The sequence below is a fragment of the Tepidimonas thermarum genome (genome assembly GCF_007556705.1).
GTDB classification, from domain to species: domain Bacteria; phylum Pseudomonadota; class Gammaproteobacteria; order Burkholderiales; family Burkholderiaceae_C; genus Tepidimonas; species Tepidimonas thermarum.
The window spans coordinates 1-109001 of record NZ_VJOL01000002.1; the positions used below are offsets into that span (position 1 = coordinate 1).

General features: G+C 69.8%; 111 protein-coding genes, 1 tRNA gene, 1 other RNA gene, 3 pseudogenes and 1 riboswitch. Of the genes and pseudogenes, 46 read left to right on the plus strand and 70 right to left on the minus strand.

Annotated elements, in window-relative coordinates; translation table 11 throughout:
- The 3 genes and pseudogenes from Tther_RS00845 to Tther_RS00855 form a co-directional block, all read right to left on the minus strand.
- Positions 1-203, minus strand: a pseudogene (locus tag Tther_RS00845) (IS256 family transposase); the annotation flags it as partial.
- A gap of 123 nt (positions 204-326) precedes the next feature.
- A complete protein-coding gene (locus Tther_RS00850; protein WP_185974961.1) occupies positions 327-1100 on the minus strand; it encodes an OmpP1/FadL family transporter in 774 nt (257 codons plus the stop codon).
- A 41-nt stretch (positions 1101-1141) separates the two neighbouring features.
- The gene (locus Tther_RS00855; protein WP_143899914.1) at positions 1142-1735 is read right to left on the minus strand and encodes a DUF302 domain-containing protein; all 594 of its coding nucleotides are present in this window, start codon (positions 1733-1735) and stop codon (positions 1142-1144) included.
- A gap of 240 nt (positions 1736-1975) precedes the next feature.
- Here Tther_RS00855 and Tther_RS00860 point away from each other — a divergent pair, with 240 nt between their 5' ends.
- Both Tther_RS00860 and Tther_RS00865 read left to right on the plus strand, forming a co-directional pair.
- Positions 1976-2305 carry a metal-sensitive transcriptional regulator gene (locus Tther_RS00860; RefSeq protein ID WP_143899916.1) on the plus strand — a complete coding sequence of 110 codons (330 nt, stop codon included), beginning with the start codon at positions 1976-1978 and terminating at the stop codon, positions 2303-2305.
- Between the two features lie 12 nt (positions 2306-2317).
- On the plus strand, positions 2318-3652 hold the full coding sequence (locus Tther_RS00865) for a multifunctional CCA addition/repair protein (protein WP_143899918.1): 1335 nt from the start codon (positions 2318-2320) through the stop codon (positions 3650-3652).
- Here the strand turns inward: Tther_RS00865 and trxC are convergent.
- The 3 genes from trxC to Tther_RS00880 all read right to left on the minus strand — a co-directional run bounded on the left by trxC (position 3649) and on the right by Tther_RS00880 (position 5550).
- Positions 3649-4098, minus strand: coding sequence for a thioredoxin TrxC (gene trxC / locus Tther_RS00870; RefSeq protein ID WP_143899920.1), 450 nt, complete (start codon positions 4096-4098; stop codon positions 3649-3651). The genes Tther_RS00865 and trxC overlap by 4 nt on opposite strands.
- A gap of 121 nt (positions 4099-4219) precedes the next feature.
- On the minus strand, positions 4220-4414 hold the full coding sequence (locus Tther_RS00875; RefSeq protein WP_143899922.1) for a DUF2905 family protein: 195 nt from the start codon (positions 4412-4414) through the stop codon (positions 4220-4222).
- Between the two features lie 11 nt (positions 4415-4425).
- Positions 4426-5550: a class I SAM-dependent methyltransferase gene (locus tag Tther_RS00880; RefSeq protein ID WP_143899924.1), complete on the minus strand. Its 1125-nt coding sequence runs from the start codon at positions 5548-5550 to the stop codon at positions 4426-4428.
- Positions 5551-5556: 6 nt separating this feature from the next.
- Here Tther_RS00880 and Tther_RS00885 point away from each other — a divergent pair, with 6 nt between their 5' ends.
- From Tther_RS00885 to Tther_RS00910, 6 genes are read left to right on the plus strand one after another with little or no spacing between them, the layout of a single operon-like run.
- The gene (locus tag Tther_RS00885) at positions 5557-6294 is read left to right on the plus strand and encodes a hypothetical protein (RefSeq protein WP_143899926.1); all 738 of its coding nucleotides are present in this window, start codon (positions 5557-5559) and stop codon (positions 6292-6294) included.
- Positions 6287-7090: an SDR family oxidoreductase gene (locus Tther_RS00890; protein WP_143899928.1), complete on the plus strand. Its 804-nt coding sequence runs from the start codon at positions 6287-6289 to the stop codon at positions 7088-7090. The genes Tther_RS00885 and Tther_RS00890 overlap by 8 nt, the downstream gene beginning before the upstream one ends.
- Positions 7087-7500: a dihydroneopterin aldolase gene (locus Tther_RS00895; RefSeq protein WP_246098847.1), complete on the plus strand. Its 414-nt coding sequence runs from the start codon at positions 7087-7089 to the stop codon at positions 7498-7500. Before Tther_RS00890 ends, Tther_RS00895 begins: the two co-directional genes overlap by 4 nt.
- A complete protein-coding gene (locus Tther_RS00900; RefSeq protein ID WP_143899930.1) occupies positions 7497-7880 on the plus strand; it encodes a dihydroneopterin aldolase in 384 nt (127 codons plus the stop codon). The genes Tther_RS00895 and Tther_RS00900 overlap by 4 nt, the downstream gene beginning before the upstream one ends.
- Positions 7881-7915: 35 nt before the next feature.
- Positions 7916-8839 (plus strand): tRNA 2-thiocytidine(32) synthetase TtcA, encoded by a 924-nt coding sequence (ttcA, locus tag Tther_RS00905; protein WP_143899932.1) that lies wholly within the window; start codon positions 7916-7918, stop codon positions 8837-8839.
- Positions 8840-8841: 2 nt separating this feature from the next.
- Positions 8842-9486, plus strand: coding sequence for a DUF4136 domain-containing protein (locus tag Tther_RS00910; RefSeq protein WP_143899934.1), 645 nt, complete (start codon positions 8842-8844; stop codon positions 9484-9486).
- Between the two features lie 43 nt (positions 9487-9529).
- Here the strand turns inward: Tther_RS00910 and Tther_RS00915 are convergent, their stop codons facing one another.
- Positions 9530-10516: a chemotaxis protein gene (locus Tther_RS00915; RefSeq protein ID WP_143899936.1), complete on the minus strand. Its 987-nt coding sequence runs from the start codon at positions 10514-10516 to the stop codon at positions 9530-9532.
- Between the two features lie 86 nt (positions 10517-10602).
- Between Tther_RS00915 and Tther_RS00920 the strand changes: the two genes are divergently transcribed.
- Entirely contained in the window at positions 10603-11259 is a 657-nt protein-coding gene (locus Tther_RS00920; protein WP_143899938.1) for a histidine phosphatase family protein, read from the plus strand.
- Positions 11260-11287: 28 nt separating this feature from the next.
- Here Tther_RS00920 and ruvB read toward each other — a convergent pair whose 3' ends face one another.
- Together ruvB and ruvA are read right to left on the minus strand one after the other, a co-directional pair.
- Positions 11288-12352 (minus strand): Holliday junction branch migration DNA helicase RuvB, encoded by a 1065-nt coding sequence (ruvB, locus tag Tther_RS00925; RefSeq protein WP_143899941.1) that lies wholly within the window; start codon positions 12350-12352, stop codon positions 11288-11290.
- 10 nt (positions 12353-12362) lie between these two features.
- The gene (gene ruvA / locus Tther_RS00930) at positions 12363-12938 is read right to left on the minus strand and encodes a Holliday junction branch migration protein RuvA (protein WP_143899943.1); all 576 of its coding nucleotides are present in this window, start codon (positions 12936-12938) and stop codon (positions 12363-12365) included.
- Between the two features lie 35 nt (positions 12939-12973).
- Between ruvA and Tther_RS00935 the strand changes: the two genes are divergently transcribed.
- Together Tther_RS00935 and ybeY are read left to right on the plus strand one after the other, a co-directional pair.
- Positions 12974-13915 (plus strand): PhoH family protein, encoded by a 942-nt coding sequence (locus Tther_RS00935; RefSeq protein WP_143899945.1) that lies wholly within the window; start codon positions 12974-12976, stop codon positions 13913-13915.
- Positions 13916-13920: 5 nt separating this feature from the next.
- Positions 13921-14382: an rRNA maturation RNase YbeY gene (ybeY, locus tag Tther_RS00940; RefSeq protein WP_143900111.1), complete on the plus strand. Its 462-nt coding sequence runs from the start codon at positions 13921-13923 to the stop codon at positions 14380-14382.
- A 37-nt stretch (positions 14383-14419) separates the two neighbouring features.
- Here ybeY and dtd read toward each other — a convergent pair whose 3' ends face one another.
- The 3 genes from dtd to tyrS are packed head-to-tail and all read right to left on the minus strand — an operon-like array spanning position 14420 to position 17087.
- The gene (gene dtd, locus Tther_RS00945; protein ID WP_143899947.1) at positions 14420-14869 is read right to left on the minus strand and encodes a D-aminoacyl-tRNA deacylase; all 450 of its coding nucleotides are present in this window, start codon (positions 14867-14869) and stop codon (positions 14420-14422) included.
- A 13-nt stretch (positions 14870-14882) separates the two neighbouring features.
- On the minus strand, positions 14883-15809 hold the full coding sequence (locus Tther_RS00950; RefSeq protein WP_143899949.1) for a cation diffusion facilitator family transporter: 927 nt from the start codon (positions 15807-15809) through the stop codon (positions 14883-14885).
- Positions 15810-15821: 12 nt separating this feature from the next.
- Positions 15822-17087, minus strand: coding sequence for a tyrosine--tRNA ligase (gene tyrS, locus Tther_RS00955; RefSeq protein WP_143899952.1), 1266 nt, complete (start codon positions 17085-17087; stop codon positions 15822-15824).
- A 213-nt stretch (positions 17088-17300) separates the two neighbouring features.
- Between tyrS and Tther_RS00960 the strand changes: the two genes are divergently transcribed.
- Together Tther_RS00960 and Tther_RS00965 are read left to right on the plus strand one after the other, a co-directional pair.
- Entirely contained in the window at positions 17301-18629 is a 1329-nt protein-coding gene (locus Tther_RS00960) for a M23 family metallopeptidase (RefSeq protein ID WP_143899954.1), read from the plus strand.
- A 28-nt stretch (positions 18630-18657) separates the two neighbouring features.
- A complete protein-coding gene (locus Tther_RS00965) occupies positions 18658-19779 on the plus strand; it encodes an anhydro-N-acetylmuramic acid kinase (RefSeq protein WP_143900112.1) in 1122 nt (373 codons plus the stop codon).
- A gap of 69 nt (positions 19780-19848) precedes the next feature.
- On the opposite strand, the gene erpA is transcribed toward Tther_RS00965, so the two are convergent.
- The 3 genes from erpA to rplM form a co-directional block, all read right to left on the minus strand.
- Positions 19849-20223, minus strand: coding sequence for an iron-sulfur cluster insertion protein ErpA (gene erpA, locus Tther_RS00970; RefSeq protein ID WP_143899956.1), 375 nt, complete (start codon positions 20221-20223; stop codon positions 19849-19851).
- 173 nt (positions 20224-20396) lie between these two features.
- Positions 20397-20789 carry a 30S ribosomal protein S9 gene (gene rpsI, locus Tther_RS00975; protein WP_143899958.1) on the minus strand — a complete coding sequence of 131 codons (393 nt, stop codon included), beginning with the start codon at positions 20787-20789 and terminating at the stop codon, positions 20397-20399.
- 9 nt (positions 20790-20798) lie between these two features.
- Positions 20799-21230, minus strand: coding sequence for a 50S ribosomal protein L13 (gene rplM, locus Tther_RS00980; RefSeq protein ID WP_143899960.1), 432 nt, complete (start codon positions 21228-21230; stop codon positions 20799-20801).
- Positions 21231-21408: 178 nt separating this feature from the next.
- On the opposite strand from rplM, the gene Tther_RS00985 reads away from it, so the two are divergent.
- Positions 21409-22332, plus strand: coding sequence for a 23S rRNA (adenine(2030)-N(6))-methyltransferase RlmJ (locus tag Tther_RS00985; protein WP_143899962.1), 924 nt, complete (start codon positions 21409-21411; stop codon positions 22330-22332).
- Positions 22333-22388: 56 nt separating this feature from the next.
- On the opposite strand, the gene Tther_RS00990 is transcribed toward Tther_RS00985, so the two are convergent.
- The gene (locus Tther_RS00990) at positions 22389-23660 is read right to left on the minus strand and encodes an O-acetylhomoserine aminocarboxypropyltransferase/cysteine synthase family protein (protein WP_143899964.1); all 1272 of its coding nucleotides are present in this window, start codon (positions 23658-23660) and stop codon (positions 22389-22391) included.
- Between the two features lie 164 nt (positions 23661-23824).
- On the opposite strand from Tther_RS00990, the gene Tther_RS00995 reads away from it, so the two are divergent.
- Positions 23825-24667, plus strand: a complete 843-nt coding sequence (locus Tther_RS00995; protein ID WP_143899966.1) for a DUF3047 domain-containing protein — start codon at positions 23825-23827, stop codon at positions 24665-24667.
- 168 nt (positions 24668-24835) lie between these two features.
- On the opposite strand, the gene metF is transcribed toward Tther_RS00995, so the two are convergent.
- From metF to ahcY, 3 genes are read right to left on the minus strand one after another with little or no spacing between them, the layout of a single operon-like run.
- Positions 24836-25675 (minus strand): methylenetetrahydrofolate reductase [NAD(P)H], encoded by an 840-nt coding sequence (gene metF, locus Tther_RS01000; protein ID WP_143899967.1) that lies wholly within the window; start codon positions 25673-25675, stop codon positions 24836-24838.
- Positions 25660-26427 carry a TlyA family RNA methyltransferase gene (locus Tther_RS01005; RefSeq protein ID WP_143900115.1) on the minus strand — a complete coding sequence of 256 codons (768 nt, stop codon included), beginning with the start codon at positions 26425-26427 and terminating at the stop codon, positions 25660-25662. Before Tther_RS01005 ends, metF begins: the two co-directional genes overlap by 16 nt.
- A gap of 18 nt (positions 26428-26445) precedes the next feature.
- Entirely contained in the window at positions 26446-27882 is a 1437-nt protein-coding gene (ahcY, locus tag Tther_RS01010) for an adenosylhomocysteinase (RefSeq protein WP_143899969.1), read from the minus strand.
- A 65-nt stretch (positions 27883-27947) separates the two neighbouring features.
- A riboswitch (S-adenosyl-L-homocysteine riboswitch) is annotated at positions 27948-28067 on the minus strand.
- Positions 28068-28259: 192 nt separating this feature from the next.
- Between ahcY and Tther_RS01015 the strand changes: the two genes are divergently transcribed.
- Together Tther_RS01015 and Tther_RS01020 are read left to right on the plus strand one after the other, a co-directional pair.
- Entirely contained in the window at positions 28260-29204 is a 945-nt protein-coding gene (locus tag Tther_RS01015; RefSeq protein WP_143900117.1) for a polyprenyl synthetase family protein, read from the plus strand.
- Between the two features lie 20 nt (positions 29205-29224).
- A tRNA-Pro gene (locus tag Tther_RS01020) sits at positions 29225-29301 on the plus strand.
- A 56-nt stretch (positions 29302-29357) separates the two neighbouring features.
- Here Tther_RS01020 and Tther_RS01025 read toward each other — a convergent pair.
- Entirely contained in the window at positions 29358-30566 is a 1209-nt protein-coding gene (locus Tther_RS01025; protein WP_185974962.1) for an HD-GYP domain-containing protein, read from the minus strand.
- Between the two features lie 123 nt (positions 30567-30689).
- Between Tther_RS01025 and Tther_RS01030 the strand changes: the two genes are divergently transcribed.
- Both Tther_RS01030 and Tther_RS01035 read left to right on the plus strand, forming a co-directional pair.
- A complete protein-coding gene (locus tag Tther_RS01030; protein ID WP_143899973.1) occupies positions 30690-31991 on the plus strand; it encodes an HD-GYP domain-containing protein in 1302 nt (433 codons plus the stop codon).
- Complete coding sequence (locus tag Tther_RS01035; RefSeq protein WP_143899975.1) at positions 31988-34438, plus strand: sensor domain-containing protein; 2451 nt, start codon at positions 31988-31990, stop codon at positions 34436-34438. The genes Tther_RS01030 and Tther_RS01035 overlap by 4 nt, the downstream gene beginning before the upstream one ends.
- Here the strand turns inward: Tther_RS01035 and Tther_RS01040 are convergent, their stop codons facing one another.
- Positions 34439-34957, minus strand: coding sequence for a TlpA disulfide reductase family protein (locus Tther_RS01040; RefSeq protein WP_246098849.1), 519 nt, complete (start codon positions 34955-34957; stop codon positions 34439-34441).
- Complete coding sequence (locus Tther_RS01045) at positions 34957-35574, minus strand: hypothetical protein (RefSeq protein ID WP_143899979.1); 618 nt, start codon at positions 35572-35574, stop codon at positions 34957-34959. The genes Tther_RS01040 and Tther_RS01045 overlap by 1 nt, the downstream gene beginning before the upstream one ends.
- A gap of 56 nt (positions 35575-35630) precedes the next feature.
- Here Tther_RS01045 and mpl point away from each other — a divergent pair, with 56 nt between their 5' ends.
- Entirely contained in the window at positions 35631-37091 is a 1461-nt protein-coding gene (mpl, locus tag Tther_RS01050; RefSeq protein WP_143899981.1) for a UDP-N-acetylmuramate:L-alanyl-gamma-D-glutamyl-meso-diaminopimelate ligase, read from the plus strand.
- Here mpl and Tther_RS01055 read toward each other — a convergent pair.
- The 4 genes from Tther_RS01055 to rodA all read right to left on the minus strand — a co-directional run bounded on the left by Tther_RS01055 (position 37085) and on the right by rodA (position 41560).
- Positions 37085-37405: a hypothetical protein gene (locus Tther_RS01055; RefSeq protein ID WP_143899982.1), complete on the minus strand. Its 321-nt coding sequence runs from the start codon at positions 37403-37405 to the stop codon at positions 37085-37087. The two genes, mpl and Tther_RS01055, sit on opposite strands and share 7 nt — an antisense overlap.
- Before the next feature lie 98 nt (positions 37406-37503).
- A complete protein-coding gene (locus Tther_RS01060) occupies positions 37504-38643 on the minus strand; it encodes a 3-deoxy-7-phosphoheptulonate synthase (protein ID WP_143899984.1) in 1140 nt (379 codons plus the stop codon).
- 242 nt (positions 38644-38885) lie between these two features.
- Positions 38886-40355, minus strand: a complete 1470-nt coding sequence (tldD, locus tag Tther_RS01065; RefSeq protein ID WP_143899986.1) for a metalloprotease TldD — start codon at positions 40353-40355, stop codon at positions 38886-38888.
- Positions 40356-40402: 47 nt separating this feature from the next.
- Positions 40403-41560: a rod shape-determining protein RodA gene (gene rodA, locus Tther_RS01070; RefSeq protein WP_143899988.1), complete on the minus strand. Its 1158-nt coding sequence runs from the start codon at positions 41558-41560 to the stop codon at positions 40403-40405.
- 24 nt (positions 41561-41584) lie between these two features.
- On the opposite strand from rodA, the gene Tther_RS01075 reads away from it, so the two are divergent.
- From Tther_RS01075 to ruvC, 7 genes are all read left to right on the plus strand, one after another.
- A complete protein-coding gene (locus Tther_RS01075; RefSeq protein WP_143899991.1) occupies positions 41585-42310 on the plus strand; it encodes a YqiA/YcfP family alpha/beta fold hydrolase in 726 nt (241 codons plus the stop codon).
- Positions 42311-43717, plus strand: coding sequence for a DNA repair protein RadA (gene radA, locus Tther_RS01080; protein ID WP_143899993.1), 1407 nt, complete (start codon positions 42311-42313; stop codon positions 43715-43717).
- A gap of 200 nt (positions 43718-43917) precedes the next feature.
- Entirely contained in the window at positions 43918-44610 is a 693-nt protein-coding gene (locus Tther_RS01085; protein ID WP_143899995.1) for a 7-cyano-7-deazaguanine/7-aminomethyl-7-deazaguanine transporter, read from the plus strand.
- Positions 44611-44727: 117 nt separating this feature from the next.
- Complete coding sequence (locus tag Tther_RS01090; protein WP_143900119.1) at positions 44728-46800, plus strand: ribonuclease catalytic domain-containing protein; 2073 nt, start codon at positions 44728-44730, stop codon at positions 46798-46800.
- A gap of 23 nt (positions 46801-46823) precedes the next feature.
- Positions 46824-47711, plus strand: coding sequence for an energy transducer TonB (locus Tther_RS01095; protein WP_143899997.1), 888 nt, complete (start codon positions 46824-46826; stop codon positions 47709-47711).
- A gap of 8 nt (positions 47712-47719) precedes the next feature.
- A complete protein-coding gene (gene mtgA, locus Tther_RS01100; protein ID WP_143899999.1) occupies positions 47720-48505 on the plus strand; it encodes a monofunctional biosynthetic peptidoglycan transglycosylase in 786 nt (261 codons plus the stop codon).
- 37 nt (positions 48506-48542) lie between these two features.
- Entirely contained in the window at positions 48543-49091 is a 549-nt protein-coding gene (gene ruvC, locus Tther_RS01105; protein ID WP_143900007.1) for a crossover junction endodeoxyribonuclease RuvC, read from the plus strand.
- On the opposite strand, the gene Tther_RS13235 is transcribed toward ruvC, so the two are convergent.
- The 28 genes from Tther_RS13235 to Tther_RS01240 form a co-directional block, all read right to left on the minus strand.
- Positions 49088-49261, minus strand: a complete 174-nt coding sequence (locus Tther_RS13235; protein WP_185974963.1) for a hypothetical protein — start codon at positions 49259-49261, stop codon at positions 49088-49090. The two genes, ruvC and Tther_RS13235, sit on opposite strands and share 4 nt — an antisense overlap.
- A 21-nt stretch (positions 49262-49282) precedes the next feature.
- The gene (gene lpxC, locus Tther_RS01110; RefSeq protein ID WP_143900009.1) at positions 49283-50206 is read right to left on the minus strand and encodes a UDP-3-O-acyl-N-acetylglucosamine deacetylase; all 924 of its coding nucleotides are present in this window, start codon (positions 50204-50206) and stop codon (positions 49283-49285) included.
- Positions 50207-50333: 127 nt separating this feature from the next.
- Positions 50334-51578, minus strand: a complete 1245-nt coding sequence (gene ftsZ / locus Tther_RS01115) for a cell division protein FtsZ (protein ID WP_143900012.1) — start codon at positions 51576-51578, stop codon at positions 50334-50336.
- A gap of 21 nt (positions 51579-51599) precedes the next feature.
- On the minus strand, positions 51600-52829 hold the full coding sequence (ftsA, locus tag Tther_RS01120; protein WP_143900014.1) for a cell division protein FtsA: 1230 nt from the start codon (positions 52827-52829) through the stop codon (positions 51600-51602).
- A gap of 7 nt (positions 52830-52836) precedes the next feature.
- Complete coding sequence (locus Tther_RS01125; protein ID WP_246098850.1) at positions 52837-53676, minus strand: cell division protein FtsQ/DivIB; 840 nt, start codon at positions 53674-53676, stop codon at positions 52837-52839.
- A gap of 1 nt (position 53677) precedes the next feature.
- Complete coding sequence (locus tag Tther_RS01130; RefSeq protein ID WP_143900016.1) at positions 53678-54682, minus strand: D-alanine--D-alanine ligase; 1005 nt, start codon at positions 54680-54682, stop codon at positions 53678-53680.
- Positions 54679-56109, minus strand: coding sequence for a UDP-N-acetylmuramate--L-alanine ligase (gene murC, locus Tther_RS01135; RefSeq protein ID WP_143900018.1), 1431 nt, complete (start codon positions 56107-56109; stop codon positions 54679-54681). Before murC ends, Tther_RS01130 begins: the two co-directional genes overlap by 4 nt.
- Positions 56106-57185: an undecaprenyldiphospho-muramoylpentapeptide beta-N-acetylglucosaminyltransferase gene (gene murG / locus Tther_RS01140; RefSeq protein WP_143900020.1), complete on the minus strand. Its 1080-nt coding sequence runs from the start codon at positions 57183-57185 to the stop codon at positions 56106-56108. The genes murC and murG overlap by 4 nt, the downstream gene beginning before the upstream one ends.
- Positions 57182-58480, minus strand: coding sequence for a putative lipid II flippase FtsW (gene ftsW / locus Tther_RS01145; protein WP_143900023.1), 1299 nt, complete (start codon positions 58478-58480; stop codon positions 57182-57184). The genes murG and ftsW overlap by 4 nt, the downstream gene beginning before the upstream one ends.
- Positions 58477-60036 carry a Mur ligase family protein gene (locus Tther_RS01150; protein WP_143900025.1) on the minus strand — a complete coding sequence of 520 codons (1560 nt, stop codon included), beginning with the start codon at positions 60034-60036 and terminating at the stop codon, positions 58477-58479. The genes ftsW and Tther_RS01150 overlap by 4 nt, the downstream gene beginning before the upstream one ends.
- The gene (gene mraY / locus Tther_RS01155) at positions 60033-61211 is read right to left on the minus strand and encodes a phospho-N-acetylmuramoyl-pentapeptide-transferase (protein ID WP_143900027.1); all 1179 of its coding nucleotides are present in this window, start codon (positions 61209-61211) and stop codon (positions 60033-60035) included. The genes Tther_RS01150 and mraY overlap by 4 nt, the downstream gene beginning before the upstream one ends.
- Positions 61201-62649 carry a UDP-N-acetylmuramoyl-tripeptide--D-alanyl-D-alanine ligase gene (locus Tther_RS01160; protein WP_425472786.1) on the minus strand — a complete coding sequence of 483 codons (1449 nt, stop codon included), beginning with the start codon at positions 62647-62649 and terminating at the stop codon, positions 61201-61203. Before Tther_RS01160 ends, mraY begins: the two co-directional genes overlap by 11 nt.
- Positions 62646-64208 carry a UDP-N-acetylmuramoyl-L-alanyl-D-glutamate--2,6-diaminopimelate ligase gene (locus Tther_RS01165; protein ID WP_143900030.1) on the minus strand — a complete coding sequence of 521 codons (1563 nt, stop codon included), beginning with the start codon at positions 64206-64208 and terminating at the stop codon, positions 62646-62648. The genes Tther_RS01160 and Tther_RS01165 overlap by 4 nt, the downstream gene beginning before the upstream one ends.
- Entirely contained in the window at positions 64205-65968 is a 1764-nt protein-coding gene (locus Tther_RS01170; RefSeq protein ID WP_143900032.1) for a peptidoglycan D,D-transpeptidase FtsI family protein, read from the minus strand. Before Tther_RS01170 ends, Tther_RS01165 begins: the two co-directional genes overlap by 4 nt.
- Positions 65965-66258 carry a cell division protein FtsL gene (gene ftsL / locus Tther_RS01175; protein WP_143900034.1) on the minus strand — a complete coding sequence of 98 codons (294 nt, stop codon included), beginning with the start codon at positions 66256-66258 and terminating at the stop codon, positions 65965-65967. The genes Tther_RS01170 and ftsL overlap by 4 nt, the downstream gene beginning before the upstream one ends.
- A complete protein-coding gene (rsmH, locus tag Tther_RS01180) occupies positions 66255-67220 on the minus strand; it encodes a 16S rRNA (cytosine(1402)-N(4))-methyltransferase RsmH (protein ID WP_143900036.1) in 966 nt (321 codons plus the stop codon). Before rsmH ends, ftsL begins: the two co-directional genes overlap by 4 nt.
- Before the next feature lie 10 nt (positions 67221-67230).
- Positions 67231-67659: a division/cell wall cluster transcriptional repressor MraZ gene (gene mraZ / locus Tther_RS01185; protein ID WP_143900038.1), complete on the minus strand. Its 429-nt coding sequence runs from the start codon at positions 67657-67659 to the stop codon at positions 67231-67233.
- A 242-nt stretch (positions 67660-67901) separates the two neighbouring features.
- The gene (gene hslU / locus Tther_RS01190) at positions 67902-69221 is read right to left on the minus strand and encodes an ATP-dependent protease ATPase subunit HslU (RefSeq protein ID WP_185974964.1); all 1320 of its coding nucleotides are present in this window, start codon (positions 69219-69221) and stop codon (positions 67902-67904) included.
- Complete coding sequence (gene hslV, locus Tther_RS01195; RefSeq protein WP_143900040.1) at positions 69218-69796, minus strand: ATP-dependent protease subunit HslV; 579 nt, start codon at positions 69794-69796, stop codon at positions 69218-69220. Before hslV ends, hslU begins: the two co-directional genes overlap by 4 nt.
- A 2-nt stretch (positions 69797-69798) precedes the next feature.
- On the minus strand, positions 69799-71559 hold the full coding sequence (locus Tther_RS13610) for an STAS domain-containing protein (protein ID WP_143900042.1): 1761 nt from the start codon (positions 71557-71559) through the stop codon (positions 69799-69801).
- Between the two features lie 48 nt (positions 71560-71607).
- A complete protein-coding gene (gene dksA / locus Tther_RS01205) occupies positions 71608-72402 on the minus strand; it encodes an RNA polymerase-binding protein DksA (protein WP_425472787.1) in 795 nt (264 codons plus the stop codon).
- 78 nt (positions 72403-72480) lie between these two features.
- A complete protein-coding gene (locus Tther_RS01210) occupies positions 72481-73557 on the minus strand; it encodes a CobW family GTP-binding protein (protein ID WP_143900047.1) in 1077 nt (358 codons plus the stop codon).
- A gap of 123 nt (positions 73558-73680) precedes the next feature.
- Complete coding sequence (locus Tther_RS01215) at positions 73681-74865, minus strand: class I SAM-dependent rRNA methyltransferase (RefSeq protein WP_143900049.1); 1185 nt, start codon at positions 74863-74865, stop codon at positions 73681-73683.
- Between the two features lie 45 nt (positions 74866-74910).
- Positions 74911-75339, minus strand: a complete 429-nt coding sequence (locus Tther_RS01220; protein WP_185974965.1) for a DsrE family protein — start codon at positions 75337-75339, stop codon at positions 74911-74913.
- Between the two features lie 87 nt (positions 75340-75426).
- The gene (locus Tther_RS01225; protein ID WP_143900051.1) at positions 75427-76467 is read right to left on the minus strand and encodes a tyrosine recombinase XerC; all 1041 of its coding nucleotides are present in this window, start codon (positions 76465-76467) and stop codon (positions 75427-75429) included.
- Positions 76468-76470: 3 nt separating this feature from the next.
- Positions 76471-77163, minus strand: coding sequence for a DUF484 family protein (locus tag Tther_RS01230; protein WP_143900053.1), 693 nt, complete (start codon positions 77161-77163; stop codon positions 76471-76473).
- 83 nt (positions 77164-77246) lie between these two features.
- Complete coding sequence (gene dapF, locus Tther_RS01235; RefSeq protein ID WP_143900055.1) at positions 77247-78128, minus strand: diaminopimelate epimerase; 882 nt, start codon at positions 78126-78128, stop codon at positions 77247-77249.
- Complete coding sequence (locus tag Tther_RS01240; protein WP_143900058.1) at positions 78128-78802, minus strand: YiaD family glycine zipper/OmpA-like lipoprotein; 675 nt, start codon at positions 78800-78802, stop codon at positions 78128-78130. The genes dapF and Tther_RS01240 overlap by 1 nt, the downstream gene beginning before the upstream one ends.
- 142 nt (positions 78803-78944) lie before the next feature.
- Here Tther_RS01240 and Tther_RS01245 point away from each other — a divergent pair, with 142 nt between their 5' ends.
- Both Tther_RS01245 and Tther_RS01250 read left to right on the plus strand, forming a co-directional pair.
- Positions 78945-80624, plus strand: a complete 1680-nt coding sequence (locus Tther_RS01245) for an MBL fold metallo-hydrolase (RefSeq protein WP_143900060.1) — start codon at positions 78945-78947, stop codon at positions 80622-80624.
- Entirely contained in the window at positions 80621-80953 is a 333-nt protein-coding gene (locus Tther_RS01250) for a c-type cytochrome (RefSeq protein ID WP_143900062.1), read from the plus strand. Before Tther_RS01245 ends, Tther_RS01250 begins: the two co-directional genes overlap by 4 nt.
- A gap of 42 nt (positions 80954-80995) precedes the next feature.
- Here the strand turns inward: Tther_RS01250 and rnpB are convergent.
- Positions 80996-81342: RNase P RNA component class A (gene rnpB, locus Tther_RS01255), an RNA gene on the minus strand.
- An 83-nt stretch (positions 81343-81425) separates the two neighbouring features.
- Between rnpB and Tther_RS01260 the strand changes: the two genes are divergently transcribed.
- From Tther_RS01260 to Tther_RS01270, 3 genes and pseudogenes are all read left to right on the plus strand, one after another.
- A complete protein-coding gene (locus Tther_RS01260) occupies positions 81426-83288 on the plus strand; it encodes an NAD(P)/FAD-dependent oxidoreductase (protein WP_143900064.1) in 1863 nt (620 codons plus the stop codon).
- A 131-nt stretch (positions 83289-83419) separates the two neighbouring features.
- A complete protein-coding gene (locus Tther_RS01265) occupies positions 83420-83671 on the plus strand; it encodes a FitA-like ribbon-helix-helix domain-containing protein (protein ID WP_143900066.1) in 252 nt (83 codons plus the stop codon).
- Positions 83668-84089: pseudogene (locus tag Tther_RS01270) on the plus strand (PIN domain-containing protein). Before Tther_RS01265 ends, Tther_RS01270 begins: the two are co-directional and overlap by 4 nt.
- A gap of 191 nt (positions 84090-84280) precedes the next feature.
- On the opposite strand, the gene htpX reads toward Tther_RS01270, so the two are convergent.
- The 3 genes from htpX to pyrC form a co-directional block, all read right to left on the minus strand.
- A complete protein-coding gene (gene htpX / locus Tther_RS01275) occupies positions 84281-85150 on the minus strand; it encodes a protease HtpX (protein WP_143900068.1) in 870 nt (289 codons plus the stop codon).
- 109 nt (positions 85151-85259) lie between these two features.
- Positions 85260-86135 carry an endonuclease/exonuclease/phosphatase family protein gene (locus tag Tther_RS01280; protein ID WP_246098851.1) on the minus strand — a complete coding sequence of 292 codons (876 nt, stop codon included), beginning with the start codon at positions 86133-86135 and terminating at the stop codon, positions 85260-85262.
- Between the two features lie 25 nt (positions 86136-86160).
- Positions 86161-87225: a dihydroorotase gene (pyrC, locus tag Tther_RS01285; protein WP_143900070.1), complete on the minus strand. Its 1065-nt coding sequence runs from the start codon at positions 87223-87225 to the stop codon at positions 86161-86163.
- Positions 87226-87350: 125 nt separating this feature from the next.
- Here pyrC and Tther_RS01290 point away from each other — a divergent pair, with 125 nt between their 5' ends.
- The 5 genes from Tther_RS01290 (at position 87351) to Tther_RS01310 (ending at position 90601) form a co-directional block, all read left to right on the plus strand.
- Positions 87351-87857, plus strand: a complete 507-nt coding sequence (locus Tther_RS01290; RefSeq protein ID WP_143900073.1) for a YeeE/YedE thiosulfate transporter family protein — start codon at positions 87351-87353, stop codon at positions 87855-87857.
- Between the two features lie 4 nt (positions 87858-87861).
- Positions 87862-88524 carry a DUF6691 family protein gene (locus Tther_RS01295; protein WP_143900075.1) on the plus strand — a complete coding sequence of 221 codons (663 nt, stop codon included), beginning with the start codon at positions 87862-87864 and terminating at the stop codon, positions 88522-88524.
- A gap of 80 nt (positions 88525-88604) precedes the next feature.
- The gene (locus Tther_RS01300; protein ID WP_143900077.1) at positions 88605-88853 is read left to right on the plus strand and encodes a hypothetical protein; all 249 of its coding nucleotides are present in this window, start codon (positions 88605-88607) and stop codon (positions 88851-88853) included.
- A gap of 63 nt (positions 88854-88916) precedes the next feature.
- Positions 88917-89582 (plus strand): DUF6969 family protein, encoded by a 666-nt coding sequence (locus Tther_RS01305; RefSeq protein WP_143900079.1) that lies wholly within the window; start codon positions 88917-88919, stop codon positions 89580-89582.
- A gap of 29 nt (positions 89583-89611) precedes the next feature.
- Positions 89612-90601, plus strand: a complete 990-nt coding sequence (locus tag Tther_RS01310) for a sulfurtransferase (RefSeq protein WP_143900081.1) — start codon at positions 89612-89614, stop codon at positions 90599-90601.
- A gap of 114 nt (positions 90602-90715) precedes the next feature.
- Here the strand turns inward: Tther_RS01310 and Tther_RS01315 are convergent, their stop codons facing one another.
- From Tther_RS01315 to Tther_RS01340, 6 genes are all read right to left on the minus strand, one after another.
- Positions 90716-91453 carry an amino acid ABC transporter ATP-binding protein gene (locus Tther_RS01315; protein ID WP_143900131.1) on the minus strand — a complete coding sequence of 246 codons (738 nt, stop codon included), beginning with the start codon at positions 91451-91453 and terminating at the stop codon, positions 90716-90718.
- Positions 91454-91533: 80 nt separating this feature from the next.
- Complete coding sequence (locus Tther_RS01320) at positions 91534-92205, minus strand: amino acid ABC transporter permease (protein WP_143900083.1); 672 nt, start codon at positions 92203-92205, stop codon at positions 91534-91536.
- Between the two features lies 1 nt (position 92206).
- A complete protein-coding gene (locus tag Tther_RS01325) occupies positions 92207-92962 on the minus strand; it encodes an amino acid ABC transporter permease (protein ID WP_143900084.1) in 756 nt (251 codons plus the stop codon).
- Between the two features lie 78 nt (positions 92963-93040).
- Positions 93041-93943 carry an amino acid ABC transporter substrate-binding protein gene (locus Tther_RS01330; protein ID WP_143900086.1) on the minus strand — a complete coding sequence of 301 codons (903 nt, stop codon included), beginning with the start codon at positions 93941-93943 and terminating at the stop codon, positions 93041-93043.
- Between the two features lie 120 nt (positions 93944-94063).
- Positions 94064-94990 (minus strand): LysR substrate-binding domain-containing protein, encoded by a 927-nt coding sequence (locus Tther_RS01335; protein WP_143900088.1) that lies wholly within the window; start codon positions 94988-94990, stop codon positions 94064-94066.
- A 27-nt stretch (positions 94991-95017) separates the two neighbouring features.
- Positions 95018-96886 (minus strand): ABCB family ABC transporter ATP-binding protein/permease, encoded by a 1869-nt coding sequence (locus Tther_RS01340; protein ID WP_143900090.1) that lies wholly within the window; start codon positions 96884-96886, stop codon positions 95018-95020.
- A gap of 17 nt (positions 96887-96903) precedes the next feature.
- Between Tther_RS01340 and Tther_RS01345 the strand changes: the two genes are divergently transcribed.
- On the plus strand, positions 96904-97347 hold the full coding sequence (locus Tther_RS01345) for an acyl-CoA thioesterase (RefSeq protein WP_143900093.1): 444 nt from the start codon (positions 96904-96906) through the stop codon (positions 97345-97347).
- A 282-nt stretch (positions 97348-97629) separates the two neighbouring features.
- Here the strand turns inward: Tther_RS01345 and Tther_RS01350 are convergent, their stop codons facing one another.
- Entirely contained in the window at positions 97630-99201 is a 1572-nt protein-coding gene (locus Tther_RS01350) for an AmpG family muropeptide MFS transporter (protein ID WP_185974966.1), read from the minus strand.
- A 27-nt stretch (positions 99202-99228) separates the two neighbouring features.
- Here Tther_RS01350 and Tther_RS01355 point away from each other — a divergent pair, with 27 nt between their 5' ends.
- A complete protein-coding gene (locus tag Tther_RS01355) occupies positions 99229-100071 on the plus strand; it encodes a M48 family metallopeptidase (protein WP_143900095.1) in 843 nt (280 codons plus the stop codon).
- Positions 100072-100107: 36 nt separating this feature from the next.
- Here the strand turns inward: Tther_RS01355 and Tther_RS01360 are convergent, their stop codons facing one another.
- From Tther_RS01360 to Tther_RS13395, 3 genes are read right to left on the minus strand one after another with little or no spacing between them, the layout of a single operon-like run.
- Positions 100108-100746, minus strand: coding sequence for an MBL fold metallo-hydrolase (locus Tther_RS01360; RefSeq protein ID WP_143900097.1), 639 nt, complete (start codon positions 100744-100746; stop codon positions 100108-100110).
- 31 nt (positions 100747-100777) lie between these two features.
- Positions 100778-102019, minus strand: coding sequence for a GspE/PulE family protein (locus Tther_RS01365; RefSeq protein ID WP_246098856.1), 1242 nt, complete (start codon positions 102017-102019; stop codon positions 100778-100780).
- Complete coding sequence (locus Tther_RS13395) at positions 102010-102327, minus strand: GspE/PulE/PilB domain-containing protein (protein ID WP_246098852.1); 318 nt, start codon at positions 102325-102327, stop codon at positions 102010-102012. Before Tther_RS13395 ends, Tther_RS01365 begins: the two co-directional genes overlap by 10 nt.
- A 59-nt stretch (positions 102328-102386) precedes the next feature.
- Here Tther_RS13395 and Tther_RS01370 point away from each other — a divergent pair, with 59 nt between their 5' ends.
- Positions 102387-103460: an IS5 family transposase gene (locus tag Tther_RS01370; protein WP_246098853.1), complete on the plus strand. Its 1074-nt coding sequence runs from the start codon at positions 102387-102389 to the stop codon at positions 103458-103460.
- A 152-nt stretch (positions 103461-103612) separates the two neighbouring features.
- Here Tther_RS01370 and Tther_RS01375 read toward each other — a convergent pair whose 3' ends face one another.
- Entirely contained in the window at positions 103613-104023 is a 411-nt protein-coding gene (locus tag Tther_RS01375) for a hypothetical protein (RefSeq protein ID WP_143900101.1), read from the minus strand.
- Between the two features lie 112 nt (positions 104024-104135).
- Here Tther_RS01375 and Tther_RS01380 point away from each other — a divergent pair, with 112 nt between their 5' ends.
- Positions 104136-104918, plus strand: a complete 783-nt coding sequence (locus Tther_RS01380; RefSeq protein WP_143900103.1) for an SDR family oxidoreductase — start codon at positions 104136-104138, stop codon at positions 104916-104918.
- Between the two features lie 27 nt (positions 104919-104945).
- Here Tther_RS01380 and Tther_RS01385 read toward each other — a convergent pair whose 3' ends face one another.
- A complete protein-coding gene (locus tag Tther_RS01385) occupies positions 104946-105416 on the minus strand; it encodes an Lrp/AsnC family transcriptional regulator (protein WP_143900105.1) in 471 nt (156 codons plus the stop codon).
- Between the two features lie 134 nt (positions 105417-105550).
- On the opposite strand from Tther_RS01385, the gene hppD reads away from it, so the two are divergent.
- From hppD to Tther_RS01410, 5 genes and pseudogenes are all read left to right on the plus strand, one after another.
- Positions 105551-106654, plus strand: coding sequence for a 4-hydroxyphenylpyruvate dioxygenase (hppD, locus tag Tther_RS01390; RefSeq protein WP_143900107.1), 1104 nt, complete (start codon positions 105551-105553; stop codon positions 106652-106654).
- Positions 106655-106676: 22 nt separating this feature from the next.
- Entirely contained in the window at positions 106677-106994 is a 318-nt protein-coding gene (locus tag Tther_RS01395) for a 4a-hydroxytetrahydrobiopterin dehydratase (RefSeq protein WP_068610844.1), read from the plus strand.
- On the plus strand, positions 106978-107877 hold the full coding sequence (gene phhA, locus Tther_RS01400) for a phenylalanine 4-monooxygenase (protein ID WP_068610842.1): 900 nt from the start codon (positions 106978-106980) through the stop codon (positions 107875-107877). Before Tther_RS01395 ends, phhA begins: the two co-directional genes overlap by 17 nt.
- A 65-nt stretch (positions 107878-107942) precedes the next feature.
- Positions 107943-108902 (plus strand): porin, encoded by a 960-nt coding sequence (locus Tther_RS01405; protein WP_425472788.1) that lies wholly within the window; start codon positions 107943-107945, stop codon positions 108900-108902.
- A pseudogene (locus tag Tther_RS01410) lies at positions 108847-109001 on the plus strand (IS256 family transposase); the annotation flags it as partial. The gene Tther_RS01405 and the pseudogene Tther_RS01410, both read left to right, overlap by 56 nt.

The following is a 109001-nucleotide window of genomic DNA, read 5'->3' on the forward strand; positions in this document are numbered from 1 at the left end:
ATGGTCTTGGGCTTGAAGCCGTTGGCGTAGTCGCGCCGGGTCGGGGAGCGCTCGTAGGGACGGGCGCCGAGATACTCGGCGCGCTCGATCTTGGCGGCTTCATTGACGAGAATGCGCAGGGCCTCGCCGGCGCCATCCAGTCCGTTCTCGAGCAAGATCGCATAAGCGGCTTCCAAGGGGTTGGTTTCGACTCGTATTGCCATGAGGGTTACACTCCTTTCTCGAAGTCATGGCGTCAGACCCACCCTCGCGCTGTCTGCTGGGCGGGGAGCGTAGGCGCGTAGCGCCGGAGATCCCCGCCCAGCAGACAACCGGCAAAATGGAATTTACAGAAAGAACGATACACAACTGTCCCCGCTGCCGGCGAACAAACCCTGGTATTTGTCAAAGCGCCCCATGTTGGTCTTGGGCGAATACGACGCCCCAACCGAAACACGATCCCCGAGCTTGCCGAAATACCCAAACCGGATGCCGATGCCCGTGCTGGTGTCTTTGCCACGGTTGCTGACGTTGCCCGGCGACTGCGACATGCCCGCAAACGCCTGCACGCCATACGCTTCGAAACGCTGGAGCACCAGCAGCGGCGACACCCCCAGCGCATGCCCGTCAGCGACCTGGTAGGCCAAGGTCGGGGCCACGATCAGCTGCATCAGATCGACACCGAGCTTGCCCTGCCCGCCCAACAGGTTGACCCCGTTGGGAAACGGCGCGTACGAGGTGTTCATGCCGCCGTTGCCATAGACCGTCACGCCAAACGCCAAGCGCTGCGAGAGTTGCACGTTGTAGCCAAACTCCGGGATCGGAAACGCGGTGCGACCGCTTTCCACCACCGGCGTTTGGCCGACGAACTGCGCGTCACGGTAGGGCCGGAAGATTTCGGCCCCCACATCCCAGCGATTGCCGGCAAATGCCGCCGCGGCCGGGTTGTTGACGCCGGCAAAGCCGTCCTGTGCCAGTGCGATCGACACCCCGCCCATGCCCTTGGCCTTGAGCCCAAAACCATGCGGAAAGTAGCCGTTGGTGGCCCAGACGGCCGGCGCCGCGGCGAGCAGCGCGGCAGCGGCGATGGCGCGCCGGGGTGCGCGGTTGCATGTTTTCATGGGGTTCTCCTCTGCAGTGTTGTGGGTGGTGGGTCCAGCCATCAAAACTCACCCCGGGCGGCCCGATCGATGATCTGGTACATCGCCTCGCGCACGCTCCAGGCCTCCTCCTTCAGCGGCGAGGGCAGCTTGCGGCCCATCTTGACCATCATGTCCATGTTGAGCGTGTACAGGTACAGCCCGTCGGGACGCTCCACCAGCGAGACCCGGCACGGCATGTAGGCCGACATGGCCGGGCTGAAGTCCGCCATGTGGCGCGCAATCGTGGGGCTGCAGAACTGGTAGATGGTCAGCACCGGCTCCTTCTTGCCGCTGCGGGCTTCGAGCTCCTTGGACAAGGGCAGCGTGCCAACGTCGCGGATGTTGTGCTCGGTGGCCACCATCTTGATGATCTGCTCGACATCCTCAACACTCAGGCCGGGCTTGACCTTGCGCTCCCAGGTGGTGGCCACGGCGATGTCGCCCTCACCCTCGATCCAGCGGTCCCACATCCGCATCGCTTCCGCGCCGGCACCGTCCTCCAGCTTGCCGATGGTGGCCAGTGTGCCGCAACCCGACGTGGCGACCGTGGTGGCCACCAACGCCAGCGCGGCCAGGCCGCGCCGCCATGTTGCTGTGCGATGTATCGGTTTCATCTCGCGCTACTCCTCCGCCCCTGCGGGCACTGATGGGCTTGATATTTGTCAAGTCCCGCGCAGCGTAGCACCCGGCATGGCCACCCGCCATCGGCAATAACCCTAGGGGGTAGGGTGTTGGCAAACGATCGAAGGTCTCGGTAGCCGGGTCTGCGATCGCGGGGGCGGGCAAAGTGCACAGCCAACGGCACCGATTTTTGGCACACTTGGGGCTTGACCCTGCACCGAAAGGCCGTCGCCATGAACGAATCCGCCACCACCGCTGGCAGCCGACCCGCCAACGCCCCCTGCCACGAGGGCACACCGTCGCGCTACCGCAGCGAGCACCAGCGCGACGTGGTCAACCGCCTCAAGCGTATCGAAGGGCAGGTGCGCGCCCTGATCGAGATGGTGGAGTCCGGTCGCCCGTGCGAAGACGTGGCCCAGCAAATGTCGGCCGCGCGCAAAGCCATGGACAAGGCGTTCTTCCGCATGATGGCCTGCTCCGTCATGGAGTCGGTGGCGGTGTCGGACGACGAGACGCTGCGCGAGGTCGAGCGCTCCACGCGCATCCTGGAAAAATACGCCTGACACTCCTCTGCGGTGGACATTTACCTGGTCGGCGGTGCAGTCCGTGACGGCCTGCTGGGCCACTTTCATGTGGCGCACCGGCATGCGGATGGGCACGTGCACGCCGACCGCGACTGGGTGGTGGTGGGCGCCACCCCTGAGGCCATGGTGGCCCAGGGTTTCGTGCCCGTGGGGCGGGATTTCCCGGTCTTTTTGCACCCCGTCACGCGCGAGGAATACGCGCTGGCGCGCACCGAACGCAAAACCGCGCGTGGCTACCACGGCTTTGCCTTTTGCGCCGATCCGGGGGTGACGCTCGAACAAGACCTGGCGCGGCGCGACCTGACCATCAACGCCATGGCGCTGCCCATCGCGGCCCTGCGCCCCGATGGCACGTTCGATCCGAACGATCCCCGGCTGGTCGACCCCTACGGCGGCCGGCGTGACCTGCAGGCGCGGGTGTTGCGGCACGTCACCCCCGCGTTTGCCGAGGACCCGGTGCGCATCCTGCGCATGGCGCGCTTTGCGGCGCGCTGGCCGGACTTTGCGGTGGCGCCCGAAACCCTGGCGCTGATGCGCGCCATGGTGGCGCACGGCGAGGTGGACCACCTGGTGCCAGAGCGGGTGTGGCAGGAACTCTCGCGGGGGCTGATGGAACAGCGCCCCTCGCGCATGCTGGCCGTGCTGCGCGACTGCGGCGCGCTGCGCGTGCTGCTGCCGGAGGTCGACCGCTTGTGGGGCGTGCCCCAGCGCGCCGACTACCACCCCGAGGTGGACACCGGCGTGCACCTGGCGATGGTGCTGGACATGGCGGCGCGGCTGCGGGCGCCGCTGCCGGTGCGCTACGCCTGCCTGTGCCACGACCTGGGCAAGGGCACCACGCCGCGCGACGTCCTGCCGCGCCACATCGGGCACGAGCAGCGCAGCGTGACGTTGCTGCGCGCCGTCAGCGCCCGCTGGCGCGTGCCACGCGAATGCCACGAGCTGGCCGAGGTGGTGGCGCGTGAACACGGCCACATCCACCGCTGCGACACGCTAAGCCCCGCCGCCACCCTGCGGCTGCTGGAGCGCTGCGACGCCCTGCGCCGGCCCGAGCGCTTTGATCAGGTGCTGCTGGCGTGCGAATGCGACGCACGTGGCCGCCTGCACCACGAGGCGCGCCCCTATCCGCAGGCGGCACGGCTGCGCACCGCACTGCGCGCCGCGTTGGCGGTGGACACGGCCGCCATTGCCCAGCAGGAGCGCCAACGTCACCCCGCCGCGCGCGATCTGGGCCCGCGCATCGGCGCCGCCATCGCGCATGCGCGGGCGCAGGCGGTGGCCGCGGCGCTGGGCGGCGGGGCTGCCGCGGATCCCCCCGGCGCTTAACGCGCCTGCGCCAGCGCCGCCTGCACCCAGCGCACGATATCGCCCTGCCCCATGGCCCCGGCCTGGCGCGCCACTTCGCGCCCGCCGACGAACAGCGCCAGGGTGGGAATGCTGCGGATGCCAAACTGCGCCGCCAAACCGGGCTCCTCCTCGGTGTTGACCTTGGCCAGCCGCACATGCGGCTCGAGCTGACGCGCCGCCGCCTCGAACGCCGGCGCCATCATGCGGCACGGCCCGCACCACGGGGCCCAAAAGTCCACCAACACCGGGATCTGGTTGCGGCCGACATGGCGCTCGAAGGCCTCGGCGTCCAACGCGATCGGATGCCCCTCGAACAACGGTCGGTGGCAGCGTCCGCAGTCGGGCGCCTGACCCAGCTGGTCGGCGCGGACGCGATTGGTGGTGTGGCAGTGCGGACAAACGATGTGCAGGGATTCGGCGCTCATGAAACGACTCCGGACGGTAAGCAAGCGTTGCCTGGCATGTGGCGACGCTGGCGGCCATTTTCAAGGCATACCCACACGGGTACCGACAGCCCGCGCCCGCACTCAAACCCCGCGCCCAGGCTCAAACCCAGCGTGCAATGGCCGAAGCAAGCAGGCTGAGCAGGATGGTGCTGGTCAGCGGAATGAACCATTCCCGCCCGAACCAGCGGAAATGCAAATCCCCCGGCAGGCGACCCAAGCCCAAACGGCGCAACAGCGGCGTCATCCAGCTGATGAGCACCAGCGCCAGAAAAATCACGATCATCCAGCGGGTCATGGTGCCTCCCCTCAAAGGGTGTGCGTGCGATCGCCATGCGCAAAACCCAGCGGCACCCACCCCCGGCTGCTGGCGGGCGGCGCCAGGCCGATGACCTTGAACAGCTCGCCCATCTCGTGCTCGTGCACCAGCTTCAGGGCCATGGCCCGCTCGGCCACGGGCAGCGCGTCCCAACCGTCCCCGAGCAGCCCGGCGTTGAGCAAGAACCGCCCCTGGCTGGTGTAGCCCAACACCTCCAGCCCGGCCTCTTGCGCCGCCAGCGCGATGCCGGTGAAATTGACATGGGCGGTGATGTCCTTGCTCCCGACATCGACCAGCGGGTCGGCGTCCGTGCGGTGCGCCCGGTGGCACACCAGCGTGCCCATGGCGCGCTGGGGATGGTAGTACTCGTGCTCGGGAAAGCCGTAATCGATGAAAAATGCTGCGCCGCGGCGCAGCCGCTCACCCACGGTGCGCACGAAGGCCTCGGCCTGCGGGTGGATCTCGGTGAGGTAGTCGTGCGTGCCGGCAATGTCCAGCGGCGGCCGGCGATCGGTGGGGCGGTCGGCCCACACCCAGCGGGCTGCGGCCGCATCCCAGGCCACGCCGCGTTCGTGCCACACACCGCCGTGGCGGTGCAGCAGGGTCACCGGCATGGCGTCGAGCACCTCGTTGCCGATCACCACCCCCTCCAGCACCGCGGGCAGTTGGTCGTGCCAGGTCACGCGCTCGCCCCAGGGCGCCAGCCGCGCGGCTTGGCGCGCGCGCAGAGCGGCCGAGAGTTCGACGATGTGGTAGCGCACCGGCGCTGCACCCGCGGGCGCGGCGGCGTCCAGCGCTGCCAGCACCTGCGCCGCCAGCGCGCCACTGCCGGCGCCAAACTCCCACACCGCGCACGTCCCCGTGGCCGCGAGCGCCTGCCCCACCTGGCGCGCCAGTGTCGCGCCAAAGCGCGGCGCGAGTTCCGGCGCGGTGACGAAGTCGCTGCCGTCAGCAAGCCCTGGGCCAAAGATGGGGAGTTCGCTCGCATAATAGCCTCCTCGCGGGTGGTACAGCGTAAGCGCCATAAATCGCTCAAAACTCAACCATTCACCCGATGCGGCAGCGGCATGCCGAATCGCTATTTCCAGATCGTCTGCGTCGGACCCCCACGACATCTCACCATGCTCCAAGACAACGCGCGACTGTCGAACGACATAATCCGCTGGCTCAAACTGTTGGCCCTGCCCCGCTGGGCCAAAGTGGGGCTAGCCATCATCTTGCTATTCACCCTGGCCAATGCACTCGGACTGCTGGCCGTTGGCATGCTGACGCTCGACAAAGATTCCATCACGGCAGGCATTACCGTGATGACAGTTGGCCTACCCGTGGGCCTCATGGTGGTGGCCGTCGTGTTTGGCGACGGCGGGCTGCGCCGACTCAAGAGCCTGACGCAGACGGTCCTGAACGAGGACATTCCCACCGCCCTGCGCGAGAATTTTAACGCTCGCCCTTTCGAGCCAGCGGGCTGGCTGCCAAAACTACAAACCAGGACCAGCGGCTGCTGCGCTGACTACCGCGTACGGCACCCGACCCCTGGCGCAGGGGTAGACATTCTACACTTCATCGTCGAGCTCAACATCAACAAAGTCAACCTGGTCATTCTGCTTCCACACGCCTGCGACCTAGCCCATGCCGCAGACTACTTCCGGTGCTCATCGTCTTTACAATCTTGCCTCGATGGCGCGCTGCGCGAAGGCTACGCACTCAACGAAGCTCCCGAACACCGCAACGGCGCGACTGGGCTTGTGCTCACGCGTACGCTCCATGAAGACTTCCTGCTCGATCCCGCCCGGCGCTTGTACTTTGCACAAGATTTGGCGTTTTTCATTCGGGGCATGATAGAGGCTCACCGTGGCTGACCAACGAGTACTGATCACTGGCGGCGCGCTACGACTCGGTGCGGTGTTCTGCCAAACCTTTGGTGCCGCTGGTTGGCACGTGCTGTGCCATTGCAATCGCTCAAGAATCGAAGCCGAAGCGCTGCAGCAGCGGCTCAGCGCAGTGGGAATGCGCATCGACGTGGTGCAAGCCGATTTAGCCGATGACGAGCAGAGGAAATGCCTTTTCGAACACATACTCAACCGTTTTGGTCCGATAGACGGACTGATCAACAATGCCTCGCTGTTTGAGCCCGACTCCGGTTTGGCATGGGAGCCCACTCTGGCGCGCCGTCAACTCGAAGTCAACCTACTAGCACCCTTAATTTTGGCTACACTGGTGGCCAAACAACCCGTTGAGCCAAAAAGCAACAACGCCTCGCGGTTTGTGATCCATGTACTCGACCAAAAGGTACTCAACCTAAATCCCGACTATTTCAGCTACACAGTCTCTAAATTAGCTCTGGAACGCGCTGTAGTACTGCAGGCACAGGCACTAGCACCTCACACGCGCGTCTGCGGACTGGCCCCTGGACTTCTTTACGAAAGTGGCCCGCAAAGCACAGAGAATTGGCACAAAGCCAGCCGCGTCAACCTGCTGCGGCGGCCTACTTCACCCACCGATGTTGCCCAGACTGCACTGTTTTTGGCCCAAACCCCATCTATCACCGGCATCACAATTGCCGTCGACAACGGACAACACCTTGTCCCGCTTGAGCGGGACGTGATGTTTGTCGTCGAGGATTTGCTCGGCAATACTGCTTCGGATCCCCTATGAATACCCTTTCGATGCCGCAGGATTTGCACTGGCTGCTCACATGTCGAAAATTATTCATTCGTCGTCACGAAGTGATGGTGAATATGGGCGCGCACGATTTTGAAAAGCACGCGCCACAACGCGTCTGGATTGATGTCGATCTCTACGTACCGTACGATTCATCTACCCCGCGCCATGACGCACTGCATGAGGTTGTGGATTATGATTACGTGCGGGAGTCAGTCGCCCGCCTGACTACAGGCAGACACATCACGTTGCAGGAGACGCTGGCCGACGCGCTGGCGACTGAGCTGCTCAAACACCCACGAGTGTTTGCGGTGCGGTTGTCCACCTCCAAACCAGACGTGTATCCAGACTGCGAAACCGTCGGGGTCGAGGTATTTAGACTCAACACTAGGACTCCCACGTGAAGCACAATCCAGCCCCGCAACAAGGGCTGCAGATCCTGACCCTCACGGGCTTGCGTTTCAACGCCAACCTGGGCATCCTGGACCACGAGCGCCAAGGCCCGCAGCCGATCCAGGTGGATGCCGAGCTCAACCAGGGCCCGCAGCCCTTGTTGCCGCACGACGACGACATCTCCCACGTGCTGGACTACCGCAAGGTGCGCCAGATCATCATCGACGAGTGCACCGCCGAGCACGTCAACCTGCTGGAGAGCCTGATCGGCAAGCTCTCCCACCGGCTCATGCAGCTGCCCGGGGTGATCGGGGTGCGCGTGCGCATCGCCAAGTTGGAAATCTTCGACGACTGCGAGGTCGCCATCCGCATGGAATGCGGCCAGTGGTGAGCGCGGCCGCGCCGTTTGCGGGACAATCGCGTCCCATGGACGTCGCGTTTGAAAACCGCAAGCTGGAAAAGCGCCTGTGCCGCCTGGTCGGGCAGGCCATCGACGACTACCGCATGATCGAGGACGGCGACCGCGTCATGGTCTGCCTCTCGGGCGGCAAGGACAGCTACTCGCTGCTCGACATCCTGATGCGGCTGCAGCGCCGCGCGCCGGCGCGCTTCGAGCTCATCGCGGTCAACCTCGACCAGCGCCAGCCGGGTTTTCCGGCCGACGTGCTGCCCAACTACCTGCGCACGCTGGGCATCCCCTTTCACATCGAGACGCAGGACACCTACTCCATCGTCAAGAAGGTGATCCCCGAGGGCAAGACCATGTGCAGCCTGTGCAGCCGGCTGCGCCGCGGCATCCTCTACCGCGTGGCGCGCGAGCTTGGCGCCACCAAGATCGCGCTGGGCCACCACCGCGACGACATCCTGCAGACGCTGCTGCTCAACATGTTTTTCGGCGCCAAGCTCAAGGGCATGCCGCCCAAGCTGGTCAGCGACAACGGCGAGCACGTCGTCATACGCCCGCTGGCCTACGTGCCCGAGAAGGACCTGATCCGCTGGGCGCAGGTGCGCGCATTCCCCATCATCCCCTGCAACCTGTGCGGCAGCCAGCAACACCTGCAGCGCAAGCAGGTGGGGGACTTGCTGCGCGAGTGGGACAAGCGCTTCCCTGGCCGCGTGGACAACATGCTCAAAGCGCTGCAAAACGTCGTGCCCAGCCACCTGATGGACCGCGGTCTGTACGACTTTGCCGGCGTGCGCGCCAGCGGCCGGCCGCAAGCCGATGGCGACCTGGCCTTCGATGAGGAGGAGCTGCCCGCCGCCGCGGCACTGGCGGCGGACGAGGACGCCGCCCCCCGCCACGGCGCTGCGACGCGGCGCGTGTTTGCGCTCACGCCCGAGGAGGATTGACCATGGAGCGCAGCGCCCGCTGGCTGCGCAGTGTCGCCACCTGCTTGGGCGCCCTGCTGCTGGCGGGCTGCGCCAGCACGCTGCGGCTGGAGCACACCGTGCGCAGCGCCGCCGCCTGGCCACAGCCGAGCGTGGCGCTGGCCGGTCAACGCTATGTGTTCGAGCGCCTGCCGTCGCAGCGCACCGCCGAGGCGGCGCGCGAGCAAGAGGCGCTGGAGGCCATCGCCGCCGAGGTGCTGGCCGGCCACGGCCTGCAGCGCGCCGACGCCGCCGCGGGGGCGGCCACCAGCGCCGTGCCCTGGGGCGTGCAGCTGGTGGCGCGCTCGGTCCGATACCCCTACGCCCCGTGGGATGCGCCCGAGCCGCGCCCGGGCTGGATGCCCTACGGACAGGTCGTGGTCGGCCGCGGCGTGGTCAGCTCGATCGGCCTGCAATGGTCGCTGCGCCCGCCCTACTACGTGCGCGACGTGGCGCTGACGGTGCGCGACCGCCGCACCGGCGAGGTGGTGTACGAGGCCAGCGCCACCCAGGACGGCCCGTGGTCCGACAGCCCGGCGCTGTGGCGGGCTTTGCTGCAAGCCGCGCTCGACGGCTTTCCGACCCCACCGCCAGGGCCGCGCCGGGTGGTCATCGAGCAGCCGCGCTAAACCGCGCCGCCCGCCCACCCTCAGCCGCGCCGCAGCTCAGCACTCAAGCGGCCGCCGCCACCGCCCCCGCCAGCACCTGGCGCAACGCATCGGCCAGCTCCTTGGCGGCAAATTTGGCCACGTAGGCATCGGCCCCGGCACGCTGCACGTGGCGTTCGTTGGTGTCGCCGGTCAGCGACGAGTGGATCACCACGGGAATGGCGCGCAGCACCGGGTCGGCCTTGATGTTGCGCGTGAGGGTAAAGCCGTCCATCTCGGGCATTTCCAGGTCGCTGAGCACCACCGCCACGCGCTCCTGGATCGGCTGCCCCTTGGCGCGCGCGTCGGCGGCGATCTCCTGCAGCGTGGCCCAGGCTTCCTGGCCGGACTTGGTCATGATGAACGGCAGGCCCAACGCCTTGAGCTCGGCCTCGATCATGCTGCGCGCGACGAAGGAATCGTCTGCCGCCAGCACCACCGAGCCCGGCCGGATCTTGACTGCGGGGCCGATTTGGTCCTGCTTGACCTCGACCTGCTCGCTGGGCATGACCTTTTGCAGGATCGACTCGACGTCCAGGATTTGCACCAGCCGGGTGCCGCCCTGGCCGTCGTCGATGCGGGCGATGCTGGTCACCAGCCCGCGCGCCACCGACGCCGTGTGGTCGGCTGCCAGGATCTGGTTCCAGTCGAGCCGCACGATGTCCTCCACCGCCTCGGCCGCAAACCCCTGCGTGGAGCGCGCGTACTCGGTCACCAGCATGAGGTTGAGGCCCGTCTCCGGCACGCAACCGATCACCGAGGGCAGGTCGATGACCGGGATGACCTGCCCGCGCAGGTTGACCATGCCCAGCACGTGCTGCGGCGCGCCCGCCATCGCGGTGATCTGCGGCATGGCCACGATCTCGCGGATCTTGAACACGTTGATGCCAAAGAGCTCCGACTGCTGGGCGCCAGGCGCCTTGCCGAGACGAAACAGCAGCATCTCGAACTTGTTGGAGCCGGTCAGGTTGGTGCGTTCGTCGACTTCTTTTTGAAAGGCGCTGCTGCTCATGGGGCGACCTGGTAAGGAGGTGAAGGGGCGGGCGTGGAACCCAAACGCTACCATTCTAGGATCAAAGCCCCACCGCGCAAGCCCCCATGCACGCCACCCGCATTCTCGCCATCCGCCACGGCGAAACCGCCTGGAACCGTGACGCCCGCATCCAGGGGCAGCTCGACATCCCGCTCAACGACACCGGGCGCTGGCAGGCGCAGCGCGTCGCCGAGGCCTTGCGCCACGAGCCGCTGGCCGCCGTCTACAGCAGCGACCTCAGCCGCGCGCGCCAGACGGCTGAGCCGCTGGCGCAGGCGCAGGGCCTGCCGCTGCAGACCGACACCGGGCTGCGCGAGCGCTGCTTTGGCGCCTTCCAGGGCCGCACCTGGGCCGAGCTGGAGCGCGAGCACCCGGACGTGGTGCGCGCCTGGAAAGCGCGCGAGCCAGACTTCGCCCCGCCCGGGGGCGAGTCGCTGCGCGCGCTGCGCGAGCGGGTCGAGGGCACTTTTGCCGCGCTGGCGGCGCGCCACCTGGGCCAGGCCATCGCCGTGGTCGCGCACGGCGGCGTGCTCGACATCCTGTACCGGGCCGCGGCGCACGTGGACCTGCAGGCGCCGCGGGCCTGGGCCATGGGCAACGCCGCCATCCACCGCGTGCTCTGGAGCCGCGACGGCGGCTTTGCCCTGCTGTCCTGGGGCGACACGCGCCACCTGGAAGAAGCCGACGAGGCCGGCCCGCGCGACGAGCAGGCCGCAGCGTAACCTCAGCAAGCGCCTGGCCAGCGGCACCTCACGCCGGGTCGTCGAACAGCCCCTGCGCCGACGCCGGCGCCGCCACCCCGAGGTGGCGATACGCGGCCAGCGTCGCGCAGCGCCCGCGCGGCGTGCGCTGCAGATAGCCCTGCTGGATCAGGTAGGGCTCGATGACGTCTTCGATCGTGCCGGCCTCTTCCCCGATGCTGGCCGCGATGTTGTCCAGCCCCACGGGGCCGCCGTCGAACTTGTGGATCACCGCCTCCAGCAGCTTGCGGTCCATCAGGTCCAGGCCAATCGGGTCGACGTCCAGCATCGCCAAGGCGCGCTGCGCGATGTCGCGCGTGATGGTGCCGCGGCCCTTGACCTGCGCGTAATCGCGCACCCGGCGCAGCAGCCGGTTGGCGATGCGTGGCGTGCCGCGTGAGCGGCGCGCGATCTCGAGCGCCCCGTCGGCCTCGATCGGCGCGCTCAACAGCCCGGCGGAGCGCGTCACGATGCGGGCCAGCTCCTCGGGCGTGTAGAACTCCAGCCGCGCCACGATGCCAAAGCGGTCGCGCAGCGGGTTGGTCAGCATCCCGGCGCGGGTGGTGGCCCCCACCAGCGTGAAGGGCTGCAGGTCGAGCTTGATCGAGCGCGCCGCCGGCCCCTCGCCGATCATGATGTCGATCTGGTAGTCCTCCAGGGCCGGGTAGAGGATTTCCTCCACCACCGGCGAGAGGCGGTGGATCTCGTCGATGAACAGCACATCGTTGGGTTCGAGGTTGGTCAGCAGCGCTGCCAGGTCCTTGGGTTTTTCCAGCACCGGGCCGCTGGTCTGGCGCAGGTTGACGCCCAGCTCGTGCGCGATGATGTGCGACAGCGTGGTCTTGCCCAGCCCCGGCGGGCCAAACAGCAGCACGTGGTCCAGCGCCTCGCCGCGCTGCTTGGCCGCGCCAATGAAGATTTCGAGCTGCTCGCGCACCTTGGCCTGCCCGACGTATTCGGTCAGTCCCTTGGGGCGCAGGGCGCGCTCCAGCGCCTCCTCGCGCGGCGATTCGGGCGCGGCCGACACCAGCCGCTGCCGTGGCGCAAAATCGAAATCATCGGTCTGAATGCTCACCGCCACCCCCTCACTTGGCCAGCGCCTTGAGCGCCAGCTTGATGCCTTCGCTCACGCCGACACCGGCCGGCAGCGCCTTGAGCGCTGCGGCCGCCTCGCGCTCGTTGTAGCCCAGCGCCAGCAGCGCCTGTTGGATGTCGGCCTGCACGTCGTCGGCCGGCGCGGCCGGCTGCGGCGCCAACACCGGCGCCAGCTTGTCCTTGAGCTCCAGCAGCAGCCGTTCGGCGGTCTTTTTGCCGATGCCCGGGATCTTGACCAGCCGGCCCGCCTCCTGCGTCGCCACCGCCTGCGCCAGCTCGGCCACGCTCAGGCCCGACAACAGCGCCAGCGCCGTGCGCGGCCCCACCCCGCTGATCTTGATCAAGGCGCGAAACGCCGCGCGCTCGGCCGCCGTGGCAAAGCCAAACAGCACGTGCGCGTCCTCGCGCACCACCAGGTGCGTCAGCAGCGCCACGCGCTCGCCCGTGGCGGGCAGGCCATAGAAGGTGCTCATGGGCACCTCCACCTCGTAGCCCACGCCGTGGCAGTCGAGCAGGATTTGCGGCGGCTGTTTGTCCAACAGGGTGCCGGTGAGTTTGCCTATCATTGGGGTTTCGTCCTTGCTGCCTAAGGATTATCGGCTTGATCCTGCGCCACGCCTTCACCCCGCCCGACAACACGCGGCTGTCGCACCTGTGCGGCCCGATGGACCAGCACCTGCGCACGGTCGAGGCCGCGCTGCAGGTGCGCATCGGGCACCGCTTCGGGCACTTTCGCATCGAAGGCCGCAAGGCCGCCGCCGTCCAGGCGCTGGAGGTCTTGCAAGCGATCTACGAAATCGCGCGCGACCCCGTCTCGGCCGAAACGGTGCAGCTGATGCTGGCCGGCGACAGCCCCCAGTCCACGGCCGACCCGGCCGCTCCCGTGCTGCAGACGCGCCGCGGCGAGATCCGCGGCCGCACCGCCAACCAGACGCGCTACCTGGCCGCCATCGCCGGCCACGACATCACCTTTGGCATCGGCCCGGCGGGCACGGGCAAGACCTACCTGGCCGTGGCGTGCGCGGTCGATGCCCTGCAGCGCAGCGCGGTGCAGCGGCTGGTGCTGACGCGTCCGGCGGTGGAGGCGGGCGAGCGGCTGGGCTTTTTGCCCGGCGATCTGGCCGCCAAGGTGGACCCCTACCTGCGCCCACTGTTCGACGCGCTGTACGACCTGATGGGCTTCGAGGCGGTGCAAAAGGCGCTCGAACGCCAGCAAATCGAAATCGCGCCGCTGGCCTTCATGCGCGGGCGCACGCTCAACCACGCCTTCGTCATCCTCGACGAAGCGCAAAACACCACGCCCGAGCAAATGAAGATGTTTTTGACGCGCATCGGCTTCGGGTCGAAAGCGGTGGTCACGGGCGACATCAGCCAGATCGACCTGCCACGCTCGCAACTCTCCGGCCTGATCGACGCCGAGCGCGTGCTGCGCCGGGTCAGCGGCATCGCCTTTGCGCGCCTGACCAGCGCCGACGTGGTGCGCCACCCGCTCGTGGCACGCATCGTCGACGCCTACGAGGCACGCCCACCCGCCACCGCATGACCGTCATGACCCTGCCCCCGCTGACCCTGTCGTTGCAGTTCGCGCGCTTCGACGGCGTGGCCACGCACCGCGCCGCGCTGCCGCGCCACGCCGTGGCGCGCTGGCTGCGCCACGCGCTGCAGCGCCCCGGCGAGTTGACCGTGCGCATCGTCGATGCCGAGGAGGGCCGCACGCTCAACCGCGACTACCGCCACAAGGACTACGCCACCAACGTGCTGACCTTCGACTACGCGCACGAGCCCGTGGTGCTGGCCGACCTGGTGCTGTGCGCGCCCGTGGTGGCGCGCGAGGCCGCCGAGCAGGGCAAGCCGCTGCAGGCCCATTACGCCCATTTGCTGGTGCACGGCGCCCTGCACGCGCAGGGCTGGGACCACGAAACCAGCGCGGCCGACGCCGAGGCGATGGAGGCGCGCGAGATCGAGATCCTGGCGCGCCTGGGTTTTGCCAACCCGTACGCGGCGCGCTGACGCACCCCCGGGCCACGCCGGCATGCCGGCGCGCGCCTCAGGCGCGCGCGCGCAGCTCGATCGGGATGGTCACCGGCCCGTCGTTGACGAGGTGGACCTGCATGTCGGCGCCAAAGCGCCCCGTGGCCACCTGCGGGTGGGCGCGGCGCGCCGACGCCACGAAGTGTTCGTACAGCCGTTCCCCCTCCTCGGGCGGGGCCGCCCCGGTGAAGCTGGGCCGGTTGCCGCCGCGCACATCGGCCGCGAGGGTGAACTGGCTGACCACCAGCAGGCCACCGCCCACGTCCTGCACGCTGCGGTTCATCTTGCCGGCCTCGTCGGCAAAGATGCGCAGCTTCAGAATCTTGGCCAGCATCTGCTCGGCCAGCGCCGGGGTGTCGCCGTGCTCGGCGCACAGCAGCACGAGCAGGCCGGGGCCGATGGCACCCACGGTGGCGCCACCGATGTCCACGCGCGCTTGGCGCACCCGCTGCAACAACGCCTTCATCGCCAGGCCCGGGTCATTTGAGGTCGTGCAGATCGTCGAAGTGCGCCTCGACGTCGCTGGGCAGCAATTGGATGGTGGCGCGCAGGCCCGGCACGGCGCTCATCAGGGCCTGCTCCACACTGGTGCGCAAGGCAGCGGCCCGCCCCAGCGTCCAACTGGCGGGCATGTGCATGTGCAGGTCCACATAGCGGCGCTGGCCCGCCTTGCGCGTGTGCACATGGTCGAAGCGGATGATGTCGCTGCCGTTGCGCTGGTGGGCAAAGCCCGCCAGCACGTCGTCGATGGCGGTGCGGACCTCCGGCTCGACCGCTTCGTCCATCAGCCCCTGGGTGGAGCGCCACAGCAGGTGCACCCCCTCGCGCGCGATGTTGAGGGCCACGCCCATGGCCACCAGCGCATCCAGCCACAACCAGCCGCTCAGCCAGGCCAGTGCCAAGCCGACCACCACACCGGCCGAGGTCCAAACATCGGTCAGGAGGTGGCGCGCGTCGGCCTCCAACGCCATCGAACGGTGCACGCGCGAGGCGCGCAGCATCACCCACGCCAGCCCGCCGTTGAGCGCCGAGCTCAGCACCGACAGCGCCAAGCCCCAGTCCAAGCGCTGCAGCGGCTGCGGCGCCCACAGGCGGCTGACGGCTGCCCACAGGATGCCCAGCGCCGCGGCGATGATCAAAATCCCCTCGAAGCCCGAGGAAAAATACTCCGCCTTGTGGTGGCCGTAGGGGTGGTCATCGTCGGCCGGCCGCGCCGCCACCGTGACCATCCACAAACCAAACATCGCGCTGGCCAGGTTGACCACCGACTCCATGGCGTCGGAGAGCAAGCCCACCGAGTCGGTGAGCCACCACGCCAGCGTCTTGAGCGCAATCGTCGACAGCGCCACGGCCACCGAGGCCGCCAACAGGCGCTGCGGGGTCAGGCGTTGCCAAATCGGTGCCATGGCCTGCCCCGCTCAGGCCAGGGTGACGCGGGCAAACTTGCGCTTGCCCACCTGGACCACATAGGTGCCGGCGGCGAGCTTGAGGCCCTTGTCGTGCACCACGTTGCCCTCCACGCGCACGCCGCCGCCGTCGATGAGGCGGTTGGCCTCGCTGGTGGACGGCGCCAGCCCCGCCGCCTTGAGCAGCGCGCCGATGCCCATGGGCGCGCCGCTGAGCGTGACCGCGGGGATCTGCGCCGGCACGCCGCCGCGCGCGCGCAGCATGAAATCCTGCTCGGCCGCCTCGGCCGCGGCCGCGCCGTGGAAGCGCGCGGTGATTTCCTTGGCCAGCAGCACCTTGACGTCCTTGGGGTTGCGCCCCTCGGCCACCTCGCGCTGCAGGGCGGCGATTTCCGCCTCCGAGCGGAACGACAGCAGCGTGTACCAGCGCCACATCAGCTCGTCGCTGATCGAGAGCACCTTGGCAAACATGGTGTTGGGGTCCTCGGTGATGCCGATGTAGTTGCCCTTGGACTTGGACATCTTCTCGACACCGTCGAGCCCCTCCAGCAGCGGCATGGTCAGGATGCACTGCGGCTCCTGCCCGTACTCCTGTTGCAGGTGCCGCCCCATGAGCAGGTTGAATTTCTGATCGGTCCCGCCCAGCTCCAGGTCGCTCTTGAGCGCCACCGAGTCGTAGCCCTGCATCAACGGGTAGAGGAACTCGTGCACCGAAATCGGCGTGTGCGACTGAAAGCGCTTGGTGAAATCGTCGCGCTCGAGCATGCGCGCCACCGTGTACTTGGCCGCCAGCTGGATCATGCCGCGCGCGCCCAAGGCGTCGCTCCACTCGCTGTTGTAGCGGATCTCGGTGCGCTGCGGGTCCAGCACCAGGCTGGCCTGGCGGTAGTAGGTCTGTGCGTTGGCCTGGATCTGCTCGGGCGTCAGCGGCGGGCGCGTGCTGTTGCGCCCCGACGGGTCACCGATGAGCGAGGTGAAGTCGCCGATCAAAAAGATCACGGTGTGCCCCAGGTCCTGCAACTGCCGCAGCTTGTTGAGCACCACCGTGTGGCCCAAGTGGATGTCGGGCGCGGTCGGGTCCAGCCCCAGTTTGATGCGCAGCGGCTGGCCGGTGGCTTCGCTGCGGCGCAGCTTGCGCACCCAATCGGCCACCGGCAGCAGCTCCTCGCAGCCACGGCGGGTCACGGCCAGGGCGTGGCGCACCGCATCCGAGGCGCCTTGCAGCGCCTCCTCGACCGCATCGGCCCCCTGGGCCGCAGGTACTGTGGAAATATTCATGAGGGTTTGCACAGATGACGACGGGGCCCGGGACGGTATACTCCCGCGAATCGGTTCGCCGGTTCGGGCAATGGCGTGGCCAGGCGCGACGCGTGCTCCCGATTGTAGTCGGCGAACGTCCCTGCACCCTGCACGCCCTGTGGGCCGGCCCGTCCGGCCCACAGTCGGGACGGGCCGTGGTACGACACGGCCCGTTGGCTCACCGGATACGGCATGATCGATCGGTTCCTACACTGGCAGCGCGCGCTGCAGCGCCATCCCCGGCGGGTGATGGCCGCCTTGGGGGCGGTCTTGCTGGGCACGGGCGTCACCGCATTCGGCACGGGTGCGGTGGACGACGCGCTCGCCGAGCTGCCGCAACGCCAGGTCACCGAGGCGGTGGCGGCGGCCTACACCGCGCCGGTGGACAGCGCGCCCGCCCCCTTCATCCTCTACCGCACCGACGTCACGCGCCGTGACGACACCTTGGTCACGCTGCTGCAGCGCCTGGGGGTTGACGACCGCGCGGCCGCCGACTTCCTGCGCCGCAGCCCCCAGGCCTCGGAACTCTGGCGCGGCCGGCCGGGCAAGCTGGTGAGCGCCGAGGTGGACGACGACGGCCGTCTGCTGCGCCTGCGCGCACGCTGGCTGACCCGCGACGACAGCGCCAGCTTCCAGCGCCTGACCGTGCAGCGCGACGGCGAGCGCTTGCACGCCCACCTCGAAAGCGCCCCCTTGTCGGCCACCGTGCGCATGGCCAGCGGGACGATTCGCACCTCGCTCTTTGCCGCCACCGACGCCGCGCGGCTGCCCGACAGCATCGCGTCGCAACTGGCCGACCTGTTTTCGGGGGACATCGATTTCCGTCGCGACCTGCGCGCGGGCGACAGCTTTGGCGTCGTCTACGAAGCCCTGGAGGCCGACGGCGAGGTGTTGCGCTACGGCCGGCTGCTGGGGGCGGAATTCCGCAACGCCGGGCGCCGCCACCAGCTCGTGTGGTTCCAACCCCCTCAGGGGCGCGGTGCGTACTACAACCTCCAGGGCGAAAGCCTGCAGCGCGCCTTCCTCGCCTCGCCGCTGGCGTTCTCGCGCGTCAGCAGCGGCTACGGCATGCGCTTTCACCCCGTGCACGGCGACCGGCGCGCCCACATGGGCGTGGATTACGCCGCGCCCACCGGCACGCCGGTGCGCAGCGTCGCGGATGCGGTGGTCGAGTTTGCCGGTTGGCAACGCGGCTACGGCAACGTGGTCATCCTGCAGCACAAGCAAAACCGCAAGACGCTCTACGCGCACCTGAGCCGCATCGACGTGCGCAAAGGCCAGCGCATCGAGCAGGGACAGACGCTGGGGGCCGTTGGCGCCACCGGCACGGCGACCGGGCCGCACCTGCACTTCGAGTACATCGTCGGCGGTGCGCACCGCGACCCGTTGACCTTGGCACGCGACAACGCCGCGGGCGAGCCCATCGAGGCGCGCTGGCGCGCCGATTTCGAGCGCGTGGCCAGCGCCATGCGCGAACAGCTGGCGGCGGCAACCACGTTGGTGCAGGCCAGCGCCGAGTGACGCCGCCACCGTGCACTGCATCGGGTTGATGTCGGGCACCTCGCTCGACGGCGTCGACGGGGTGCTGGTCCGCTACGACGGTGACGACACGGGCCACGTGGTGGCCGACGCCAGCCTACCGCTGCCCGACGACCTGCGCGCCGCCCTGCTGGCCCTGCAACACCCCGGGCCCGACGAACTGCACCGCGCCGCGCAGGCCGCGGCAGCGCTGAGCGACCTTTATGCCACCGTCGTCGAGCGGCTGCTGGCGCGCGCGGGCATCGGCGCCGCGCACGTGGCCGCCATTGGCGCGCACGGCCAAACGGTGCGGCACATGCCACCGGCCCACCCCCGGCTGGCGCCCGGCGAGGCGCCCTACACGCTGCAACTGCTGGCGCCGGCGCGGCTGGCCGAAGCCACCGGCATCGCGGTGGTGGCCGACTTTCGCAGCCGCGACATCGCGGCCGGTGGCCAGGGAGCGCCGCTCGTGCCCGCCTTCCACCGCGCCGCGTTTGCCCACCCGGGTCGCGCCGTCGCCGTGGTCAACATCGGCGGCATCGCCAACCTCACCGCGCTGTGCGCGGACGGCGCGCTGCTGGGCTTTGACACCGGCCCCGGCAACGTGCTGCTCGACGCCTGGTGCGAGCGCCACACCGGCGCGCGCTACGACGCCGCAGGCGCCTGGAGCCGCCACGGACGCGTGCACACCGCGCTGCTGGCCGATTTGCTGGCCGACCCGTACTTTGACCGCCAAGGGGCGCGCAGCACGGGGCGCGACCATTTTCACATGGGGTGGCTCGATGCCATCGTCGCCCGCCATCCCGACGCGACGCCAGTGGACGTGCAGGCCACCCTGGTGGCGTTGACGGTGGAGAGCATCGCCCGCGCCGCCGCGGCGGTGCCGTGGGGCACGCACGATGGCGGTGGGCCGCAGCGCATGCTGGTGTGCGGGGGCGGTGCGCTCAACCGCGCGCTGCTCGACGGGCTGCGCGAGCGGCTGCCGGCGACGGACGTGACCACGACCGCCGCACACGGTTGGCCGGTGCAATGGGTGGAGGCTGCCGCCTTCGCCTGGCTGGCGCGGCAAACGCTGCTGGGCCGCCCCGGCAATGCGACCGAGGTGACCGGTGCCCGCGGCCCGCGCATCCTGGGCGCGGTGTACCCCGCGTGATGCTGCGGCACCCACGCGCGGGTGCGCCAGACGGGGCGGCGCCCGCCCGCCGCACAGGCGGCCCGCAGGTCAACCCACGCTGAAGCTCGAGCCGCAGCCGCAGGTGGTGGTGGCGTTGGGGTTGCGGATGACGAACTGCGCGCCCTGCAGGTCTTCTTTGTAGTCGATTTCGGCGCCGACCAGGTACTGGTAGCTCATGGCGTCGATCAGCAGCGTGACTCCGTTCTTGGTCATCTGCGTATCGTCTTCGTTGACCACTTCGTCGAAGGTGAAGCCGTACTGGAAGCCCGAGCAGCCGCCGCCTTGCACGAAGACGCGCAGCTTCAGGTCGGGGTTGCCCTCCTCGGCAATCAGTTCGGCCACCTTGGCCGCCGCAGCATCGGTGAAGATGAGCGGCGCGGGCATTTCGGTTTCGGGGGTGGCGGTATCGGCAAGCGCGGTCATGGTGTTCGTCCTGACAAACAACGGCAAAAGGATAGCAAAACAGTCGGGATTTTCCCAAACCGGGGGTGGGCAATGTCCCTGCCGCGCCCATGGCCTCCTGACGGCATGGGCAGCGTGCGCCCGAAAAAAAACCGCCCGCGGCGGAGGCGGGCGGTCGGCAGGCAACGCAGCGATCAGCGCTTGCTGAACTGCTTGGCGCGGCGGGCCTTGCGCAGACCCACTTTCTTGCGCTCGACCTCACGCGCGTCGCGCGTGACGTAGCCCGCCGCACTCAGTTGCGGCTTGAGCGCAGGATCGTAATCGATCAGCGCACGGGTGATGCCGTGGCGCACGGCACCGGCCTGGCCCGATTCGCCGCCCCCGTGGACGTTGACCATGATGTCGAACGTCTCGAGGTGGTTGGTCAGCACCAGGGGCTGCTTGGCGATCATGATCGACGTCTCACGACCAAAGTAGTCCTGGATGTCGCGACCGTTGATCGTGATCTTGCCGGAGCCTTTCTTGAGAAACACGCGCGCGACGCTGGACTTGCGACGGCCCGTGCCATTGTTCCATTCACCAATCATGGCCGCTCCTTAGATTTCCAACGCCTTGGGTTGCTGCGCGCCGTGCGGATGCTCGGGGCCGGCATAGACCTTGAGCTTCTTGATCATGGCGTAGCCCAGCGGGCCCTTGGGCAGCATGCCCTTGACGGCCTTCTCCAGCGCGCGGCCCGGGTGCTTGGCCTGCATGTCGCGGAAGTTGATCGAGCGGATGCCACCGGGGTAGCCGGTGTGGCGGTAGTAGATCTTGTCCAGGGCTTTGTTGCCCGTGACGCGGATCTTGTCGGCGTTGACGACGATGATGAAGTCGCCCGTATCGACGTGAGGGGTGTAGATGGCCTTGTGCTTGCCGCGCAGTCGGCGTGCCACTTCGCTGGCGACACGTCCGAGCACCTTGTCGGTGGCGTCAATCACAAACCACTCATGCACCACCTCAGCGGGCTTGGCGCTGAAGGTTTTGGTCATGTCAGTTTCCTGTGGTTTGGGCTGGCCCTTTTCCACGGTCGGTGCTGCTCTGCTGGCAGCCTCTTAGGTGGGGGGGAAGCGTTCGCCGCGGGGCCATGCTATCGCTGCGAAACATGGCATTGTAGCCGCTAACACGCCCAAACGCCAAGGCCTGTGCGCACTCGGCTACCATCGGGCCATGTTCAGCTACCGACACGCCTTCCATGCCGGCAACCACGCCGACGTGCTCAAACACATGGCCTTGCTGGCCACGCTGCGCCATCTGCACACCAAGGAGGGGGGCTTGCGGTTGGTGGACACCCATGCCGGCGCCGGCCTGTACCGCCTCGACCACGAGCAGGCGCGCACGTCGGGCGAGGCGGCGCATGGGGTGGGCGCGCTCTGGGACGCCGCGACCCGCGCAAGCGCCGCAGCGCCCTTGCCCGACGCCGTGCAGGACTACCTCGGTTGCCTGCGCAGCTTCAACCCGGATGGCACGCTGCTGCACTACCCTGGCTCGCCGGCGCTGCTGCAGGCGCTGCTGCGGCCGCAGGATCGGCTGACCCTGTTCGAACTGCATCCCACCGACGGGCGCTTGCTCGACCGCGCCGTGCGCGCGTGGCGCCAGCGCACACCGCACCCGGCCATCGAGCTGCGCCGCGACAACGGCTTTGACGGCCTACGCGCCCTGCTGCCCCCGCCGACACGCCGTGGCTTGGTGCTGATCGACCCCAGCTACGAGCTCAAGACCGACTACGCCTGCGTGGCTGCCACCGTGGCCGATGCGCTGGCGCGCTTTGCCGTTGGGTGCTACCTGGTGTGGTACCCCGTGATCGGCCGCACGGAGGCGCACCAGCTGCCGCGCCGTCTGCGCGCCCTGGCGCAACGCGCCCAGCGCCCGTGGCTGCAGGCCGAGCTCAACGTGGGTGCCCGTCCGGACCCGCAAGCCAAGGCCACCGCCGCCCGCGGCCGGCCCGTGGGCGGGCTGCGCGCCAGCGGCCTGTTCGTGATCAATCCCCCCTACACCCTGGCCGCGCAGTTGCGCGCGGCCCTGCCCTGGGTGCTGGCGGCGCTGCGCCAGGGGACCGGCGCAGACTGGCGGGTGGCGACCCACGAAGGGTGAGCGCAGCGGGCGTTGCGCGCGCGAGCGCGGGCGCACGGGAACCTGTGCCGCGCGGCTCAGGCGCGGCCGAGCGCCTGCTCCAGATCGGCGCGCAGGTCGTCGATGTGCTCGATGCCCACGCACAGGCGCACCGTGTCCTCGGTGACGCCGGCCTTGGCCAGTTCTTCGGGCGAGAGTTGCCGGTGCGTGGTCGAGGCTGGGTGCGTGGCCAGCGAGCGCACATCGCCAATGTTGACCAGCCGCGTAAACAACTGCAGCGCATCCAGGAAGCGCTCGCCGGCGGCGCGCCCGCCCTCGATACCGAAGGTCAGCAGCCCGGAGGCGCGGCCGCCCAGGTAGCGCTGCGCCAGCGCATGGTACGGGTCGTCGGGCAGGCCGGCGTAGCGCACCCAGCGCACCTTGGGGTGCTGACGCAGGTACTGCGCCACCGCCAGCGTGTTGTCGCAGATACGGTCCATGCGCAGGGGCAGCGTCTCGATGCCTTGCAGGATCAAAAACGCGTTGAACGGCGAGATGGCCGCGCCCATGTTGCGCAGCGGCACCACGCGCGCGCGCCCGATGTAGGCGGCCGGCCCCAGCGCCTCGGTGTAGACCACGCCGTGGTAGCTGACGTCGGGTTCGTTGAGGCGCTTGAAGCGCGCCTTGTGCTCGGCCCAGGGGAAGCGCCCCGAATCGACGATGGCGCCCCCCACGCTATTGCCGTGGCCGCCCAGGTATTTGGTCAGCGAGTGCACGACGATGTCGGCACCGTGCTCGAACGGGCGGCACAGGTAGGGGCTCGGCACCGTGTTGTCGACGATCAGCGGCACGCCGTGGCGGTGCGCGATGGCCGCCAACGCGGCGATGTCGGTGACATTGCCGCGCGGGTTGCCCATGGACTCGCAGTAAATCGCCTTGGTGCGCGCGTCGATCAGGGGCTCAAACGTTTCCGGCCGGTCGCTGTCGGCAAACCGCACCTCGATGCCGTACTGCGGCAGCGTGTGCGCAAACAGGTTGTAGGTGCCGCCGTACAAGGCGCTGGCCGACACGATGTTGTCGCCCGCTTCGGCTATCGTCTGGATGGCGTAGGTGATGGCCGCCTGGCCAGAGGCCAGCGCCAGCGCGCCCACGCCACCTTCCAGCGCCGCCAGGCGCTCTTCCAGCACCGACTGGGTCGGGTTCATGATGCGCGTGTAGATGTTGCCCGGCACCTTCAGGTCGAACAGGTCCGCGCCGTGCTGCGCGCTGTCGAAGGCGTACGCCACCGTCTGGTAGATGGGCGGCACCACGGCCTTGGTGGTGGGGTCGGGGCGGTAGCCGGCGTGCACGGCCTGGGTCTCGAATCGCATCGGCGAACTCTCCTTCGCAAGTCTGGGGGGGGCAACAGCGGGTTGACAAAATGCAACGGCCGCAACCATACCGCAGCCACCGCGGCGGCGTCCACGACATTTGCGTCATGACGACATGACCGTGCGCTATAACACCGCCGCCGTCCCCGCTACCGCCAGCATCCATGCCAACGCTACCGCCTACCGCGCCTCAACACCACCCCCTGCACCCGCCGCGCAGCCTGCTGGCAGGGCCGCCGCTGAGCCGGCGCCGAGCGCTCACGTGGAGCGCTGCCGGCGCCGCCGCGGCGCTGGCCGGCTGCGCCGGTTTGTCGCGGCCCGCCGGCGAGGCCGACGGCGGAGAGGCGACACTGGCCGACTCCGCCTGGGCGCAGGCCAGCCGGCTCGCCCCCGGCGGGCGTTGGGAACACCAGATCTTTCCGCAACGGCGCATCACGCACTACCGCGCCGGCCAACACGCCGGCCGCCCGGCACTGCGTGCCGACAGCGACGCCGGCACCTCCGCGGTGCGCATGCGCCTGCGCGTGCCGGCCTCCGAACTCGCGGCGCTGCGCTGGTCGTGGTGGGTGGACGAGCTCAACCCGGCCTTCGACCTGTCGGACCGCGACACCGACGACGCGGTGGCGCGCGTGATCCTGGCCTTCGAAGGCGGGCGCGAGCACTGGACGCCGCGCGACCACCACCTGTCGGAACTGGCGCGCCTGGTCACCGGCGAGCCGCTGCCGGATGCCACGCTGATGTACGTCTGGGACGCGCGGCTGCCGGTCGGCACCGTCGTGCGCCACCCCGGCACCGGCCGCATCCGCAAGCTCGTCGCCGCCAGCGGCGCGCAGGCTCTGGGCCGCTGGCTGGAACTGGAGCGCGACCCGCTGGCCGACATGCGGCTCGCCTTCGGCGAGACGCCGACGGCGCTGGTCGCCGTCGGCCTGATGACCGACGCCAACAACACACGCTCCCGCGCGGCGGCCTGGTACGGGCCGCTCGAGCTGATCCGGCGCGGGCGATGACGGCGCTATGTCCCGGCACCATCGACGAACCGCTGCACCCAGGCCAACCACCGATCGACTTGCCGGCACAGGGCGCCGGCCAGCGGCTGACGGGCCTGTTCGATCCCGTCCATGGCGCCCTTTCCACGAGGCATGCACCCATGCGCCACCATGCGGCGCTGCACCTCGTCACGCTGTCTCGAGCATACCCAGCCGCTGCAAAATCGCCAGCGTCGGCTCGGCCTGGTTCATGGTGTAGAAGTGCAGGCCCGGGACGCCCGCGGTGCGCAGTTGGTCGCACAAATCCGTCACCACCTCCAGCCCGAAGGCGCGAATCGAGGCCACGTCGTCGCCAAAGGACTGCAGGCGCAGCCGGATCCAGCGCGGGATCTCGGCCCCACAGGCGTCGGAAAAGCGCAGCAGCTGGCTGGCGTTGGTGATCGGCATGATGCCAGGCACGATCGGCACGTCCACCCCCAGCGCATAGGCCTCGTCGACGAAGCGAAAGTAGGCGTCGGTGTTGAAGAAATACTGTGTGATGGCCGAATCGGCACCGGCGCGCACCTTGGCCGCAAACGCCTGCAGATCGGCCTGGGGCGAGCGCGCCTGCGGGTGCATCTCCGGATAGGCCGCGACCTCGATGTGGAAGGCGGCGCCGAACTCCGCGCGGATGAAAGCCACCAAATCGCTGGCGTAGGTGAACTCACCGCCCAGGCCGTAGCCACTGGGCAGGTCACCACGCAACGCCACCAGCCGCCGCACGCCCATCGCCTGCAGCTCGGCAAGTTGGCGGCGCACGCGCTCGCGCGTGGCACCGATGCACGAAAAATGCGCCGCCGCCGGCACGCCTTCGGCCAGGATGTCGCCCACCGTGGCCACCGTCCCGGCCTGCGTGGAGCCACCGGCACCGTAGGTCACCGAGCAAAACTGCGGCCGCGCCGCATACAGTTGGTGGCGCGCCGCGCGCAACTTGGCCGCCCCTTCCGGCGTCTTGGGCGGAAAGAATTCGAAACTCAATGGCAAAGCCATGCCAAAAACTCCCGGTTGCCGTCGCCGCCGGCGATCGGACTGTCGAAGTAGTCGCGCAGCACCAGGCCCAGCTGCGCTGCGGCGTGTTCGATGCGCGCGCGCACGCGCGCAAAAGCCGCCGCATCGCGCACGATGCCGCCTTTGCCGATGTCGGCCGGCTGCAGCTCGAACTGGGGCTTGACCAGCATCAGCATGTGCCCGTGCGGGGCCAGCAGCGGCAGCAGCGCTGGCCACACCAGCGTTTGCGAAATGAACGATAGGTCCCCGACGATGAGGTCGAAGGGCGGCGCCGCAGCCGGCCCGCCGGCGGCCAGCAGACGCTCGGCGCTGAGCTCGCGCGCGTTGCAGCCCTCGATCGCCAGCACGCGCGCGTCTGTGCGCAGCCGTGGGTGCAGCTGGCCGTGGCCAACGTCCACGCCCACCACCTGCGCCGCGCCCGCCTGCAGCAGGCAGTCGGTAAAGCCGCCGGTGCTTTGGCCCACGTCCAGGCAGCGCCGGCCGCGCACCGCCACCCCGGTGCGCTGCAGCGCCGCGGCGAGTTTGAGCCCGCCGCGCGAGACATAGCGCACCTCGGTGTCATCCGCGAGCTGCCACTGCGCCGCCGGCGGCACCGCCTCACCGGCCTTGCGCAGCGGCTGCCAGGGCGCGCCCTCGCCCGCGCGCCACCGCACCGCGCCGGCCGCGATCAGCCGCTGCGCCGCCGAACGCGAGGCCGCCAGCCCCGCCTGCACCAATGCCTGGTCGGCCCGCATGGGCGCGCGCACCCCGCCTCAGTAGCGGTAGGTGTCGGGCTTGTACGGCCCCTCTTTGGGCACCCCGATGTAGGCGGCCTGCTCGTCGGTGAGCTCGGTCAGCATGGCGCCCAGCTTTTTGAGCTGCAGCCGCGCCACCTTCTCGTCCAGGTGCTTGGGCAGCACGTACACCTTGCCTTTTTCGTAGTAGTCGCGGTGGGTAAAGAGCTCGATTTGCGCGATCGTCTGGTTGGCAAACGAGCTGCTCATCACATAGCTCGGGTGGCCGGTGGCGCAACCCAGGTTGACCAGGCGCCCCTTGGCCAGCAGGATGATGCGCTTGCCGTCCTCGAAGATGACGTGATCGACCTGCGGCTTGATCTCCTCCCAGCGGCAGCGCGCCTCCAGCGCGGCGACGTCGATCTCGTTGTCGAAGTGGCCGATGTTGCACACGATGGCCTGGTCCTTCATGCGGGCCATGTGCTCGTAGGTGATGACGTGCTTGTTGCCGGTGGCGGTGACGAAAATATCGGCCTTGTCGCACGCCCAGTCCATGGTGACGACCTTGTAGCCCTCCATGGCCGCCTGCAGCGCGCAGATCGGGTCGATCTCGGTCACCCACACCTGGGCCGACAAGGCGCGCAGCGCCTGCGCGCTGCCCTTGCCCACGTCGCCGTAGCCGCACACCACGGCGATCTTGCCGGCCACCATCACATCCGTGGCGCGTTTGATGCCATCGACCAGCGACTCGCGGCAGCCATAGAGGTTGTCGAACTTGCTCTTGGTCACCGAGTCGTTGACGTTGATGGCGCGAAACATCAGCTCACCGCGCGCGGCCATCTGCTTGAGGCGGTTGACGCCGGTGGTGGTTTCCTCGGTCACGCCGATGATCTGCGCCGCCTTGCGGCTGTACCAGGTCGGATCCTGCGCCAGGCGGGCACGGATGGCGGCAAAGAGCACGCGCTCTTCCTCGCTGCCCGGGTGGTCGAGCACCGACGGGTCGCGCTCGGCCTGCTTGCCCAGGTGCATCAGCAAGGTGGCATCACCGCCGTCGTCCAGGATCATGTTGGGCCCCTCGTCGGGGCTGCCGGCCGGGCCGAACTCGAAGATGCGGTGCGTGTAGTCCCAGTACTGCTCCAGCGTCTCGCCCTTGAAGGCAAACACCGGCGTGCCAGCGGCGGCGATGGCGGCTGCCGCGTGGTCCTGCGTCGAAAAAATGTTGCACGATGCCCAGCGCACCTGCGCGCCCAGCGCCTGCAGGGTCTCGATCAGCACCGCGGTCTGGATGGTCATGTGCAGGCTGCCGGCAATGCGCGCGCCTTTGAGGGGTTGGCTGGCGGCGTACTCGTCGCGGATCGCCATCAGGCCCGGCATTTCGGTCTCGGCGATGCGGATTTCCTTGCGGCCCCAGTCGGCCAGGCCCAGATCGGCCACGACGCAGTCGGTGGGCGGCGGGTGTTTGAGCGGTGCGTTCATGCGGTGACTCCTTCGCGTAGACGGCCACCGGCGCCAGCGCGGCGCTTATGCTCACGCCACACGCCGGTGGGTGAGCGTCGTTGTCAACAGGGCCGCTGCGCGCCCATCGCACGCTTTGCGGCGGTTTCGTCGAGCCTCGCGCCGGTGCGGCTGACGACCACGGCGCTGCAACGCTCCTCGCAAAACCAACGGCATTATAGGCCGCACGGACCGCAACGGGGTTTCCAACAGGGGTTTCTATAATCGGCGTGACGATTGCCCATCCCCCGCGGCCCGTGCCGATCGGGCACTGCCGTCGAGTTCCACACGCCGCCATCTTGGATACCACCGTCTCCCCCCCCAACGCCGCCCACGCGCTGCAGCTGGTGGCCGCCGACATGCAGGCGGTGGATGCCGTCATCCGTTTGCGCTTGTCCAGCGACGTGCCGCTGGTGGGGCAGGTGGCGCATTACATCATCGGGGCGGGAGGCAAGCGCATCCGCCCTGCGCTGCTGCTGCTGATGTGCGGCGCCCTGGGGTGTGACGATGCGCGCCGCCACACCCTGGCCGCGGTGGTGGAGTTCATCCACACCGCCACCCTGCTGCACGACGACGTGGTGGACGAATCGACGCTGCGGCGCGGGCGCGACACCGCCAACCAGGTCTTTGGCAATGCCGCCAGCGTCCTGGTCGGGGACTTTCTGTACTCGCGCGCGTTCCAGATGATGGTGGACTGCGGCGACATGCGCGTCATGCGCGTGCTGGCCGATGCCACCAACGTCATTGCCGAAGGCGAAGTGCTGCAGCTCATGAACATGCACGACGCCACGTTGGACGAAGCGGCGTACCTGCGCGTCATCCGCGCCAAAACGGCCAAGCTGTTCGAGGCCAGCGCGCGGCTGGCGGCGCTGCTGGCCGGCGCCGACGCCCACACCGAGGCGCTGTGCGCGACCTACGGGCAGGCTTTGGGGGCAGCCTTTCAGATCGTCGATGACGTGCTCGATTACGAGGGCGACACCGCCGAGCTGGGCAAAAACCTGGGCGATGACCTGCGCGAAGGCAAGGTGACGCTGCCGATCATTTGCACCTTGCGGCGCTGCGCGCCACAGGACGCCGCGCTGATCCGCGCCGCGATCGAGACCGGGGGCAGCGACCGGCTGGGGAATATCCTGGCCATCGTGCGCGACAGCGGCGGACTGGCTGAGGCGCGCGCGCTGGCGGCCGCCGAAGCGCAGCGCGCCATGGCCGCCGCCGAGGCCCTCCCGGGCGGGGACCCCGTGCGCGAGCAACACCGTCAAGCTCTGCTACAATTAGCGGCTCAACTGCTGATGCGCCGCTCGTGATGGCTGCCAGCGGCTGACAACGGGGTGTAGCTTAGCCTGGTAGAGCGCTACGTTCGGGACGTAGAGGCCGGAGGTTCGAATCCTCTCACCCCGACCATCATCATGGTTTGACGCAAGCCCCTGTCCAGGGGCTTTTTCGTTGGTGGCCGGGTGTTACAGCCGCGCCAGCAGCTTGGCCGGTTGCAGGCGCACGCGGATGTCGTCGGCCGAGACCGGGCGGCGGATTTCGTAGGCCGGATCGGCGGTGTCGCGCAGCGGCGGCTCGCCGCGCGGCCAACCGTCGCGCGTCACGATGGCAAACACCAGCGGTGTGTTCGCGCGGCGCCCGCGGCGCGCCACCACGGCGGTCTCGCCACTGGCAAGCTCCACGTAGGTGCCGGGCAGGTACAGGCCCAGGGCCTTGAGAAACGCCGTCCCCAGCGGCGTGGGCATGCCACTGGCGTCCAGATACACATCGCGCGCCGCGCGCGGCGAGGGCAGACCCGCGCGCGCATGACGCGGGCTGATGCGTGCCACGTACACATCCGCCATGCGCAGCAGCTGCGCGGGCAAACCGACCTCGGTGCGGCCGTGCGGGTAGCCCGTGCCACCCACTTGTTCGTGGTGGTCGCGTACCAGCTCCAGCCACAGGGCGTCGTGCACGCCCAAGCGGCGCAAGATGGCCTCGCTGCGCACGGGGTGTTCGAGCACCTGGCGGCGCTGCTCCGGATGCAAGGGCGCGTCTTGCCGCGCCAGGTCGTCGTGCAGCCGGGCCATGCCCAGATTCATCGTCAAGGCGGCCCGCTGCAGGCTTTGCAGCCGAGCCTCATCCCACGCCAGCGTCTGCCCAACCAGGCGCACGATCACCGCGCACAGCAGCGCGTGGCAGGCGCTGTAGCCCAGCTCGCGGTCGAACAGCATCTGCGTCAGCACGAACAAGCTGTCATCGACGCGCGAGCGCAGCACGCCGTGCATGCGCCGCTCGATCCACAGAAAACGCCCGACAAAGTCCTGCGCCGCCTCTCCCTGGTGCAGCAACAGCGTCAGCGCGGCATGCAGGTCGGGCCAGATTTCGCTGACCGGGCGCTCATCGGGCGCGAGCTCGAGCGTGTCATCGAAGCCCATCGGCCGCCCCACCCCGGCGATGGCCTCCAGGCTTTGGTTGCCGCGCAGCGCGCGGTCGATGGCCGTGGTGTAGCGGTAGGTCCAGGCGCGGTACTCGTCTTCCCGGACCTGCGGATCGTGCATCGCCACCCATTCACGGTGGCGTTCGTCCCGGATGATTTGCCCCTTGCGCAGCAGCAAACGCCCGCTGCGGTCCCACACATGGACCGGCAGCGGCTCGCCCAGAGGGATGTCACGGATGGGAAACGGGACGTACATACGGTGCCTCGAGATGCCGCTACTGTAGTGCGTTTGACCCCACCATGACGTCTCTTTCACCCCATTGGCACGAGCGCTTGCGATAATGCCCGCTATGACCGTTCCCATCCTCCGCTGTCTGCCATGCCCGACGCGCCTCTGCCGATGATCCCGGTGTCGGACCTGCGCATCGGGCACTTCGTCCTGCTCGATCTGGGGTGGATGGACCATCCGTTTCCGCGCAGCAGCTTTCGCATCGGCACGCAACGTCAGATCGACACGATTCGCGCGCTGGGCCTGACGCGGGTGCGCATCGACCCGGCACGCAGCGACCCGCAGGCCGACATGCCGCCACCGCCGCCGGCCGGGGCCACACCGTCCGGCGGCGCCGCATCCGCCACGCCGACCGAACCCGAAACGCCCGCCCAGCGACGCGCGCGCGCATTGGCGCAACAGCGGCGCGCGCTGCACGAGTGCGAACGCCGCTACCACGAGGGGACCGAGCGCTACCAGCAGGTGATCGGCATGGTCGAGCGCGACCCCACCGGCGCCAGCGCGCACACGCGCGCGTTGGTGGCGTCGATGCTGGCCGATATCGAAGGCCAGGGTGAATCGGCCATCCGGCTGCTGCGCGACGCACAGGGCGACCGCGATGCCCAGCACGCGATGAACGTGACCGTGCTGTCGGTGTTGCTGGGGCGCGCGCTCGGTCTGGCGGGCGACGCGTTGCAGGCACTGGGCATGGCCGCGTTTTTGCACGACATCGGCAAGGTACGGCTGCCCGATGTGGTGCGCTACAAGGACGACGCCTTCACCGCGGCGCAGTGGCGGGCGTACCAGGAGCATGTCGCCCACGGCGTGGCGCTGGGACGCGCCATGGGCCTGGCACCGGACGACCTCGACATCATCGCCCAGCACCACGAGGCGGCCGATGGCAGCGGCTTTCCGAGCGGCTGCCGCGGCGACGCCATGGTGCGCGGCGCGCACGTGCTGGCGCTCGTCAACCGCTACGACAGCCTGTGCAACCCGCTCAACCCGGCGCGCGCACACACGCCGCACGAGGCCTTGTCGCTGCTGTTTGCCACCCAGCGCACGCGCTTCGAAGCGGCCACGCTCAATGGCTTCATCCGCATGGTGGGCGTCTATCCTCCAGGCTCCATCGTGCAACTGAGCGACGGACGCTACGCCGTGGTGCAGGCGTGCAATGCGGCCCGGCCGCTCAAGCCGCGCGTGCTGGTGCACGACCCGCGCACGCCGCGCAGCGAGGCGCTGCTGCTGGACCTGCAGGCCGAGCCCGAGCTGTCGATCCAGCGCAGCCTGCGCGCCGAACAGCTGCCGCGCGCCGCGCTCGACTACCTGGAGCCGCGGCCACGCCACTGTTATTTCTTCGAACGCGCCACCCCGTGGGACGAGGGCAGCGCCACGGGGCCGGAAAGGGTGGCATGAGCAGCGAAATGCGCGACGGCTATTGCGCCCCCATTACCGAAGGGCTGATGGAAGCGGTGTGGATCGTCGATCCGGACACCTTGCGCATCCGCAGCGCCAACGGCGCCGCCGCCCGGCTGCTCGGAGTGGAGCGCGAGGCGCTGATCGGTCAACCGGTGCAGCACTGGATCGCCGACCCACAGGACCACGTGTATTGGCAGGAATGGCAGGCCGGCATCGCGCAGACGCTGGAATCCGAGGCGCTGGTGCGTCAGGCCGACGGCAGCGTGCGCCCGGTGCGGCGGCGCGTCAGCCCCCTGACGCTGCAGGGTGGCGAGCGCATCGTGTTGGTGGCGATGCAGGATCTGACCGAATGGCAGCGCGCGCGCCGCCAGCTCGAGACGGTGCTGGCCGAGCTGCGCGCGGTGCTGGAGTCGTCGTCGGACGGCATTCTGGTGTGCGACCTGGACGGGCGCATCCGCGCCTTCAACCGCGCCTTTGCCGACCTGTGGGCGTTGCCCGAGGCGTTGCTCACGCAGCAGGACGACGCCGCCATCTGGGGCCACCTGGCGACTTGCGTGCCCGATGCGCACGGCTTTCAGAGCCGCCTGTCGGAACTGCAGCGCCATCCGCTGCTGGAGGCGCACGACATCGTGCCGCTGCGCAACGGGCGCATCCTGGAGCGGGTCACGCGCCCGCAACTCGCCCAGGGCCGGCCGATCGGCCGCGTCTATGCCTACCGCGACGTCACCGAACGCGCCGCGACCGAGGCCAAACTGCGCCTGGCGGCCAAGGTGTTCGAGTCCAGCCTGGACGCCATCATCGTCACCGACCCGCAGCAGCGCATCGTGGCGTGCAACCCGGCGGCGCTGCGGCTGGCGGGCCTGGAGGCCACCGAGCTCGAGGGCCAGCCCGTAGCGCGGTGGCTGAGCGCGCCCTCACGCCCGGATTGGGCGCGGGACGTCGAGGTGGCCTTGCTCGAGCAGGGCTACTGGGAAGGCGAGCTGTGGCTGCGCCACCCGGACCGCCCGGGCGTGGCGCTGATGGCGTCGTGGGTGTTGCTGCGCGATGGCGCGGGGCAGCCCCTCAACACCGTGCTGTTTGCCAAGGACTTGTCCGAGAAGCTGGAAGCGCAGCGGCGCATCGAGCAGCTCGCCTACAGCGACCCGCTCACCGGCCTGCCCAACCGGCTCATGCTCCATGAGCGGGTCGGCCATGCCGTGCGGCTGGCGCAGCGCAGTGGCGAGGTTTTTGCGCTGCTGTTTCTGGATCTGGACCGCTTCAAGAGCATCAACGATTCGCTGGGCCACCTGTTTGGCGATCAGGTGCTCATCGAGGTCGCCAAACGCTTGCAGCGCTGCCTGCGCCAAACCGACACGCTGGCGCGGCTCGGCGGCGACGAGTTCGTCATCCACCTGCACGGCGCCGACCGCACCGCGGCCGAGAAAACCGCCCAGCGCATCATCGACGCCATCACGCGCCCCGTGAGCATCAACGAGATGCAGTTCACGCTCTCGTGCAGCATCGGCATTGCCCTGTACCCGCAGGATGGCAAGACGCTCGACGAGCTGATCCAGTGCGCCGATACGGCGATGTACCAGGTCAAGGAGCGCGGCAAAGGCCACTACCGCTTCTACCAGCCGCGCATGAACGCCGATTTGCTGGCGCGCATCCAGATGGACCACGCGATGCGCGAAGGCCTGCAGCGCGGCGAGTTCGAGCTGCACTTCCAGCCGCGCGTGGACCTGCGCCGCGACGCGGTTGCGGGGTGCGAGGCGCTGCTGCGCTGGCACCGCCCTGGCGAGGGGCTGGTGATGCCGGGCACCTTCATCGCCGTGGCCGAGGAAACCGGCCTGATCGCGCGGCTGGGCCAATGGGTGCTGCACAACGCGGTGGCGCAGGCGGCGCGCTGGGCCGCCGACGGCCACCCCTTGCAGGTGGCGGTCAACGTCTCGGCGCTGCAGTTTGAGCAAGCGCACTTCGTGCAGGACGTCGCGCAGGCGCTGCAGGCGCACGGCCTGCCGCCCCATCTGCTGGAGTTGGAGCTGACCGAATCGATCCTGATCCGCGACGCCGACGAGGCGCTGGGCAAGCTGCAGGCGCTGGCCGATCTGGGTGTGGCGCTCTCGCTGGACGACTTCGGCACCGGCTACTCCAACCTCACCTACCTCAAGCGCTTTCCGCTGCACCGGCTCAAGATCGACCGCAGCTTCATCGCCGCCATGCCCGAAGACGGTGTGGACGCGGCCATCGTCGCAGCGATCGTGCAGATGGGCCACGCGCTGGGCATGGAGGTGGTGGCCGAGGGGGTCGAGCGCGCCGAACAGCTGCAACCGCTGCGCGCCCTGGGCTGTGACCACTACCAGGGATTTTGGTTTGCGCGCCCGATGCCGGCCGCTGCGCTGGCGGCGCTCCTGGATGCGGCCACGCCGGGCCACGACGACGGGGCCGGCACCCCGCCGCGTTGATCAGCGCCCTTCCGCCCAGGCCTGCAAATCGGCCGGCTTGACCTGGCCCAGCTTGCGGTGCGCCACGCGCCCGCGGCGATCGAGCACCACGGTAAAGGGCAGCGCCCCGGTGTCGTTGCCGAGCTGGCGCGCCAGCTCGGTGCCGCCAAAGCCGGCCAGCCCGATGGGGAATGCCAGTGGCTGGCGCTGCAGAAACTGCCGCACGGCGCTGGGCTGGTCGATGGCCAGGGCCAGCACCTGCCAGCCCGAGGCTTGCCGTTCGCGGTAGAAGCGGTCCAGCAGCGGCAGCTCCTCCACGCACGGCGGGCACCACGTGGCCCAGAAGTTGACCAGCAGCGGCCGGCCGCGAAAGTCGGCTGCGGCGACGGTGCCGCCCTGCGGCCGCTCCCAACGCTGCGCCCACAGGGCCTCTTCGGCCCCGGGCGCGGCGGCGCCGGGCGTCAGCCGCCACACCGCCACCCCGGCGCCCACGGCGGCAGCCCCTGCGGCCACCGCCACCGTGACCATTCGTCGGTTCATCATTCGCGCTCCTTGGCCGCGTCGGGCGCGGTGGCGTGCAGCAACGCCCGCACCTCGGCCGCTGTGCCGCGCGGCACCCGGCCCAGTTCGTCGGGCAGGCGCGCGCCGCGGCCCGCTTGGCGGTCGTTGACCCACAGGTGCAGGCCCACCACCTCGCCCAGCCCGTCGCAGCGCACGCTCAGGCTCAGCACCTCGGCGGTGCGCCCGTGCAGGCCGCGCGCCGACTGCGCCTCATACGCCAGCCCGGCGTTGATGAGGGCGATTTCGACCGCCTTCGGATCATCGGCAAAGAGCTGCAGGTGGATGTCCGAGTGGCGCGTGGCGGTGCCATGCCAGACCGCACCCCCGAGCAGCGGCTCGAACGCGGCCAGCCGCTCCATCCAGTGCAGCGCCGTCGCGCGCAAGGCGCGCAGTTCCGCAGGCTGGGTGTCGGCGTGGAAGATGGCCAAGTGCTCGCGCACGGCGGCGTCGAGGAGCGCCGGTCCCGGCCATGGGGTGCGCGGCGGCAGGCGCAACTGGTGCAGCGCGCGCTGCAGGGCCTGGCGCGCCTGCAACCCCTCATCGACCATCAGCCCCGCCGCGACGGCGGCCAGCTCGCGTTGCGTGTCGGTGTCCATGCGCAGGATTGTCCGCCATGCGCGGCCGGCATGCAGCCGGCCGCGATAATGCCGGCATGCACATCCACATCCTGGGCATCTGCGGTACTTTCATGGGCGGCGTGGCGGCGCTGGCGCGCGAGGCGGGCCACCGCGTCACGGGCTGCGACGCCGGCGTCTACCCGCCGATGAGCGAGCAGCTGCGCGCACTCGGCATCGACCTGATCGAGGGCTATGGGGCGGATCAGCTCGCGCTGCGGCCGGACGTGTTCGTCGTGGGCAACGTGGTCAGCCGCGCGCGCGGGCCCGACGGCGCACCCAAGTTTCCCCTCATGGAAGCGATACTGGATGCCGGCGCGCGCTACACCAGTGGCCCCCAGTGGCTGGGCGAACACGTGCTGCACGGGCGTCATGTGCTGGCGGTGGCCGGCACGCACGGCAAGACGACCACCACGGCCATGCTGGCCTGGATCCTGGAGCACGCCGGGCTGGCGCCGGGGTTTCTGGTGGGGGGGGTGCCGCTCAATTTTGGCGTCTCGGCACGCCTGGGGCGGCTGCCCGTGGAGGGCGCGCGCACCCCGTTCGTGATCGAGGCCGACGAGTACGACACCGCCTTTTTCGACAAGCGCAGCAAGTTCGTGCACTACCGGCCGCGCACCGCGGTGCTCAACAACCTGGAGTTCGATCACGCGGACATCTTCGATGACCTGGCGGCGATCGAGCGCCAGTTTCACCACCTGTTGCGCACCGTCCCGCCCAGTGGCCGCGTGATCGCCAACGGGCTGGAGGAGAGCTTGGCGCGCGTGCTGCACCAGGGTTTGTGGAGCGAGCTGCGCACCTTTGGCGCCGCCGACAGCGACTACACCGCCGACGGCGACGCGCACGACTTTGCGGTGTTGCGCCGCGGCACACCGGTGGCGCACGTGCGCTGGTCGCTGGCCGGCGTGCACAACCAGCTCAACGCGCTGGCGGCCATCGCAGCCGCCGAGCACCTGGGCGTGGCGCCGTCCGCGGCGGCCGAGGCGCTGGCCAGCTTTGCCAACGTGCGCCGCCGGCTGGAGGTGCGCGGACGCGTGGCGCTGCCCGGCGGCGCGGTCACGGTGTACGACGACTTTGCCCACCACCCCACCGCCATGCGCACCACCATCGACGGCCTGCGCCGGCGGTTGGACCACGGGGGACGCGCGCACGAACGCATCGTGGCGATCTTCGAGCCGCGCTCCAACACCATGAAGCGCGGCACCATGAAGGCGCAACTGCCCTGGGCGCTGGAGGGCGCGGCGCTGGCCTTTTGCCACGCGGGCGGGCTGGATTGGGATGCCGCCGCCGCGCTGGCCCCGCTGGGCGCGCGCGCACACGTCGCGCCGGACATCGACACCCTGGTCGCACAGGTCATGGCCGCGGTGCGCCCCGGCGACCACCTGCTGTGCATGAGCAACGGGGCGTTTGGTGGCGTGCACGGCCGGCTGCTGGCCGCGCTGCAGGCGCGCGCCGTGGCCGCCGACCCCGTGTCCTCGGGCGCCGCGGCCGCTCAGTAACCGACCGTCAGCGCCGGCACATCGACCTTGATCACCGGCTTGGCCAGCAGGCTGCTGGCCGCGCGCGCATAGACCATGGCCCAGGGCCGGTGCGCGGCTTCGGCAAAGCGCACCTCGCCCACCGCCTGGGCAACGGCCAGCAGCTTGTCGGCGGTCAGCACCTTGCCGCTGAGGCGCAGCGGCTCGCAACCCAGGGTCACAAACTGTTCGTCGAGCCACTGCCGCGCCAAATCGTGCGGCATGGGCTGCACCTCATCGAGGTCGAACGTGTACTCGCGGTCGGGGCCAAAGGAGACGATGACGTGATTGCGCATGGCCCCATCGTACACCCGGTGCGCGCAGCGCCCAAGCCCCCCGTCCACGCCCCGGCCACGCCGTGGGCAGCCCCCGGCCCTGCGCCAGCGCCCGCGCCTTACCGCCGGCGCGCCGCGCGCCGCGCCGCCACCGCGTCGGCCAGGGTCTGCAGCACCTGCACCGAGGCGTCCCAATCGATGCAGGCATCGGTGATGCTTTGCCCGTAGGCCAGCCGCGCCGGGTCGTCCTTGCCCGGGGTGAATTTTTGCGCGCCGGCGCGCAGGTGGCTCTCCACCATGACACCGAAAATGCGTTCCGACCCAGCGGCGATCTGCCCTGCCACGTCGCGCGCGACATCGATTTGGCGCTCGTGCTGCTTTTGGCTGTTGCCGTGGCTGCAATCCACCATGACGCGCGCGGGCAGCTTGGCGTCGGCGAGCTGCTGGCAGGCAATGGCCACGCTGTCGGCGTCGTAATTGGGCAGCTTGCCGCCGCGCAGGATGACGTGGCAGTCGGGGTTGCCCTTGGTCTGGACGATGGCCACCTGGCCGTTTTTGTGCACCGACAGGAAGTGGTGCGGGCGGCTGGCGGCCAGGATGGCGTCGGTGGCGATGCGGATGTTGCCGTCGGTGCCGTTTTTGAAGCCGATCGGTGCACTCAACCCCGAGGCAAGCTCGCGGTGCACCTGGCTTTCGGTGGTGCGCGCCCCGATCGCCCCCCACGCGATGAGGTCGGCGATGTACTGCGGGCTGATGACGTCGAGAAATTCGCTCGCCGCCGGCAGCCCCAGCCGGTTGATCTCGATGAGCAACTGGCGCGCGATGCGCAGGCCCTCGTCGATGCGAAAACTCTCATCCAGGTACGGGTCGTTGATCAGGCCCTTCCAGCCCACCGTGGTGCGCGGCTTTTCGAAGTACACGCGCATCACGATTTCGAGCGTGTCGGCGTGGCGGTCGCGCTGCTCTTTGAGGCGGCGCGCGTACTCCATGGCCGCTGCCGGGTCATGGATCGAGCATGGCCCGATGATGACCAGCAGCCGGTCGTCCTTGCCGTGCAGGATCTGGTGGATGGCGCGGCGTGTGCGGGTGATGAGCGATTCGATGCCAGTGCCGCGGATGGGAAAGAAGCGGATCAAGTGCTCGGGCGGCGGCAGCACGGTGATGTCCTCGATGCGTTGGTCGTCGGTCTGGCTGGTGCGGTCGGCCGGATGGGGATACCAGACGTCGGTGCTGCTGGCTTTGGCGGGGCTCGGGCTCATGAAACGCTCCTTCGATGGCATGAAACGGGGGGCAAAAAAAAACCGCCGGTGGGGACCGACGGTTTCGAGTTCAGGGGCTTTTGCTGGGGCGCTTTCAGACCTCTCTGCCGTCGGTGACGCGTGAGAACCAAAAGTAGCCAAAGTAAAAGCCGCGCTTGTGCATGGGCTTCACTCTAACACAGCTTGCATGACAGGATGCTGACATGGTGCCCGGCGTGCGTGGCCTGCGCGCAACACGGCGCTCAGGCCGTGCCCCCCACGGTCAGGCCGTCCAGCCGCAGCGTGGGCTGTCCAACCCCGACGGGGACGCTTTGCCCCTCTTTGCCGCAGGTGCCCACCCCGCTGTCGAGGGCCAGGTCGTTGCCGATCATCACGATGCGCTTGAGCGCCTCGGGCCCGCTGCCGATGAGGGTCGCACCTTTGACTGGGTAGAGCAGACGGCCGTTTTCCACCCACCACGCGCTGCTGGCCGAAAAGACAAACTTGCCGCTGGTGATGTCCACCTGCCCACCGCCAAACTGAGTGGCGTAGAGCCCGCGGCGCACGCTGGCGACGATCTCCTGCGGGTCGTGCTCGCCCGCCAGCATGTAGGTGTTGGTCATGCGCGGCATGGGCAGGTGGGCGTAGCTTTCGCGGCGGCCGTTGCCGGTTGGCGCCACGCCCATGAGGCGCGCATTGAGCCGGTCCTGCAGGTAGCCGCGCAAGATGCCGTCTTCGATGAGCACGTTGCGCTGGCTGGCGCAGCCCTCGTCGTCCACGTTGAGCGAGCCGCGCCGGCCCTCGAGCGTGCCATCGTCCAGCACCGTGACGCCCTTGGCCGCCACGCGCTCGCCGATGCGCCCGGCAAAGGCGCTGGAGCCCTTGCGGTTGAAGTCGCCCTCCAACCCATGGCCCACCGCCTCGTGCAGCAGCACGCCGGGCCAGCCCGGCCCCAGCACGACCGTCATTTCGCCCGCCGGCGCAGGGCGCGACTCGAGGTTGGTCAGCGCCGCCTGCACCGCCTCATCCACGTAGCGCGTCAGGACGGCGTCGTCGAAATACGCCAAGCCCATGCGCCCGCCGCCGCCGGCGGTACCCACCTCGCGCCGCTCACCCTGCTGCGCGATCACCGTCAGCGACAGCCGCACCAGCGGACGCACGTCGGCGGCCAGCACACCGTCGGCGCGCGCCACCAGCACCACGTCGTATTCGGCGGCCAGCCCCGCCATCACCTGCACGATGCGCGGGTCGCGTGCGCGCGCCATCTGCTCGATGCGCTGCAGCAGCGCCACCTTGGCCGCGCTGTCGAGCGTGCCGATCGGGTCGTGGGCGGCGTAGAGCTGGCGCGAGGGCGCCACCGCCGTGCGCCGCGTGCGGCGCAGGTTGGCGCGCTGGCTGCCGCCTTGCCGTCCGATGGCGCGCACGCTCTCGGCCGCCTCACGCAGCGCGGCCCACGACAGGTCGTCGGAGTAGGCGAAGGCCGTCTTGTCGCCGCTGACCGCGCGCACGCCAACGCCCTGGTCGATGCTGAAGCTGCCGGTCTTGACGATACCCTCCTCCAGGCTCCAGCCCTCGCTGCGCGTGTACTGGAAATACAGGTCGGCGTCATCGACCCCCGGCGCCATGATGGCCGAGAGCGCGCGGCGCAGGTGGCCCTCGTCCAGGCCGTAGGGTTCGAGCAGCAGGGAACGCGCCGTGGCCAGGCGCTCCAGGGTCGGTTCGACAGCGATCATGCAGGCATTGTAGGCAGGCGCGGCCCAATGCGCTGCGCCGTCCGTCCTCAACCCGGCACCAAGCGTTTGTACCGCCCCACCGACAGCATCATGCCCAGGCTGGCGCCCAGCGTGACCATGGCCGTGCCGCCGTAGCTCAGGAAGGGCAACGGCACGCCCACCACCGGCAGAATGCCGCTGACCATGCCCATGTTGACGAAGGCGTAGACGAACTGCACCAGGATCAGTGCCCCGGCCAGCAGCCGGCCAAACAGGGTGGACGCGGCGGCTGCAAGGAGCATGCCGCGCACGATGAAGTAGCCGTAGGCAGCCAACAGCAGCAGCACGCCCACAAAGCCAAATTCTTCGGCAAACGAGGCAAAGATGAAGTCGGTGCTGCGCTCGGGCACGAAATCCAGGTGCGTCTGCGTGCCCGCCATGAAGCCCTTGCCCCACAGACCGCCCGCGCCGATGGCAATCATCCCCTGCAGGGTGTGGAAGCCTTTGCCCAGCGGGTCGCGCGTCGGGTCCAGCAGCGTGCACACGCGCTGGCGCTGGTACTCGTGCAGCACCACCCAGTCCACGCCCGGCGCGCACCACTGCGGCTCCATCACGATCAACGTGACCACGCCGATGCCCCCCAGCACCAGCGGGGGCAGGATCAGTTTCCAGCTCAGCCCGGCCAAAAAAATCACGAACAGGCCTGACGCCAGCACCAGCAACGCCGTGCCCAAGTCGGGCTGCTTGAGGATGAGCCCGACGGGGACGACCAGCAACGCGGCGGCGGCCACGAAGTCGCGCGCGCCCAGGCGCCCCTCGCGGTGCTGAAACCACCACGCCAGCATCAGCGGCATGGCGATCTTCATCAGCTCGCTGGGCTGCACGGAAAACAGGCCCAGATCCAGCCACCGCTGGGCACCCTTGCGCGTCACGCCAAACAGCGCCACCGCCACCAACAGCGTCACGCCAGCGGCGTAGACGGGCACCGCCAGGGCTTGCAGCCGCTGCGGCGGGATCTGCGACACCACCAGCATGACGCCAGTGGCGATGAGCAGGTTGCGCGCATGGTCGGCGTAGCGGCCGGGAATGTCGTACGCCACCGAGTACATGACCACCTGCCCGATGAGCGCCAGCAGCGCCACCGCAAGCAAAAACTGCCCGTCGTAGCCGCGCACGAGCGGCGCGAGGCGACGCAGCAACGGAGGTTTTTCGATGACGACGGCCATGGCGCTTGGATTATCCTGCGCGCCATGGATGTCCACGCGTCGGTCACCACCCCCGTCACCCACGTGCTGTATGCGCACGGCTTTCGCTCCAGCCCGCGCTCGTTCAAGGCGCAGCGGCTGGCTGCGCACCTGGCCGCCCACCACCCACAGGTGCATTGGGCCTGCCCCCAGCTGCCGGCCAGCCCGGCCGAAGCCTTTGCCCTCCTCGAGGCCACGGCGGCGCATTGGCCCACCCCGACGATGGCCGTGGTCGGCTCGTCGCTGGGCGGTTTTTATGCAACGCGGCTGGCGGCGCTGCGGGGCTGCCGCGCGGTGTTGATCAACCCGGCCATCGACCCCGCGCGTGATCTGGCACGCCACATCGGCGAACACCCGGTCTGGCACGACCCGGCCGAGCGCATCTTCTTCCGCCCCGAATACGTGGACGAGCTGCGCGCGCTGGCCGTGGGTGCGCTGCCCCACCCCGAGCGGGCGCTGCTGATCGCCGCCACCGGCGATGAGGTGCTGGATTGGCGCGAGATGGTGGCGCGCTACCCCGGCAGCCACCACCACATCGTGCCTGGCAGCGACCATGCCCTGAGCGACTTCGATGCCCACCTGCCGGTGCTGCTGGCGCATCTGGGGCTGGCGTGCGGCGACCGCCACGCCGGCCGCCGACGCGTGAGCCGCCAACCCACCGTCCTGCGCCGGCGGCGCGACCTGCCCCGCGGCCTGCTGGACGACGCGCCCGACCTGCCCGACATCGACTGAATGCCCAAAGACCGCACGCTCTACCTCTGCCGCGCTTGCGGCGGCAGCACGCCGCGCTGGCACGGGCGCTGCCCGCATTGCGGCGCCTGGAACACGCTGGAAGAAACGCTGAGCGCCCCCGAACCCGCTGCCGGGGCACGCGGGCGTCTGAGCGCGCTGCACCAGGGGCTGGCGGCGCCAGGGTCGCTGGCGCGGCTGGCCGACATCGAAGCGGCCGACGTGGCGCGCACCCCCACCGGCCTGGCCGAGCTCGATCGTGTGCTGGGCGGCGGCGTGGTGCCGGGCGCCGTGGTGCTCATCGGCGGCGACCCGGGCATCGGCAAATCCACGCTGCTGCTGCAAGCGCTCGACGCGCTGCAACGCGCCGGGCTGCCCACGCTGTACGTCACCGGCGAGGAAAGCGGCGCCCAGGTGGCGCTGCGCGCGCGCCGGCTCGGCCTGGGCGACAGCCAGGTGCCGGTGCTGGCCGAAATCCGGCTCGAGGCCATCTTGGCCACGCTGCAGCAACAGCGCCCGGCGGTCGCCGTGATCGACTCGATCCAGACCGTCTACACCGATCAGCTCAGCTCCGCGCCCGGTTCGGTGGCGCAGGTGCGCGAGTGCGCCGCGCTGCTCACGCGCACGGCCAAGGACAGCGGCACCACGCTGGTGCTGGTGGGCCACGTCACCAAAGATGGGGCGCTGGCCGGCCCACGCGTGCTGGAGCACATGGTCGATACGGTGCTCTATTTCGAAGGGGACGCGCACAGCAGCTTTCGCCTCGTGCGGGCGATCAAAAACCGCTTCGGCGCGGTCAGCGAGCTGGGGGTCTTTGCCATGACCGAGCGCGGCCTCAAGGGCGTGGGCAACCCCAGCGCGCTCTTTTTGAGCCAGCACCGCGAGCCCGTGCCGGGCAGCTGCGTGCTGGCCACGCTGGAGGGCACGCGCCCGCTGCTGGTGGAGGTGCAGGCGCTGGTGGACGCGGGCGGTCCGGCGCCGCGGCGCCTGTCCGTGGGGCTGGAGCGCGACCGGCTGGCCATGCTGCTGGCCGTGCTGCACCGGCACGCGGGGATCGCCACCGGGGACCAGGATGTGTTCGTCAACGCGGTGGGGGGCGTGCGCATCGCCGAGCCGGCCGCGGACCTGGCGGTGCTACTGGCGGTGACCAGCAGCCTGCGCGGCAAGCCACTGCCGCGCGGCTTCGTTGCCTTTGGCGAGGTGGGACTGGCAGGCGAGGTGCGCCCCGCGCAGCGCGGGCAGGAGCGCCTCAAGGAAGCCGCCAAACTCGGCATGGCAGCGGCTGTGGTGCCCAAGGCCAACCTGCCGCGCAAGCCCGACGCAGCGTTCGTGCGCGCCACCGAGGGACTGCGGCTGCACGGGGTGGAGCGGATCGAAGAGGCGTTGGAGGTGGTGCGCGGGTTGGCATGACGGGTGGCCCGCGCGCCCCCGTGCGCCAAGCGGGCCCAGGTCAACATTGAGCCGACGTCAATCTGCCGAATTTTCAGGCCAGGGCTGACGCCTGCGGCGTGCACGCAAGTGCGGGGGCGATACACTATCGCTCCTTGACCTCCAGCCGGCGTGCAAGCCGGCGTGGGTTCCCTTACCCCACTGACCAAAAAGGATCGTCCATGGCCTCTCCTGTTGCGGCGCCCGCGGCGTCGCCCACCCACCCTCTGCCCCCCGAAGCGCTGCCACGCGCCATCGCCGTGCTGGCCTTGCTGCACGTGGCGGTGATCATCGCCAGCAATGTGCTGGTGCAATGGCCGTTCGAGCTCGCTGGCCTGCACACCACCTGGGGGGCGTTTACGTTTCCGCTGGTGTTCGTGCTGACCGACCTGACCGTGCGCCTGCTCGGACCCGTGGTGGCGCGGCGCGTGGTCGCGCGCGTCATGGTGCCGGCGCTGCTGGCATCGTATGGGGTGTCGGTGTTGTTCGTCGATGGCGCGTTTGCCGGTTGGGCGCAACTCGGGCAGTTCAACACCTTCGTGGCCCGCATCGCGCTGGCCAGCTTTGTGGCGTACGTGGTGGGGCAGCTGACCGACATCGCCGTCTTTGCACGCTTGCGTCGCCGGCCGCAATGGTGGCTGGCGCCAGCCGCCTCCACCGTGGTGGGCAGTCTGATCGACACGTTCGTCTTCTTTGCGGCGGCGTTTTGGCGCAGCCCCGACGCGTTCATGGCGGCGCACTGGGTGGAAATCGCGGCACTGGACTACGCGACCAAGTTGGTGTTTAGCCTGGCAGCGCTGCTGCCCCTGTACGGCGCGGCGTTGCGCGCGCTGCTGCGGCGGCTGCCCAGCGCGCCGTTGGCCCGGGTGGCCTGAGCGGCCTGCCCTCTGCGGCGCTCGCGGCGGCCGGTCGAATCGGTACACTCGGGGCTCGATGTCCCACGAACCGGTGTGGCGCCGTGTGCGGCGCCCGCCCGTATGAAAGCGCCCACGTTGTTTGCCTTGTTTGAAGAGGCCGGCAAGCTGCAAGCCGGCCGTGTGTTGTCGTCGGCCGAAGCCTCGCACCAGATCGAGCTGGAGTCGGGCAAGCGGCTCAAGGTCAAGGCCGCCCATGTGTTGCTGACCTTCGACCAACCGGCGCCGGCGGTGCTGCTGCCGCAAGCAGCGGCGCTGGCGGCGGAGATCGACCTCGACCTGGCGTGGGAATTTGCCCCCGAAGACGAGTTTGGCTTCGACGCGCTGGCGCAGGAGTACTTTGGCGCGGGCGCGACGCTGGTGCAGCAACTGGCCATGCTGCTGCGGCTGCACGACGCGCCGCACTACTTCCGCCGCGCTGGCAAGGGACGCTACCGCAAGGCGTCCGCCGAGGTGCTGCAGCAGGCGCTGGCCGCCATCGCGCGCAAGCAGGCCGTGCAAGCGCAGATCGACGCCTGGGCCGCGGAGCTGGTGGCCGGCCGCTGCCCCGAACCGGTGCGCGCGCAGCTCTACCGCATCCTGTTCAAGCCCGACAAAAACGCCCCCGAATACAAAGCGGTGGTGCACGCCGCGCGCGAAACGCACCTGTCCCCACTGGCGCTGCTGCAACGCGCCGGTGCCATCACCAGCGCCTACCAGTTTCACTGGCAGCGCTTTTTGCACGAATACTTTCCGCGCGGCACGGGCTTCCCTGCGCTGGCAGCGCCGGCCATTGGCGAGGAGTTGCCGCTGGCAGCCGGGGTCGCGGCGTTTTCGATCGACGACTCGAGCACGACGGAAATCGACGACGCGCTCAGCGTCCAGGGACTGGGCAGCGGCAGCGTCACGCTGGGCATCCACATCGCCGCGCCGGGCCTGGCCATCACGCCCGACAGCGCGCTCGACCGCGTGGCGCGCGAGCGGCTGTCTACGGTCTACATGCCCGGGCACAAAATCACCATGCTGCCCGATGCGGTGGTGCAGGGCTATACGCTCCAAGCCGGCGGGGCGCGGCCGGCGGTGTCGCTCTACCTGCGCGTGGACGAAGCAACGCTGGAGATCCGCGACGCGCAAACCCGCATCGAGCGCGTGCCGATTGCGCACAACCTGCGCCACGACCAGATCGACGCCGCCATCACCGCAGCTTGGCTGGAGGACCCGACCGCGCCAGCCACGGCCGAGCTGCCGGACGAGGTGGCGGCGCTGCGGCCGCAGCTGGCCTTTTTGTGGCGCTTGGCGCAGGCCTGCAAAGCGCGGCGCGAAGCGGTGCGCGGCCGGCCCGAAACCTTCACGCGCCCGGACTACACCTTTCGGCTCGAGGGCGTGGGCGCCGACGGCCCCACCGGGGAGGAGACGGTCGTCATCGGCACGCGCGCGCGCGGCGCGCCGCTGGACCTGATCGTTGCCGAGGCGATGATCCTGGCCAACAGCCACTGGGGGCGCTGGCTGGCCGACCTGGGTGTGCCCGGCATCTACCGCAGCCAGGCGTCTCTGGCCCCGGGCATCAAAGTGCGCATGGGCACCAAAGCGCTGCCGCACGCCGGCATCGGCGTGCCGTGCTACGCCTGGAGCACCTCGCCCCTGCGCCGCTACACCGATTTGGTCAACCAGTGGCAAATCATCGCCTGCGCGCGCCACGGCGCCACGGCGGCGCTGGCGGCGCCGTTCAAGCCCAAAGACGCGGCCCTGCTGGCGATCATCAGCGCGTTCGACGCCGCCTACACCGCCTACGGCCAGTTTCAGCACGCCATGGAGCGCTACTGGACGCTGCGCTACCTGCGCCAGCAGGGTATCACCGAGCTGGAGGCCGCCTACCTCAAGGACAACCTGGTGCGCGCCGAGACGCTGCCGCTGGTGCTGGCGGCACTGGGCACCGAGGGCCTGCAGCGCGGCGAGCGCGTGCGCGTGCGCCTGGGCACGATCGACGAGCTGACCCTGGAGGTAACCGGCACGGTGCTCGAACGCCTGGGCGGAGTCGAGGCCGTCGCCGACACCGAGGACACCCTCGAAGGCGAGGCCGACGACCCGCTGGCCGCGCCGCTGACCGTGGCGGTGGCGGTGGACGAAGCGGAGCCCGACGCCGGCACCGCGGCCCCCACGCCCACCCCGTAGCGCTGCGCCCGCGCGAGCCGCCCATGGTCGCCAGCCGCGTTCTCGCCCCCCTGCCCGCGCGTTGGCGCGCGGACCCGCTGCCCTGGGCGCTGGCGCTGTCGGTGGCGGTGCACGCCGCGGTGCTGACCATCCGCTTCGTGCCCGCGCTGCAGCCGCAACGTGTGCTGCAGGACACGCCGCTGGAGGTGATCCTGGTCAACGCGCGCGGCGAACGCGCCCCCGAGCGGCCGCAGGCCATCGCGCAGGCCAACCTGGCCGGGGGTGGTGACGCCGAGCGCGGGCGCGCCACCTCGCCACTGCCGCCCGCCATGGTGATGCGCCCCGGCGACACCCTGGACGAGGAGGAGCAGCGCATCGAGGCCATGAAAGAGCGGCAAAACCGCCTGCTGGCCCAGCTGCGCCAGGAGATCGCGCGCCTGAGCGCGCCGCAGCCAACCGAGGCCGACCAGCAGGCCCAGTCGCGCGAGGAACGCCGCCAGGCCCTGATCAAGACGCTGGCCGAAATCGAAAAGCGCATCAACGAAGAAAACGCCCGCCCGCGCAAGCGCTACATCAGCCCCGCCACGCGGGAGGCGGTCTACGCGCTGTACTACGATGAGCTGCGCCGACGCATCGAAGACCGCGGCACGGCGCAATTCCCCGAGCAGGGCGGGCGCAAGCTGTATGGCGAGCTGACCATGGCCATCACCGTCAACCACGACGGGCGCGTGCTCGCCACCGAGGTGGTGCAGGGCTCCGGCAACGCCTACCTGGACAGCCGCGCCGAAGCCATCGTGCGCAGCCTGCAGTTTGCGCGCTTCAACGAGGCCATGCGCCAGCGCGCCGACCAGATCGTGGTGGTGTCGCGCTTTCGCTTCACGCGCGAGGCCGGGCTGCAAACCCAACTGGGCGCAACGCCGCCCGAGCGTTGAGGCACGCCATGCCCAGCCGAGCGCGCCGCCCCGCCACCACGCCACCTGCCGCCGCCCGCCCCAGCCGCGGGTGGCGGGGCGTGCTGGCATGGATCGGCTGGACGCTGGCGGCGGCCCTGGCGCTGCAGTTGTTCTTCGTGCTGCGCATCGCCCTCATGGCGGCGGTGGACCCGCACAGCTCCGCGTTCCAGCGCTCCGAGGCCTGGCGGCTGCTGACCGCGGGCACGGGGCTTGGGCAGTGGCGCCAGCGCTGGGTGCCGTACGAGGCGATATCGCCGCACCTGCGCCGCGCCGTCATCGCGGCGGAGGATGCCGGCTTCGTGGACCACTTTGGGGTGGACTGGGACGCCGTGCGCGCCGCACGCGCGCGCAACGAACGCCAGCAGGCGCAGCGCCGCGGCGGCGATGGCCACGTGCGGCCGGCGCGCCTGGTGGGCGGCTCCACCATCACCCAGCAGCTGGCCAAAAACCTGCTGCTCTCGGGCGAGCGCACGCTCTGGCGCAAGGGGCAGGAGCTGCTGCTGACCTGGGCGCTGGAGGCGCTGCTCGACAAACGCCGCATCCTGGAGCTCTATCTCAACACCGTCGAGTGGGGGGAAGGCGTGTTTGGCGCCGAGGCGGCGGCCCAGCGCTACTTTGGCAAACCCGCCGCGCGCCTGAACGCCGCCGAAGCCGCGCGGTTGGCGGTGCTGCTGCCGGCGCCCAAACGGTACGCGCGGGCCCTGCAATCGGCCTACCTGAGCGGGCGTGCACACACCATCCTGGCGCGCATGGGGGCGGTGCGGGTGCCGTGAGGCGCCACGGCCGCGGCGCGCGCATAAGATCGGGCCCATGCGCATCCTTGGCATCGACCCTGGCCTGACGGCCACCGGCTTTGGCGTGGTGGACGTGGACGGCCCGCGGCTGCGCTACGTGGCCAGCGGCACCATCCGCACCAGCCCAGACGACGGCGCGCTGCTGCCGCAGCGCCTGCGCACGCTGTTCGATGGCATCGGCGAGGTGGTGCGGCGCTACCAGCCCACGGTGGCGGCGCTCGAAATCGTCTTCGTCAACGTCAACCCGCAAGCCACGCTGATCCTGGGCCAGGCACGCGGTTGTTGTCTGACGGCGCTGGTGGCCAACGACCTGCCGGTGGCCGAGTACACCGCGCTGCAGCTCAAAAAAGCCGTGGTGGGCTACGGCAAGGCGCACAAAAGCCAGGTGCAGGAGATGGTGCGCCGGCTGCTGGACCTGCCCGGCCTGCCGGGCAAGGACGCCGCCGACGCGCTGGGCCTGTGCATCACCCACGCGCAGGTGGCGCGCACCACCCAGGCCATCAGCCGGGTGGCGCCGCTGCGTGCGCGCACCCACGCCGCCTACAAGGACGGGCGCAGCTACTAGATGCGGCTGAGCATGAGCACAGCAAAAAAGCCCAGCGCCGCCACCACCGTCCACTTGAGCACCGCCATGCCCCAGCGCAGGTAGTGCCTGCGCCCGGTGCCCAAGTAGAACGCGAAGCACAGGGCGCTGGCGCCCAGCAGCGCAAACATCGCAAAGCGAAACAGGAACATCGCGCCCTCCCACCGGGTGGTTCAGCGCGCCAGCGCCAGCTGCGCAAATCCGTGCGGGGCGCGTGCGTCGTCTTCGAAGGTGACGATTTCCGCCGCATCGGGCTGGGCCAGCAGCGCGCGCAGCAGTTGGTTGTTGAGGGCGTGGCCGCTGCGGTAAGCGCTGTAGGCGGCCAGCAGCGGCCGTCCGACCAGGTAGAGGTCGCCCATGGCGTCCAAAATCTTGTGCTTGGCAAACTCGTCGTCGTAGCGCAGACCGTCGGCGTTGAGCACTTTGACGTCGTCGAGCACGATGGCGTTGTCCAGCCCGCCACCCAGCGCCAGACCCTGCGCGCGCATGTGCTCGACGTCGCGGGTAAAGCCAAACGTGCGTGCACGCGCGATTTCGCGCGCGTACTGGCCACTGCCCAGGTCGAACTCCACACACTGGCCGGTGGCGCTGACCGCGGGGTGGTCGAACTCGATTTGAAAGCGCAGCTTGAAGCCGTGGTAGGGCTCCAGCCGCGCCCACTTGAGCGTGCGGCCCTCGCCCTCGCGCACCTCGACCGGGCGCTTGACGCGCAGAAAACGGCGCGGCGCGCGCTGCAGCTCGATGCCGGCGCTGAGCAGCAAATACACGAACGACGCCGCCGAGCCATCGAGGATGGGCACCTCCTCGGCGGTGATGTCGATGATCAGGTTGTCGATGCCCAGCCCCGCGCAGGCGCTCATGAGGTGCTCGACGGTGTGCACGCGCACACCGTCGCGCGACAGTGTGGACGCCAGCCGTGTGTCGGACACGGCCGTGGCACTGACGGGAATGTCGACCGGCTCGGCCAGGTCGACGCGGCGAAAGACGATGCCCGTATCGGGCGCCGCCGGGCGCAGCGTGAGCTCGACCCGCTCACCGCTGTGCAGGCCAACGCCCACGGCGCGGGTGAGGGTCTTGAGGGTCCGTTGCGCAATCATGTCGGCAATTGTAGGTGCGGGGGCGCTGGCGCGCTGGCGGAGCGCGGCAAAGCCCGCACGGGGTCGGCAGTGCCAGCGGCCCGCGTCGGCAAAACGGGCCGCTGGCGGCGTTCCAGGCGGGTGGGCGTCAGTCGGCTTGCTTGCGCAGGAAGGCCGGAATCTCGAAGTCGTCCATGCCGCTGGAGGCCAGCGCCTCGACGCGCGACGCGGCGCTGCGGCCCGTCACCCACACGCGCGGCACGTTGGGGTGCAAACCGGCGTTGCCCAGCCCGGCCGCGCCCGCTGCCGGGGCCGCAGCGCCAGCGCCCGCCGCCGGCTCACGCAGCGTGGGGATGAAGGGCATGTTGTCGGTGCCGGTGCGCAGCCCCTGGTTCGGCTGGGACTGCACCACCGTCAGCGGCTGGCGCTGGCCGTTGCGGTTGAGGCCCGTAGCCACCACGGTCACACGCAGCGCATCGCCCAGCGACTCGTCGTAGGCGGTGCCGTAGATGACGTGCGCGTCCGGCGCGGCGAAGGCGCGGATGGTGTTCATCGCCAGCTTGGACTCGGACAGCTTGAGCGAGCCCTTGGCCGCGCTGATGAGCACCAGCACGCCCTTGGCGCCGCGCATGTCCACGCCCTCCAGCAGCGGGCAGGCCACCGCTTGCTCGGCGGCGATGCGGGCGCGGTCCGGCCCGCTGGCCACTGCGGTGCCCATCATGGCCTTGCCCGGCTCACCCATGACGGTGCGCACGTCTTCGAAGTCGACGTTGACCAGCGCTTCGACGTTGATGATCTCGGCAATGCCGCCCACCGCGTTTTTGAGCACGTCGTTGGCGGCGGCAAAGGCCTCGTCCTGGGTCACGTCCTCGCCCAGTTCCTCGTGCAGTTTGTCGTTGAGCACGACGATGAGCGAATCGACGTTTTGCTCGAGCTCGGCCAGCCCTTCTTCGGCGTTGGCCATGCGCCGGCCGCCTTCCCAGTCGAACGGCTTGGTCACCACGCCCACGGTCAGGATGCCCATCTCCTTGGCCATCTTGGCGATCACCGGCGCCGCGCCCGTGCCGGTGCCGCCGCCCATGCCGGCGGTGATGAACAGCATGTGCGCGCCGTCGATGGCCGCGCGGATGTCGTCCTCGGCCATCAACGCCGCCTCGCGGCCTTTGTCGGGCTTGCTGCCCGCCCCCAGGCCGGTGCGGCCGAGCTGGATGAGGCGGTGCGCCGACGAGCGCGCCAGCGCCTGCGCGTCGGTGTTGGCGCAGATGAACTCCACGCCCTGCACGTGCGACTGGATCATGTGCTCGACGGCGTTGCTGCCGCCGCCGCCCACGCCGATCACCTTGATCTGCGTGCCCCGGTTGAACTCTTCGACCTCGATCATTTCGATGCTCATGGAACGCTCCTTGCCTGGTTGTTAAAAGTTGCCGACAAACCACTCTTTGACGCGCGTCAGCAGGCCCCCGACCGAACCCGCCTTTTGCGCCACCTTCTGCCCGCGCAGGCGCGCCAGGCGCGCCTCCTCGAGCAAACCCATCACCGTGGCCGCGCGCGGCTGCGCGACCATGTCACCCAGGGCGCCGGCGTACTTGGGCACGCCGCGCCGCACGGGCTTGAGAAAAATGTCCTCGCCGAGCTCGACCATGCCCGGCATGACGGCGCTGCCGCCGGTCAGCACGATGCCGCTGGAGAGCAGCTCCTCGCAGCCGGACTCGCGGATCACCTGCTGCACCAGCGCGAAGATCTCCTCCACGCGCGGCTCGATGACGCCGGCGAGCGCCTGGCGGCTGAGCAGCCGCGGCCCGCGGTCGCCCAGCCCGGGCACCTCGACCTGCTGATCGGGGTCGGCCAGCAGTTGCTTGGCGCAGCCGCTGTCGACCTTGATGTCCTCCGCATCCTTGGTGGGGGTGCGCAGCGCCATGGCGATGTCGTTGGTGATCAGATCGCCCGCGATCGGAATCGCCGCCGTGTGGCGAATCGCCCCGCCGGCAAAAATCGCCACATCGGTCGTGCCCGCGCCGATGTCCACCAGCGCCACACCCAGCTCTTTTTCGTCCTCGGTCAACACCGCCTGCGCCGCCGCCAGCGGGTTGAGCATGAGCTGGTCCACCTCCAGCCCGCAGCGGCGCACGCACTTGAGGATGTTTTCCGCCGCGCTTTGCGCCCCGGTGACGATGTGCACCTTGGCCTCGAGACGGATGCCGCTCATGCCGATCGGCTCTTTGACCTCCTGGCCGTCGATGATGAACTCCTGCGGCTCCACCAGCAGCAGGCGCTGGTCGGTGGAGATGTTGATCGCCTTGGCGGTTTCGATGACGCGCGCCACGTCGGCCGGGCTGACCTCGCGGTCCTTGATCGCCACCATGCCCTGCGAATTCAGCCCGCGGATGTGGCTGCCCGTGATGCCGGTGTAGACGCGCGCGATGCGGCAGTCGGCCATCAGCTCGGCCTCCTTGAGCGCCTGCTGGATGCTGGCGACGGTGGCGTCGATGTTGACGACGACGCCGCGCTTGAGGCCGCTGCTGGGCGCCACGCCCAGGCCGGCGAGCTTGAGGTCGCCGCCTGGCAGGACCTCGGCCACCACCACCATGATCTTGGCGGTGCCGATGTCGAGTCCAACCACGATGTCCTTGTATTCCTTGGCCATGATGCGTTCAGCGGGAAGGGGTGGGGGGTGTCGACGCCGCCGGGCGCGCCGCCGCGCGCCGCTCCGGTGGCAGGTCGGGTTGGGTCATGACGCCGCGCAGCTGCAGCGCGTAGCCGTTGGGGTAGCGCAGGTCAGCGTGCACGATGTCGCGCGGGCCGTAGCGCGCGCGCAGCGCGGCCTGGGTGGTGACGAAGCGCTGCAACCGCTCGATGGCTTCGGCGTCGCCGCGGCCGAGCTCGATCGGCGCCCCGCTGTCCAGCGTCAGGCGCCAGCTGCCGCGCCGGGTAAGCTCCAGCCGGCCGATGTCGCGCCCCAGGCGCTCGACCAGCGGCTGCAGGCGGCGGTACATCGACACCACGGTCTCGGCCTCCTCGATCGGGCCGGACAGCGTGCTCCACTGGTCGGCGGCCGGATCGTCCGCATCGGCCTCGAACACCTCGCCGCGCGTGCTGACCAGGCGGTCGCCGCCCGGCTCGCCCCACCAGGCCAGCGCTTCGTGCTCGCGCAGGGTCACGCGCAACCGGTTGGGGAACTGGCGCTCGACCACCGCCTCGCGCACCCAGGGCAGCGCCTCGAAGCGCTCACGCGCGGCGGCCAGATCCAGCGTCAAAAACGTGCCACGCAGGTGGGGCACGACCAGCGCACGCACGGTCACGGCGTTTTGGTGCGCCACGTCGCCGCGCAGCTCGATGCGCTGCAACGTCCACAGTGGGTGACGCGCCACCCACGCCCCCAGCGCGACCACCGCCGCCAACGCCCCCAGCGCCAGCAGCACGCTGGCCACGGCGTTCATCAGCCGCACATCGGCCGGCACGGTCAAGACGGGGGCAGCGGCGCGGGTGGCCACGTCAGGTCCTCCCCCCTGCGTGCGCGGGCACCGGCAACGGGTTGTCCAGCGCCGCCTCGGCGAGCAGGCGCAGGCACAGGGCGTCGTAGTCCAAGCCCGCCACACGGGCCGACATCGGCACCAGCGAATGTCCGGTCATGCCCGGCGCGGTGTTGATCTCGAGCAGATAGGGCCGGCGTGTTGCGCGGTCGATCATCACGTCGGCGCGCGCCCAGCCGCGGCAGCCCAGCGTGCGGTACGCCGCCAGCACCAGGGCCTGAATCGCCGCCTCCTCGCCGGCGGGAAGGTCGCAGGGGACGATGTAGCGCGTCTCGTCGCTGAAGTATTTGTTCTGGTAGTCGTAGTTGCCATCGGGCGCGACGATGCGGATCACCGGCAGCGCCTGCGCCGCGGGCCCCGTGCCCAGCACCGGGCAGGTCACCTCGTCGCCGGCGATGAACTGCTCGCACAGCACCTCCGGGTCGTGGCGCGCCGCCAACCGGTAGGCGTCGGTGCACTGCTCGCGCCGCACCACCTTGGTCAGGCCGATGGTGGAGCCCTCGCGCGACGGTTTGACGATCATCGGCGCCCCCAGCGCGTCGAAGGCGGCCTCGGTGTCGGCCACGCTGGCGACTTGGCGCCAGTCGGGCGTGGGCAACCCCTCGGCGCGCCAGATACGCTTGGTCATCACCTTGTCCATGGCCACACTGGAGGCCAGCACGCCCGAGCCGGTGTAGGGGATGCCCATGAGCTCCAGCGCCCCTTGCACCGTGCCGTCCTCGCCAAAGCGGCCGTGCAGCGCAATGAACACCCGCTCGAAGCGCGCGTGCGCCAGCTCCCACAACGGGCGCTCGGCCGGGTCGAACGCGTGGGCATCGACGCCGGCGCGGCGCAAGGCCGCCAGCACCCCGGCGCCGGACATCAGCGACACCTCGCGCTCGGCCGAGTGGCCGCCCATCAACACCGCCACCTTGCCCAGCGTCCGCGGGTCCACGGTGGCAGGGGCGACGGTCTGGACCCCGGTCATGCCACGCCCTCCCCCACGGTGGTGGCCGCCGCTGCGGCCAGCGCCACCACCTGCCCCGCCACCGCGCCGATGGAGCCCGCCCCCATGCACAGCACCACGTCGCCGTCGCGCGCCACTTGCACGATGGCCGCGGGCAGCTCGGCCACATCGGGCACGAACACCGGCTCCACCCGCCCCGCCACGCGCAGTGCGCGCGCCAGGCTGCGCCCGTCGGCGGCGACGATCGGGGCTTCGCCGGCGGCATAGACCTCGGTCAGCACGACCGCGTCGGCCTGCCCCAGCACCTGCACAAAGTCCTCGAAGCAGTCGCGCGTGCGGGTGTAGCGGTGCGGCTGGAACGCCACCACCAGGCGCCGTCCCGGGAAGGCACCGCGCGCCGCGGCCATGGTGGCGGCCAGCTCGGCCGGGTGGTGGCCATAGTCGTCGATGACGGTGGCGTGGCCGCCGGAGGGCAGCGCCACCTCGCCATAGCGCTGAAAGCGCCGCCCCACCCCTTTGAAGTCCGCCAGCGCCTGCAGCACCGCGCCATCGGGCACCCCCAGCTCCACCGCCACGGCGATGGCGGCCAGCGCATTGCGCACGTTGTGCTCACCGGGCAGGTTGAGCACCACGTCGAGATCGGGCAAGGCCACGCCGTTGCGGCGCTGCACGCGAAAGTGCATTTGCGCCCCCACCGGGCGCACGTCCACCGCGCGCACCTGCGCATCCTCGCCCAAGCCGTACGGGGTGATGGGGCGTTGGATGGCCGGCAGCAACGCGCGCACGTGCGGATCATCGATGCACAGCACGGCCGCCCCGTAAAACGGCATGCGGTGCAAAAAGTCCACGAAGGCCTGCTGCAGGCGCGCAAAGTCGTGGCCGTAGGTGTCCATGTGGTCGGCGTCGATGTTGGTCACCACCGCCATGACCGGCAGCAGGTTGAGAAACGACGCGTCCGACTCATCGGCCTCGACCACGATGTACTCGCCCTGGCCCAGCCGCGCATGCGCCCCCGCGCTGTTGAGGCGCCCGCCGATGACGAAGGTCGGGTCCAGGCCGGCGGCGGCCAGCACGCTGGCCACCAGGCTGGTGGTGGTGGTCTTGCCGTGCGTGCCGGCGATCGCGATGCCTTTTTTCATGCGCATCAGCTCGGCCAGCATGACCGCGCGCGGCACCACGGGCAGATGACGCGCGCGAGCCGCCTGCACCTCGGGGTTGTCGGCCTGCACCGCGGTGGAGACGACCACGCAGTCCGCCCCCTCGATGTGCGCCGCGTCGTGGCCCAGGTGCACCCGGGCACCGAGCTGGCGCAGGCGGCGGGTGGTGGCGCTGTCGGCCAGATCGGAGCCGGAGATGGTGTAGCCCAGCGTGAGCAGCACCTCGGCGATGCCGCTCATGCCAGCGCCACCGATGCCCACGAAGTGAATGTGTCGAATCGCGTGTTTCATCGCTTGTCTTTCTGCGCGGCCAGCGCCACGCAGGCGCGCACCATGGCGTCGACGGCGTCGGTCTTGCGCTGCGCGTAGGCACGCTCGGCGCGCTGGCGCAGCGCCTCGCGCGTGAGGCCGCGCAGCCAATCGGCCAGCCACTCGGGGGTCAGCTCGGCCTGCGCGCGCAGCCAGGCCGCCCCGGCATCGACCAAAAAGCGGGCGTTGGTGGTCTGGTGGTCGTCCACCGCGTGCGGAAACGGCACGAACAGCGCCGCGGCGCCCACCGCGGCGATTTCGGTCACGGTGCTGGCGCCGGCGCGGGCGATGATCACGTCCGCCTCGGCAAAGGCCTGTGCCGTGTCGTCGATGAACGCCACACAGTCGGCGGCCACGCCGGCGCGCGCATAGGCGTCGCGCAGCGCCTGCAGGTGGCGCTCGCCGCTTTGGTGCCGCACCTGGGGCCGCTGCGCGGGCGGCAGCAGCGCCAAGGCCTGCGGCACCGTCTCGTTGAGCGCCTGCGCGCCCAGGCTGCCCCCGACCACCAACAGGCGCAGCGGCCCGTAGCGCCCGGCCAGGCGCTGCGACGGCGGCAGCTGCTGCAAAAACGGCGCGCGCAGCGGGTTGCCGATCCACTCGCCCTTGGGCAAGGCGTGCGGGAAGGCGCAAAACACCCGGTCGGCCACCTGCGCCAGCACCCGGTTGGCCAGGCCCGCCACCGAATTTTGTTCGTGCAGCACGAGCGGGCGGCCCGCCAGCACGCCCATCATGCCGCCGGGAAAGGTGATGTAGCCCCCCAGGCCCACCACCACGTCAGGGCGCACACGGCGCACCACGCGCCAAGCCTGCCAGAACGCGCGCAGCAGGCGCAGTGGCAACAGCACCAGCGTGGCCCAGCCCTTGCCGCGCACACCGCCAAAATCCACCGCCTCGAACGCAAAGCCGCGCGGCGGCACCAGACGCGCCTCCATGCCGCCGGGTGCGCCCAGCCAGTGCACGCGCCAGCCCTCGGCGCGCAGCGCCTCGGCCACCGCCAGGCCCGGGAAGATGTGCCCGCCCGTGCCACCGGCCATCACGAGTGCGCAGGGCTGTGTCATGCGCGACCTCCGTGCATCAGCGCTTTGTTTTCCCAGTCCACGCGCAGCACCAGCGCGATCGCCACCAGGTTCATCAAAATGGCCGATCCGCCGTAGCTCATGAACGGCAGCGTCAAGCCCTTGGTCGGCAGCGCCCCCAGGTTGACGCCGATGTTGATGAAGGCCTGAAAGCCGATCCACAGCCCCACGCCCTGCGCCGCCAGGCCGGCAAACACCTGGTCCAGCGCCACCGCCTGGCGGCCGATTTGCATGATGCGCCGCGTCAACCACATGAACAGCGCGATCAGCGTCAGCACGCCCGCAAAGCCAAACTCCTCGCCGATGACGGCAAGCAAAAAGTCGGTGTGCGCCTCGGGCAACCAGTGCAGCTTTTCGACGCTGGCGCCCAGCCCCACGCCCCACCACTCGCCGCGCCCGAGCGCGATCAGCGCATGGGTGAGCTGATAGCCCTTGCCCAGCGCGTGCTGCTCGCTCCACGGGTCGAGGTAGGCGAAGATGCGCTCGCGCCGCCACTCGTTGGTCAGCACCACCATCGCAAAGGCCGCCGCCACCACCAGCGCGATCAAAAAGAACATGCGCGCGTTGACCCCGCCCAGGAACAAAATGCCCATGGCGATGACGGCAATCACCATGAAGGCGCCCATGTCGGGCTCGGCCAGCAGCAGCACGCCCACCAGCCCGACCGCCAGCGCCATCGGCCAGACGGCGCGGAAAAACTTTTCCTTGACCTCCATGCGCCGCACCATGTAGCCCGCGGCATAGAGCAGCACGGCCAACTTGGCCAGTTCCGAGGGCTGGAAATTCATGATCCCCAGCGGAATCCAGCGCCGCGCCCCGTTGACCCCTTTGCCGATGAAGGGCACCAGCACGACCACCAGCAGCGCGATGGCGAGCAAAAACAGCGGGGTGGACCATGCCTGCCAGCGCTCCATGGGAACTTGAAAGGCGATCACCCCGGCAACGGCACCGATGACCAGCGCCAGCGCGTGCCGCAGCACGAAGTGGTAGGGGCTGTAGCTGGCAAAGCGCGGGTTGTCGGGCAGCGCGATCGAGGCCGAATACACCATCACCAGGCCCCACGCGAGCAGTGCGACCACCACCCACAGCAGTGGCTGGTCGATGCCGTTGGCCCGCACCGCCGGCGCACGCGGTCGCGCCCAGTCGCGCGGCATCAGGCGCACGGGCAGCTCGGCACCGGCGCCCTCGGCCAGCGCCGCGCGCTGCCCGGGCCACCACGAGCCAAGCGCGGCCAGCCGCTGGCGCCAGCGGGGGGTGCGCGGAGCTTGGGCGCTCATGCGGGGGTGCCCTCCTCGTGCTGCAGCGCGCGCACGGTGTCCACGAACACCTGCGCGCGGTGCGCATAGTCGCGAAACATGTCCAGGCTCGCGCACGCGGGCGAGAGCACGACGGCGTCCCCAGGCTGGGCCTGGCGCGCACACCAGCGCACCGCCGTGGGGAGGTCGGCAAAACGCTCGCACGGCACGCCGGTGCCGGCCAGCGCCGCCGCGATCGCGTCCGCATCGCGGCCGATGAGCGCCACCGCGCGCGCGTGCCGCGCCACCGGCCCGGCCAGCGGACCGAAGTCCTGCCCCTTGCCGTCGCCGCCCAGGATGACCACCAGCCGGCGCTGGGCGCCCAACCCCTCGATCGCGGCCAGCGTCGCGCCCACGTTGGTGCCCTTGCTGTCGTCGATGTACTCGACATCCGCGACGATGGCCACCGATTCCACCCGGTGCGGCTCGCCCCGGTAGTCCCGCAGCGCGTGCAGCAGGGGGGCCAGCGGGGCACCGGCGGCGGTGGCCAGCGCCAGTGCCGCCAGCGCGTTGGTGGCGTTGTGGCGGCCCTGGATGCGCAGCGCCTCGGCCGGCATCAGGCGTTGCAGGTGCAGCTCGGCCTCTGCGGCGCGCGCGCGGCGCCCGCCCGCGTCGTCGTCCGGCAGCGCGCGCACCAGCCAGGTGATGCCGTTGAGCGTCTCCAGTCCCCATTCGCCCGGCCGCGTCGGCAGCCCAGCGCCAAAGCTGGTCCAGGGCCGCACCGGCGCCACCCGGCTGCGCGCGCCGCGCCCCGACGGCTCGGTCGGCTCGGGCGGCCGCCAGGCGGCCACGGTGGGATCGTCGCGGTTGAGCACCATCAGCCCCTGGGTGCCAAAGATGCGCGCCTTGGCCGCCGCGTACGCGGCCATCGTCCCGTGCCAGTCGAGGTGGTCCTGGGTGACGTTGAGCACGGTGGCCGCGGTCGGCTCGAACCCTTCCACCCCGTCGAGCTGGAAGCTCGAGAGCTCCAGCACCCAGGCGCGCGGCAGGGCGTCGGCCGCCAGCCGTTCGGCCAGCGTGTCGAGCAGCGTCGGGCCGATATTGCCCGCCACCGCCACGTCCCAACCGGCAGCGCGCAGCACATGGCCGGTCAGGGCGGTGGTGGTGGTCTTGCCATTGGTCCCGGTGATGGCCAACACCGCCGGCTGGTAGCCACGCGTCTCGGCCAGCGCCCGCAGCGCGGCGGCAAACAAGCCCAACTCGCCCAGCACCGGCACGCCCACGGCCGCAGCCGCCTGCGCCACCCCCGCCCACTGCGCCGGCGCGATGCCGGGGCTGCGCGCCACCAGCGCCCACGGACCGCGCGCGAACAGCGCAGCATCCAACGCCACCCCGGCCCACAGCGTGCTGCCGGGCGCCGCCGCCTGCAGCGCGGCGGCCTGCGGCGGCGCAGCGCGCGTGTCGGCGACGGTGACGCGCGCCCCGGCCGCGTGCAACCAGCGCGCCATCGCCAAGCCCGAGGCGCCCAGGCCCAGCACCAGCGCCTCGCGCCCGCGCAGGGTCGGCAAGCAGTCGTGGGTCCAGCGCTCGGTGCTCATCGCAGTTTGAGGGTGGACAGGCCAATCAGGCACAACAGCATGGTGATGATCCAAAAGCGCACGACGACCTGCGTCTCGCGCCAACCGGATTTTTCGAAGTGGTGGTGCAGCGGCGCCATCTTGAGCAGCCGCCGCCCCTCGCCGTAGCGGCGTTTGGTGTATTTGAACCAGGTCACCTGCGCCATCACGGACAGCGCCTCGGCGACGAAGATGCCGCCCATGATCGCCAACACGATTTCCTGCCGCACGATGACGGCGATGGTGCCCAGCGCCCCACCGAGCGCCAGCGCGCCGACGTCGCCCATGAACACCTGCGCCGGGTAGGCGTTGAACCACAGGAACGCCAGCCCCGCGCCCGCCATGGCCGCGCAAAAAATCAGCAGCTCGCCGGTGCCCGGGATGTAGGGCAGCAGCAAATAGCGCGCAAACACCGCGTTGCCCGTGACATACGCAAAGATGCCCAGCGCCGACCCCACCATGACCACCGGCATGATGGCCAGCCCATCGAGGCCATCGGTCAGGTTGACCGCGTTGCTCGCGCCCACGATGACGAGGTAGGTCAGCAGCACGAAGCCGGCCACGCCCAGCGGGTAGCTGATCTCCTTGAAAAACGGCACCATCAAGCCCGCTTGCTGCGGCAAATCGATCGTGAAGCCCGAGGCGATCCACGCGGTAAACAGCGCCCACACGCGTGCGTTGGAGCCCTCGGAAATCGCAAACACCAGGTAAAACGCCGCGGCCAGCCCGATGAGGGACTGCCAGGCGTACTTCTCGCGCGAGCGCATGCCCTCGGGGTCCTTGCGCACCACCTTGCGCCAGTCGTCCACCCAGCCGATCGCCCCCATGGCCCACGTGACCGCCAGCACCACCCAGACGAAGCGGTTGGCCCACTCGAACCACAACAGCGTGGCCACCGTGATCGCAAACAAGATCAGCACCCCGCCCATGGTCGGTGTGCCGCTTTTGCTCAGGTGCGTCTGCACACCGTAGGCGCGCACCGGCTGGCCGATCTTGAGCGCGGTGAGCCGCTGGATGAACCACGGCCCCGCCGCGATGCCCACCAGCAGCGCGGTCATGGCCGCCATCACGGCGCGAAAGGTCAGGTATTGGAAGACGCGCAGAAACCCCAGCTCGGGCCAGACGCCCTGCAGCCACTGCGCCAGACTAGGCAGCATGCGTGGGTCCCTCCTCGTGTGTTGTGGCGCCGGCCAGGGCCTCGCAGGCGGCGACGACCCGCTCCATGCGCATGAAGCGCGAACCCTTGACCAGCAGACTGCCGCCGCCCGCACGCAGCGCGCCCGGCAGCGCCGCCAGCAACGCGTCCACGGTGTCGAAATGCCGCACCCGCGCCGCCGGCGCCGCCAGCGCGGCCGCGGCGCGCCCCATCCAATCGCCCGCCAGCCAGAGGCGGTCGATGCCGCGCGCCAGTGCGTGCCGCAGCACCTCGTCGTGAAACGCCAGCGCCTGCGCGCCGACCTCGCCCATATCGCCCAGCACCAGCCAGCGCGGCGCGGGCAGCTCGGCCAGCATGTCGATGGCGGCGCGCACCGAGTCGGGGTTGGCGTTGTAGCTGTCGTCCACCACGGTCCACAGCGCCCCGTCGAGCCGCAGTGCCTGGGTGCGGCAGCGCCCGGGCACCGGCTCGAACGCGGTCAAGCCGGCGGCGATCGCGTCGCGAGGCACGCCCGCGGCCAGGGCGCAGGCGGTGGCGGCAAGCGCGTTGCGCACGTGGTGGCGCCCGGCGATGCGCAGCCGGGTCTCGAAGGGACCGTGCGGCGTGGTCACGCGCAGCGCCCAGGCACCGGCGTCCCATGCGGCCGTGCCCTGCACGTCGGCCCCGGCGCCGCCAAAGGTCAGCGTGGCGCGCGCGCCCGCCAGATCACGCCACAGCGGGGTAAACGCGTCGTCCGCCGGGAACACGGCCACGCCGTGCGCGGGCAGTGCGCTCAGCACGGCGCCGTTTTCGCGCGCCACCGCCTCGACGCTGGCCATGAACTCCTGGTGCTCGCGCTGGGCGTTGTTGACCAGGGCCACCGTGGGCTGCGCGATCGCCGCCAGTTGCGCGATCTCGCCCGGGTGGTTCATGCCGAGTTCGACCACGGCCAGGCGGTGCGTCGGGCGCAGGCGCAGCACCGTCAGCGGCACGCCGATGTCGTTGTTGAGGTTGCCTTGGGTGGCCAGCGCGGCGGCACCCGCGGCGGCGCGCAGGATGGCCGCCGTCATCTGCGTCACGGTGGTTTTGCCGTTGCTGCCGGTGACCGCGATGAGCGTGCCCGGCCAGCGCGCGCGCCAGGCCGCGGCCAGCGCGCCCAAGGCGGCGCGGCTGTCGGGCACTTCCACACCGCACAGGCCGGCCGCCGCCAGATCGCGCTCGGCCACGGCCCCCACCGCCCCCTGCGCCGCGGCCTGGGGCAAAAAGGCGTGGGCGTCAAAACGCTCGCCGCGCAGCGCAACGAACAGGTCGCCCGGCTGCAGGGTGCGCGTGTCGGTGTGCACGCGCCGTGGCGCCAGCGTGTGCGGGTCGCCCACGGTGCGCGCGTGCGGCAGTGCCGCCAGCAGCGCGCCCAACCCGTGCATCGGGGTGTCATCCGGCAGCGCGGACACGGTGTTCATGCGGTCTCCCCGCTGCGCCGGCGCAGGGCCGCGCGCGCCTGTTCGAGATCGGAAAACGGCCGGCGCACGCCCGCGATCTCCTGATAGTCTTCGTGGCCCTTGCCGGCCAACAGCACGATGTCGCACGCCTGCGCGGCGGCAATGGCGCGCGCGATGGCCTGCGCGCGGTCCGGCTCCACCCACGCGGCGGCCGGGTCGCGCAAACCGGCTTGCATCTGCGCCAGGATGTGCCGCGGGTCCTCGCTGCGCGGGTTGTCGCTGGTCAGCACCACGCGGTCGGCCCCCTGCTCGGCAGCGGCGGCCATGAGCGGGCGCTTGCCGGGGTCGCGGTCGCCGCCGCAACCCAGCACGCACCACAGCCGCCCGCCGCGCCGCGCGGCCAGCGGACGCAGGGCTTGCAGCGCTTGTGCGACGGCATCCGGGGTATGGGCATAGTCCACCAGCACCAACGGCAAGCCGTCGGCCGGGCCATCGGCCGCCGTCCAGGCCGCCTGCATGCGGCCAGGCACGGGCGTCAACCCTTGGCACGCGTGCGCCACCGCCGACCACGACAGGCCGCGGCTGCGCAGCACGGCCATCACCGCCAGCAGATTGGCCAGGTTGTAGTCGCCCACGACCGGCAGCTCGAAGGTCGTGTGGACCGCCCCTTCGGCCACCGTGAAGCGTGCCCCATGCGGCAGCCACTCGCGCGCCTGCAGGCGCAGGCGGGCGTGCGGTGGCGCCGGGGTGGTGGCATAGGTCCAGAGGTCGAGGCCACCGTCGGCCGGACGCGCGGCCAGCGCCGCCGCCAATGCCTGCCCGTGGGGCCCATCGACGCCAACCACTGCGGTGCGCAGGCCGGGCCAGTCGAACAGGCGGCGCTTGGCGGCCCAGTAGGCCTCCATGGTGCCGTGGTAGTCCAGGTGGTCCTGCGTCAGGTTGGTGAAGATCGCGGTGTGGACCCGCGCACCGTCCAGGCGGCCCTCTTCGATGCCGATCGAGGACGCCTCCAGCACCACGGCGCGCGCGCCCTCGTCGGCCAAGCGGCGCAGCGCACGCTGCAGCGTGATGGGATCGGGCGTGGTCAGGCCGGTGGACACGAGCGCCGCCCCGGGGCGGCCGATGCCAAGCGTGCCGATCAGGCCCGCGGGCACCCCTGCGGCCTGCAGCCCCTGGGCGGTCCACCAGGCGGTCGAGGTCTTGCCGTTGGTGCCGGTCACGGCGATCAGATCCAGCGCTTGGCTGGGCGCGCCCCAGAACGCGCTGGCCAGCGGCCCCGCCGCGGCCCGCAAGCCCGGGTAGGCCATCACGCGCACCGGCTCCATGGCGGCGTCGGCCCAGGTCGATGCCGGGTGCGCCGCCAACCAAGCCTCGAGACCTTCGGCCTCGACCACGGCGGCCACCGCCCCGGCCCCCAACGCCGCCCCCACGAAGCGGCGCGCATCCACTGCCGCGCCCGGCCAGGCCACGAAGGCGTCGCCCGTGCGCACCTGGCGGCTGTCGGCACACAAACCGGTGGCGCCGCGCGCCCGCAGCCACACCAGCAGGTCTTCCAGCCGATCGACGCTGGGCACCCTCATACCGGCTCCTCCGGGATCGCGTCGGCGACGATTTGCGGCTGCACCCGCATGTCCGGCTGCACCCCCAGCAGGCGCAGCGTCTGCTGCGCCACGTCGGAAAACACCGGCGCGGCCACCGCGCCGCCGTAGATCACGCCGTTGCTGGGCTCGTCCACCATCACCGCGATGACCACGCGCGGCTGGTCCACCGGCGCCAGCCCAACGAAAAAACTGCGGTACTTGGCGGCGTAACCGCGGCCCTCCTGCTTGCGCGCGGTGCCGGTCTTGCCGCCGACCGAGTAGCCCACGGTTTGCGCCAGCTGCGCGGTGCCGCCCGGTCCGGCCGCCAGTTGCAGCATGTGCCGCACGGCGCGCGCGTGGCGCTCGCTGAACACCCGCACACCAGCGGCGGGTTGGTCGACGCGCAGCAGCGTCACCGGGATGCGCTCGCCGTCGCGCGCAAAGACGGTATAGGCCTGCGCCAGCTGCAGCAGCGACACCGACAGACCGTAGCCGTAGCTCATGGTCGCCTGCTCGATCGGGCGCCAGGTTTTGTAGGCCCGCAGCCGCCCGCTGGTGGCGCCGGGGAAGGGCACATCCGGCTTGTGGCCAAAGCCCGCGCGCGTGTAGGTCTCCCACATGTCGCGCGGCTGCATCTGCATGGCCATCTTGACGGTGCCGACGTTGCTCGACTTCTGGATCACCTCGTTGACGGTCAGCACGCCATAGGGGTGCACGTCCGAGATGGTGAAGCCCCCCATCTGCAGGCGCCCGGGGGCGGTCTGGATCGGTGTCTCGGGCGTCACCAGGCCCTTGTCCAGCGCCAGCGCGGCGATGAAGGGCTTCATGGTCGAACCCGGCTCGAAGCTGTCGGTCAGCGCGCGGTTGCGCAGCTGCTCGCCGGTCAGGCTGCGGCGATCGTTGGGGTCGTAGCTGGGGTAGTTGGCCAGCGCCAACACTTCGCCGGTGTGCGCATCCAGCACCACCGCGCTGCCACCGCGCGCGCGGTGCTGCTGCACCGCCTCTTTCAGGCGCTGGTAGGCAAAAAATTGGATTTTGCCGTCGATGGACAGCTGCAAGTCCTGGCCATCGACCGGCGGCACGATGTCGCGCACGTCCTCGACGATGCGGCCCAAGCGGTCTTTGATGACGCGGCGCGAGCCCGGCCGGCCGCTGAGTGCGCGCTCGAACGCGAGCTCGACACCCTCCTGTCCGCGGTCCTCGACATTGGTAAAGCCCACCACGTGGGCCACCGCCTCGCCCTGGGGGTACTGGCGTTTGTATTCCTTGCGCAGGTACAGGCCCTTGATGCCCAGCGCCTGCACCTGGCGCGCCACCGGCTCGTCCACCTGGCGCTTGATCCACACGAAGTTGCGCTCGCCCACGTCCAGGCGGCGCTGCAGCTCGGCCAGCGGCAGGCCCAGCAGCCGGGCGGCCTCGCGCAGCCGGGGGTCGTGGCGGTCCACGTCCTCGGGGTCGGCCCAAACGCTTTGCGCCACCACGCTGGTGGCCAGGATCATGCCGTTGCGGTCCAGGATGCGGCCGCGGCTGGCGGGCAGCTCGAGGGTGCGCGCGTAGCGCACCTCGCCCTGGCGCTGGAAGAAATCGTTGCCGATCACCTGCACGTAGGCCGCACGCGCGGCCAGACCGACAAAGGCCAGCGCCAGCATGGCGACGATGAAGCGGCTGCGCCACACCGGGGTGGCGCTGGTCAGCAGCGGACTGCTGCCGTAGGGGATGCTGCGCACCGGCACCGGGGGCGCTGCGGGCTTGCGGCTCATGGCCGGCCTCCCGCGCCGACGTCGGTCGGCGACAGCGCCACGTACTCGGTGATGGCCGGGTGCGCGGCGCGCATCTGCAGCTGGCGTTGCGCGATGTGCTGCACGCGCCAAGGCGCAGCCAGGGCGCGCTGCTCGGCCACCAGCCGCTCGTGCTCGGCGGCCAGCCGGGTGGCCTGGGCGCGCGCGCGCTCGTTGGCGACGTACAGGCGCCGCGACTCGTAGCGCACGGTGACCAGGGCAAAGGCGCTTGCCAACAACGCCAGCAGCAACACCAGGTTGAGCCGCGTCATGCCGACCTCCGGTGCGTGGCCGCGGGCGCCAGTGCCGCTGTGCGGGGGGCGGCGGTGCGCGTGGCGGCGCGCATGACGGCGCTGCGCGCGCGCGGGTTGGCCGCCACCTCGTCCGCGCTGGGCATGGTGCGCGACAGCTGCGCCAGCAGCGCCGGCGGAGGCTCGACCATGGGCGCGCGGCGGTCGGCGACCGGGCGCGCGTACCCCACCATGAACCGCTTGACCATGCGGTCTTCGAGCGAGTGAAAGCTGATCACCACCAGCCGGCCGCCCGGACGCAACACGTCCAGCGCGGCGTTCAGCGCTTGTTGCAGCTCCTCAAGCTCGGCGTTGATGTAAATCCGAATAGCCTGAAATGTGCGCGTTGCAGGGTCCTTGCCCGGCTCGCGGGTTTTGACCGCGCCAGCCACGATTTCGGCCAGCTCGGCGGTGGTTCGAACAGGCCCCCGTTCCTGTCGGCGACGATCAATCGCCTTTGCAATCGATGCAGCAAACCGCTCTTCGCCGTAGTCACGAATCACCTCCGTCATTTCGGCCACCGTGGCCGTGGCGAGCCAGTCGGCCGCGCTCGGGCCGCGCGTGGGGTCCATGCGCATGTCGAGCGGGCCATCGTGGCGAAAGGAAAAGCCGCGCGCCGGATCGTCCAGCTGCGGCGAGCTGACCCCCAGGTCCAGCAGCAGCCCGTCGGCGCTGGCGGGCGGCAGCGCGGCCAGCGCCGCAAAGCCCTCGTGGCGCACCGTCACGCGCGCATCCTGTGCGGCCAGCGCGCGCGCCACCGCAACGGCCTCGGGGTCCTTGTCGAAGACGGTGAGCCGCCCACGCGGCGACAGGCGCGCCAGGATCGCGCGGCTGTGGCCGCCGCGCCCAAACGTGGCATCGATGTAGTGACCGTCCGGTTGGATCTGAAGGGCTTCGACCGCTTCGTTCAACAGGACGGTGCGATGGCTGTGGGTCCGTTGCACCGTCCGGTCCTCAGAAAGAAAAATCCTGGAAGACCGCAGGCATCTCGCCCTGCATCGCCTCGGCCTCCTGGGCCGCGTAGGTCGCCGCGTCCCAGAGCTCGAAGTGGTTGCCCATGCCCAGCAGCATCGCCTCCTTGGTGATGCCGGCGGCGGCGCGCAGCTCGGGGGCGATGAGCACGCGCCCCTGAGCGTCCATCTCCACGTCTTGCGCGTTGCCCAGAAAAATGCGCTTCCACCACTGGGCGGACATGGGCAACTGGGCGATGCGCTGCCGAAACGCCTCCCACTCCGGGCGCGGGAAGATCATCAGGCAGCCGTGCGGGTGTTTGGTGATGGTGAGCTGCCCGCCCGCCGTCGCGCTCAGCACGTCACGATGCCGGGTCGGCACCGAGAGCCGGCCTTTGGCATCGAGACTGAGGGAGGAGGCGCCTTGGAACACGGGTCAGGTCCGGACAGCGAAAACCACTTTTCACCACTTTTTTGCACTAGCTCCCACTTTAGCACCAAAACCGCTCGCCCCACAAGCGGACTGGCCCGTTTTTTCGTGTGAAATCAAAGAGTTAAGGCCGATTTGCAACGCAAATCGGCCTACAAAAATCACGAAAAATCAAGTGCTTGAAAAGCACCGTAAAAGCGGTGCTTGAAGTGTGCGGCGCGCCCCGGCGCCGCCCACCCGGGCGCTTACAGGATGTAGCGCGACAGGTCCTCGTTGTGCGCCAGTTCGCCCAGCCGCGCGTCCACGTAGGCGGCATCGACCGTCACGGTCTGACCGCTGAGCCGCGCCGCGTCGAAGCTGACCTCGTCGAGCAAGCGCTCCATCACCGTGGCCAGGCGGCGCGCGCCGATGTTTTCGGTGCGCTCGTTGACCTCCCAGGCCATGGCGGCGATGCGGCGAATGCCGTCGTCGGTGAACACCAACGTCACCCCCTCGGTGGCCAGCAGCGCCTGGTACTGGCGCACCAGACTGGCGTGGGTCTGGGTCAGGATGGCCTCGAAGTCCTGCACCGACAGCGGCTGCAGCTCCACCCGGATCGGGAAGCGCCCCTGAAGCTCCGGGATCAGGTCGCTGGGTTTGCTTAGGTGAAACGCCCCGCTGGCGATGAAGAGAATGTGGTCGGTCTTGACCGGGCCGTACTTGGTGGAGACGGTGGTGCCCTCCACCAGCGGCAGCAAATCGCGCTGCACCCCCTGGCGCGAGACGTCGGCCCCCACGACCTCGCTGCGCGTGGCCACCTTGTCGATCTCGTCGATGAAGACAATGCCGTTTTGCTCCAGGTTGTGGATCGCCTCGGCGCGGATTTCCTCCTCGTTGACGAGCTTGGCCGCCTCCTCCTCGATCAGCAGGCGGCGCGCCTCGGCAATGCGCAGCTTGCGCAGTTTGCGCCGCCCCAGGTTGAGCTGCCCGAACAGCCCTTTGAGCTGCTCGGCCATCTCCTCCATGCCCGCCGGGGTCATGACCTCCAGCTGCGGCTGCGGCGCGGCCAGTTCGATCTCGATGTCCTTGTCGTCGAGCTGCCCCTCGCGCAGCTTTTTGCGAAACACCTGGCGCGCGTGCCCGTCGCGCTCGACATCGCCGTCGCGTGGCGGCGGCAGCAAGGCGTCGAGGATGCGGTCCTCCGCCACGTCCTCGGCGCGCGTGCGCACGCGCGCCATGGCCGCCTCGCGCGTTTGTTTGACGGCGATGTCGGCCAGGTCGCGGATGATGCTGTCCACGTCTTTGCCGACGTAGCCGACCTCGGTGAACTTGGTCGCCTCGACCTTGATGAAGGGCGCATTGGCCAGCCGGGCCAGCCGGCGCGCGATCTCGGTCTTGCCCACGCCCGTGGGGCCGATCATCAGGATGTTCTTGGGTGTGATCTCGGGGCGCAAGCGGGCATCGACCTGCTGGCGGCGCCAGCGGTTGCGCAACGCAATGGCCACGGCGCGCTTGGCCGCCTGTTGGCCGATGATGTGGGCGTCGAGTTCGGAGACGATCTCCTGCGGGGTCATGGCCGCGCTCATGCGAGCACCTCCACGGTGTGGTGCTGGTTGGTGTAGATGCACAAATCGCCGGCGATGCGCAGCGCCTCGCGCACCACGGCCTCGGCCGGCAGCGCGGTGTGCTCGAGCAAGGCGCGCGCGGCGGCCTGCGCGTAGGCGCCGCCCGAGCCGATCGCCACGATGCCATGCTCGGGCTCCAACACGTCGCCGTTGCCGGTGATGATGAGGCTGGCGCTGCGGTCGGCCACGGCCAGCATGGCCTCGAGCCGGCGCAGCACCCGGTCGGTGCGCCAGTCCTTGGTCAACTCCACCGCGGCGCGCATCAGGTGGCCCTGGTGCTTTTCCAGCTTGGCCTCGAAACGCTCGAACAGCGTGAAGGCATCCGCCGTGGCACCGGCAAAACCGGCCAGCACCTGGTCGCGGTGCAGCTTGCGGATTTTGCGCGCGCTGGCCTTGACCACGATGTGGCCCAGGGTGACCTGGCCGTCACCGCCCATGGCCACCTGCACGCGTGCCGGGTCGGCGGGGTCGGCGCGGCGCACGCAAACGATGGTGGTGCCGTGAAAGACGGCACCGGCAGCAGATTCTCGTTCCATGCTCAGTATTGTCGCAGCCGCAGGGTCGCCGCGTCGTCGATGCCGACGACGTGAAACACGGTCGCCAGCAGCGGCCCCACGCCGTCGAGCTCGACCCGCACGCCGCGCCCGCGCGCACCCAGCAGCCACTGCAGCAGCGCACCGGCGGCGGCAAAGTCCACGCGCTGCAGCCGCCGCACATCGACGACGAGCGGCGCGGCACCCGCCCCCTCCGCGCCGGTGCGGGCGGTGCCACCGTCAGGCGCGGGCCCGGCGGCGGCCAGGGCCGCCTCCAGCGCTTCGAGCGCCTGCGCCGGCTCACCCAGCAGCGCGCCCTCCAGCCGCACGGCTGGCGCCGCCGCCGGCGTGGTCGACGCCGCCCAGTCCGCCAGCAGGGTCGAGACGGCCGGAAAATCCGACTCACCCGCCGCCACGGCGGTGGCGGCCGCAGGCCAGGCCGCAAAGGCATCCACCGCGTCCCCGTCTGCGTCACCGTCTGCGCCCCCCCCGGCGCGCGCTGTATCCTGCGTGGGATGGTCCTCGGGCCCGGGGTCGGGCGCAGCGCCGGGCGCCGGCAGCACCTCGGCGGTTTCGACGCACGCCAGCGGAGCGCGCCAATCAGGAGGCGGATCGCCGTAGGTGACGCAGTAGTCCAGCGCCACCAGGTCGAATTCATCGCGCCGCCCCATCAGGTGCAACACCGCCAGCCGCAGGCGCCACCACACGCGGGGGTTTTCCGCGCGACCCGAGGGCGTGCTGGCCTTGAGGCGCCGCCGCAACACGGCTGCGGCGCGCCAGCGCAGCGTGCGCGGCTGCTGCGCCCAGCCCTCGCACAGGGCGGCCAACCACTCGGCCGCTGCCGCATCGGCCGCTTGCAGGTCCGACCAGTCCAGCCACACCGCCGCCTCGGGCGGCTCGGCCAGCGCCGCCAGCGCCGCCACTGCCGCCGTGTCCAAACGCGCCGGGCAACGCCACACACGCCACGCGGGTGCGGGCTCGAGTGGCGCCGGGGCCGGCGGCGGCAACACCACCGGCCAGCGCGGCACGGGCAGCCGAAACCGATCGGCCCATTCCGCCCCCCAGTCCTCGAACGCCTCCACGTCCCCGGCGGCCCACAACAAGTCCAACAGCACCTGGCCCGCCCAGTGCGCCAGCGGCGTGCGCCCCTCCTGGGCCAGCAGCGCCTCCAACGCCTGGTGCGCTGCCTCCAGCCGGCCATTGGCAAACGACACGGCGGCCTCGGTCAACACGGGGTGGCCCAGCAGCGCCTCGCGCTCGGCCGCCAGCGCACCCGACTCGACGCCGACGACGTCGATGCTCATGCCAAAGCCGGGCGCTGGCGCTTGCAGGTGGCCGCTGACAATGGGGCCGGCACGCTCGGGCACGGGCGCGCCGATGCGCAGCCCTTGCGCCGGTGCCGCGCGCGGCACCCAGTGCTGCGCCATCTGTGCCTCGATGCGCGCGATTTGCTCGATGGTGCGTGCCTGATCCTGGCCGGGGCGCCGCCAACCGCTGCGGCCCGCGGCCCAGCCCCCTGCGCTGATGCGCGAATCGGGTGCGGTGGCCGTGCCCGCCTGTCCCGCGCGCATGAGCGCGCGCAGCTCGTTGAGCTCCTGGTGGCGCACACGGTCGTTGCGGCGCTTGCGCTGGATCGCCGCCTTGAGCGCACGCCGTTCCTCGTCCAGGCCGCTGACCCGATCCTCACCGGGCGCGCGCGCGTGCAGGCGGCGCCAGACGCGCTCCCACCAGCCGCTGGGTGTGGGGGCGTCGGGGCGCGTGTTCATGGTCCGCAGCCGTGCCGGCGCGACAAGGGCGGTCAACCCGCCGGCCGCTTAGTCGCCAAACAATTTTTGCTTGAGCTCGCGGCGCTGCTGCGCCTCGATGGACAGGCTGGCGGTGGGTCGCGCCAGCAGGCGCCCGACGCCGATGGGCTCGCCGGTTTCCTCACAGTAGCCGTACTCGCCGCTGTCGATGCGTGCCAGCGACTGCTCGATCTTCTTGAGCAGCTTGCGCTCGCGGTCGCGCGTGCGCAGCTCCAGCGCGTGCTCCTCCTCGATCGTGGCACGATCGGCCGGATCGGGCACGACCACCGTGTCCTCGCGCAAATGTTCGGTGGTCTCACCCGCGTTGGCCAGGATGTCCTGCTTGAGCGCCAGCAGCTTGCGGCGGAAGTAGGCCAGCTGCACCTCGTTCATGTACTCCTCGTCGGGCATGGCGAGGATGTCGGCGTCGGTGAGCTGCTCCAGCGGCAGCTTTTTCCAGTTGTCGGCGCGGGCCGGGTCTTTGCGCAGCGCAGCGGCAGCGGGCGTGGCGATCGTGGTCATGACGGGTTCGGGTGAATAGCTGGCCTTGGCCGCGCGCGGATCGTGGGTGGGCGCGACGGCCTCGGTGGTCTGCGCGTGCATGGCCGCCTTCTCGGCGCGGCGCGCGGCCGCCACCGAAGGCTTGCGCGGCGCGCGCGCCTTCGCGTCGGCCGTCCCACCGGTGGACGGCGGGGCGGAACCGGCATCGGGGGCAGGGTCCCCACTCGACGTCGGACGGTTCTTCACGGCGCATCTCCTCTGTCGGTTCGGGTGTTGCCGCGCGGTGGCGGCCGCCGGGCGGCCTCCCTGCCGCCGGGCACACACCCGTTCGAATGGGCGCCGATTGTAAGCGCAGTCCGTGGTGCACCTGCGGTGCCGGTGTGGCGATGCGGCCACAGCCGGTCAAACCAGGGATTGCTCGAGCCCCTGCACCAGAATGTCGCGCGGCAAGTCGATGCCGATGAACACCATCTTGCTTTCGCGCTTTTCACCCGGTTTCCACACCGGCCCCAAGTCGCTGCCCATGAGCTGGTGCACCCCCTGAAAGATCACCTTGCGGTCGGTGCCCTGCATGTGCAACACGCCCTTGTAGCGCAGCAGCTTGGGCCCCCAGACCTGCACCACGGCACCCAGGAAGTCCTCCAGCTTGTGCGGATCGAACGGCCGCTCGCTGCGCCAGACGAAGCTCTGCACGTCATCGTCGTGGTGGTGGTGCCGGCCATGGCCGTGCCCGTGCCCGTGCCCATGGTCGTGGTCATGGTCGTGCGCGCAGTGACCGTGGTCGTGGTCGCAGTGGCTGTGGTCGTGGTGATCGTGAGCGTCCGTTTTCAGGAAGTCCGGATCGATGTCGAGCTTGGCGTTGAGGTTGAACCCCCGCAGATCGAGCACCTTGGCCAGGGGGACTTGGCCGAAGTGCACGGTCTCGATCGGTGCGCGCGGGTTCATGTGCTTGAGGCGCTCGATCAACGCGGCGAGCGCGTCGGCGGACACCAAATCGGCCTTGCTGATGAAAATCTGGTCGGCAAAGCCCACTTGGCGCCGTGCCTCCTGCCGCTCATCGAGCTGCTGCTGGGCGTGCTTGGCATCCACCAGCGTGACGATGGCGTCGAGCAAATAGGTCTCGGCCACCTCGTCGTCCATGAAGAAGGTCTGCGCCACCGGCCCCGGGTCGGCCAGTCCGGTGGTTTCGATGATCACGCGGTCGAACGCCAGCAGCCCCTTGCACCGCTTGGCCGCCAGCAGCGACAGCGTGCTGCGCAAATCCTCGCGGATGGTGCAGCACACGCAGCCGTTGCTCATCTGGATGATCTGCTCCTCGGTGTCGGCCACTAGGATGTCGTTGTCGATGTTTTCGGCGCCAAACTCGTTTTCGATGACCGCGATGCGCTGCCCGTGCGCTTCGGTCAGGACGCGCTTGAGCAGCGTGGTCTTGCCAGCGCCCAAAAAGCCGGTGAGGATGGTTGCAGGGATGAGTGCCATGGCACCGAGTGTAGGCGAGCTGTCAAGCCCCTGGCGGGGCGCCTGGGCCGGCGCCCGCGCGGCGGACCGGCTCGTGGGTGCGGCTCGTGGGTGCGGGTCGTAGCCGTGGGCGCCGTCGGGCCATCAAGCACGGCGCCAGAGCACCAAGCCCTTGAGGTATTCGCCCTCCGGAAAGGCCAGCCCCGTCGGGTGGTCGGGCGCGCCGCCGTGGCGCGCCAGGATGACCGCGTCCACGCCGGCCTCGTGCGCGGCGCTGGCGACGATTTTTTGGAACAGCTCCACGCCGACCGCGCCGGAACACGAATAGGTGAACAACACCCCACCGGGCTGCAGCAGCTTGAAGCCCAGGCGATTGACGTCCTTGTAGGCGCGCGCGGCGCGCTCCACGTGCGCGGCCGAGGGCGCGAGCTTCGGTGGATCGAGCACGATGGCGTCGAAGCGCCGCCCCTCGGCCAACAAGGCGCGCAGGCTGGCGTTGACATCCGCATCCCAAAAGGTGCAGCGCGCTGCATCGAAACCGTTGAGCGCGACGTTGCGCTGCGCACGCTGCAGCGCCGGCCCGGAGGAATCGATCGATGTCACATGCCGCGCACCGCCGGCGAGCGCCGCCACCGTGAAGCCGCCGGTGTAGCTGTAACAGTTGAGCACCTCGCCCAAGCCAAAGCGGCGCGTGAGCTCGGCGCAGGCGCGCCGGCTGTCGCGCTGGTCCAGGTAGTAGCCGGTTTTGTGGCCTTCGGCCACGTCCAGACTCAGCCGCCAGCCGTTTTCGTGGATGGTGCATTCGGTGGGGCCGTCGCCGCGCAACCAGCCGGTGGCCGGCGGCAGCCCTTCGAGCGCGCGCACGCTGGCGTCGGAGCGCTCGTACAGCCGCCGCAGCCCCGTGACGCGCAGCAGCGCATCGGCAATCGTGGCCTTGTGGCGTTCGGCGCCGCTGCTGCCAAACTGCGCCACCAGCGTTTGGCCGTAACGGTCCACCACCAGCCCGGGCAGGCCGTCGGATTCGCCGTGCACCAGCCGCACGCCGTCGCTGTCGATGGCCAGCCGCTCGCGCAGCGCCACCGCCGCGCGCAGCCGCCGCTCGAAGAAGGCCGCGTCGATGCGCTCGGCCTCGTCGAAACTCCAGATGCGCACGCGGATGCGCGAGCTGGGCGCATACGCGCCCCAGGCCAAAAAGCGCCCCTCGGCGCTTTCCACGCGCACCGTCTCGCCGGCATCGGCCCGGCCGCGTTCGATGGCGCCGTCAAACACCCAGGGGTGGCGGCGCAGCAGCGAACGCTCCTTGCCCGCCTTGAGTCGTATCGTCTTCATGGGGGTGGATTGTCCCACCCCCCGCGCCCGCAGGGCCGTCGGGACTCAAGGCCGCAGGTACACGTAGCCTTCGCGCGCCTGCAGCTTGGCGACTTCGGCCACCCCCGAGGGCACGATCTTGGCCTCGGGCACCAGCTTGCTGGCGTCGATCTTGCGCGCCACCAGGGTGTTGTTGCAGACACGGAACTCGACCCCTTTGTTGGCCAGGTCCGCCACCGCGCCGGCAAACGGTTGATCCTGCTGGTTGGTGGCGCCTTCGAGCAAAAAGTCGATCCCCAGGCCGTGCGTGACCACCACGATTTTGGCGGTGGGGTCGGCATTGAGGTGGTTGCGGATGTTGCCGATGGCGCGCGAGGCCTGCGGGATGCCTTCGCTGAGGTGGTAGACGACCTTGATCGGCTCGGCCGCCTGCGCCACCGCGGCAAAGGTCAACGCGGCCAACCACAGCATGAGGGAACGCCAAAGGGTTTTCATGGTGCGCAACTCCTGTATCAGACCCGCCGGCGGGAGGTCGAAGCAAACCGGCATCCGGTCCGCCATTGTGGTACCACGCGGGGCCGTCTACACCGGGGGGTTACCCGAATCCCGCACCGGCAACGGGGTTGGTGCCGGCGGCGAGGGGTCGGGTCGGGCATCGGACCGCTCCCCCGCGCGGCGGTGCGCCCGCGGGTGGGCCTGCTCATAGACCCGGCTCAGGTGCTGAAAATCCAGCCGGGTGTAGACCTGGGTGCTGGCGATGCTGGCGTGACCCAGCAACTCCTGCACGCCGCGCAGGTCGCCACTGGACTGCAGCACGTGGCTGGCAAAGCTGTGCCGCAGCATGTGCGGATGCACGTGCACCGGCACCCCGGCAGCCGCGGCCCAGTGCGCCAGCCGCCGCCGCGCCACCTGGGGTGTGAGCCGCTGCCCGCGCGCCCCCACGAACAGCGCGGGCGCCTGCGGCGTGCGCAGCAGCAGCGGGCGCACGCGCAGCCAGTCGGCCAGGGCCGCCAGCGCCGGGGCGCCCACGGGCACCAGCCGCCATTTGCCGCCTTTGCCCAGCACATGGGCCTCGCCGGCGGCCGTATCGATCCAGCCGCGCGCCGTGGGGCTGGGCTGCACGTCCAGGCCCAGCAGCTCGCCGATGCGCAAGCCACCACCATAGAGCAGCTCCACCAGCGCGCGGTCGCGCACCCATTGGGCCTGGGCGTGGGGCGCCTCGCCGTCGGGGCGGGCCGGCCCGTCGGCGAGGCGCAGCGCCTCCTCCACCGGCAGCGCCTTGGGCAGTGGCTTACCGGCCTTGGGCGCACGCACCCCGTGCACGGGGTGCTGGTCGATGCGGCCGCAACGCCCCAGCCAGGCGTAAAAGCCACGCCAGGCCGACAGCGCCAAGGCAATGCCGCGCGGCTGCCGGCCGGCAGCGTGCAGCTGCGCCACCCAGCGGCGCACATCGGCTGGGCGCACGGCGGTCAGGGCCAGGCCCTGCGCCTGCGCACGGCGCCACAAGTCCTGCAGGTGTTCGGCGTAGAGGGCCTGGGTGCGCGCGGCCAGCCGCCGCTCGACCCGGATGTGCGCCAGGTAGCCGGCGATCAGCGCGGCATCGTCGTCGGCCGTCTCGGCCATGGCTTACCCCTGACGCGGCAGCAGGCGGCTCAGCGCTGCGCCGGCCTGCTCGCCGATGCGGGCCAAAAAATCGGTCCCCGCGCTGGCCTGAAACCGCCGCGCATCGGGCGAGGCAAGCACCAGCAGGCCAAACGCGTCCGCCTCGGGCACAGCGCGCAGCGGCAGCAGGGCCAGCGACGCCACGGCCTGCGGCTCGGGCAACCATTGCACCGCCTCCAGCCCGGGGTTGGCGCCGCAGTACGGCTGGCGCAGCGAGGCGGCAAAGGCGCGCGCGTCCTCACTGGCGCCCTGCGCCCAAGGGGCATCGGCCCACGATGGGTCCGCCCCCCAGAGCTTGAGCGCCACCTGTGGCACGTCAAAGCTGCGCGCCAGCCCGTCGGTAACCGCCTCCGGCAAGGCCCCCGGGTCCTCCGTGGCCAGCAGCGCACAGGTCCAGCGCTGCAGCCGCTCCAGCAAGGCCGCGTTGTCCTGGCCGTGGCGAATCATGTCGGCGGTGCGCAACTCGAGCTGGCGCAAGCGCTCGCGCAGCAGCTCGACTTGGCGCTCCAGCAGGCTGACGGCGCGGCCCGCGTGCGGACTGGTCAGCTGCACGGACGCCAGCAACTCCGCATGGCGCTCGAAGAAGTCCGGCGTGTTGACCAGAAATTGGGCAATGTCGTCCTCGGTGATGGGCTGCAGCGGGGTGGTCGGGCTCAAGGGGGGTTCTCCTGCACAGGGCGGCGGGTGGGTTGGGCCGCCGTGCGGCGATTGTCGCGCAGGACGCCGGCGCCGCGCACGGGTTACGGCAGCTCGGGCACGTCCACCACACCGCTGAACACGGGTTCGGCCGGGCCGGTCATGCGCACGGGCGCCGCCAAGCCCTGGTGGCGCGGCCACTCGATGGTCAAGCGTCCACCGGGCAGGTCCACGTCCACGCGTTCGTCGAACCAGCCCAGCCGTATGCCGGCCACGACCGCCGCGCACGCCCCGGTGCCGCAGGCCAGCGTCTCGCCCGCCCCGCGCTCGTACACGCGCAACCGGGCCCGCTCACGCCCCACCACCTGCAAAAAACCGGCGTTGACACGCCGCGGGAAGCGCGGGTGCGATTCGATCAGCGGCCCCCACGCCGCCACCGGCGCGGTCTGAACATCGTCAACCCGCAGCACCGCGTGCGGGTTGCCCATCGAGAGCACGGCCAGCGCCACCACCGGCTCGCCCGGCGCCGGCAGCGCCAGCGGCCAACGCTGCCAGTCGCCTTCGGGCTGCGGCGCAAGCCCCTGCGCGTCGAAGGGCACACGATCGGGTTCGAACACGGGCGCGCCCATGTCCACCGTGACGCGGCCGTCGCCTTGCAGCGCCAGCGTCAGCACGCCGGCGCGGGTCTGCACGCGCACGCAGCGCCGATCGGTCAGCCCGGCATCGTGCACGTAGCGCACGAAGCAGCGCGCACCGTTGCCGCAGTTTTCCACTTCGCCACCGTCGGCGTTGTGGATCACGTATTCGAAATCGACGCCCGGGTGCGGCGCCGGCCGCACCGTCAGGATTTGGTCGGCCCCGACCCCAAAATGGCGGTCGGCCAGCCACCGGTACTGCGCGGGGGTCAGGCCGTGGCGCTGGCGGGTTTCGTCGAGCACCACGAAGTCGTTGCCCGCCCCCTGCATCTTGGTGAAGTGCAGCCGCATCAGCTCGCCTGCTCCGCCACAAAGATCTCGACGCGCCGGTTGCGCGCCCGCCCCTCGGCGGTGTCGTTGCTGGCGATCGGCTCGCGCGAGCCGCGCCCGTCGATCGTCATGCGCGCGGGGGACACGCCCCGTGTGCTCAGGTAGTCGCGCACGGCCGCGGCGCGGTTGACCGACAAGGGGTTGTTGATGGCATCGCTGCCGGTGCTGTCGGTGTGGCCGATGATGGTCACGCGCGCCGCGGGATTGCGCTGCAGACCGGCGGCAAAGGTGTCGAGGACGCTGCGGAACTGCGGCTTGATGTCGGCGCGGTTGACGTCGAAGGAAATGTCGCTGGGAATTTCCAGCTTGAGCCGGTTGTCCGCTGTCTGCGTGACCTGCACCCCGGTGCCGGCCGTGGCCTGCTCCATCTCGCGCTTTTGCTGCTCCATGCGGGACGACCACACATAGCCGCCCAGCGCGCCGGCGCCGGCCCCGATGGCCGCCCCGCGCACCGCGCCTTTGCTGCCATCGGTCACGGCGCCCAGCACGGCCCCGGCGGCGGCCCCGATCATGGCGCCACGCGCGGTCCCGGATTTTTGTTCTTCCGACATGTTGGCGCAGCCCGCCAGCGCGACACCCGCCGCCACCACAGCGGCCAGCGCAAAGCGCGTGGAAGTGCGATGCAAACGTTCCATGACCCATCTCCTGTTCCAACCAAACGCGCTCCGAGGCGCGGGATCGTTACCATTGTGCGCCAGCACGCCGCGCATGACCACCCCCAGCGCCGCCCCTTGACGCGCCGCGTTACGCCTGGAAACAACTGATACGCCCAACCGTATGGTCCGACCCCACCTGCGCCTGCGCCCGCCCCAGCCCCCTGCCCCGACGCGACCGGCCGCCACGCTGCTGCTCGTGCGCGACGGCGCTGCCGGCCTGCAGGTCCTCATGACGCGCCGCTCGGCGCACGCCAGCTTTGCGCCGGGGGCCTATGTCTTTCCCGGTGGGGCCATCGACGCCGCCGACCGTGCCGCCGCCAGCGACGCGACGCTGGCCTGGCGCCCCGATCAGGACGACGCGATCCGGCCGGCGCTGCTGGCGGCGGTGCGCGAAAGTTTTGAAGAGCTGGGGGTGCTGCTGGCGCGCGACGCCCACGGCCGCTGGGTGGCGCCGGAGGTGGCGGCGCGGCTGGACCGCCACGCGCCGCTGCTGCCGCAATGCCGCGCGCACGGTCTGACACTGGCGCTCGATGCCCTGTGGTGGCTCGCGCACTGGATCACGGACCGCGATTTGCCCAAGCGCTTCGATGTGCCGTTTTTCATCGCCCGCATGCCGCCGGGCCAGGAAGCGCAGGCCGACAACCGCGAGCAGTTCGAACCGGTGTGGGTCACCCCGGCCGAGGCCCTGCAGCGGCACGCCGCCGGCGCATTCCCCATGGTCTACCCAACGGTGCGCACGCTGGAGCACCTGCAGCGCTACGCCGACAGCGCTGCGTTGCTCGACGCCTGCGCGGCGCGCCAAGGGCCGCAGTGGATCAGCTGCCCACGCGCCGGTTGGCTGCAGGGGCAGGAGGCGCGCTTCATGGAACACGAGCCCCCCTACGGCGAGCTGGAACTGACCTGCCCCGACGGCCAGCTGGAACACCACCTGGACTGGCAGCACGAGCGGCCGGTGCCCCTGACGCGCCACGTGCAGCGCCTGACCGCCCCCAACCCCGGCGCCATGACGGGGCCGGGCACCAACAGCTACCTGGTCGGCGAGGCGGCCACCGGCTACCTCGCCATCGACCCCGGCCCAGCCGACGTGGGGCACCTGCAACGGCTGCTCGACGCTGCCCGTGGCGACCTGCGCGCCATCGTCTGCACCCACTCGCACCCGGACCACGCGCCCGGCGCGCAGCCGCTGCAGGCCCTGTGCGTGGCGGCGGGGCGCCCCGCCCCGCCCGTGCTGGGCCTGCCCAGCGCCCCCACGGCACGCGCGCACAGCCACTTCCGCCCCGATCGGGCGCTGGCCGACGGCGAGCGGCTGGTGCTGTCCACGGCGGACGGGGCGGCGCACCACACCCTGCGCGTGCTGCACACGCCGGGTCATGCCGCCAACCACCTGTGCCTGGTGCTGGAAGAGGACGGACTGCTCTTCAGCGGCGACCACATCCTCAACGGCAGCACCACCGTCATCGACCCGCCCGATGGCGACATGGACGCCTACCTCGCGTCGCTGCAACGGTTGCGCGCCGCCTGTGACGCCTGGACCATCCGCTACATCCTGCCGGCGCACGGCCATGTGCTGGGCGACGCGCCACGCGCCATCGAGCGCTTGCAGGCGCACCGCCTGCAGCGTGAGGCCAAAATCGCCCGCGTGCTGGCCGCGTACCCCGGTGCCGGGCTCGACACCTGGGTGCGGCACGCCTACGATGACGTACCCGAGCGCCTGTGGCCCGTGGCGCGCCGCTCGCTGCTGGCCCACCTGCAGCGCCTGGACCCCGATCAGTTCGCCCTTTGCATGGAGTCGCAGCGATGAAAGCCCCCCGCCCCGCGCCGCGTGACCGCCTGCACGGCCTGTCCCTGGCCGCCATCGCCCTGCTGACCGCATCCGGCATGGCCCGGGCCGACGCCAACCTTGCGCTGGACAAAGGCTGCATGAATTGCCACGGCAACCCGCCACGCGGCAAGGCCCCCACCCTGGCCACGCTCGCACAACGCTACGCGGCCCTCGACGAACAGGCGCTCGAGCGCAAGGCGCGCGCGCTCATCGAGCACTCCCTCATCGGGGGCATCCCCGCCCACGAAAAGCTCACGCTCGAAGAATCGCAACGCCTGGTGCGCTGGATCGCCGCCGGGGCGCGCTGACGCACTGGCGCGCGCGCCAGCACGGTCCATGCCGCGCGATAAGGGTGAAGTCCGCCGATACGCCGGATTCTGTGCGCCGGGGTCGCCCCCGGCGTGACCGCCATTCCTCTGGGCCGCCGGTCACCCGGACGGCTCGATGCCACCTACCCACCAGCGCGCCCCGCGGGACCACGGGTGGTGCCGGACGCGTGCCCGGCACCGGCTGGCCTACTTGGTGTTGCTGCGCGTAGAGATTGCCCGTTTCACCCGAACTGAATCGGCTCGTCTCTGTTGCTCTGATCCTCACCTCACGGTGGAGAGGCGTTACCTCCTACGCTGCCCTGCGCAGTCCGGACGTTCCTCCAGCGCACCCTTGCGGGCCTTGCGCCAGCGGCGGTCTGGCGGACTTCACACCCCCGATTATCGCGGGTCTGGGCGCAGCGTGCGTATCATCCGCACCCATGCCCGATGACCACGGGCCCCGAGGTACCGCATGATCCGAGTGTCTGAACTGAAACTGCCGCTGCAGGCGTTGCCCGTCGAGACGCGCCGCGCCGCCGACGCCCCGGCCGAGACCGAGGCCGACCGCGCACCCCCGCCCCACCCCACGGCCGCGCTGCGCGCGCTGGCTGCGCAAACGCTGGGCCTGCCGGAGGCGGCGCTGGCCACGCTGCACGTGCACAAGCGCAGCTTCGACGCCCGGGGTGCCACGCTGCGCGCGGTCTACATCGTCGATGTCGCGCTGGCCGACCCCGCGCAGGAGGCTGCGGTGCTGCAACGCCTGTCCGGCCACCCCCACGTGCAGCCCACGCCCGACATGGCCTGGCGGCCGCCCGCGCGCGCCGCCGCCGACTGGGCGCCGGCCGACGGCGAGCGGCCGGTGGTGGTCGGCTTTGGGCCGTGCGGCATCTTCGCCGCCCTGACGTTGGCCGAAATGGGCCTGCGCCCCCTGGTGCTCGAGCGCGGCCGCCCCGTGCGCCGGCGCACCAAGGACACCTGGGGCCTGTGGCGCAAGCAGGTGCTCACCCCCGAGTCCAACGTGCAGTTCGGCGAAGGGGGGGCAGGGCTGTTTTCGGACGGCAAGCTCTACAGCCAGATCAAAGACCCGCGCCACCTGGGCCGCCGCGTCATGCAGGCCTTCGTGGACGCCGGGGCGCCGCCCGAAATCCTGTACGAGGCCCACCCCCACATCGGCACCTTCAAACTGGTCAAGGTGGTGGAGGCGCTGCGCGAGCGCATCACCGCGCTGGGGGGTGAAGTGCGCTTCGAACAGCACGTGACGGACCTGTGCGTCGAGCCCGCTGGCAAAGGACGGCAGGTGCTGCAGGGCCTGCGCGTGCGTGACCTGGCCACCGGGCGGGAAACCACACTGCCCGCGCGGCGCGTCATCCTGGCGCTGGGGCACAGCGCGCGCGACACCTTCGAGCAGCTGCACCGCCACGGTGTTTTTCTCGAGCCCAAGCCGTTTTCCATCGGTGTGCGCATCGAGCACCCGCAAAGCGTGATCGACCACGCGCGCTGGGGCCGCCACGCCGGCCACCCGCTGCTGGGCGCGGCCGCCTACAAGTTGGTGCACCACGCCCGCAACGGGCGCGCGGTCTACAGCTTTTGCATGTGCCCCGGGGGCACGGTGGTGGCCGCCACCAGCGAGCCGCAACGGGTCGTCACCAACGGCATGAGCCAATACTCCCGCGCGGAACGCAACGCCAACGCCGGCCTGGTGGTGGGCATCGGCCCGGCGGACTACCCCCAAACCGACGCAGCCGCCTGGTGCGCCGCGTTCGGCGAGGCGGCCGGTGCCCGCTACTCCGCCGAGGCGGCTGACCTGGCGGCGCGCGGCGCCACGCACCCGCTGGCCGGCGTGGTGTTGCAGCGGCAACTGGAAAGCGCCGCCTACCACGCCGGCGGCGGGGGCTACCTGGCCCCGGGGCAGCGCGTGGACGATTTTCTGGCGGGCCGTCCCTCCACCGCCTTCGGCGACGTGCTGCCCTCTTACAAACCCGGGGTCACGCTGGGCGACCTCTCCCGCGTGCTGCCCGCCTACGCCGTGGCCGCGATGCGCGAAGCGCTGCCGGTCTTTGGCCGGCAGATTCGCGGCTACGACCGCCCCGACGCCCTCATGACCGGGGTGGAGACGCGCACCTCCTCGCCGCTGCGCATCACGCGCGGGACGGACTACCAAAGCCTCAACACCGCCGGGCTGTACCCGGCCGGCGAAGGTGCCGGTTACGCCGGTGGCATCCTGTCGGCGGCGGTGGACGGCATCCGCGTGGCCGAGGCGCTGGGCTGTCACCTGCTGGGCGCGCCCCCACCCGCACCGGATCGGGCAGGGCAGCTGGCCGTCACCTACGGCTGACGCGCGCCGCGGCGGCGCACCGCCTGCCGGGCGCTGGCGTGACACAGCAAGCGTTTGCGTGCAGGCACCTTGCCCGGATGACTGCACACCGATAAACTGATGTCGGTGATGCAAGACGTTAGCGTGCTATCGTGGCTGTTTTGACCGTTCGCAATCTGCCCGACGAGGTGCACCGCGCCTTGCGCATGCGTGCGGCCCAACACGGGCGCAGCACCGAGGCCGAAGTGCGCGCCCTGTTGGAGGAGGCTGTCAAGCCGCAAGGGCGGTTGAAACTGGGCTCGCTATTGGCCGACATCGGCCGCAAGGTGAAGCTCACCGACGAGGAGGTGGCGCTGATCCGTCAGCGGGATCCATCGCTTCCGCGCGCGGTGGACTTCGAATGATCCTGCTCGACACCAACGTGATTTCCGAGCCACTGCGTGCGGCGCCAGAGCCTCGTGTGGTCGCTTGGCTCGATGCCCAGCCCGTCGAAACGCTGTTCCTATCCGTGGTGACGGTCGCCGAGCTGCGCCTGGGCGTGGCAAGGCTACCCCACGGCCGTCGCCGCAACCGCTTGATCGAGCACTAGGAACGACAGGTGCTGCCCGTTTTTGCCGGGCGCGTCCTGAATTTCGATCTGCCGGCCACCCAACGCTACGCCGAGGCGATGGCCAAGGCACAAGCGGCCGTTCTGGGCGTAGGCGTGGCCGACGGTTTCATCGCAGCCATCGCGCTTGCCACCGCATGACCGTGGCAAGCCGGGACACCGCCCCGTTCCAAGCCATGGGCGTCGCGGTCATCGACCCCTGGACGCCGACATAAGGCGTGCCCCGGAGCGCCACAGCGGTCGCTGACGCGCGTCACCATGAGCGGCCGATCGCCGCGGGCAAGCCACCCAAGGTTTGCGCTGGTGGCCTGCAAGCGCAAGCTGCCGACCACGCGCAGCGCCATGGGCGAAACCCACGCACCTTGGACACCGCCGCTGTGTGGGGCTTGGCTGTGAAGACCGCTGCTCACAGCGCCTGCAGCGCGGCGATGCGCTCCTCGATCGGCGGGTGGGTGCTGAAGAGCTTGCCCAAGCTGCCGGTGATGCCCAGCGCCTGCATGCCCTGCGGCAGCGCGCCCGGCTCCAGGCCACCCAGGCGGGCCAGTGCGTTGATCATGGGCTGCTTGCGGCCCATCAGCATGGCCGCCCCTGCATCGGCGCGAAACTCGCGCTGGCGGCTGAACCACGCCACGATGATGGCGGCCAGGAAGCCCAGCACCACCTCCATCACGATGCTGGTGATCAGGTACCCGATCCCAGGGCCCGATTGCTCGCTGTCGCCACGGCGCAGGAAGCTGTCCACCACAAAACCGATCACGCGGCTGAGGAACACGACGAAGGTGTTCATCACACCCTGGATCAGCGTCATGGTCACCATGTCGCCGTTGGCGATGTGCGCCACCTCGTGGCCGATGACGGCCTCGACCTCCTCGCGCGTCATGTTTTGCAGCAGCCCGGTGGAGACCGCCACCAGCGCCGAGTCACGAAACGCCCCCGTGGCAAAGGCGTTGGGCGCGCCCTCGTAAATGCCGACTTCCGGCATGCCGATGCCGGCTTTTTCGGCAAAGCGGCGCACGGTGTTGACGATCCAGGCCTCGTCGGCGGTGCGCGGCTCGTTGATGATGACCAGCCCCGTGCTCCATTTGGCCATCGGCTTGCTCAGCAGCAGCGAGATGAAGGCGCCACCAAAACCGATGACGAGGGAGAAGACCGCCAGCGCCGTCATGTTCAGCCCATTGGCGGTCAGGAAGCGGTCCACGCCCAGGATGCGGGTGGTGATCAACAACACCGCCATCACGGCGAGGTTGGTCAGAACCAGCAGCAGTATGCGTTTCATGAGGACTCCGCGTCGTTTGGTTGTTCAGAACTGGGGTTGAAGATAGGGGCGACGGGCCGCCAGGTCAAGCGGTACCACAGCGCCCATCGCAGTCGAGGGCGCTCGCCGCTCAGACCGCGTCGGCGTCATCGAGTTCCATCAGCAATGGTTGATGATCGGACCATGGCGTCGCACTGTCCAGCCGCACCTGCCGCAGCCGCGGCCGCAGCCCGGATGTGACCAGCATGTAGTCGCACGTCACCGGCGTCGCGCCTGCCTCGTGCACGCGAAAGGTCGGCGGCTGCGTCCCCGCGCCGTGCAGCAGCGCCCAGCCATCCCAAAAGGCCGGCGCCTCGCCACCGCACGCGCCCACCAGCGCGCCATAGGCAGCATCGTCCGGCGTGGCGTTGAAGTCGCCCATCAACACCGCCTCGGCCGCGTGCGGCCGCAGCTGAAACGGCGTATCCGGCGGCTCGTCGCCAGCCACGGGCGGCGCGGCCGCCACGGCCGCGGCCTCGCGCTGCCACGCCACCAGCGCCTGCGCTTGCGCCAGGCGCTGGTGCGCGCTGTAGTAGGCCAGGTGCGTCGTGCCCACGCGCAGCGGCCCCCACGGCGCCTGCACGGTGACGCCGGCCAGCACGCGGGGCATCGACGGCACCGCGGGATCGGGCGGGTACGGCAGCGCCCGGTGCTGCACCTGCAGCAGCGGCAGCCGGGTGGCGATCAGGTTGCCAAAGCGTTGGCGCATGGGGCGGCCAGGGCGCCACTCGTCCAGGGCGGGGGCATAGACCACCTCGTAACCCGGCAGCAGCGCGCGCACCTGGGCCACCTGGTCGGCCTCGCCCGCCCCGTCCAGACCGGGGTAGTGCTGCGCCACCTCTTGCAGCCCGATGACGTGCGGCGCCTTGCCCCACTGCAGCGCGTGGCGCAGCACGCGCGCCACGTCCACACGCCCATCCATGCCGCGAAACCACTGCACGTTCCAGGTCAGGATGCGCAGCGTCATCGGTACGCCCCCGGCATGCAGCCGCTCAAACGGACGCGCCCGTTGGCGGCTGCACGCGCCAGCGCAGCGTCTCGCCCCCGCGCAGCGGCTTGAGCTGCGCGTCGCCATACGCATACGCCTGCGGCACCTCCCACGCCTCGCGCCGCAGGGTGATGCGCGCTTGGTTGCGCGGCAAGCCATAAAAGTCCGGGCCGTGCAGGCTGGCAAACGCTTCCAGCCGCTCCAGCGCACCCGCGGCTTCGAACGCCTCGGCGTAGAGCTCCAGCGCCGCCGGCGCCGTGTAGCAACCGGCACAGCCCACCGCGTGCTCCTTGAGCGAGGCCGGGTGCGGCGCGCTGTCGGTGCCCAGGAAAAAACGCGGATCGCCGCTGGTGGCCGCGGCCAACAACGCGCGCCGGTGCACCTCGCGCTTGAGCACGGGCAAACAGTAGTGGTGCGGGCGCAAGCCGCCGGTGAACAACGCGTTGCGGTTGTAGAGCAGGTGGTGCGCGGTGATGGTGGCGGCCAGGTGGTGCGCGGACGACGCGACGTACTGCGCCGCCTCCTGCGTGGTGATGTGTTCCATCACGATGCGCAAGGCCGGGAAGTCGCGCCGCAGCGGCTCGAGCACCCGCTCGATGAACACCGCCTCGCGGTCGAAGATGTCGATCTCCGCGTCCGTCACCTCGCCGTGCACCAGCAGCAGCAGGCCCTCGCGCTGCATGGCCTCCAGCGTACGGTAGGTTTTGCGGATGTCGGTCACGCCTGCGGCGCTGTTGGTGGTGGCACCCGCCGGGTAGAGCTTGACCGCCACCACCCCCGCGGCCCGCGCGCGGGCGATCTCCTCGGGCGGCAAATCGTCGGTCAGGTACAGCGTCATCAGCGGCTCGAACGCCACCCCCGGCGGGATGGCAGCCCGGATGCGCTCGCGGTAGGCGGCGGCCTGCGCCGCCGTGGTCACCGGCGGCTTGAGGTTGGGCATGACGATGGCGCGCGCGAACTGCGCCGCCGTGTGCGGCACCGTGGTGGCCAACGCCACGCCGTCGCGCAGGTGCACGTGCCAGTCGTCGGGGCGGATCAAGGTCAGGGTATCGGGGGCGCTCATCGCCATCGATTGTCGCAGACCGTGGGGCACATGACATCCGGCATAGCGGGCTGCACCTGCTTGCGCGCAGCGGGCGCCTTCCCTATACTGTGCCGGGTACCGTTGACGTTTTCGTATCCCTTGATGCACCGATGAACACGACCCCGAAACCGTTTTGGAATCCCTGGCTGGCCGGGGTTGCGCTGGGCGTGACCCTGCTGCTGACGTTTGTGCTCACCGGCCACGGGCTGGGCGCCACGGGTTTTACCACGCGCTTGAGCGCGTGGCTGGGCCTGCAGGCCGCGCCCGATGCCATCACGGCCAACGCTTACCTGGGCGCCATGGCACGGCCGGACATCCTCGACGGCTGGATCACGTGGCAGGTGATCGGCGTCTTCGCGGGTGCGCTGCTGGCGGCTTTTCTGGCCGGCCGGCTGCGTGTGCAGCTCGACGGCGCCGCGCGCGTGGGCGCGGGCAAACGCATCGCCACGGCGCTGGTGGGCGGCATGCTGGCCGGGTTTGGCGCGCGCGTGGCGGCCGGCTGCACCAGCGGGCTGGGCCTGTCGGGGGCGGCCACGCTGTCGATCGCGGCGTTCGTCTTCCTCGGCGCATTCTTCGTCACCGGGCTGATCGTCAGCCGGCTCGTCAAGGGGGTGTGACACCATGTTCCCGATGCAAGAAACCGTTTGGTCCGCGCTGCTGGTGGGCGTGGCGTTTGGCTTCATCCTCGAAAACGCCGGCTTTGGCAGCCCGTGCAAACTGACCGGCCAGTTCACGCTGCGCGACTGGTCGGTGCTCAAAGTGATGTTCACCGCCATCGTCGTGGCCGCCGCCGGGCTGCAACTGCTGGGCATGGCGGGCGTGCTCGACGTCGATGCGGTGTTCGTGCCCACCTCGCTGGTGGTGGCGTCGGCCGTGGGTGGCGTGCTGGTGGGCGCGGGCTTTGCCGTCGGGGGCTACTGCCCCGGCACCTCGGTGGTCGGCGTGGCCTCGGGCCGGCTCGACGCGCTGGTGTTCCTCGTCGGCCTCATCGTCGGCACCTTTGCCTTTGCGGGCCTGTATGGGCCGGCCATCGAGGCCCTCATGGCCATGGCCGAGGTCGAATCCGGCGACACGCTGCACGACGCCTGGGGCATCTCGCCCTGGTGGATCATCGCCGCCATGGGCGCAGCGCTGGTGGGCGTGTACCACCTGGGCCGCTGGTTCGAACAACGGCACGGCGGCCCCGTCGATGCCTGCGAAGCGGTGCTGGGCACGCCGACGTGCGACGGCTCGGCGGCCACCCGCCCCGGCGCGATGGCCCACCCCACCGGCAACGCCCAATGACCACGGCGCTCGGTGTTTGCCATACCCAGCGTTCGCGATTTCTGCGTTAGCCTCTTACCCCTTCACCTCACACTCACACCATGAAACGTACCCGTACCCCCCTGTCCCAAACCCTGACCGCCCTGCTGGTGGCCAGCAGCCTGGTGGCGCCAGCCGCCATGGCGCAGCAAGCGCCCAAGGCGGACGGCAAACCCGCCGCCAGCAGCGCCGGCAACCCCTGCGCGCCCGGTAACCCGTGCGCGCCAGGCCCCAACCAAAAGAAAAAGAAAAAGCGCGCGGAGGGCGACAACCCCTGCGCTCCGGCCAACCCTGGCGCGCCCAAGCGCTGATCGAGCGTCCCGCTGCGATCACGGTCGCCACGTCCGAGCGCTCAGCACCCCGCGCAACGCCCGATGCGCCTCGCCGCCACCCCCGCGAACGAACCGGCCCACCCCGGCGATCCGGCTGCCTGGGCCGAGGTGGCGCTGCGCGTGCCGTTGACTTACGCCCAGCGTGGCGTGTCGCTGGCGCAGGCGGCCCTGGCCGGGGCGCGCGACTTTCAGGCATTGCGCCACTACCCGGCGCGTGACGTGGTGGATGCCGCACACGGCACACGCTTTTACTACCACGCGCACGGCGGCACGCAGCGCTGGGGGGCGGAGGCCCCGCCTGAGCACGGCCACTTCCATCTGTTTTGGGATGGCAGCGCGCCGGGCACGCATGTGCACCTGGCCGCGCTGGCGCTCGACGCACGCGGCCAACCGTTGCGTTGGTTCACCACCAACCGCTGGGTCACGGCCGGGCGCTGGGCAGCGGCCGACGAGCTTATCGCCCGCCTGCCCCGCTTTCGCATCGCGGCCCGCGGTGGGCGGCTGGCCCCGCTGGCGCGCTGGCTGACCGCGATGGTGCAACTCTTCGCCGACGAGATCGCCGCGCTGCTGCGCGCCCGCGATGCGGCGCTTGCGCCCCACCTGCGCCACCGGCCCGCCGAAGACGTGCTGGAAGACCGCTCACTGGAGGTGCTCAGCGCCGCCGACGCGGCGCTGGCCCCACACCTGCAACGGCTGGGCTTGGCTTGACGGATTTTTTGCCCCAAGGAGAGACAACCATGAAAACCTTCAAACGCATCGCCGTAGCGCTGGGCGCGGCCGCGCTGGCCGCCAGCGCCTGGGCCCAGAGCGTGCTGCCCGGTCCGGTGGTCAGCACGCAGTGGCTGGCCGACAACCTGGATAAGGTCCAGGTCATCGAGGTCCGCAACGACGCCAAGAGCTTCACGCGCGAGCCGGAGTTCGAGACCACCAAGGATGGCAAGAAGGTGCTGGACGAGTTTGGCGGCCACATCCCCGGCTCGCGCCTGTTCCTGGCCAAAGACTTGCGCACCCAGCGCGAGATCGCTGGCAACAAGGTCAGCTACATGCTGCCCGACCGCGCCACCTTCGAGAAGGTCATGCAAACGGTGGGGGTGCTGGCCGACAAGCCGATCGTGCTCGTGCCGGAGGGGCAAAAAATCTCCGACTTCAACGACGCGGCACGGCTGCACATCCTGCTCAAGTCCTACGCCGACACGCCGGTGGCGATGCTGGACGGCGGTATGGTGGCGTGGTTGCTGGAAGGTCGCCCGTGGAGCAAGGATGCCCCGGCGCCGCTGACCACCACCTGGAAGGCCACTGCCGACCGCTTCGCCAACCTGGTGGCCGACTCCCCGGACGTGGCCGCGGCGATGGAGAAAAAGGACGTGCAGCTGGTCGATACCCGCGCCACGGCGATGTACCTGGGCGTCTTCAAGCGCGACTACGTCTACGCCTACGGCCACATCCCCGGCGCGCGCAACGTACCGCTGGAGACGCTGTTCGTCACCCGCGGCGGCGCGATCCGGCTGCTCAAGCCCGAGACCTACCGCGCTGTGTTCCAGTCGCTTGGCGTCGATCCATCCAAGCCGCTCATCACCTATTGCAACAGCGGCAACGACTCCTCGCTGCCGTGGTTCATCGCCGCGGAGCTGTTGGGCAACGCCCAGGCGCGCAACTTCGACGGCTCGCTGCACCAGTGGACGCTGGAGAAGCGGGCGATGAACGCGCCGGTGCCGCCGGCGATGTGAGGAGCCTTCGGGCGGTGCCACACGCTGCCTGAGCGCCGACGTGAAAAGGGCTCCCCGCGCGGAGCCCTTTTTTTGCATGGGCGGGACACCCCGCCCGTGCGGCCATCGCAGCTTTCAGTGCGACAGTATCTTGTTGAGGAAGTCCTTGGTGCGCGGCTGGCGCCCCTCGGGACGGCCGAAGAATTCCTCTTTCGGGCAATCCTCCAGAATGCGGCCGCCGACATCCATGAAAATGACGCGGTCGCTGACCTTGCGCGCAAAGCCCATCTCGTGCGTGACGACCATCATCGTCATGCCCTCTTGCGCCAGGCCGATCATGACGTCGAGCACCTCACCGACCATCTCGGGGTCGAGCGCCGAGGTCGGCTCGTCAAACAGCATCACGATCGGGTCCATCGACAACGCGCGCGCGATCGCCACGCGCTGCTGCTGACCGCCGGAGAGCTGCCCGGGGTACTTGTCCTTGTGCGCAAGCAGCCCCACGCGCTCCAGGTACTTCAGGCCGTGCTTCTTGGCGTCCTCCGGGTTGCGCCCCAGCACCTTGACCTGCGCCAGCGTCAGGTTTTCCGTCACCGTCAGGTGCGGAAACAGCTCGAAGTGCTGAAACACCATCCCGACATGGCTGCGCAGCTTGGGCAGGTTGGTCTTGGGGTCGTGCACCGGCTCACCGTTGACCCAGATCTCGCCCTGCTGGATCGGCTCCAGCGCGTTGATGGTCTTGATCAGGGTGGATTTGCCCGAGCCCGACGGGCCACAGACCACCACCACCTCACCCTTGCGGATGGCGGTGGAGCACCCATTGAGCACCTGCACCGCGCCGTACCACTTGGACACGTTCTTCAGTTCGATCATCGGTCGTTCCATGACGACTCCTTGGCATTCAGATCGGGGCCGCGCCGGCCGGGCTGTCGCCCTCGTACGCGCCCCGGGGTTCAACGGATGATGGCAATGCGGGCATGCAGGCGCTTGACCAGCGCCGACAGGCCATAGCAGATGACGAAATACACCACGGCCGCCGCCAGGTAGGCCTCGATCGGGCGCCCGTAGTTTTTGCCGGCGATCTCAAAGCCCTTGAGCATGTCGTAGGCGCCGATCGCGTACACCAGCGAGGTGTCCTGAAACAGGATGATGGTCTGCGTCAGAAACACCGGCAGCATGTTGCGAAACGCCTGCGGCAGGATCACGTAGCGCATGTTCTGGCCGTAGGTCAGCCCCAGCGCATGGCCGGCCATGACCTGCCCGCGCGGGATGGACTGGATGCCGGCGCGCACGATTTCGCTGAAATACGCCGCCTCGAAGGCGATGAAGGTGATGACCGCCGACAGCTCCGCGCCGATCGGCCGCCCGATGACAAAGGGCACCAGCAGAAAAAACCACAGGATCACCATCACCAGCGGGATGCTGCGCATGCCGTTGACGTAGATGGTGGCGGGCAGCTCCAGCCACCGGCGGCCGGACAGCCGCATGAGCGCCAGCACCGTGCCCAGGGCCACGCCGCCCAACGTGGCCACCACGGTGAGCATGACGCTGAACTGCAGCCCCTTGAGCACGAAGCTGCTGAAGACATCCCAGCGGTAGAAGGACCAGTCGAGGTTGTCCAGCATCTCAGTGCCCCCCCGCACCGCCCGCGGCGATCAGACCCGGCACGCGCACGCGCCGTTCGATGAAGGCCATGAGCCGGTTGATGGCAAACGCCGACACGATGTAGAGAGCCGTGACGGCCAGGTAGATCTCGATGCCGCGCGCGGTCTCCTCCTGCGCCTGCATGGCAAACATCGTCAGCTCGGCCACCGAGACCGCAAACGCCACCGACGAGTTTTTGAAGATGTTCATGGTCTCGCTGGTCAGCGGCGGGATGATGATGCGAAAGGCCATCGGCAGCAGCACGTAGCGGTAGGCCTGCCCCGTGGTCAGGCCCAGCGCCAGCGCGGCGTAGCGCTGCCCGCGCGGCAGCGCCTGGATGCCCGAGCGCACCTGCTCGGCGATGCGCGCCGAAGTGAACAGTCCCAGCGCGATGACCACCAGCACAAAACTCGGCACCCCTTTGAGCGCCGGCACCAGCGCCGGGATCACGTGGTACCACAGAAAGATCTGCACCAGCAGCGGGATGTTGCGAAACAGCTCCACCCAGCCATTGCCCAGCCGCACGATCCACGGGCTGTTGGGCAGCGTGCGCAGCGTGCCGATCACACTGCCCACCACCAGCGCCAGCAGCAGCGCCAGCACCGACACCGACACCGTCCAGCCCCAGGCCGACAGCATCCACTCCAGGTACGTCATATCGCCGCCCTGCCCAAAGCAGCGCGGCTGAATTTCACGGGTGATGGTGTCCTCGCAGAACACCTGCCAATCCCATTGCATGCGATGCGCTCCCGTTCCAAAACAAAAGACCCCGAGGCGCCGTCAGCGCCCGGGGTTCGGCGATGCCGCGCAGACCGGTTACTTGGCGGCGTAGGCCTCCATCGGCCGGTCGTTGGGGTTGGCGATGGCGGCCTTGAGGGTCTCGCTCATCGGCATGTTCATGCGCACGCCATTGGGCGGGGTCGGCTGCATGAACCATTTGTCGTAGATCTTGGCGATGTCGCCCGACTTCATCATGGCGATGATCGAGTCGTCCACCGCCTTCTTGAACGCCGGGTCGTCCTTGCGCATCATGATGGCGATCGGCTCGACGCTGAGCACTTCGCCAACGATCTTGAAGTCCGCCGGGTTCTTGGAACGTGCGATCAGCCCGGCCAGCAGCGAGCCGTCCATCACGAACGCATCGGCACGGCCCGATTCGAGCAGCAGGAAGCTGTCCGCGTGGTCCTTGCCATAGACCTCTTTGAAATCGACCCCAGCGGCGCGCTCGTGTTTGCGCAGGGTCTGCACCGAGGTGGTGCCGGTGGTGGTGGCAACGTTCTTGCCCGCCAGATCCTTGATCGACTGGATGCCGGAGTTGGCCTTGACCGCGATGCGCACCTCTTCGACGAAGGTGGTGACGGCAAACGCCACGTCACGCTGGCGCGCGGTGTTGTTGGTGGTGGAGCCGCACTCGATGTCCACGGTGCCGTTTTGCACCAGCGGGATGCGGTTTTGCGACGTCACCGGCTGGTACTTGATGTCGAGCTTGGCCAGGCCGAGCTGCTTTTGGATGTCGGCGAGCACGCGCTGGCAGATTTCGACGTGGTAGCCGGTGTAGCGGCCATCACCGAGCGTGTACGACAGCACGCCCGAGGACTCGCGCACGCCCATCGTGACCGCGCCGGACGATTTGATTTTGGCCAGGGTGTCGTTGGCTTGGGCGTGGGCCGACAGCGCGGCGGCGGCCGTCAGCGCAAGCGCCAGCAGGGGCTTTTTCATGCAGCAATCCTTTCCAGGAAGGTTAACGTGACGCGAATCTTACTAGCAACCCGCATGCCCAGGGCAAGGATAAACCCGCGCCCGGCCTGGGGGCGCACCCACGTCACCCCGGTGGCACCGTCACGCCTGCACGGCCGCACCCAAGCGCTGCACATCGTCCCAAAAACGCTGCGCCACCGCCTTGGGCCGGCCGCCGCGCGCGCGGTAGAGCCGTATGTCGAGCTCGCCCTGCCACGTGCCCGGTTGCGGCGCGGCCGACACCAGCCGGCCGTCCGCCAGCGCCGGCTGCACCGCGCTGGTGGGCAAAAACGCCACCCCGTGGCCCTCGATGGCCATGGCCTTGAGGCTCTCGGCCATATCGGTCTCGTACACCCGCTCCAGGTGCACCGGCGCACCGCTTTGGCGCAGCACCCAGTCCACCACCCGCCCCAAATAGGCGCCCGGTGCGTACGCCAGATAGGGCACGGGCGCGCGCGCGCTGCCCGGCAGGCGCATCAGCGGCTGGCCGTTGGGGCCGGGCCGGCTAAACGGCGCCAGCACCTCGCGCCCCAGGGGCAGCATCTCGTAGCGGGCGGCGTCGAGCTCGATCGGTTGCGAGGCGTGGTGGTACGCCAGCAGCAAATCGCAGCCGCCTTCGGTCAGGCGCATCACCGCATCGTGCACATTGAGCGCCACCAACCGCGTCTTGATCGGCCCCAGGGCCACGCGCAGCCGCGACAGCCACCCGGGAAAAAACGTAAACGCCAGCGTATGCGGCACGGCAAACTCGATCGTGTCCTTGGCCGCCGCGGTGTGCTGACGCAGCAGCGCGCGCGTCGTTTGCAGCGCCTGCAGGATTTCGATGGCCTGCGCGTAGAGCGTCTGCCCGGCCTGCGTCAGCCGCGTGGGGTAGGACGAGCGATCCACCAGGTCCACGCCGGCCCAGGCCTCCAGCGACTGGATGCGGCGCGAAAACGCCGGCTGCGTGACGTGCCGCAGCTGGGCCGAGCGGCTAAAGCTCCGCGTCTCGGCCAGGCTGACGAAATCTTCGAGCCACTTGGTCTCCATCCCCTCGCTCCTGCGCCGGCACGGCGCTCAGCCGCCCTGCGTGTCGCTTTGCTGCAGCGCCCACATGTGGGCATAGCGACCGCCTTGCGCCAGCAGCTCGGCATGGCGGCCGCGTTCGACGACACGGCCGTTGTCCAGCACCACGATCTCGTGCGCATCGACCACGGTGGACAAGCGGTGCGCAATCACCAACGTCGTGCGGTCGCGCGCCAGCCGCCGCAGCTCGGCCTGGATGGCGCGCTCGTTGGCCGAGTCCAGCGCCGACGTGGCCTCGTCCAGGATCAGGATCGGGGGGTTCTTGAGCAGCGTGCGCGCAATCGCCACGCGCTGCTTTTCCCCGCCGGAGAGCTTGAGCCCGCGCTCACCGACCACGGTTTTCCAGCCCTGCGGCAGCCGCTCGATGAACGCCAGGATGTGCGCGGCGCGCGCGGCCTCGCACACCTCCTCATCCGTGGCATCGGGCCGCCCGTAGCGGATGTTGTACTCGATGGTGTCGTTGAACAGCACCGTATCCTGCGGCACGATGCCGATGGCGCGGCGCAGGCTGGCCTGGGTCAGGTCACGGATGTCGTGGCCTTCGACCGTGATGCGCCCCGCCGCCGCGCGCGCCGCGTCGTCATCCCCCGGCCGACCGACGTCGTAGAAGCGGTACAACAAGCGCGCCAGCGTCGATTTGCCCGCGCCCGACGGCCCCACCACGGCCACGGTACGGCCCGCAGGGATCACCAGGTCCACCCCGTGCAGGATTGCCCGCTCGCGCTCGTAGCCAAAATGCACGCCCTCAAAGCGCACGTCCGGTGCCCGGTCCAGGGTAAGGTCGCGCGCGTGCGGGGCATCGCGCACCTCGCACTCGCGCTCGAGCAGGTCGAACATGCGCCCCAGATCCGTCAGGCCTTGGCGGATCTCCCGGTAGAGCACGCCCAAAAAATTGAGTGGCAGGTAGAGCTGGATCATGAAGGCGTTGATCATGACCAAGTCCCCCAGCGTCATGCGTCCCTCGGTCACCGCCACCGTGGCCCGCCAGAGCATGGCCACCAACGCCACCACGATGATGAGCTGCTGCCCGGCGTTGAGCAGCGACAGCGAGGCCTGCGTGCGCACGCGCGCGCGGCGCAGGCGCTCCAGGCTGTCGGCGTAGCGCTGCGCCTCCCACGCCTCGTTGTTGAAATATTTGACCGTCTCGTAATTGAGCAGGGCATCGATGGCGCGCGTCTGGCTGGCCGACTCGAGCTCGTTCATCTGGCGCCGAATGCCGGTGCGCCACTGCGTCACCTGCACGGTAAAGGCCACGTACAGCACCAGCGCCAGCGCCGTGGTCCAGACGTACCAGGCCTCAAAGCGCGTGCCCAGGAGCGCCAGCACGAGCGCGATCTCGATCAGCGTCGGCACCACGCTGTAGAGCGAATACGAAATCAGCGACTGCACCGCGCGCGTGCCGCGCTCGATGTCGCGCGTCAGCCCGCCGGTCTGGCGCTCCAGGTGAAAGCGCAGGCTCAGCGCGTGGAGGTGCTCAAACACCTGCAAGGCGATGGTGCGCGTCGCGCCCTCGGTGGCACGCAGAAACACCAGCTCGCGCAGCTCGGCAAACAGCGTTGCGCACAGCCGCAGCCCCCCGTAGGCCAGCAGCAGGCCCACCGGGACCACCACCAGCCCGCTGGACGCGGGCGACAGCCCCGGCAGCGGCGTCAGCGCGTCCACCAGCTCCTTGAGCAACAGCGGCACGCCCACCGTCGCCACCTTGGCCGCCACCATCAGAACCACGGCCGCCACGACGCGCCAGCGGTAGGTCCACAAATAGGGCAGCAGCCGCCGCAGCGTGCGACCATCGCCGCGCACCGGCGCGGCGGCAGCAGACAGCGGCCGCGGGGTTGCCGCGGCCATGACGCGCTCACGCATGATCGACAATCGGGTTTATGACAGACACCATCGTAACGCCAAGCACACCCGCATCGGCCAACCCGACGCCGACCCTGCCACAGGACAAGGAACTGGTGCTGCGCGTCATCCCCATGCCGGCCGACGTCAACGCCAACGGCGACATCTTCGGCGGCTGGGTCATGGCGCAGGTGGACCTGGCCGGCTCGGTCATTCCAGCGCGGCACATGGGGGGCCGTTTTGCCACCGTCGCGGTCAACCAGTTTCTGTTCAAGCAGCCGGTCAAGGTCGGCGATCTGCTGAGCTTTTACGGCAGCATCGTGCGCATCGGCAACACGTCGATCACCGTTCAGGTGGAGGTGTGGGCCGAGCGCCAGCGGCCGCAGTACCAGTGCGTCAAGGTCACCGAAGCCACGCTGACCTACGTCGCCATCGACGACAACGGCCGCCCACGCCCGGTGCCCCGGCCGGCCAGTGCCTGAGGCCGCGCGCCGCGCGCAAAAAAAGAGCCGCCACGCAAACGGCGGGGCGGCCCAAGTCCATCAGGACGTCGTTGGGAACCGGTAACAGCACCGCACGCGGCGCTTTGCAGGGGTTGGCGCTGGTCACTGCGCAGGGCAGCGCCGACATGCCCCGGTGCGTGCCGGTGTGCATGTCGGGCCACCTGCCTGTGGGCCCCGGTTTGATCAAGGCTGTTGGGGCGTAAGGGCGTGTGACAGCGTCCTGACGCCATTGTGGGGCCAAATCGGGCGCGCGCGCCTCCCCTATTTGGGGGAGGCGGCAGCGGTCGCCCGGTCCCCCGGGGCACCCCCATCCGGGGCCGCCGGCAGCCGCCGACCGGCCCAGGTCACCAGCGCCAACACCGGCACGCCCAGCAGCGTGGTCAGCACAAAAAAGCCGGGGTAGCCCAGCGCATCGACCATACCCCCGGAATAACCCCCCAACGCCTTGGGCAGCAACGTCATGAGGGAGCTGAAGATCGCATACTGCACGGCGGTGAAGCGCACCTGCGTCAGGCTGGACAAAAAAGCCACGAAGGCCGCGCTGGCAAAACCCGCGGCCAGGTTGTCCGCTGCCACCACCGCGTACAGGGCCGGTCGCTGCGGCCCGGCCAGCGCCAGCGCCACAAAGCCCAGGTTGGTCAGCGCGGACAGCAACGCCCCCCACCACAGCGCGCGCATCACCCCCAGCCGCGTCGCCAACAGCCCCCCCAGAAAGCCTCCGCCGATGCTCACCACCACGCCAAAGGTCTTGACCGCCGCGGCAATGTCGGGCTTGGAAAAACCCAGATCCTGATAGAACACGTTGGAAATGACACCAAGCACGATGTCCGAGATGCGGTAGAGCCCCACCACCGCCAGCAGCAGCAGCGCATCGGCCCACCCGTGCTGCCGGAAAAACGCCAGCACCGGCTCGACCCAGGTCTGGTGTGCCGCCGACGGCTTGGCCAGCCCGGCCCGCACCGCCAGCGCGCCCACCCCAAACGCTGCGCCCAGCGCCAGCGCCAGGCGCAGCGCCTCCCAGCCCAGGGTGGGCAAGGGCCCCAGCGCGCCCCAACCCCGTGCCTGGGCCCACGCCCCAGCGGCCCAGAACACGGCCACGAACACCGTCACCGCGAGCAGGAAGACGCCCAACAAGCGCGCGTGCTCACCAGCCGGCGTCACCGCGTCGGGTGGCGCCCCGCGTGGCTCGGGTACCGACAGCGTGGTCAAGAGCCCCACGCCCATGGCCACCGCGGCCACGGTGTAGGCCGCCGCCCAGGCGGCGTAGTCGTAGGCGCCTTTGGACGACCCCCAGGCCGCGGCCAGAAACAGCACCCCCGCGCCGGCCACCACCATCCCGATGCGGTAGCCGGCGATGTACGCCGCCGACAACACGCCCTGCTGCTCGGGCGCAGCCATTTCGATGCGGTAGGCGTCAATGACAATGTCCTGGGTGGCGGACATGAAGCCCAGCAACACGGCAAACGCTGCCATGCGCATCAGCGCCGCCGGCCCCGCGGCCGGATCGGTCGCCGCCATGCCCAACATCGCGCCCACCACCCCCAACTGGGCCAGCAGCAGCCACGCGCGCCGCCGCCCCAGCCGCGCGGTCAGGCCCGGCAGCGGCACCCGATCGACCAGCGGCGCCCAGACGAATTTGAACGAGTACGCCAGCGCCGCCCAGCTGAAAAAGGTCACGGCGCGCCGCTCCACGCCGGCTTCGCCCAGCCACAGGGACAACGAGGAAAAAATCAGCAGCAGCGGCAAACCCGCGGCAAAGCCCAACGCCGCCATGGCCGCCACCCGCCAGTCCCAGAGCACGCGCCACCACGGCGCCGCAGTTGTCGCACGCATGCCACGCATTGTGCCTATCATCGCGGCATGTGCTGGTTGTGCCACGCGCGCGCGTCCTGGATGGGACGGCGCGGATTTCTCAAGGTCGCCACCGCGTCCGCAGGGGTGGCGGTGCTGCCGCCCGCCGCCGGGCAGGTGCAGGTGGGGCCGCCGTCGTCGCTGCGCAAGCTGGTGCCCGCCCCGCAGTTGGAGGCGGCCGCGGCGCAGCAATACGCGCAGCTGCTGGCGCAGGCGCGCGCCAAGGGGGCCCTGGCCCCTGATGACCACCCGCAACTGCGGCGCCTGCGCGCCATCGCGCAGCGCCTCATCCCCCATGCGCTGCCGTGGAACGAGCGCGCGCGCCAGTGGCGCTGGGAGGTGCACCTGATCGGCAGCCAGCAAATCAACGCCTTTTGCATGCCGGGCGGCAAAATCGCGTTTTTTACCGGCATCCTGGATCAGCTCAAGCTGGGTGAGGATGAAGCCGCCATGGTCATGGGCCACGAGATGGCGCACGCGCTGCGCGAGCACGCGCGCGAGCGCATCGCCAAGACGCAGGCCACGGGGTTGGGGCTGTCACTGGGCGCGCAGCTGTTGGGCCTGGGCGACCTGGGGCGGCTGGCCGCCGACCTGGGCACGCAGTTGCTGAGCCTGAAGTTCAGCCGCGAGGACGAAACCGAGGCCGACTTGGTGGGGCTGGAGCTCGCCGCGCGCGCCGCCTACGACCCGCGCGCCAGCGTGTCGCTGTGGCGCAAGATGGCGCAGATCTCGGGCAACAACGGGCTGGAGTTCCTCTCCACCCACCCCAGCGGCCCCAGCCGTATCCGCGACCTGGAGGCCAACATCCCCAAGGTGGAGGAGCTGTACGAGCAAGCGCGCCGCGCCGGTTGACACCCCGGCGCCGGGCACGCTCCGCTTGGGCGGCGCTCAGGTACCCCCGACGAAGGGGTTGGTGCGCCGTTCGTGGCCAAAGGTGCTCTCCGGCCCGTGCCCGGGGATGAACACCGTGTCGTCGCCCATGGGCCACAGGCGCTGCGTGATGCTGGCCACCAGCTGCTCGTAATCGCCCTGCGGAAAGTCGGTGCGCCCGATGCTGCCGGCAAACAACACATCGCCGACGAACGCACGCTTGGCCTCGGGCGCGTGGAACACCACGTGGCCGGGGGTGTGGCCCGGGCAGTGGCGCACCTGCAGCGTGCACCGGCCCACGCTCACGGTGTCGCCATCGTGCAGCCAGCGCGTGGGCGTGAACGCGCGCGCCGGCGCAAACCCAAACATGCGGCTTTGCTGCGGCAGCCCGTCGATCCAAAACTGATCGCCCGGATGCGGCCCGATGATGGGCAGGCCCAAGCGCTCGGCCAACTCGCCCGCGCCGCCCGCGTGGTCGATGTGCGCGTGCGTCAGCCAGATCTGCCGCAGATCGAGACCCCGGCGCTCGGCCTCGGCCAGCACGTCGTCCAGGTCGCCGCCCGGGTCGATGACGGCGGCCTCGCGCGTGGCGTCGCACCACACGAGGGAACAGTTTTGGGCAAACGGCGTGACGGGAATCGTGACGTAGCGCAGCATGGCACCCATTGTAGGCAGCCCGCCGCGCGCGTCAGACGTTGGTGGCCGCAATCACTTCGGCCAGGTCGGTCAGGCCCGCCAGCACCTTTTCGATGCCGTCCTGCCGTAGGGTGTGCATGCCTGCAGCCAGCGCGCTGGCGCGGATTTCGCCGGCCGAGGCACGGCGGCGGATGTGGTGGCGGATGGTGTCGTCGCTGAGCATCAGCTCGTAAATGCCCAGCCGCCCCTTGTAGCCGCGCCCTTCGCACGCCGGGCAGCCGCGCTTGACGTAGGTGCGCAGGATGCGCCGCCCACCTTCCTCGACACCGTATTGCGCCCGCCAGCGCTCGATCTGGCCGGCCACGTCCTGGGGTTGCCCGGGCGCGGTGCTCGACTCCAGGTATTGCACGGCCAGCGCCTCCAGCTCGTCATCGGTGGCGGGACGCACCTGCACGCACTGCTTGCACAAGCGGCGCACCAGGCGCTGCGCCAGGATGGCCAGCAGCGAGTCGGAAAAGTTGAACGGGTCGATGCCGATTTCCAGCAGGCGCGTGATGCTCTCGGGCGCGCTGTTGGTGTGCAGCGTGGACAGCACCAGGTGCCCGGTGAGGGAGGCCTCCACCGCGATGCGCGCGGTCTCCTCGTCGCGCATCTCGCCGATCATGATGACGTCGGGGTCGGCGCGCAAAAAGGTGCGCATCGCCGCCGCGAAGGTCCAGCCAATGCGCGGGTTCATCTGCACCTGGCGCAGCCCGGGCTGGGTGATCTCGATCGGGTCCTCGGCGGTCCAGATCTTGCGGTTTTCGGTGTTGATGTCGGCGATCAGCGAGTGCAGCGTGGTGGTCTTGCCGCTGCCCGTGGGGCCGCACACCAGGATCAGCCCGTAGGGCTTGAGCGCCATGCGCCGCAGGGCGGCCAAATCGCGCGGGGCCAGGCCGATGCTGTCCACCGGCATGGGCTTGGAGCCGGCCAGCAGGCGCAGCACCACGTCCTCCAGCCCACCGGTGGTCGGCACGGTGACCACGCGCAGCTCGGTCTTGGTGCCGCCAAAGCGCGAAAAGTCGATCTTGCCGTCCTGCGGCTTGCGGTGCTCCGAGATGTCCATGCCCGCCATGATCTTGATGCGCGCCACCAGCGCATAGCGAAAGCGCGACTCGATCTCCAGGTAGCGGACCAGCTCGCCGTCGATGCGCAACCGCACCCGCACCGGCTTGGGCGGCGGCTCGGTCTCGATGTGGATGTCCGACGCCTTTTGCGCGATGGCTTCCTCGATCAGCGTGTTGATCAGGCGCACCAAGGCGTGTCGGATTCGCTGACCACGTCCGATCGCGCGTCGGCGTCGATGTCGCTGACCTGCTGCAAATCGAGCACCAGGTCGCGCGCGGCCTGGCGGGTGTGCGCCCCCGAAGCGGCCCGCTGGGCCGCGCCGGACGCTGGTGCCGGACGAACTTCGTAGGCGCGCGCAATGGCCGCCGGCAGCGTCCCCGGCGCGGCCAGCACCGGCACGATGCGCCGCTGCGTCATGAAGCGCAGCTCCTCGAGCAAGCGCTGATCGAGCGGGTCGGCCATCAGCACCACCAGCACATCCCCGCGCAAGGCCAACGGGCACTTCTCGAAACCTCCCTCCCCCTTGCAGCCCGTGAGCCGGCATGATGGCGCCCATGAGCACATCGCGCATCAAGCCCTCGTCCTTCTGGCGCTCTCAGCCCGGCGCTGACCTGTTCGTGCAAGACCAACGCCAAGCCAAGCTCGGCGGCTTCATCGCCAACCTGGCAGCAATGGACGAACTGATCGACTTCGCGGCCATTGCCGCCCGGGTCGACACCGCCTGCCCTCGCGCTGACCGTAGCAAAGGCGGGCGCCCGCCGTACCCCACCGAGGTGATGGTGCGGCTGCTGTTCATCCAGTCGCTGTACAACCTCAGCGACGAGGACTGCGAGTACCAGGTGGACCGCATGAGCTTCCAGCACTTCTGCCGCCTGGATGGCGCGCTGCACATCCCCGATGCGCGCACGCTGTGGAGTTTCAAGCAGCGCCTGGCCCAAGGGGGTCTGGGCGGGCGCGCCATCTTCGAGGCGGTGAGCCTGCAGTTGCAGCAGCACGGCTACATCCCGCGTGGCGGGCAGATCGTGGACGCCAGCATCGTGCAGGCACCGGTGACCCAGGCGAACAAGGACGAGCGCGAAGCGCTCAACGAAGGCCGCAGGCCCGAGGGCTGGAATGCCAAGCGGCTGCAGCACACCGACCGCGACGCGCGCTGGACCAAGAAGCACGGCAAGAGCTTCTACGGCTACAAGGTGCACGCCAACGCGGACGCGCGCTACAAGCTGATCCGCCGGGTCAAGGTCACGCCGGCCAATGTCGATGACGGCCAGACGCTCAAGGAGGTGCTGGACCGCGCCAACACCGGCGCGCGGCTGCTGGCCGACCGAGGCTACGACGCGCAGACCAACCGCCAGTTGCTGCAGGCCCACGGGCTGCGCGACGGCATCGCGCGGCGTGCGAAGCCCGGGCAGGAGCGGCGCGTGCGACTGGACGCGCGCAACAAGGCGATCAACCGCGTCCGCGCCAGAGGCGAACATGTGTTCGCCGGCCTCGAGCAGTTGGGCGGCAAGTGCGTGCGGGCGATGACGCTGGCGAGAAACGAGCTGGCGATCCTGCTCAAGTGCGCGGCGTACAACGCCAAGCGGCTGGTCTGGCTGGTGCGCCATGACCCGTGCGGGTGTGCGCGATGAAGGCAGAGGTGCGCCCGCTGCAGCCTGCAAACGCCGTTTTGCAGGGCCTCGGGTGCCCGCCAAGGCTGCGATGACGGGGCCTGAGCGGCACCGAGAACCCCGAACTGAACGACGCGAGCGCCCTCATGCCGGTTCAGCCTTCGGAAATGGGGTTATGCGAAGTGCCCCAACGGCACCACCGCCTCGCGCTGCGCCACGGCGGGGGGCACCAGGGCCACCGCCTCGGGGTCGAAGCGGTAGTGGGTCGGATCGATGACGCGGTTGCCCAGCCACGCCGCAATGGTCTGGCGCAACTGATGCTCGGTGATGATGCCGGCGTCCACCAGCTGCTCCCCCAGCTGGCGATGCAGGCCCAGGCGCCGCTCTTCGAGCTGCGTGCGCAAGGCCTCGCGCAGGTGTTGCTCGTCGATCAGGCCGCTTTGCACCAGCGCCTCGCCCACGTGGCGCGCGCTCAACGTGCGCCCGGCGGGGCTGTCGAGCAGCTGCCACAACTCCCCCGGCGTGCGCGGCTGAGGCGGGTGCGCGGCAGCAACGACCGGGTTGGAAAGCGTTTCGTCGGCCATGGACAGTACGGGGGCGGGTCACCAGGACACCCCATTGTGCCGGGTTTGCCGCCGCGCGGTATCGGGGGTCGCCCCAAAAGCCTTGGCCCGCGGGCTGCGCGACAATCGCACCATGGACACATCCCATACCCCGCCCGAACGCATCGCCCTCGTCACCGGCGCTGGCAGCGGCATCGGGCGCGCCTGCGCGCTGGCCCTGCTGCAAGACGGCTGGACGGTCTGGCTCGTCGGCCGCCGCGCCGCGGCCCTGCAGGCCAGCATCGAGCACGCCGCGGCACAGGCGCCCGCCCTGCGGGCACGCGCCCACCCCTACGTCGCCGACGTGGGCGATCCCGAGGCGGTGCAAGCCCTGTTTGATGCCGTGCGTGCGCGCCACGGCCGGCTGGACCTGCTGTTCAACAATGCCGGTGTCTTCACCCTCACCGCAACGCCCGACGCCACCACGCTGGAGCACTGGCACCAGGCGGTGCAAACCAACCTCCACGGCGCGTTTTATTGCCTGCGCGCCGCCTTTGGGCTGATGCGCACCCAGTCGCCGCGCGGCGGGCGCATCATCAACAACGGCTCGATTTCGGCGCACACGCCACGCCCCGGCTCGATCGCTTACACCGCCACCAAGCATGCCATCACCGGCTTGACCAAGGCCGCCGCGCTCGATGGACGCGCGTTCGACATTGCCGTGGGCCAGATCGACATCGGCAACGTGGCCAGCGACATGACCGCGGCCATGGCCGCCGGGGTGCTGCAGGCCGACGGCAGCATCCGCCCCGAAGCCCGCATGGGCATGGACGCCGTGGTCCAGACCTTCATGGCCATGGTGCGCCTGCCGCTGCAAGCCAATGTGCTGTTCACCACCGTCATGGCCACGCAAATGCCGTTTGTGGGGCGGGGCTAGGGGCTTGGCCGCCCTGCCGCGCGGCCCCTACAGCGGCAGCGCGCTGGTGCACTTGATCTCGTCCAGGCAAACGCTGGAGCGCACCCCGTTGACCCCGGGCAGCTGCGCCAGCGTCCCGAGCAGAAAGTCCGACAGCGCCTTGAGGTCCCGCGCCACGACCTTGAGCACGTAATCGAAGTCGCCCGTGACCGCGTAGCACTCCTGCACCTGCGCCATGTCGCGCACCCGCTCGCGAAAGCGCTCCACCTCGCGGATGTGGCCGCGTTCCATCGTCACGTGCACAAAGGCCGTCACCCCCAGCCCCAGGCGGGCGGCGTCCAGCCGCGCCTCGTAGCGGCGCACGTAGCCCTGCTCCTCCAGGCGGCGGTGGCGGCGGTTGCACTGCGCGGGCGAAAGGTGCACCGCCTCGGCCAACGCCTGGTTGCTGATGCGGCCGTCCTCTTGCAAACGGGCCAAAATGCGCCGGTCCACAGCGTCCACGGCGGCTTCAGGGGTCATCGCTTTCTCCAAAACGCTTTTATACGCAACAGTCTTGCATGGTTGCGGGTTTACCGCAGGTCGAAACGCAAACCCATTGCGTCAACGCGGGCATAAGCTTGCGGCTTTCAATACCACCTTGCAGGAGTCGCACCATGGCCGACCTGTTTGACAACCCGATGGGCCTGTGCGGATTCGAGTTCGTCGAATTTGCCGCGCCCACCCCCAACGTGCTGGAGCCGCTGTTTCAGGCACTGGGCTTCACCCGCATCGCGCGCCACCGATCCAAGGACGTGGAGCTGTGGCGCCAGGGACAGATCAACTTCATCATCAACCGTGAGCCGCGCAGCCTGGCCGACTACTTCGCGCAGGAGCACGGCCCCAGCGCCTGCGGGCTGGCGTTCCGCGTGAAGGACGCGCACCGCGCCTACTACCGCGCGCTCGAGCTGGGCGCCCAGCCCATCGACATCCCCACCGGCCCGATGGAGCTGCGCCTGCCGGCGATCAAAGGCATTGGCGGCGCGCCGCTGTACCTGATCGACCGCTTCGAGGACGGCAAGAGCATCTACGACATCGACTTCGAATTCCTGCCCGGCTTCGAGGACCCGGCCAACCGCCACCCCGTGGGGCATGGGTTCAAAATCATCGACCACCTCACGCACAACGTCTACCGCGGGCGCATGGCCTATTGGGCGCAGTGGTACGAGCGGCTGTTCAACTTCCGCGAAATCCGCTACTTCGACATCCAGGGCGAATACACCGGCCTCAAGAGCCGCGCAATGACCGCGCCCGACGGCCTCATCCGCATTCCGCTCAATGAGGAAGGCGGCTCCGGTGGCAACGGCCAGATCGAAGAATTCCTGATGCAGTTCAACGGCGAGGGCATCCAGCACATCGCCCTGCTGACGGACGACCTGCTGGCCAGCGTGGACGCCCTGCAGATGGCCGGCGTGCCGCTGATGAGCGCGCCCAACGACATTTACTACGACATGTTGGAAGAACGCCTGCCGGGCCACGGCGAGCCGGTGGCCGAGCTGCAGGCCCGCGGCATTCTGCTGGACGGCTCCACCGCGGGTGGTGACAAGCGCCTGCTGCTGCAGATCTTCAGCCAGCCGCTGCTCGGGCCGGTGTTCTTCGAATTCATCCAGCGCAAGAACGACGAGGGCTTTGGCGAAGGCAACTTCAAGGCCCTTTTCGAAAGCCTGGAACGCGACCAGATCCGACGCGGCACGCTCAAGGTCGAGACCGCCGCAGCCTGATCCCCACAGAAGGAAAACCACCATGACCAAGCTCGAAGGCCCCGCCCTGCAAGCCGCTCTCGCCCAATTGCCCGCCTGGACGTTCGACGCCGAACGGCACGCCATCCGCCGGGCGCTGCGCTTTGCGGACTTCAACGCGGCCTTCGGCTTCATGACACGCGCCGCCCTGGAGGCCGAGCGCCGCGACCACCACCCGGAGTGGTTCAACGTCTACAACCGGGTGGACATCCTGTTTTCCACGCACGATGCCGGGGGGCTGACCGAGCGCGACATCGCGTTTGCGCGCTGGGTCGACGCGACCGCCCCGGCCATGGGGGCGATCGATGAGCGCAACCGCTGAACCCGTCCTGCACGGCCTGGCCGCCGGCGAGGCCGGACGCCCGGACAGCCCGGACTGGACCATCCCGCAAAACTGGGCCGCCTACACGCCGCAGGAACACGCCACCTGGGCCACGCTGTACCAGCGCCAGATGGCCCTGCTGCCCGGCCGCGCCTGTGAGGCCTTCGTGGACGGCATGCGCCGCCTGCCCATCGAGCCCGACCGCATCCCGGACTTCGAGCGCCTGTCCGAGGTACTCATGCGCCACACCGGCTGGCAGGTGGTCGCCGTGCCCGGACTGGTGCCCGACGACGTGTTCTTCGAGCACCTAGCCCACCGGCGCTTTCCGGCCGGACAGTTCATCCGCCGCGCCGACCAGTTGGACTATCTGCAGGAGCCCGACGTTTTCCACGACGTGTTTGGCCATGTGCCGATGCTGATGCACCCGGTCATGGCCGACTTCATCCAGGCCTACGGGCACGGCGGCCTGCGCGCGCAGCGCCTGGGCGCGCTGGACATGCTGGCGCGCGTGTACTGGTACACGGTGGAGTTTGGCCTGGTGCGAGAAAGCGGCGCGCTGCGCATCTACGGCGCAGGCATCGTGTCGTCTGCGTCCGAGAGCCGCTTTTGCCTGGAATCCCCCTCGCCCCACCGCCTGGGCTTCGATCTGGCGCGCGTGATGCGCACGCGCTACCGCATCGACGACTTTCAGCAGACCTACTTTGTGCTCGACCACCTGGACGACCTGCTGCGGCTGGCCGAGATCGACTTCGCCCCGCTGTACGAACAAGTGAGCCGTTTGGACACTCTGAGCGCCGACGCGGTGCTGCCGCAGGATACGGTGATTACGCGGGGCGACGGGCGCTACCACCGACAGCGCGCGCTTGAGCTTCAGGATCGCTGATTCACAACTCTCGGGGCGCTCGCCGAGGCCGAGCCAGCAACAGCCACGAGAAAATTGTGGCTGCCCTGGCGCTGTGCGGCGCGGGCGTGGCAATGGCCCAGTCCGCCGGTACCAGCAAGGTGGAGCTGTGGGGTATCGTGGATGCCGCCGTGCGCCACACCAACAACGAAGGTGCCGGCAAGGATGGCCTGACGAGGATGATCGGTGGCGGCATGTCGCAAAGCCGCTGGGGTATCAATGTGGAGGAGGACCTGGGTGGCGGGTCCAAGGCCCTGGTGGTGCTGGAAAACCGTCTCAATGCCGATGACGGCAGTGTTTCCACCCCCTTCTTCCAACTGTCCTATCTGGGTCTGCAAGGCCCTTATGGCCGCCTGACTGCCGGACGTCAGTGGAACGTCCTGTTCGACGTGGTGACCAGCACCTACGCTTCGTTCCCGTACTCCCCCTACATGGAAGCCTACAAGCCTGAGTTGGGAATGGCCATGGGCGCGCGTACCAGCAACATGCTGAAGTACACCTTCGCAACGCCGGACCGCAGCTTCGTAGGCTCGCTGCAATATTCGTTTGACGAGAACAACGACACCAAGGCATTGGAAGCTGGCCTGCCTGCCTCGCAGGCGCAAGTGCCTGCCTTCGTTGCAGGCACCCTGGGTGGTGGCGCCTGGAAGACGGTTGGCGGCTACCTGCGCTACTCCGCGAGCGGGTTTGCCGTCGGCGGCGGCTACATGCGCACGACGCTGCCGGGCGGCACCGACGTAGACGCCTGGACTCTGGAGTTGTGTATCGTTCTTTCTGTAAATTCCATTTTGCCGGTTGTCTGCTGGGCGGGGATCTCCGGCGCTACGCCCCTACGCTCCCCGCCCAGCAGACAGCGCGAGGGTGGGTCTGACGCCATGACTTCGAGAAAGGAGTGTAACCCTCATGGCAATACGAGTCGAAACCAACCCCTTGGAAGCCGCTTATGCGATCTTGCTCGAGAACGGACTGGATGGCGCCGGCGAGGCCCTGCGCATTCTCGTCAATGAAGCCGCCAAGATCGAGCGCGCCGAGTATCTCGGCGCCCGTCCCTACGAGCGCTCCCCGACCCGGCGCGACTACGCCAACGGCTTCAAGCCCAAGACCAT

What these genes read in the sequence shown, in the direction of transcription:
- Tther_RS00850 (WP_185974961.1), bottom strand. Translation starts at nt 1,100, where the DNA reads ATGAAAACATGCAACCGCGCACCCCGGCGCGCCATCGCCGCTGCCGCG.
- Tther_RS00855 (WP_143899914.1), bottom strand. Translation starts at nt 1,735, where the DNA reads ATGAAACCGATACATCGCACAGCAACATGGCGGCGCGGCCTGGCCGCG.
- Tther_RS00860 (WP_143899916.1), top strand. Translation starts at nt 1,976, where the DNA reads ATGAACGAATCCGCCACCACCGCTGGCAGCCGACCCGCCAACGCCCCC.
- trxC (WP_143899920.1), bottom strand. Translation starts at nt 4,098, where the DNA reads ATGAGCGCCGAATCCCTGCACATCGTTTGTCCGCACTGCCACACCACC.
- Tther_RS00875 (WP_143899922.1), bottom strand. Translation starts at nt 4,414, where the DNA reads ATGACCCGCTGGATGATCGTGATTTTTCTGGCGCTGGTGCTCATCAGC.
- Tther_RS00880 (WP_143899924.1), bottom strand. Translation starts at nt 5,550, where the DNA reads ATGTCGTGGGGGTCCGACGCAGACGATCTGGAAATAGCGATTCGGCAT.
- Tther_RS00885 (WP_143899926.1), top strand. Translation starts at nt 5,557, where the DNA reads ATGCTCCAAGACAACGCGCGACTGTCGAACGACATAATCCGCTGGCTC.
- Tther_RS00895 (WP_246098847.1), top strand. Translation starts at nt 7,087, where the DNA reads ATGAATACCCTTTCGATGCCGCAGGATTTGCACTGGCTGCTCACATGT.
- ttcA (WP_143899932.1), top strand. Translation starts at nt 7,916, where the DNA reads ATGGACGTCGCGTTTGAAAACCGCAAGCTGGAAAAGCGCCTGTGCCGC.
- Tther_RS00910 (WP_143899934.1), top strand. Translation starts at nt 8,842, where the DNA reads ATGGAGCGCAGCGCCCGCTGGCTGCGCAGTGTCGCCACCTGCTTGGGC.
- Tther_RS00915 (WP_143899936.1), bottom strand. Translation starts at nt 10,516, where the DNA reads ATGAGCAGCAGCGCCTTTCAAAAAGAAGTCGACGAACGCACCAACCTG.
- Tther_RS00920 (WP_143899938.1), top strand. Translation starts at nt 10,603, where the DNA reads ATGCACGCCACCCGCATTCTCGCCATCCGCCACGGCGAAACCGCCTGG.
- ruvA (WP_143899943.1), bottom strand. Translation starts at nt 12,938, where the DNA reads ATGATAGGCAAACTCACCGGCACCCTGTTGGACAAACAGCCGCCGCAA.
- ybeY (WP_143900111.1), top strand. Translation starts at nt 13,921, where the DNA reads ATGACCCTGCCCCCGCTGACCCTGTCGTTGCAGTTCGCGCGCTTCGAC.
- dtd (WP_143899947.1), bottom strand. Translation starts at nt 14,869, where the DNA reads ATGAAGGCGTTGTTGCAGCGGGTGCGCCAAGCGCGCGTGGACATCGGT.
- Tther_RS00950 (WP_143899949.1), bottom strand. Translation starts at nt 15,809, where the DNA reads ATGGCACCGATTTGGCAACGCCTGACCCCGCAGCGCCTGTTGGCGGCC.
- tyrS (WP_143899952.1), bottom strand. Translation starts at nt 17,087, where the DNA reads ATGAATATTTCCACAGTACCTGCGGCCCAGGGGGCCGATGCGGTCGAG.
- Tther_RS00960 (WP_143899954.1), top strand. Translation starts at nt 17,301, where the DNA reads ATGATCGATCGGTTCCTACACTGGCAGCGCGCGCTGCAGCGCCATCCC.
- Tther_RS00965 (WP_143900112.1), top strand. Translation starts at nt 18,658, where the DNA reads ATGTCGGGCACCTCGCTCGACGGCGTCGACGGGGTGCTGGTCCGCTAC.
- erpA (WP_143899956.1), bottom strand. Translation starts at nt 20,223, where the DNA reads ATGACCGCGCTTGCCGATACCGCCACCCCCGAAACCGAAATGCCCGCG.
- rpsI (WP_143899958.1), bottom strand. Translation starts at nt 20,789, where the DNA reads ATGATTGGTGAATGGAACAATGGCACGGGCCGTCGCAAGTCCAGCGTC.
- rplM (WP_143899960.1), bottom strand. Translation starts at nt 21,230, where the DNA reads ATGACCAAAACCTTCAGCGCCAAGCCCGCTGAGGTGGTGCATGAGTGG.
- Tther_RS00985 (WP_143899962.1), top strand. Translation starts at nt 21,409, where the DNA reads ATGTTCAGCTACCGACACGCCTTCCATGCCGGCAACCACGCCGACGTG.
- Tther_RS00990 (WP_143899964.1), bottom strand. Translation starts at nt 23,660, where the DNA reads ATGCGATTCGAGACCCAGGCCGTGCACGCCGGCTACCGCCCCGACCCC.
- Tther_RS00995 (WP_143899966.1), top strand. Translation starts at nt 23,825, where the DNA reads ATGCCAACGCTACCGCCTACCGCGCCTCAACACCACCCCCTGCACCCG.
- metF (WP_143899967.1), bottom strand. Translation starts at nt 25,675, where the DNA reads ATGGCTTTGCCATTGAGTTTCGAATTCTTTCCGCCCAAGACGCCGGAA.
- Tther_RS01005 (WP_143900115.1), bottom strand. Translation starts at nt 26,427, where the DNA reads ATGCGGGCCGACCAGGCATTGGTGCAGGCGGGGCTGGCGGCCTCGCGT.
- ahcY (WP_143899969.1), bottom strand. Translation starts at nt 27,882, where the DNA reads ATGAACGCACCGCTCAAACACCCGCCGCCCACCGACTGCGTCGTGGCC.
- Tther_RS01015 (WP_143900117.1), top strand. Translation starts at nt 28,260, where the DNA reads ATGCAGGCGGTGGATGCCGTCATCCGTTTGCGCTTGTCCAGCGACGTG.
- Tther_RS01025 (WP_185974962.1), bottom strand. Translation starts at nt 30,566, where the DNA reads ATGTACGTCCCGTTTCCCATCCGTGACATCCCTCTGGGCGAGCCGCTG.
- Tther_RS01030 (WP_143899973.1), top strand. Translation starts at nt 30,690, where the DNA reads ATGCCCGACGCGCCTCTGCCGATGATCCCGGTGTCGGACCTGCGCATC.
- Tther_RS01035 (WP_143899975.1), top strand. Translation starts at nt 31,988, where the DNA reads ATGAGCAGCGAAATGCGCGACGGCTATTGCGCCCCCATTACCGAAGGG.
- Tther_RS01040 (WP_246098849.1), bottom strand. Translation starts at nt 34,957, where the DNA reads ATGAACCGACGAATGGTCACGGTGGCGGTGGCCGCAGGGGCTGCCGCC.
- Tther_RS01045 (WP_143899979.1), bottom strand. Translation starts at nt 35,574, where the DNA reads ATGGACACCGACACGCAACGCGAGCTGGCCGCCGTCGCGGCGGGGCTG.
- mpl (WP_143899981.1), top strand. Translation starts at nt 35,631, where the DNA reads ATGCACATCCACATCCTGGGCATCTGCGGTACTTTCATGGGCGGCGTG.
- Tther_RS01055 (WP_143899982.1), bottom strand. Translation starts at nt 37,405, where the DNA reads ATGCGCAATCACGTCATCGTCTCCTTTGGCCCCGACCGCGAGTACACG.
- Tther_RS01060 (WP_143899984.1), bottom strand. Translation starts at nt 38,643, where the DNA reads ATGAGCCCGAGCCCCGCCAAAGCCAGCAGCACCGACGTCTGGTATCCC.
- tldD (WP_143899986.1), bottom strand. Translation starts at nt 40,355, where the DNA reads ATGATCGCTGTCGAACCGACCCTGGAGCGCCTGGCCACGGCGCGTTCC.
- rodA (WP_143899988.1), bottom strand. Translation starts at nt 41,560, where the DNA reads ATGGCCGTCGTCATCGAAAAACCTCCGTTGCTGCGTCGCCTCGCGCCG.
- Tther_RS01075 (WP_143899991.1), top strand. Translation starts at nt 41,585, where the DNA reads ATGGATGTCCACGCGTCGGTCACCACCCCCGTCACCCACGTGCTGTAT.
- radA (WP_143899993.1), top strand. Translation starts at nt 42,311, where the DNA reads ATGCCCAAAGACCGCACGCTCTACCTCTGCCGCGCTTGCGGCGGCAGC.
- Tther_RS01085 (WP_143899995.1), top strand. Translation starts at nt 43,918, where the DNA reads ATGGCCTCTCCTGTTGCGGCGCCCGCGGCGTCGCCCACCCACCCTCTG.
- Tther_RS01095 (WP_143899997.1), top strand. Translation starts at nt 46,824, where the DNA reads ATGGTCGCCAGCCGCGTTCTCGCCCCCCTGCCCGCGCGTTGGCGCGCG.
- mtgA (WP_143899999.1), top strand. Translation starts at nt 47,720, where the DNA reads ATGCCCAGCCGAGCGCGCCGCCCCGCCACCACGCCACCTGCCGCCGCC.
- ruvC (WP_143900007.1), top strand. Translation starts at nt 48,543, where the DNA reads ATGCGCATCCTTGGCATCGACCCTGGCCTGACGGCCACCGGCTTTGGC.
- Tther_RS13235 (WP_185974963.1), bottom strand. Translation starts at nt 49,261, where the DNA reads ATGTTCCTGTTTCGCTTTGCGATGTTTGCGCTGCTGGGCGCCAGCGCC.
- lpxC (WP_143900009.1), bottom strand. Translation starts at nt 50,206, where the DNA reads ATGATTGCGCAACGGACCCTCAAGACCCTCACCCGCGCCGTGGGCGTT.
- ftsZ (WP_143900012.1), bottom strand. Translation starts at nt 51,578, where the DNA reads ATGAGCATCGAAATGATCGAGGTCGAAGAGTTCAACCGGGGCACGCAG.
- ftsA (WP_143900014.1), bottom strand. Translation starts at nt 52,829, where the DNA reads ATGGCCAAGGAATACAAGGACATCGTGGTTGGACTCGACATCGGCACC.
- Tther_RS01130 (WP_143900016.1), bottom strand. Translation starts at nt 54,682, where the DNA reads ATGACCGGGGTCCAGACCGTCGCCCCTGCCACCGTGGACCCGCGGACG.
- murC (WP_143900018.1), bottom strand. Translation starts at nt 56,109, where the DNA reads ATGAAACACGCGATTCGACACATTCACTTCGTGGGCATCGGTGGCGCT.
- murG (WP_143900020.1), bottom strand. Translation starts at nt 57,185, where the DNA reads ATGACACAGCCCTGCGCACTCGTGATGGCCGGTGGCACGGGCGGGCAC.
- ftsW (WP_143900023.1), bottom strand. Translation starts at nt 58,480, where the DNA reads ATGAGCGCCCAAGCTCCGCGCACCCCCCGCTGGCGCCAGCGGCTGGCC.
- Tther_RS01150 (WP_143900025.1), bottom strand. Translation starts at nt 60,036, where the DNA reads ATGAGCACCGAGCGCTGGACCCACGACTGCTTGCCGACCCTGCGCGGG.
- mraY (WP_143900027.1), bottom strand. Translation starts at nt 61,211, where the DNA reads ATGCTGCCTAGTCTGGCGCAGTGGCTGCAGGGCGTCTGGCCCGAGCTG.
- Tther_RS01160 (WP_425472786.1), bottom strand. Translation starts at nt 62,649, where the DNA reads ATGAACACCGTGTCCGCGCTGCCGGATGACACCCCGATGCACGGGTTG.
- Tther_RS01165 (WP_143900030.1), bottom strand. Translation starts at nt 64,208, where the DNA reads ATGAGGGTGCCCAGCGTCGATCGGCTGGAAGACCTGCTGGTGTGGCTG.
- Tther_RS01170 (WP_143900032.1), bottom strand. Translation starts at nt 65,968, where the DNA reads ATGAGCCGCAAGCCCGCAGCGCCCCCGGTGCCGGTGCGCAGCATCCCC.
- ftsL (WP_143900034.1), bottom strand. Translation starts at nt 66,258, where the DNA reads ATGACGCGGCTCAACCTGGTGTTGCTGCTGGCGTTGTTGGCAAGCGCC.
- hslU (WP_185974964.1), bottom strand. Translation starts at nt 69,221, where the DNA reads ATGAGCGCGGCCATGACCCCGCAGGAGATCGTCTCCGAACTCGACGCC.
- hslV (WP_143900040.1), bottom strand. Translation starts at nt 69,796, where the DNA reads ATGGAACGAGAATCTGCTGCCGGTGCCGTCTTTCACGGCACCACCATC.
- Tther_RS13610 (WP_143900042.1), bottom strand. Translation starts at nt 71,559, where the DNA reads ATGAACACGCGCCCCGACGCCCCCACACCCAGCGGCTGGTGGGAGCGC.
- Tther_RS01210 (WP_143900047.1), bottom strand. Translation starts at nt 73,557, where the DNA reads ATGGCACTCATCCCTGCAACCATCCTCACCGGCTTTTTGGGCGCTGGC.
- Tther_RS01215 (WP_143900049.1), bottom strand. Translation starts at nt 74,865, where the DNA reads ATGAAGACGATACGACTCAAGGCGGGCAAGGAGCGTTCGCTGCTGCGC.
- Tther_RS01220 (WP_185974965.1), bottom strand. Translation starts at nt 75,339, where the DNA reads ATGAAAACCCTTTGGCGTTCCCTCATGCTGTGGTTGGCCGCGTTGACC.
- Tther_RS01225 (WP_143900051.1), bottom strand. Translation starts at nt 76,467, where the DNA reads ATGGCCGAGACGGCCGACGACGATGCCGCGCTGATCGCCGGCTACCTG.
- dapF (WP_143900055.1), bottom strand. Translation starts at nt 78,128, where the DNA reads ATGCGGCTGCACTTCACCAAGATGCAGGGGGCGGGCAACGACTTCGTG.
- Tther_RS01240 (WP_143900058.1), bottom strand. Translation starts at nt 78,802, where the DNA reads ATGGAACGTTTGCATCGCACTTCCACGCGCTTTGCGCTGGCCGCTGTG.
- Tther_RS01245 (WP_143900060.1), top strand. Translation starts at nt 78,945, where the DNA reads ATGGTCCGACCCCACCTGCGCCTGCGCCCGCCCCAGCCCCCTGCCCCG.
- Tther_RS01250 (WP_143900062.1), top strand. Translation starts at nt 80,621, where the DNA reads ATGAAAGCCCCCCGCCCCGCGCCGCGTGACCGCCTGCACGGCCTGTCC.
- Tther_RS01260 (WP_143900064.1), top strand. Translation starts at nt 81,426, where the DNA reads ATGATCCGAGTGTCTGAACTGAAACTGCCGCTGCAGGCGTTGCCCGTC.
- htpX (WP_143900068.1), bottom strand. Translation starts at nt 85,150, where the DNA reads ATGAAACGCATACTGCTGCTGGTTCTGACCAACCTCGCCGTGATGGCG.
- Tther_RS01280 (WP_246098851.1), bottom strand. Translation starts at nt 86,135, where the DNA reads ATGACGCTGCGCATCCTGACCTGGAACGTGCAGTGGTTTCGCGGCATG.
- pyrC (WP_143900070.1), bottom strand. Translation starts at nt 87,225, where the DNA reads ATGGCGATGAGCGCCCCCGATACCCTGACCTTGATCCGCCCCGACGAC.
- Tther_RS01290 (WP_143900073.1), top strand. Translation starts at nt 87,351, where the DNA reads ATGAACACGACCCCGAAACCGTTTTGGAATCCCTGGCTGGCCGGGGTT.
- Tther_RS01295 (WP_143900075.1), top strand. Translation starts at nt 87,862, where the DNA reads ATGTTCCCGATGCAAGAAACCGTTTGGTCCGCGCTGCTGGTGGGCGTG.
- Tther_RS01300 (WP_143900077.1), top strand. Translation starts at nt 88,605, where the DNA reads ATGAAACGTACCCGTACCCCCCTGTCCCAAACCCTGACCGCCCTGCTG.
- Tther_RS01305 (WP_143900079.1), top strand. Translation starts at nt 88,917, where the DNA reads ATGCGCCTCGCCGCCACCCCCGCGAACGAACCGGCCCACCCCGGCGAT.
- Tther_RS01310 (WP_143900081.1), top strand. Translation starts at nt 89,612, where the DNA reads ATGAAAACCTTCAAACGCATCGCCGTAGCGCTGGGCGCGGCCGCGCTG.
- Tther_RS01315 (WP_143900131.1), bottom strand. Translation starts at nt 91,453, where the DNA reads ATGATCGAACTGAAGAACGTGTCCAAGTGGTACGGCGCGGTGCAGGTG.
- Tther_RS01320 (WP_143900083.1), bottom strand. Translation starts at nt 92,205, where the DNA reads ATGCTGGACAACCTCGACTGGTCCTTCTACCGCTGGGATGTCTTCAGC.
- Tther_RS01325 (WP_143900084.1), bottom strand. Translation starts at nt 92,962, where the DNA reads ATGCAATGGGATTGGCAGGTGTTCTGCGAGGACACCATCACCCGTGAA.
- Tther_RS01330 (WP_143900086.1), bottom strand. Translation starts at nt 93,943, where the DNA reads ATGAAAAAGCCCCTGCTGGCGCTTGCGCTGACGGCCGCCGCCGCGCTG.
- Tther_RS01335 (WP_143900088.1), bottom strand. Translation starts at nt 94,990, where the DNA reads ATGGAGACCAAGTGGCTCGAAGATTTCGTCAGCCTGGCCGAGACGCGG.
- Tther_RS01340 (WP_143900090.1), bottom strand. Translation starts at nt 96,886, where the DNA reads ATGCGTGAGCGCGTCATGGCCGCGGCAACCCCGCGGCCGCTGTCTGCT.
- Tther_RS01345 (WP_143900093.1), top strand. Translation starts at nt 96,904, where the DNA reads ATGACAGACACCATCGTAACGCCAAGCACACCCGCATCGGCCAACCCG.
- Tther_RS01350 (WP_185974966.1), bottom strand. Translation starts at nt 99,201, where the DNA reads ATGCGTGCGACAACTGCGGCGCCGTGGTGGCGCGTGCTCTGGGACTGG.
- Tther_RS01355 (WP_143900095.1), top strand. Translation starts at nt 99,229, where the DNA reads ATGTGCTGGTTGTGCCACGCGCGCGCGTCCTGGATGGGACGGCGCGGA.
- Tther_RS01360 (WP_143900097.1), bottom strand. Translation starts at nt 100,746, where the DNA reads ATGCTGCGCTACGTCACGATTCCCGTCACGCCGTTTGCCCAAAACTGT.
- Tther_RS01370 (WP_246098853.1), top strand. Translation starts at nt 102,387, where the DNA reads ATGAGCACATCGCGCATCAAGCCCTCGTCCTTCTGGCGCTCTCAGCCC.
- Tther_RS01375 (WP_143900101.1), bottom strand. Translation starts at nt 104,023, where the DNA reads ATGGCCGACGAAACGCTTTCCAACCCGGTCGTTGCTGCCGCGCACCCG.
- Tther_RS01380 (WP_143900103.1), top strand. Translation starts at nt 104,136, where the DNA reads ATGGACACATCCCATACCCCGCCCGAACGCATCGCCCTCGTCACCGGC.
- Tther_RS01385 (WP_143900105.1), bottom strand. Translation starts at nt 105,416, where the DNA reads ATGACCCCTGAAGCCGCCGTGGACGCTGTGGACCGGCGCATTTTGGCC.
- hppD (WP_143900107.1), top strand. Translation starts at nt 105,551, where the DNA reads ATGGCCGACCTGTTTGACAACCCGATGGGCCTGTGCGGATTCGAGTTC.
- Tther_RS01395 (WP_068610844.1), top strand. Translation starts at nt 106,677, where the DNA reads ATGACCAAGCTCGAAGGCCCCGCCCTGCAAGCCGCTCTCGCCCAATTG.
- phhA (WP_068610842.1), top strand. Translation starts at nt 106,978, where the DNA reads ATGAGCGCAACCGCTGAACCCGTCCTGCACGGCCTGGCCGCCGGCGAG.